Origin of the sequence: Mesorhizobium sp. M0040 (genome assembly GCF_040323505.1) — a bacterium.
Taxonomy (GTDB): Bacteria; Pseudomonadota; Alphaproteobacteria; order Rhizobiales; family Rhizobiaceae; genus Mesorhizobium.
The window spans coordinates 224,958-340,300 of record NZ_JAMYVA010000001.1; the positions used below are offsets into that span (position 1 = coordinate 224,958).

100 protein-coding genes and 3 pseudogenes (2 of these 103 cut by a window edge) are annotated in these 115,343 nt (G+C 62.7%); 52 read left to right on the forward strand and 51 right to left on the reverse strand.

Features of this window, described 5'->3' with window-relative positions:
- From NKJ91_RS01095 to amaB, 10 genes are all read left to right on the forward strand, one after another.
- On the forward strand, positions 1-19 hold the 3' portion of the coding sequence (locus NKJ91_RS01095) for a serine hydrolase domain-containing protein (RefSeq protein ID WP_352454104.1). It extends 1,163 nt beyond the left edge of the window; the window shows 19 of its 1,182 coding nt (coding positions 1,164-1,182); its start codon lies beyond the left edge, outside the window; the stop codon is at positions 17-19.
- 119 nt (positions 20-138) lie between these two features.
- On the forward strand, positions 139-2,451 hold the full coding sequence (locus tag NKJ91_RS01100) for a Tex family protein (protein WP_352454105.1): 2,313 nt from the start codon (positions 139-141) through the stop codon (positions 2,449-2,451).
- Positions 2,452-2,693: 242 nt separating this feature from the next.
- Positions 2,694-3,884, forward strand: coding sequence for an acyl-CoA dehydrogenase (locus NKJ91_RS01105; RefSeq protein WP_352454106.1), 1,191 nt, complete (start codon positions 2,694-2,696; stop codon positions 3,882-3,884).
- Between the two features lie 446 nt (positions 3,885-4,330).
- Positions 4,331-7,702, forward strand: coding sequence for a transglutaminase family protein (locus NKJ91_RS01110; RefSeq protein ID WP_352454107.1), 3,372 nt, complete (start codon positions 4,331-4,333; stop codon positions 7,700-7,702).
- Between the two features lie 6 nt (positions 7,703-7,708).
- A complete protein-coding gene (locus NKJ91_RS01115) occupies positions 7,709-10,120 on the forward strand; it encodes a circularly permuted type 2 ATP-grasp protein (RefSeq protein WP_352454108.1) in 2,412 nt (803 codons plus the stop codon).
- A gap of 7 nt (positions 10,121-10,127) precedes the next feature.
- Positions 10,128-11,012: a transglutaminase family protein gene (locus tag NKJ91_RS01120; RefSeq protein WP_352448166.1), complete on the forward strand. Its 885-nt coding sequence runs from the start codon at positions 10,128-10,130 to the stop codon at positions 11,010-11,012.
- A gap of 118 nt (positions 11,013-11,130) precedes the next feature.
- Complete coding sequence (locus NKJ91_RS01125; protein WP_352454109.1) at positions 11,131-12,249, forward strand: DNA topoisomerase IB; 1,119 nt, start codon at positions 11,131-11,133, stop codon at positions 12,247-12,249.
- 86 nt (positions 12,250-12,335) lie between these two features.
- On the forward strand, positions 12,336-12,710 hold the full coding sequence (locus NKJ91_RS01130) for a YciI family protein (protein ID WP_352454110.1): 375 nt from the start codon (positions 12,336-12,338) through the stop codon (positions 12,708-12,710).
- A complete protein-coding gene (locus NKJ91_RS01135) occupies positions 12,707-13,981 on the forward strand; it encodes an RNA polymerase sigma factor (protein WP_352454111.1) in 1,275 nt (424 codons plus the stop codon). The genes NKJ91_RS01130 and NKJ91_RS01135 overlap by 4 nt, the downstream gene beginning before the upstream one ends.
- A 183-nt stretch (positions 13,982-14,164) precedes the next feature.
- The gene (amaB, locus tag NKJ91_RS01140) at positions 14,165-15,679 is read left to right on the forward strand and encodes an L-piperidine-6-carboxylate dehydrogenase (RefSeq protein ID WP_352454112.1); all 1,515 of its coding nucleotides are present in this window, start codon (positions 14,165-14,167) and stop codon (positions 15,677-15,679) included.
- Between the two features lie 49 nt (positions 15,680-15,728).
- Here the strand turns inward: amaB and NKJ91_RS01145 are convergent, their stop codons facing one another.
- Entirely contained in the window at positions 15,729-16,598 is an 870-nt protein-coding gene (locus tag NKJ91_RS01145; RefSeq protein WP_352454183.1) for a hypothetical protein, read from the reverse strand.
- A 708-nt stretch (positions 16,599-17,306) separates the two neighbouring features.
- Between NKJ91_RS01145 and NKJ91_RS01150 the strand changes: the two genes are divergently transcribed.
- Together NKJ91_RS01150 and NKJ91_RS01155 are read left to right on the forward strand one after the other, a co-directional pair.
- On the forward strand, positions 17,307-18,119 hold the full coding sequence (locus NKJ91_RS01150; protein WP_352454113.1) for a nucleotidyltransferase family protein: 813 nt from the start codon (positions 17,307-17,309) through the stop codon (positions 18,117-18,119).
- Positions 18,112-18,864, forward strand: a complete 753-nt coding sequence (locus NKJ91_RS01155) for a metallophosphoesterase family protein (protein ID WP_023675466.1) — start codon at positions 18,112-18,114, stop codon at positions 18,862-18,864. The genes NKJ91_RS01150 and NKJ91_RS01155 overlap by 8 nt, the downstream gene beginning before the upstream one ends.
- A 4-nt stretch (positions 18,865-18,868) precedes the next feature.
- Here the strand turns inward: NKJ91_RS01155 and NKJ91_RS01160 are convergent, their stop codons facing one another.
- Genes NKJ91_RS01160 through NKJ91_RS01170 form a run of 3 tightly spaced genes read right to left on the reverse strand, consistent with a single transcriptional unit; the run spans position 18,869 to position 21,675 of the window.
- The gene (locus NKJ91_RS01160) at positions 18,869-19,036 is read right to left on the reverse strand and encodes a hypothetical protein (protein ID WP_084640998.1); all 168 of its coding nucleotides are present in this window, start codon (positions 19,034-19,036) and stop codon (positions 18,869-18,871) included.
- Positions 19,037-19,096: 60 nt separating this feature from the next.
- Positions 19,097-20,710 (reverse strand): DHA2 family efflux MFS transporter permease subunit, encoded by a 1,614-nt coding sequence (locus NKJ91_RS01165; RefSeq protein ID WP_352454114.1) that lies wholly within the window; start codon positions 20,708-20,710, stop codon positions 19,097-19,099.
- Positions 20,707-21,675, reverse strand: coding sequence for an HlyD family secretion protein (locus NKJ91_RS01170; RefSeq protein ID WP_352454115.1), 969 nt, complete (start codon positions 21,673-21,675; stop codon positions 20,707-20,709). The genes NKJ91_RS01165 and NKJ91_RS01170 overlap by 4 nt, the downstream gene beginning before the upstream one ends.
- Positions 21,676-22,150: 475 nt before the next feature.
- Here NKJ91_RS01170 and NKJ91_RS01175 point away from each other — a divergent pair, with 475 nt between their 5' ends.
- A complete protein-coding gene (locus tag NKJ91_RS01175) occupies positions 22,151-22,582 on the forward strand; it encodes a hypothetical protein (RefSeq protein ID WP_352454184.1) in 432 nt (143 codons plus the stop codon).
- A 286-nt stretch (positions 22,583-22,868) separates the two neighbouring features.
- On the opposite strand, the gene NKJ91_RS01180 is transcribed toward NKJ91_RS01175, so the two are convergent.
- From NKJ91_RS01180 to NKJ91_RS01190, 3 genes are all read right to left on the reverse strand, one after another.
- Entirely contained in the window at positions 22,869-24,059 is a 1,191-nt protein-coding gene (locus tag NKJ91_RS01180; RefSeq protein WP_352454116.1) for an NADH-quinone oxidoreductase subunit D, read from the reverse strand.
- Positions 24,060-24,125: 66 nt separating this feature from the next.
- Positions 24,126-24,551, reverse strand: coding sequence for a hypothetical protein (locus NKJ91_RS01185; protein ID WP_352454117.1), 426 nt, complete (start codon positions 24,549-24,551; stop codon positions 24,126-24,128).
- A gap of 147 nt (positions 24,552-24,698) precedes the next feature.
- Positions 24,699-25,373 carry a DUF2161 domain-containing phosphodiesterase gene (locus NKJ91_RS01190; RefSeq protein WP_352454118.1) on the reverse strand — a complete coding sequence of 225 codons (675 nt, stop codon included), beginning with the start codon at positions 25,371-25,373 and terminating at the stop codon, positions 24,699-24,701.
- A 336-nt stretch (positions 25,374-25,709) separates the two neighbouring features.
- On the opposite strand from NKJ91_RS01190, the gene NKJ91_RS01195 reads away from it, so the two are divergent.
- The 7 genes from NKJ91_RS01195 to apnL all read left to right on the forward strand — a co-directional run bounded on the left by NKJ91_RS01195 (position 25,710) and on the right by apnL (position 34,050).
- Positions 25,710-26,537: a phosphogluconate dehydrogenase C-terminal domain-containing protein gene (locus NKJ91_RS01195; RefSeq protein WP_352454119.1), complete on the forward strand. Its 828-nt coding sequence runs from the start codon at positions 25,710-25,712 to the stop codon at positions 26,535-26,537.
- 263 nt (positions 26,538-26,800) lie between these two features.
- Positions 26,801-27,742, forward strand: a complete 942-nt coding sequence (locus tag NKJ91_RS01200; RefSeq protein WP_352454120.1) for a D-ribose ABC transporter substrate-binding protein — start codon at positions 26,801-26,803, stop codon at positions 27,740-27,742.
- Positions 27,743-27,854: 112 nt separating this feature from the next.
- Positions 27,855-28,508, forward strand: coding sequence for a DUF2291 family protein (locus tag NKJ91_RS01205; RefSeq protein WP_352454121.1), 654 nt, complete (start codon positions 27,855-27,857; stop codon positions 28,506-28,508).
- Positions 28,505-30,049 (forward strand): sugar ABC transporter ATP-binding protein, encoded by a 1,545-nt coding sequence (locus tag NKJ91_RS01210; RefSeq protein WP_352454122.1) that lies wholly within the window; start codon positions 28,505-28,507, stop codon positions 30,047-30,049. Before NKJ91_RS01205 ends, NKJ91_RS01210 begins: the two co-directional genes overlap by 4 nt.
- Complete coding sequence (locus NKJ91_RS01215) at positions 30,046-31,110, forward strand: ABC transporter permease (protein WP_352454123.1); 1,065 nt, start codon at positions 30,046-30,048, stop codon at positions 31,108-31,110. Before NKJ91_RS01210 ends, NKJ91_RS01215 begins: the two co-directional genes overlap by 4 nt.
- A gap of 1 nt (position 31,111) precedes the next feature.
- Entirely contained in the window at positions 31,112-32,146 is a 1,035-nt protein-coding gene (locus NKJ91_RS01220) for a Gfo/Idh/MocA family protein (protein WP_352454124.1), read from the forward strand.
- A complete protein-coding gene (gene apnL, locus NKJ91_RS01225; RefSeq protein WP_352454125.1) occupies positions 32,143-34,050 on the forward strand; it encodes a D-apionate lactonase in 1,908 nt (635 codons plus the stop codon). Before NKJ91_RS01220 ends, apnL begins: the two co-directional genes overlap by 4 nt.
- A gap of 77 nt (positions 34,051-34,127) precedes the next feature.
- On the opposite strand, the gene NKJ91_RS01230 is transcribed toward apnL, so the two are convergent.
- Together NKJ91_RS01230 and NKJ91_RS01235 are read right to left on the reverse strand one after the other, a co-directional pair.
- Positions 34,128-35,096, reverse strand: coding sequence for a GlxA family transcriptional regulator (locus NKJ91_RS01230; RefSeq protein WP_352454126.1), 969 nt, complete (start codon positions 35,094-35,096; stop codon positions 34,128-34,130).
- 309 nt (positions 35,097-35,405) lie between these two features.
- On the reverse strand, positions 35,406-36,119 hold the full coding sequence (locus tag NKJ91_RS01235) for a transcriptional regulator NanR (protein WP_352454127.1): 714 nt from the start codon (positions 36,117-36,119) through the stop codon (positions 35,406-35,408).
- 183 nt (positions 36,120-36,302) lie between these two features.
- Between NKJ91_RS01235 and oiaX the strand changes: the two genes are divergently transcribed.
- A complete protein-coding gene (gene oiaX / locus NKJ91_RS01240) occupies positions 36,303-37,577 on the forward strand; it encodes a 3-oxo-isoapionate-4-phosphate decarboxylase OiaX (protein WP_352454128.1) in 1,275 nt (424 codons plus the stop codon).
- A 4-nt stretch (positions 37,578-37,581) separates the two neighbouring features.
- Positions 37,582-38,949 (forward strand): four-carbon acid sugar kinase family protein, encoded by a 1,368-nt coding sequence (locus NKJ91_RS01245; RefSeq protein ID WP_352454129.1) that lies wholly within the window; start codon positions 37,582-37,584, stop codon positions 38,947-38,949.
- 84 nt (positions 38,950-39,033) lie between these two features.
- On the opposite strand, the gene NKJ91_RS01250 is transcribed toward NKJ91_RS01245, so the two are convergent.
- Complete coding sequence (locus NKJ91_RS01250; RefSeq protein ID WP_023675485.1) at positions 39,034-39,531, reverse strand: hypothetical protein; 498 nt, start codon at positions 39,529-39,531, stop codon at positions 39,034-39,036.
- 280 nt (positions 39,532-39,811) lie between these two features.
- Between NKJ91_RS01250 and NKJ91_RS01255 the strand changes: the two genes are divergently transcribed.
- From NKJ91_RS01255 to NKJ91_RS01265, 3 genes are read left to right on the forward strand one after another with little or no spacing between them, the layout of a single operon-like run.
- Positions 39,812-41,329 (forward strand): S10 family peptidase, encoded by a 1,518-nt coding sequence (locus NKJ91_RS01255; protein ID WP_352454130.1) that lies wholly within the window; start codon positions 39,812-39,814, stop codon positions 41,327-41,329.
- Entirely contained in the window at positions 41,326-42,921 is a 1,596-nt protein-coding gene (locus NKJ91_RS01260) for a sensor histidine kinase (RefSeq protein ID WP_352454131.1), read from the forward strand. Before NKJ91_RS01255 ends, NKJ91_RS01260 begins: the two co-directional genes overlap by 4 nt.
- Positions 42,918-43,592: a LuxR C-terminal-related transcriptional regulator gene (locus tag NKJ91_RS01265; protein ID WP_352448141.1), complete on the forward strand. Its 675-nt coding sequence runs from the start codon at positions 42,918-42,920 to the stop codon at positions 43,590-43,592. The genes NKJ91_RS01260 and NKJ91_RS01265 overlap by 4 nt, the downstream gene beginning before the upstream one ends.
- 39 nt (positions 43,593-43,631) lie before the next feature.
- Here the strand turns inward: NKJ91_RS01265 and NKJ91_RS01270 are convergent, their stop codons facing one another.
- A complete protein-coding gene (locus NKJ91_RS01270; protein ID WP_352454132.1) occupies positions 43,632-44,156 on the reverse strand; it encodes a hypothetical protein in 525 nt (174 codons plus the stop codon).
- A gap of 807 nt (positions 44,157-44,963) precedes the next feature.
- Between NKJ91_RS01270 and NKJ91_RS01275 the strand changes: the two genes are divergently transcribed.
- The 5 genes from NKJ91_RS01275 (at position 44,964) to NKJ91_RS01295 (ending at position 50,401) form a co-directional block, all read left to right on the forward strand.
- Positions 44,964-45,968 (forward strand): LacI family DNA-binding transcriptional regulator, encoded by a 1,005-nt coding sequence (locus tag NKJ91_RS01275; protein ID WP_352454133.1) that lies wholly within the window; start codon positions 44,964-44,966, stop codon positions 45,966-45,968.
- A gap of 73 nt (positions 45,969-46,041) precedes the next feature.
- Positions 46,042-47,397, forward strand: coding sequence for an ABC transporter substrate-binding protein (locus NKJ91_RS01280; protein WP_352454134.1), 1,356 nt, complete (start codon positions 46,042-46,044; stop codon positions 47,395-47,397).
- A gap of 21 nt (positions 47,398-47,418) precedes the next feature.
- On the forward strand, positions 47,419-48,345 hold the full coding sequence (locus tag NKJ91_RS01285) for a carbohydrate ABC transporter permease (protein WP_031211400.1): 927 nt from the start codon (positions 47,419-47,421) through the stop codon (positions 48,343-48,345).
- Between the two features lie 52 nt (positions 48,346-48,397).
- A complete protein-coding gene (locus tag NKJ91_RS01290; protein WP_352454135.1) occupies positions 48,398-49,180 on the forward strand; it encodes a carbohydrate ABC transporter permease in 783 nt (260 codons plus the stop codon).
- A 24-nt stretch (positions 49,181-49,204) separates the two neighbouring features.
- Positions 49,205-50,401 carry a glycoside hydrolase family 172 protein gene (locus tag NKJ91_RS01295; protein ID WP_352454136.1) on the forward strand — a complete coding sequence of 399 codons (1,197 nt, stop codon included), beginning with the start codon at positions 49,205-49,207 and terminating at the stop codon, positions 50,399-50,401.
- Between the two features lie 76 nt (positions 50,402-50,477).
- Here NKJ91_RS01295 and NKJ91_RS01300 read toward each other — a convergent pair whose 3' ends face one another.
- On the reverse strand, positions 50,478-50,903 hold the full coding sequence (locus tag NKJ91_RS01300) for a VOC family protein (RefSeq protein ID WP_352454137.1): 426 nt from the start codon (positions 50,901-50,903) through the stop codon (positions 50,478-50,480).
- A gap of 288 nt (positions 50,904-51,191) precedes the next feature.
- On the opposite strand from NKJ91_RS01300, the gene NKJ91_RS01305 reads away from it, so the two are divergent.
- Together NKJ91_RS01305 and NKJ91_RS01310 are read left to right on the forward strand one after the other, a co-directional pair.
- Entirely contained in the window at positions 51,192-51,476 is a 285-nt protein-coding gene (locus NKJ91_RS01305) for a hypothetical protein (protein WP_352454138.1), read from the forward strand.
- Positions 51,477-51,596: 120 nt separating this feature from the next.
- The gene (locus NKJ91_RS01310; RefSeq protein ID WP_352454139.1) at positions 51,597-52,037 is read left to right on the forward strand and encodes a DUF2267 domain-containing protein; all 441 of its coding nucleotides are present in this window, start codon (positions 51,597-51,599) and stop codon (positions 52,035-52,037) included.
- A gap of 12 nt (positions 52,038-52,049) precedes the next feature.
- Here NKJ91_RS01310 and NKJ91_RS01315 read toward each other — a convergent pair whose 3' ends face one another.
- The 12 genes from NKJ91_RS01315 to NKJ91_RS01370 all read right to left on the reverse strand — a co-directional run bounded on the left by NKJ91_RS01315 (position 52,050) and on the right by NKJ91_RS01370 (position 64,620).
- The gene (locus tag NKJ91_RS01315) at positions 52,050-53,045 is read right to left on the reverse strand and encodes a LacI family DNA-binding transcriptional regulator (protein WP_352454140.1); all 996 of its coding nucleotides are present in this window, start codon (positions 53,043-53,045) and stop codon (positions 52,050-52,052) included.
- Positions 53,046-53,113: 68 nt separating this feature from the next.
- Complete coding sequence (locus tag NKJ91_RS01320; RefSeq protein WP_352454141.1) at positions 53,114-54,448, reverse strand: sulfatase family protein; 1,335 nt, start codon at positions 54,446-54,448, stop codon at positions 53,114-53,116.
- A gap of 22 nt (positions 54,449-54,470) precedes the next feature.
- Complete coding sequence (locus NKJ91_RS01325) at positions 54,471-55,286, reverse strand: carbohydrate ABC transporter permease (RefSeq protein ID WP_023675500.1); 816 nt, start codon at positions 55,284-55,286, stop codon at positions 54,471-54,473.
- 7 nt (positions 55,287-55,293) lie between these two features.
- Positions 55,294-56,247: a carbohydrate ABC transporter permease gene (locus NKJ91_RS01330; protein WP_352454142.1), complete on the reverse strand. Its 954-nt coding sequence runs from the start codon at positions 56,245-56,247 to the stop codon at positions 55,294-55,296.
- Between the two features lie 4 nt (positions 56,248-56,251).
- Positions 56,252-57,499 (reverse strand): ABC transporter substrate-binding protein, encoded by a 1,248-nt coding sequence (locus NKJ91_RS01335; protein WP_352454143.1) that lies wholly within the window; start codon positions 57,497-57,499, stop codon positions 56,252-56,254.
- Between the two features lie 200 nt (positions 57,500-57,699).
- Entirely contained in the window at positions 57,700-58,512 is an 813-nt protein-coding gene (locus NKJ91_RS01340) for an SDR family NAD(P)-dependent oxidoreductase (RefSeq protein ID WP_352448128.1), read from the reverse strand.
- On the reverse strand, positions 58,509-59,510 hold the full coding sequence (locus NKJ91_RS01345; RefSeq protein WP_352448127.1) for a sugar phosphate isomerase/epimerase family protein: 1,002 nt from the start codon (positions 59,508-59,510) through the stop codon (positions 58,509-58,511). Before NKJ91_RS01345 ends, NKJ91_RS01340 begins: the two co-directional genes overlap by 4 nt.
- A gap of 37 nt (positions 59,511-59,547) precedes the next feature.
- Positions 59,548-60,321, reverse strand: a complete 774-nt coding sequence (locus tag NKJ91_RS01350) for an SDR family NAD(P)-dependent oxidoreductase (protein WP_352454144.1) — start codon at positions 60,319-60,321, stop codon at positions 59,548-59,550.
- A gap of 4 nt (positions 60,322-60,325) precedes the next feature.
- Complete coding sequence (locus tag NKJ91_RS01355; protein WP_352454145.1) at positions 60,326-61,423, reverse strand: ABC transporter ATP-binding protein; 1,098 nt, start codon at positions 61,421-61,423, stop codon at positions 60,326-60,328.
- A 10-nt stretch (positions 61,424-61,433) separates the two neighbouring features.
- On the reverse strand, positions 61,434-62,366 hold the full coding sequence (locus tag NKJ91_RS01360; RefSeq protein WP_023675507.1) for a carbohydrate ABC transporter permease: 933 nt from the start codon (positions 62,364-62,366) through the stop codon (positions 61,434-61,436).
- Positions 62,359-63,297, reverse strand: coding sequence for a carbohydrate ABC transporter permease (locus tag NKJ91_RS01365; protein WP_352454146.1), 939 nt, complete (start codon positions 63,295-63,297; stop codon positions 62,359-62,361). The genes NKJ91_RS01360 and NKJ91_RS01365 overlap by 8 nt, the downstream gene beginning before the upstream one ends.
- 57 nt (positions 63,298-63,354) lie before the next feature.
- On the reverse strand, positions 63,355-64,620 hold the full coding sequence (locus NKJ91_RS01370; RefSeq protein ID WP_352454147.1) for an ABC transporter substrate-binding protein: 1,266 nt from the start codon (positions 64,618-64,620) through the stop codon (positions 63,355-63,357).
- 143 nt (positions 64,621-64,763) lie between these two features.
- Here NKJ91_RS01370 and NKJ91_RS01375 point away from each other — a divergent pair, with 143 nt between their 5' ends.
- Positions 64,764-65,960, forward strand: a complete 1,197-nt coding sequence (locus tag NKJ91_RS01375; protein ID WP_352454148.1) for an ROK family transcriptional regulator — start codon at positions 64,764-64,766, stop codon at positions 65,958-65,960.
- A 68-nt stretch (positions 65,961-66,028) separates the two neighbouring features.
- On the opposite strand, the gene NKJ91_RS01380 is transcribed toward NKJ91_RS01375, so the two are convergent.
- Entirely contained in the window at positions 66,029-66,982 is a 954-nt protein-coding gene (locus tag NKJ91_RS01380; protein WP_502903544.1) for a DMT family transporter, read from the reverse strand.
- A 346-nt stretch (positions 66,983-67,328) separates the two neighbouring features.
- Between NKJ91_RS01380 and NKJ91_RS01385 the strand changes: the two genes are divergently transcribed.
- Entirely contained in the window at positions 67,329-68,660 is a 1,332-nt protein-coding gene (locus NKJ91_RS01385) for a PQQ-dependent sugar dehydrogenase (RefSeq protein WP_352454149.1), read from the forward strand.
- Between the two features lie 127 nt (positions 68,661-68,787).
- On the opposite strand, the gene NKJ91_RS01390 is transcribed toward NKJ91_RS01385, so the two are convergent.
- The 8 genes from NKJ91_RS01390 to NKJ91_RS01425 all read right to left on the reverse strand — a co-directional run bounded on the left by NKJ91_RS01390 (position 68,788) and on the right by NKJ91_RS01425 (position 76,571).
- Positions 68,788-70,296, reverse strand: coding sequence for an aldehyde dehydrogenase family protein (locus tag NKJ91_RS01390; protein WP_352454150.1), 1,509 nt, complete (start codon positions 70,294-70,296; stop codon positions 68,788-68,790).
- Between the two features lie 161 nt (positions 70,297-70,457).
- Positions 70,458-70,802: a cupin domain-containing protein gene (locus tag NKJ91_RS01395; protein ID WP_352452935.1), complete on the reverse strand. Its 345-nt coding sequence runs from the start codon at positions 70,800-70,802 to the stop codon at positions 70,458-70,460.
- A gap of 23 nt (positions 70,803-70,825) precedes the next feature.
- Positions 70,826-71,170: a cupin domain-containing protein gene (locus NKJ91_RS01400; protein ID WP_352454151.1), complete on the reverse strand. Its 345-nt coding sequence runs from the start codon at positions 71,168-71,170 to the stop codon at positions 70,826-70,828.
- A 238-nt stretch (positions 71,171-71,408) separates the two neighbouring features.
- Positions 71,409-72,683: a glycosyltransferase gene (locus tag NKJ91_RS01405; protein ID WP_352454152.1), complete on the reverse strand. Its 1,275-nt coding sequence runs from the start codon at positions 72,681-72,683 to the stop codon at positions 71,409-71,411.
- 17 nt (positions 72,684-72,700) lie between these two features.
- Entirely contained in the window at positions 72,701-73,774 is a 1,074-nt protein-coding gene (locus NKJ91_RS01410) for an ABC transporter ATP-binding protein (protein ID WP_352454153.1), read from the reverse strand.
- Positions 73,771-74,565: an ABC transporter permease gene (locus NKJ91_RS01415; protein ID WP_352454154.1), complete on the reverse strand. Its 795-nt coding sequence runs from the start codon at positions 74,563-74,565 to the stop codon at positions 73,771-73,773. The genes NKJ91_RS01410 and NKJ91_RS01415 overlap by 4 nt, the downstream gene beginning before the upstream one ends.
- Positions 74,558-75,400 (reverse strand): ABC transporter permease, encoded by an 843-nt coding sequence (locus NKJ91_RS01420; RefSeq protein WP_352454186.1) that lies wholly within the window; start codon positions 75,398-75,400, stop codon positions 74,558-74,560. Before NKJ91_RS01420 ends, NKJ91_RS01415 begins: the two co-directional genes overlap by 8 nt.
- Before the next feature lie 106 nt (positions 75,401-75,506).
- Positions 75,507-76,571, reverse strand: a complete 1,065-nt coding sequence (locus tag NKJ91_RS01425) for a polyamine ABC transporter substrate-binding protein (protein ID WP_352454155.1) — start codon at positions 76,569-76,571, stop codon at positions 75,507-75,509.
- 230 nt (positions 76,572-76,801) lie between these two features.
- On the opposite strand from NKJ91_RS01425, the gene NKJ91_RS01430 reads away from it, so the two are divergent.
- The 5 genes from NKJ91_RS01430 (at position 76,802) to NKJ91_RS01450 (ending at position 82,470) form a co-directional block, all read left to right on the forward strand.
- A complete protein-coding gene (locus NKJ91_RS01430) occupies positions 76,802-77,740 on the forward strand; it encodes a GntR family transcriptional regulator (protein WP_352454156.1) in 939 nt (312 codons plus the stop codon).
- A 5-nt stretch (positions 77,741-77,745) separates the two neighbouring features.
- A complete protein-coding gene (locus NKJ91_RS01435) occupies positions 77,746-79,041 on the forward strand; it encodes a glycosyltransferase (protein ID WP_352452939.1) in 1,296 nt (431 codons plus the stop codon).
- Positions 79,034-80,419, forward strand: coding sequence for a glutamine synthetase family protein (locus tag NKJ91_RS01440; RefSeq protein WP_352454157.1), 1,386 nt, complete (start codon positions 79,034-79,036; stop codon positions 80,417-80,419). Before NKJ91_RS01435 ends, NKJ91_RS01440 begins: the two co-directional genes overlap by 8 nt.
- Entirely contained in the window at positions 80,419-81,723 is a 1,305-nt protein-coding gene (locus NKJ91_RS01445; protein ID WP_352454158.1) for an NAD(P)/FAD-dependent oxidoreductase, read from the forward strand. The genes NKJ91_RS01440 and NKJ91_RS01445 overlap by 1 nt, the downstream gene beginning before the upstream one ends.
- A 213-nt stretch (positions 81,724-81,936) precedes the next feature.
- Positions 81,937-82,470 carry a hypothetical protein gene (locus NKJ91_RS01450; protein ID WP_352454159.1) on the forward strand — a complete coding sequence of 178 codons (534 nt, stop codon included), beginning with the start codon at positions 81,937-81,939 and terminating at the stop codon, positions 82,468-82,470.
- Here the strand turns inward: NKJ91_RS01450 and NKJ91_RS01455 are convergent, their stop codons facing one another.
- From NKJ91_RS01455 to NKJ91_RS01495, 9 genes and pseudogenes are all read right to left on the reverse strand, one after another.
- Positions 82,471-83,010, reverse strand: a complete 540-nt coding sequence (locus tag NKJ91_RS01455; RefSeq protein ID WP_352452927.1) for an NADH-quinone oxidoreductase subunit B family protein — start codon at positions 83,008-83,010, stop codon at positions 82,471-82,473.
- A 12-nt stretch (positions 83,011-83,022) separates the two neighbouring features.
- On the reverse strand, positions 83,023-84,540 hold the full coding sequence (locus NKJ91_RS01460; RefSeq protein ID WP_352454160.1) for a hydrogenase large subunit: 1,518 nt from the start codon (positions 84,538-84,540) through the stop codon (positions 83,023-83,025).
- Between the two features lie 18 nt (positions 84,541-84,558).
- Complete coding sequence (locus NKJ91_RS01465; RefSeq protein WP_352454161.1) at positions 84,559-86,010, reverse strand: hydrogenase 4 subunit F; 1,452 nt, start codon at positions 86,008-86,010, stop codon at positions 84,559-84,561.
- On the reverse strand, positions 86,007-86,669 hold the full coding sequence (locus tag NKJ91_RS01470; RefSeq protein ID WP_023675519.1) for a hydrogenase-4 component E: 663 nt from the start codon (positions 86,667-86,669) through the stop codon (positions 86,007-86,009). The genes NKJ91_RS01465 and NKJ91_RS01470 overlap by 4 nt, the downstream gene beginning before the upstream one ends.
- Positions 86,669-87,625 carry a respiratory chain complex I subunit 1 family protein gene (locus tag NKJ91_RS01475; protein WP_023675520.1) on the reverse strand — a complete coding sequence of 319 codons (957 nt, stop codon included), beginning with the start codon at positions 87,623-87,625 and terminating at the stop codon, positions 86,669-86,671. The genes NKJ91_RS01470 and NKJ91_RS01475 overlap by 1 nt, the downstream gene beginning before the upstream one ends.
- Entirely contained in the window at positions 87,616-89,637 is a 2,022-nt protein-coding gene (hyfB, locus tag NKJ91_RS01480) for a hydrogenase 4 subunit B (protein ID WP_502903543.1), read from the reverse strand. Before hyfB ends, NKJ91_RS01475 begins: the two co-directional genes overlap by 10 nt.
- A complete protein-coding gene (locus NKJ91_RS01485; RefSeq protein WP_023675522.1) occupies positions 89,634-89,948 on the reverse strand; it encodes a helix-turn-helix domain-containing protein in 315 nt (104 codons plus the stop codon). The genes hyfB and NKJ91_RS01485 overlap by 4 nt, the downstream gene beginning before the upstream one ends.
- A 457-nt stretch (positions 89,949-90,405) precedes the next feature.
- A pseudogene (locus NKJ91_RS01490) lies at positions 90,406-91,173 on the reverse strand (YoaK family protein); the annotation flags it as partial.
- Positions 91,174-91,288: 115 nt separating this feature from the next.
- Positions 91,289-91,560, reverse strand: a pseudogene (locus tag NKJ91_RS01495) (helix-turn-helix domain-containing protein).
- 864 nt (positions 91,561-92,424) lie between these two features.
- Between NKJ91_RS01495 and NKJ91_RS01500 the strand changes: the two are divergent.
- Genes NKJ91_RS01500 through NKJ91_RS01510 form a run of 3 tightly spaced genes read left to right on the forward strand, consistent with a single transcriptional unit; the run spans position 92,425 to position 94,680 of the window.
- Positions 92,425-93,204 carry an SDR family NAD(P)-dependent oxidoreductase gene (locus NKJ91_RS01500; protein ID WP_023675524.1) on the forward strand — a complete coding sequence of 260 codons (780 nt, stop codon included), beginning with the start codon at positions 92,425-92,427 and terminating at the stop codon, positions 93,202-93,204.
- A gap of 8 nt (positions 93,205-93,212) precedes the next feature.
- The gene (locus NKJ91_RS01505; protein WP_023675525.1) at positions 93,213-93,797 is read left to right on the forward strand and encodes an SDR family oxidoreductase; all 585 of its coding nucleotides are present in this window, start codon (positions 93,213-93,215) and stop codon (positions 93,795-93,797) included.
- Complete coding sequence (locus NKJ91_RS01510) at positions 93,781-94,680, forward strand: aldose 1-epimerase (RefSeq protein ID WP_023675526.1); 900 nt, start codon at positions 93,781-93,783, stop codon at positions 94,678-94,680. Before NKJ91_RS01505 ends, NKJ91_RS01510 begins: the two co-directional genes overlap by 17 nt.
- Here the strand turns inward: NKJ91_RS01510 and NKJ91_RS01515 are convergent.
- From NKJ91_RS01515 to NKJ91_RS01530, 4 genes are all read right to left on the reverse strand, one after another.
- Positions 94,677-95,438, reverse strand: coding sequence for an SDR family NAD(P)-dependent oxidoreductase (locus tag NKJ91_RS01515; RefSeq protein ID WP_023675527.1), 762 nt, complete (start codon positions 95,436-95,438; stop codon positions 94,677-94,679). The two genes, NKJ91_RS01510 and NKJ91_RS01515, sit on opposite strands and share 4 nt — an antisense overlap.
- Positions 95,435-96,994 (reverse strand): sugar ABC transporter ATP-binding protein, encoded by a 1,560-nt coding sequence (locus NKJ91_RS01520; RefSeq protein WP_352454162.1) that lies wholly within the window; start codon positions 96,992-96,994, stop codon positions 95,435-95,437. Before NKJ91_RS01520 ends, NKJ91_RS01515 begins: the two co-directional genes overlap by 4 nt.
- 56 nt (positions 96,995-97,050) lie before the next feature.
- The gene (locus NKJ91_RS01525; RefSeq protein WP_023675529.1) at positions 97,051-98,025 is read right to left on the reverse strand and encodes a sugar ABC transporter substrate-binding protein; all 975 of its coding nucleotides are present in this window, start codon (positions 98,023-98,025) and stop codon (positions 97,051-97,053) included.
- 64 nt (positions 98,026-98,089) lie between these two features.
- Positions 98,090-99,100 (reverse strand): ABC transporter permease, encoded by a 1,011-nt coding sequence (locus NKJ91_RS01530; protein WP_352454163.1) that lies wholly within the window; start codon positions 99,098-99,100, stop codon positions 98,090-98,092.
- A 245-nt stretch (positions 99,101-99,345) separates the two neighbouring features.
- Between NKJ91_RS01530 and NKJ91_RS01535 the strand changes: the two genes are divergently transcribed.
- Positions 99,346-100,380 carry a LacI family DNA-binding transcriptional regulator gene (locus NKJ91_RS01535; protein ID WP_031211416.1) on the forward strand — a complete coding sequence of 345 codons (1,035 nt, stop codon included), beginning with the start codon at positions 99,346-99,348 and terminating at the stop codon, positions 100,378-100,380.
- Here the strand turns inward: NKJ91_RS01535 and NKJ91_RS01540 are convergent, their stop codons facing one another.
- From NKJ91_RS01540 to NKJ91_RS01560, 5 genes and pseudogenes are all read right to left on the reverse strand, one after another.
- Positions 100,381-101,229 carry a mandelate racemase/muconate lactonizing enzyme family protein gene (locus NKJ91_RS01540; RefSeq protein ID WP_352454164.1) on the reverse strand — a complete coding sequence of 283 codons (849 nt, stop codon included), beginning with the start codon at positions 101,227-101,229 and terminating at the stop codon, positions 100,381-100,383. It abuts the gene before it with no gap.
- Between the two features lie 65 nt (positions 101,230-101,294).
- Positions 101,295-101,654, reverse strand: a pseudogene (locus NKJ91_RS01545) (hypothetical protein); the annotation flags it as partial.
- A complete protein-coding gene (locus NKJ91_RS01550) occupies positions 101,573-102,547 on the reverse strand; it encodes a transketolase family protein (RefSeq protein ID WP_502903545.1) in 975 nt (324 codons plus the stop codon). The gene NKJ91_RS01550 and the pseudogene NKJ91_RS01545, both read right to left, overlap by 82 nt.
- A gap of 11 nt (positions 102,548-102,558) precedes the next feature.
- The gene (locus tag NKJ91_RS01555) at positions 102,559-103,407 is read right to left on the reverse strand and encodes a transketolase (protein WP_023675534.1); all 849 of its coding nucleotides are present in this window, start codon (positions 103,405-103,407) and stop codon (positions 102,559-102,561) included.
- A gap of 4 nt (positions 103,408-103,411) precedes the next feature.
- A complete protein-coding gene (locus NKJ91_RS01560) occupies positions 103,412-104,206 on the reverse strand; it encodes an SDR family NAD(P)-dependent oxidoreductase (protein ID WP_023675535.1) in 795 nt (264 codons plus the stop codon).
- Positions 104,207-104,324: 118 nt separating this feature from the next.
- Here NKJ91_RS01560 and NKJ91_RS01565 point away from each other — a divergent pair, with 118 nt between their 5' ends.
- The 9 genes from NKJ91_RS01565 to NKJ91_RS01605 all read left to right on the forward strand — a co-directional run.
- The gene (locus tag NKJ91_RS01565) at positions 104,325-105,545 is read left to right on the forward strand and encodes a mandelate racemase/muconate lactonizing enzyme family protein (RefSeq protein ID WP_352454166.1); all 1,221 of its coding nucleotides are present in this window, start codon (positions 104,325-104,327) and stop codon (positions 105,543-105,545) included.
- 131 nt (positions 105,546-105,676) lie between these two features.
- Positions 105,677-108,076 carry a thiamine pyrophosphate-dependent enzyme gene (locus tag NKJ91_RS01570; RefSeq protein ID WP_352454167.1) on the forward strand — a complete coding sequence of 800 codons (2,400 nt, stop codon included), beginning with the start codon at positions 105,677-105,679 and terminating at the stop codon, positions 108,074-108,076.
- Between the two features lie 33 nt (positions 108,077-108,109).
- Positions 108,110-109,120 carry a C-terminal binding protein gene (locus tag NKJ91_RS01575; protein ID WP_023675538.1) on the forward strand — a complete coding sequence of 337 codons (1,011 nt, stop codon included), beginning with the start codon at positions 108,110-108,112 and terminating at the stop codon, positions 109,118-109,120.
- Positions 109,117-109,833 (forward strand): E3 binding domain-containing protein, encoded by a 717-nt coding sequence (locus tag NKJ91_RS01580; protein WP_023675539.1) that lies wholly within the window; start codon positions 109,117-109,119, stop codon positions 109,831-109,833. Before NKJ91_RS01575 ends, NKJ91_RS01580 begins: the two co-directional genes overlap by 4 nt.
- 139 nt (positions 109,834-109,972) lie before the next feature.
- On the forward strand, positions 109,973-110,743 hold the full coding sequence (locus tag NKJ91_RS01585) for a GntR family transcriptional regulator (RefSeq protein ID WP_023675540.1): 771 nt from the start codon (positions 109,973-109,975) through the stop codon (positions 110,741-110,743).
- Between the two features lie 316 nt (positions 110,744-111,059).
- Positions 111,060-112,124, forward strand: coding sequence for a sugar ABC transporter substrate-binding protein (locus NKJ91_RS01590; protein WP_352454168.1), 1,065 nt, complete (start codon positions 111,060-111,062; stop codon positions 112,122-112,124).
- 166 nt (positions 112,125-112,290) lie between these two features.
- The gene (locus tag NKJ91_RS01595; protein WP_023675542.1) at positions 112,291-113,358 is read left to right on the forward strand and encodes a substrate-binding domain-containing protein; all 1,068 of its coding nucleotides are present in this window, start codon (positions 112,291-112,293) and stop codon (positions 113,356-113,358) included.
- Between the two features lie 67 nt (positions 113,359-113,425).
- Positions 113,426-114,928 (forward strand): sugar ABC transporter ATP-binding protein, encoded by a 1,503-nt coding sequence (locus NKJ91_RS01600; RefSeq protein WP_031211418.1) that lies wholly within the window; start codon positions 113,426-113,428, stop codon positions 114,926-114,928.
- A gap of 57 nt (positions 114,929-114,985) precedes the next feature.
- Positions 114,986-115,343, forward strand: the 5' portion of a protein-coding gene (locus NKJ91_RS01605) for an ABC transporter permease (RefSeq protein WP_245274641.1). 620 nt of this gene lie beyond the right edge of the window; only the first 358 of its 978 coding nucleotides appear in the window; it begins with the start codon at positions 114,986-114,988; its stop codon lies beyond the right edge, outside the window.

Sequence of the window (115,343 nt, forward strand, 5' to 3'; positions counted from 1 at the left end):
GCTGAGCCGGATGGTCTGATCCGATCCAGACAGCCGACCTTTCCTGTGGACCTCTCGCCGGGTTGAAAATGGCGCAGTTGGCGCAGCAGTGCTCCGCGCCTATGGTCGCGTCTCTTTTCGACGAATAGCAGGACCGACATGGCAGCCGACATCAAGCGCATCGCAACCATCATAGCCGCCGAGATCGCCGCGCGGCCCGAACAGGCTGCGGCGGCGATCGGCTTGCTCGACGACGGCGCGACCGTGCCGTTCGTGGCGCGCTACCGCAAGGAGGTCACCGGCGGCCTCGACGACACGCAGTTGCGCGACCTCGCCGAGCGGCTCGCCTATCTGCGCGAACTCGACGCGCGCCGCGACACCATCCTTGGTTCGATCCGCGAGCAGGGCAAGCTGACCGAGGAGCTCGAGGCAAAGATCGCTGCGGCCGGCACCAAGGCCGAACTCGAAGACATCTATCTGCCTTACAAGCCGAAGCGCCGCACCAAGGCCGAGATCGCACGCGAGCGCGGGCTCGGGCCTCTGGCGGAAGCTATTCTCGCCGACCGTACGGCTGTACCCGCCGAGCTGGCGCTCGCCTACATCAGCGAAGACGTCGTCGATACCAAGGCGGCGCTCGAGGGTGCGCGCGACATCCTGTCCGAACAGTTCGCCGAGAATGCCGATCTGGTCGGCAGATTGCGGACCTACATGAAGGAACGCGCCTTCCTGCGGTCGCGCGTCGTCGACGGCAAGCAGGAGGCGGGCGCGAAATTTTCCGACTATTTCGACCATGTCGAGCGCTGGGCCAACGTGCCGAGCCATCGCGCGCTGGCCATGTTGCGCGGCCGCAACGAGGAGTTTCTGTCGCTCGACATCGAGGTCGATGCCGATGATGCCTCGCCGGTGAAGCCGGTTGAGCGGATGATCGCCGATACCTACGCCATCGGCCGCCAGTTGCCGGGAGACCGCTGGCTGCTGGAGGTCGCCGGCTGGACCTGGCGCATAAAGCTGTCGCTGCACCTGACGCTCGATCTGATGCGCGATCTGCGCGAGCGGGCCGAAGAAGAAGCCATCCATGTCTTCGCCCGCAATCTCAAGGATTTGCTGCTTGCCGCGCCTGCCGGCTCGCGGCCGACGATGGGGCTCGATCCGGGCATTCGCACCGGCGTCAAGGTGGCGGTGGTGGACGGCACCGGCAAGCTGCTGGCGACGACGACGGTCTATCCATTCCCGCCGAAGAACGATGTCCGCGGCACGCAGGCCGAACTGGCCAAGCTCATCCGGCTGCACAAGGTCGAGCTGATCTCGATCGGCAACGGCACCGGCAGCCGCGAGACCGAAAGGCTGGTGGCCGACATGCTGGCTGATATGCCTGCCGGGTCCGGGCCGAAGCCGCTCAAGGTGATCGTCAGCGAAGCCGGCGCCTCGGTCTATTCCGCCTCGGCAACGGCGGCGGCGGAATTTCCCGGCCTCGACGTGTCGCTGCGCGGGGCAGTGTCCATCGCGCGGCGCCTGCAGGATCCGCTCGCCGAACTGGTCAAGATCGAGCCCAAGTCGATCGGCGTCGGCCAGTACCAGCACGACGTCGATCAGTACCGCCTCGGCCGCTCGCTGGAAGCGGTGGTCGAGGATGCGGTCAACGCCGTCGGCGTCGATCTCAACACGGCGTCAGCGCCGCTTCTGGCGCGGGTTTCGGGTCTCGGCGCATCGCTGGCCGAGGCGATCGTTGCGCATCGCGATGCCTCCGGCCCGTTCGCCAGCCGCCGCGAACTGTTGAAGGTCTCCCGCCTTGGACCCCGCGCGTTCGAGCAATGCGCCGGCTTCCTGCGCATTCCAAACGGCAGCGAACCGCTCGATGCCTCGGCCGTGCATCCGGAGGCCTATGGCGTGGCCAAGAAGATTGTTGCGGCCTGCGGGCGCGACGTCCGCTCGCTGATGGGCGACAGCGCCGCACTCAAGGCGCTCGATTCGCGCGTCTTCGTCGATGAGCGCTTCGGCCTGCCGACGGTGCGCGACATCCTGGCGGAGCTGGAAAAGCCCGGCCGCGATCCGCGCCCCGGCTTCAAGACCGCGACCTTCGCCGACGGCATCGACGACATCAAGGACCTGAAGCCCGGCATGCAGCTTGAAGGCACTGTCACCAATGTCGCCGCCTTCGGCGCCTTCGTCGATATCGGCGTGCACCAGGACGGACTGGTGCACGTCTCGCAACTGGCCGATCGGTTCATCAAGGACGCGCATGAGGTGGTCAAGGCCGGCGACGTGGTCAAGGTGCGTGTCGTCGACGTCGATATCAAGCGCAAGCGCATCGGTCTGTCGATGCGCAAGGATGGCGACGGTGGCGCACCGAAGCCGCGCGACAATGGCAGCAGGCCGGTGCCGCGCGCGCCCGCGCCCCAACGCCAGCCGGAGCGGCCGGTGCAGCAGGGCGCGTTCGGCGCCGCTTTGGCCGATGCGTTGAAGCGGAAGTAATTTCGCGAGCCGGGCTGCGTCGCCAGGTCAGACGGCGGCGCTCGACATTGATGATCCATCACCAATGCTCATGGATCGGCGAAGCTATTTCGTTTGATTTTTTCAGGACGGGAGCCGATAAGCCGCGCGTTTCAAGATTTCTGTTTCGATGCATGTCGTTATCTCCAAGCTGCCGAACACCCTCGGGTCAGGCCCGCGGGCAAGCTTTGGGCGACATGCATGAGTTTGGGAGACCGAGAGCCATGGCCGCCGACAAGAACGCATTCGTCTGGGATGATCCTTTCCTGATCGAGGACCAGCTTTCGGAGGACGAGCGCATGGTGCGCGATGGCGCCGCGGCGTTTGCCGCCGACAAGCTCGCTCCGAAGATCGAGGAAGCCTATCTCGAGGAGAAGACCGACGCCGGGATCTTTCGCGAAATGGGCGAGGCCGGTCTGCTCGGCATCACCATCCCGGAAGAATATGGCGGGCTCGGCGCCAACTACGTCACCTACGGGCTGGTCGCGCGGGAAGTGGAGCGGATCGACTCGGGCTATCGCTCGATGATGAGCGTGCAGTCGTCGCTGGTAATGTATCCGATCCACGCCTATGGCTCGGAAGAACAGCGCAAGAAATACCTGCCGAAGCTGGCGTCGGGCGAATGGATCGGCTGCTTTGGCCTGACCGAACCTGACGCCGGTTCCGACCCGGGCGGCATGAAGACGCGGGCCGAGAAGACCGCGAGCGGCTACAGGATCTCCGGCTCGAAGATGTGGATTTCCAACGCGCCGATCGCCGACGTGTTCGTCGTCTGGGCAAAATCGGCCGCGCATGACAACGAGATTCGCGGCTTTGTCCTGGAAAAGGGCATGAACGGGCTGTCGGCGCCGAAGATCGGCGGCAAGCTGTCGCTGCGAGCCTCGATCACCGGCGAAGTGGTGATGGAGGGCGTCGAGGTCGGCGAGGACGCGCTGCTGCCCAACGTCTCGGGTCTCAAGGGACCGTTCGGCTGCCTCAACCGGGCGCGCTACGGAATTTCCTGGGGCGCCATGGGCGCGGCTGAGGATTGCTGGCACCGCGCCCGCCAGTATGGCCTCGACCGTAAGCAGTTCGGCAAGCCGCTGGCCGGCACGCAGCTTTTCCAGAAGAAGCTCGCCGACATGCAGACCGAGATCGCGCTCGGCCTGCAGGGCAGCCTGCGCGTCGGGCGGCTGATGGATGAAGGCAAGATGGCGCCGGAGATGATCTCGCTCGTCAAGCGCAACAATTGCGGCAAGGCGCTCGACATCGCCCGCCAGGCCCGCGACATGCATGGCGGCAATGGCATCCAGATAGGCTACCACGTCATGCGCCACGCCCAGAACCTGGAAACCGTCAACACCTATGAGGGCACGCATGACGTGCATGCGCTGATCCTCGGGCGGGCGCAGACCGGGTTGCAGGCGTTCTTTTAGCATTGGCAGGTGTCCTCCGCTTCCAGCGCCACTGCTTGGCATCTCCCCTCGCAAGGCGGGAGATCGGCAATTTTCGCCAACGGCGCCACATTTTGTTCTTGCTTTGTGCCGGCAGCTATGCTATTAATTTCGCTATGGTGCTAATTCGCACCGACGACCCGCTCACCGAGGCGGGTTTTTCTTTTCAGCTCTTTTCGACCAAGCATCGCGCGTGCTGCTGACATCAATGTCGGCGGGAAGCGCCCGGTGCTGACCCGCCGGCCTTCGGCTCTGCACCGTTGCAACGTCTTGCCGCCACGCCACGGAATCCCAGGTCGGCGCTCCGTTTCGTGAAGCTGTGAAAGCTGCTTAATTTAGGTGCAGCGCAACATCTCTGCTTGGAGAATGGTCAGCATTCGTGTCAGGGTTCAGCGAACTCCTTTTGAAACGCCGACTTCAGGGGCACCATGGCAATTCTGGCAGCCGTCTATCACCTGACCCACTACAAATACGACCGGCCGGTCGTCTTGGGCCCGCAAGTCATAAGGTTGCAGCCTGCGCCGCATTCCCGCACCAAAGTGCTCAGCCATTCGCTGAAGGTCGGGCCGGCAAACCACTTCGTCAATTTGCAGCAGGACCCCTACGGCAATTTCCTTGCCCGTTTCGTCTTTCCCGAGCCGGTGACGGAGTTGAAGATCGAGGTCGATCTCGTTGCCGACATGACGGTCTACAATCCGTTCGATTTCTTCGTCGAACCGTCGGCCGAGACGTTTCCGTTCGAATACCCCGAAGAGATCCGGGACGATCTGACCATCTACCGAACGCCGGAACCGGCGGGGCCGCTGTTGGAGGCATTCCTGAAAACCCTCGCGCGCCACCCGACCAACACCGTCAATTTTGTCGTCGACCTCAATGCGCGGCTGCAGCGCGAGATCGCCTATATCGTGCGGTTGGAAACCGGCGTCTTCTCGCCCGAGGAAACGCTGGCCGCCGGCAAGGGGTCGTGCCGCGATTCCAGCTGGCTCCTGGTGCAGATACTGAGGAACCTCGGCATCGCCGCGCGTTTCGTCTCCGGCTACCTGATCCAGCTCAAACCCGACCTCGTTGCGCTCGACGGGCCGCCCGGCACGGCGACCGATTTCACCGACCTCCATGCCTGGTGCGAGGTGTATCTGCCGGGCGCCGGCTGGATCGGCTTCGACCCGACCTCCGGCCTGCTCACCGGCGAAAGCCATGTGCCGCTCGCGGCAACGCCGCATTTCCGCAATGCCGCGCCGATCTCCGGCATGGCGAGCTTCGCCAATGTCGAATTCGGCTTCGACATGCGGGTAGACCGCATCGCCGAGCATCCGCGCATCACCAAGCCGTTCTCCGACGAGAGCTGGCAGGCGCTGGACGCGCTGGGGGTCCAGGTCGATGCTGCGCTCCAGGCCGGCGACGTGCGGCTGACCATGGGCGGCGAGCCGACCTTCGTCTCGATCGACGATTTCGAGGCTGCAGAGTGGAACACCGCCGCCGTCGGGCCGACCAAACGCGAAAAGGCCGACGCGCTGATCCGCCGGCTGCGCGAACGCTTCGCGCCGGGCGGCTTCCTGCATTACGGGCAAGGCAAATGGTACCCCGGCGAAAGCCTGCCGCGCTGGACCTTCTCGCTCTACTGGCGCACCGACGGCGAGCCGGTGTGGAGCGACCCGTCGCTGATCGCGCATGAAAAGAGCGAGGCGGATGTCGGACCGAAGCAGGCCGAAGGCCTGCTGACGGCGATCGCCGACGAACTCGGCATCGACAAGACCATGGTCAGCGAAGCCTATGAGGATCCGGCCGAGTGGCTGCTCAAGGAAGGCAAGCTGCCTGACAACGTCGATCCTTCCAATTCGAAGCTGGAGGATCCGGAGGAGCGCAGCCGCATGGCGCGGGTGTTCGAACGCGGGCTGACCAAGCCGTCGGGCTATGTGCTGCCCGTCCAGCGCTGGAACAGCCAGGCTTCCGGACCGCGCTGGCGCTCGGAGAAATGGAAGACGCGGCGCGGCAGGCTGTTCCTGGTGCCCGGCGATTCGCCGGTCGGCTACCGCCTGCCGCTCGGCACGCTGCCCTATGTGCCGCCGGCGCAGTTCCCCTACATAGTCCCGGTCGATCCATCGCTGCCGCGCGGACCACTGCCGGCGCGTGAGGCGATCTTGCCCGGTTCTGCTTCGTCGCCCGCTGCGGCCGAACTGGAGGGCGCCGACGAGATGGCGCGACGCCAGCAGGCGGTCTCCTTTACGGCCGTTACTGGCCAGCAGGACCGCGTTGAACAGGAGATTACCGAGATCGGCGGCGCCGTGCGCACGGCCCTTTCGGTCGAGCCGCGCGACGGACGGCTTTGTGTGTTCATGCCGCCGGTCGAGGCGCTGGAGGACTATCTCGAACTGGTGGCGGCGGCGGAGAAGGCGGCAAGGGCGATCGGCCTGCCGGTGCACATCGAGGGCTACGGCCCGCCGCACGATCCGCGCCTCAATGTCATCCGTGTCGCACCCGATCCCGGCGTCATCGAGGTCAATATCCACCCCGCCGCGAATTGGCAGGATTGCGTGGCGACGACCACGGCGATCTACGAAGAGGCGCGGCAGACGCGGCTTGGCGCCGACAAGTTCATGATCGACGGCCGCCACACCGGCACCGGCGGCGGCAACCACGTCGTCGTCGGCGGCGCCACGCCCAATGACAGTCCGTTCCTGCGCCGCCCCGACCTGTTGAAGAGCCTGGTGCTGCAATGGCAGCGACATCCGTCGCTGTCCTACCTTTTCTCCGGCCTGTTCATCGGCCCGACCAGCCAGGCGCCGCGCTTCGACGAGGCACGCCACGATTCGCTCTACGAACTCGAAATCGCGATGGCGCAGGTGCCACATCCGGACAAGGGCGCGGCACCCCTGCCGTGGCTGGTCGACCGGCTGTTCCGCAACCTTCTGACCGACGTGACGGGCAATACGCATCGCTCGGAAATCTGCATCGACAAATTGTTTTCGCCGGACGGGCCGACCGGCCGGCTCGGGCTGGTCGAATTCCGCGGCTTCGAGATGCCGCCCAACGCGCGCATGAGCCTGGCGCAGCAATTGCTGGTGCGCGCCATCATCGCCCGGGCCTGGAAGAACCCGCTCGACGGCCGCTTCGTGCGCTGGGGCACCTCGCTGCACGACCGTTTCATGCTGCCGCATTATGTCTGGGGGGATTTTCTCGACGTGCTGGACGACCTCAAGCTGAACGGCTTTGCGTTCCGTCCGGAATGGTTCGACGCCCAGCTCGAATTCCGCTTCCCGTTCTGCGGCGAGGTCCAGCATGCCGGCGTCAAGCTGGAGCTCAGGCAGGCGCTCGAGCCGTGGCACGTGATGGGCGAGCAAGGCGCGATCGGCGGCACCGTACGCTTTGTCGATTCCTCCGTCGAAAGGCTGCAGGTGAAGACCGATGGGCTCAACCCGGAGCGTCACGCCGTCGTCTGCAACGGCCGCGTAGTGCCGATGAAGGTGACCGACAACCGCGAGATCGCAGTGGCCGGCGTGCGCTTCAAGGCCTGGCAGCCGGCGTCGGGCCTGCATCCGGCGCTACCGGTCAACACCCCGCTGGTCTTCGACATCTATGACCGCTGGTCGGGCCGCGCGGTCGGCGGCTGCGTCTACCATGTGGCACATCCCGGCGGGCGCAGCTACGACACCTTCCCGGTCAACGGCAACGAAGCGGAGGCGCGGCGGCTCGCCCGCTTCGAACCACGTGGCCATACGCCGTCCAGCTATGTGCTGCGCAACGAAGAAGCCTCTGAAGATTTCCCGATGACCCTTGACCTTCGGCGGCCGCAAAGACTCTGATCAGCCATGGCGAAGGGGAATCACAAAAGGCTGCGCAGCAAGCCGCAAACCCACAGTCTGCTGGAGCACTATCAGCCGATCGAAGGCGTCGTCGACGAGATGGTCGATGCGTCGGGCAATCCGCGGCCGGCGTGGCGGCACTTCATCGAGGCGCTGGAGGACCTGGGTCCGGAAAAGCTTGCCCAGCGCTTCGCCCGCGCCGACCAGTACCTGCGCGATGCCGGCGTCTATTACCGCGTCTACGACAAGGCCGGCGCCAACGAGCGGGAATGGCCGCTGGCGCATGTGCCGCTGCTGATCGAGGAGCAGGAATGGGCTGGTATCAGCGCCGGCCTGGTCCAGCGCGCCGATCTGTTCGAGGAGACCATCGCCGACATTTACGGTCCGAACCGGCTGGTCGAGAAAGGCATTCTACCGGCCGGATTGATCGCGGCCAGCCCCGAATATTTGCGGCCGGTCGTCGGCACCAGGCCGGCCAGCGGCCATTTCCTGCATTTCTGCGCCTTCGAGCTCGGTCGTGGCCCGGACGGCCGCTGGTGGGTGCTTGGCGACCGCACACAGGCGCCGTCGGGCGCCGGCTTCGCGCTGGAGAACCGCGTCGCCACTACGAGGGCGCTGTCCGACATCTACGGCGAGATGCATGTGCACCGCCTGGCCGGCTTCTTCCGTCGCTTCCGCGACGCGCTGATCGGCATGGCCAAGCAAGCCGGCGGCCGTGTCGCCATCCTGACGCCGGGACCGCTGAACGAAACCTATTACGAACATGCCTATATCGCCCGCTATCTCGGCATCATGCTGCTCGAGGGCGAGGACCTGACCGTCTCGGGCGGCAGGCTGATGGTGCGCACGGTTTCGGGGCTGATGCCGGTGAGCGTCTTGTGGCGGCGGCTCGACGCCGCCTTTGCCGATCCGCTTGAATTGCGGCCGGACTCGCAGATCGGCACGCCGGGGCTGGTCGAAGCGGTCCGGCAAGGGGCGGTTTCGGCCGTCAATGCACTGGGTTCCGGCCTGATGGAGACGCGCGCGCTGCTCGCCTTCCTGCCGAAGATTTCGCGCGCCCTGCGCAATGAGGAACTGCTGCTGCCGACGGTCGCGACATGGTGGTGCGGGCAGGAGACGGAGCGTGAGCATGTGCTCGCCAATATCGATAGCATGGTGATCGGCCCGGCGCTGTCGACGCGGCTTGCCTTCGAGGACGACGGCTCGACCAAGCTCGGGTCAGCGCTGTCGGTCGAGGAACGGGCCGAACTCGTCGCCAGGATCGAACGGGACGGCGGCGACTTCGTCGGCCAGGAAGCGGTGACGCTGTCGACCACGCCTGTCTATGTCGGCGGCTGGCTGGAGCCGCGGCCGGCAAGCCTGCGCGTCTATCTGGCGCGGACGCCGGAAGGCTGGACGGTGATGCCGGGCGGCTTTGCCCGTGTCGGCTTCTCGCTCGACCCGACCGCCATCGCCATGCAGCGCGGCGGCCAGGCGGCGGATGTCTGGGTGGTCAGCGACAGGCCGGTCGAGCGCGAGACGCTGCTGCCGCAGGAGCACGACAGCTTCACCCGAACCTTGCCCGGCAGCCTGCCCAGCCGCGCGGCTGAGAACCTGACATGGCTCGGCCGCTATATCGAGCGGTCGGAAGACACGGTGCGCATCCTGCGCGCCTACCATGTGCGGCTGGCCGAGACATCCGATCCCGAGATGCCGCTGCTCGCCGATATCAGCGACTATCTCGCGCCGTTCGGCATCGACGTCGAGACGGCAATCCCATTGGGGCTCATCGGCACGCTGGACAGCGCCGTTTACAGCGCCGGGCAGATCCGTGACCGCTTCTCGCCCGATGGCTGGCTGGCATTGAAGGATCTGTCGAAGACCATCCATCAATTTGCCGCGACAGTGGCGCCGGGCGACGACGCGACAAGGGCAATGACGGTCATCCTGCGCAAGCTGGCCGGGTTTTCCGGCCTGCTGCACGAGAACATGTACCGCTTTGCCGGCTGGCGTTTCCTGGAAATCGGCCGCAGGCTCGAACGCGGCATCCAGATCGCCCGCACGCTCGCCCGGCTGACCGGAGCCCAGGCGCCGGAAGGCGCGCTCGACATGATGCTGGAGATCGGCGACAGCGTCATGACGCACCGTCGGCAATATCCGGTGCAGGCGGGGCGGCGCACGGTGGTCGACCTTCTGGCGCTCGATCCGCTCAACCCGCGCTCAATCCTTTTCCAGCTCGAACGGCTGAAAGCCGAAATCGCGCTGCTGCCCGCTGTCGGCGCTGAAGGCCATATGTCGCCGGCGGCCAAGGAAATCCTGCAGCTCAACACGTCGATCGCCATCAAGGAGCCCTCGGACATGACGGCCAAGGCCCTCGGCGATCTCGCCAATGAAATCGGCGGGCTCTACAACAGCCTCGCCAAAGCCTATTTCGGGTAGAGACAGCATGCTCTACGACATCAGGCTCCACCTGCGTTACGACTATGATGCGGCGGCCGGCGGCGGCCGCCATCAAGTGCGCGTGCTGCCGCCGACCATCCCTGGCGTGCAGCGCGTCATCGCCGCTTCACTGTCTTTTGTGCCGGCGCCCAGCGAACGTTCCGACTTTTCCGACTTTTTCGGCAACAGTGTCACCTCGATCGCCTTTCGTGACGCGCATGATGCGCTCGACATCAGGATGAGCGCGCGTGTTTCAGTGTCGCGGCCCGAACCCGGGCTCGACGTATCGCCGGACATACGCCGGCTGAGGGAAGAACTCGGCGCAGTGCACTCGCTGGCGCCGGCTTCGCCGCATCACTTTCTGGCCGCCAGCGATCATGCCGGCATCGACGCGGCAATCACTGCCTATGCGAAAGGCAGTGCCGGCAGTTCGACAGTCGGCACGGCCATGGCTCTGTGCAACCGCATTCACCGCGATTTCACCTATGACGGCGAGGCGACCACCGTGCAGACGCGGGCCAGCGACGCCTTTGGCCTGAAGCGCGGCGTCTGCCAGGATTTTTCCCACATCATGATCGCCGGCCTGCGCGGCCTCGGTATTCCCGCGGGCTATGTCAGCGGGTTCCTGCGCACCATCCCGCCGCGCGGGAAGCCGCGGCTCGAAGGCGCCGACGCCATGCACGCCTGGGTCAAGGTGTGGTGCGGGCGCGATGCCGGCTGGCAGGAATTCGATCCGACCAATGGCATGCGGGCAAGCAACGACCATATCACGGTCGGCTACGGCCGCGATTACTCCGATGTGGCGCCGATCGTCGGCGTGCTGAAAACCACTGGTGGACAGGTCGGCGAGCAGGCGGTCGACGTCATTCCGGTCGTGCTCGAAAAGGCGTGACGACGCACGTCTTCGTTGCACGGCGACGTCGATAGGCTGTTCTGGAACCAAGAGATCAAGAGGCGTTGGAACCCGCAGCCGGCAAGCGGCTTATCTACGGAAATTCCGTGGAGAGGACATGCTGGACAAATCCGGGTCGTCGTCTGGCCAATCGGCTGTGAGGAAAGCTGCACCAAAAAACGGGGTGCCGCAGAACGGAGCGCTGGAGAACGGCGCGCAAGCCTCGGCCGTTCGGGCCTCGCTCAACTATGTCACCGACACTGAACCCGGTATTCGCCGGCTGCGTTCGGGCAAAGGGTTCTCGTACAAAGGACCCGACGGGCGGATTGTCGACGGGGAGGCGCTGGCACGCATCAAGGCGCTCGCCATTCCACCGGCCTGGACGGATGTGTGGATCTCGCCAGACCCCGATGGTCATATCCAGGCGACCGGTCGGGACCAGCGCGGACGCAAACAATACCGCTATCACCCGCACTGGGCGGAGGAGCGTGACGGCGTCAAATATTCGAGCCTGATCGCCTTCGCCGAAAGCCTGCCCGAACTGCGGCGGCAGATCGACGTCGATTTGCGCCGTCACGGCCTACCGCTGGAACGCGTCGTTGCGGCTATCGTCTGGCTGCTCGACAACACGATGATCCGTGTCGGCAATGCCGCCTATGCCCGCGACAACAAGAGTTTTGGGCTGACCACGCTGCGCGACCGCCATGTCGACATCAAGGGCTCGAGCCTGCGTTTTGCCTTCATCGGTAAATCCGGCAAGGAATGGAGATTGAAGCTTGTCGATCGCCGGATTGCCAAGGTCGTGCGTGGAGCGCAGGACCTGCCGGGCCAAAAACTGTTCCAGTATCTCGACGAGGACGGAAACAGGCATCCGGTGCGCTCAGACGACGTCAACCGCTATATCAGGGAGAACCCCGGAGCGGAGTTCAGCTCCAAGCACTTCAGAACCTGGGGTGGCACCATTCATGCGGCGTCGCTGTTTGCGCAAACCGAACGTCCCGAAAGCCAGGCGCAGCAAAAGCGGGTGATGAACAATGTCATCGACAAGGTTGCCGAGCGGCTCGGCAATACGCGCGCGGTTTGTCGCCAATGCTACATCCATCCGGAAGTGTTCCGCGCCTGGTCCGAAGGACGGCTGCTGGACGAAATGGCGGATGCCAACAAAGGCAAGCGCTCGATCGCCGGGCTCGACGACGAAGAGGCCTTGGTCTTGAGATGGCTGAAGGCGAGGGAATGACGCCAGACCGGGAGCGTATTTTTTTGTCGACGCCATGTCGGCATCGGTCCTAGTGTTTCGTCCTTTGACAGAGAAAAGGACGACCCATGCTCTACGCGATCCTCTGCTATGCCTCCGAAGACGTCGTCTGCTCCTGGAGCAAGGAGCAGGACGACGCAGTCATGGAAAAGCTTATCGGTGTCCAGGAAAAATATGCCCAGGCGGGCCGGCTTGGCCCGGTGGCGCGGCTCTTGCCGACGACCGCGGCGACGACGCTGAGGAAGGTCAAGGGCGAATCGATCGTCATCGACGGCCCGTTTGCCGAAACCAAGGAACAGTTCCTCGGCTTCTACACGCTCGAATGCGCCGACCTCGATGAGGCCGTCGACTTCGCGCGCGAGCTTTCCGAGGTCAACCCGAGCGGCGGCTCGTACGAAATCCGGCCGGTCTCGTTCTTCAATCCCGCCAAGGTTTCCGCATGACCGAACTCGCCTGGATCAGCACGGCAATCAGCACCGCTCGCCCGCAGGCGATGGGGGCATTGCTGCGCTACTTCCGCGACCTCGACGCGGCGGAGGAAGCATTCCAGGATGCCTGCCTGAGGGCACTGAACAACTGGCCGAAAAACGGTCCTCCGCGCGATCCGGCAGCCTGGCTGATCTTCGTCGGCCGCAACAGCGGCATCGATGCGGTGCGCAAGCGCGCCAAGCAGGCGCCGCTGCCGGAGGAGGACCAGATCTCCGATCTGGAGGATGCCGAGAGCGACGTCGCCGAGCGGCTGGACGGGGCGCATTACCGCGACGATATTTTGCGGCTGCTGTTTATCTGCTGCCATCCCGACCTGCCGGCCACACAGCAGATCGCGGTGGCGTTACGCATCGTCTCCGGCCTGACGGTCAAGCAGATCGCCCGCGCCTTCCTCGTCGGTGAAAGCGCAATGGAGCAGCGTATCACGCGCGCCAAGGCGCGTATCGCCGAGGCCGGGGTGCCGTTCGAGACGCCGGGAGCGGTCGAGCGCTCCGAACGGCTCGCCGCCGTCGCCGCCATGGTCTACTTGATCTTCAACGAAGGCTATTCCAGCAACAGCGGCGAGGCTTCGGCGCGTGCGCCGCTTTGCGAAGAGGCGATCCGGCTGGCCCGCCTGCTGCTCAGGCTGTTCCAGACCGAGCCGGAGATCATGGGGCTGACGGCGCTGGTGCTGCTGCAGCATGCACGCTCGCCTGCTCGCTTCGACGAGAACGGCGAGATCGTGCTGCTCGAAGACCAGGACCGCAGCCTGTGGAGCCGCAAGATGATCGATGAAGGCCTGGCGCTGGTCGATAAGGCGTTGCGCCATCGCAAGCCCGGTCCCTACCAGGTGCAAGCGGCGATCGCCGCACTGCATGCGCGGGCGGAAAAGCCCGAGGATACGGACTGGAACGAGATCGACCTGCTCTACGGCCTGCTCGAGCAGATGCAGCCGTCGCCGGTGGTGACGCTCAACCGCGCCGTCGCGGTCTCCAAGGTGCGTGGACCGGAAGCCGCACTCGCCATGATCGAGCCGCTGGAGGGAAGGCTTTCCGGCTATTTCCATTTCTTCGGCCTCAAGGGCGGACTGCTGATGCAGCTTGGCCGCGGCGAGGAGGCGCGCGTCGCTTTCGACCGCGCCATCGCGCTTGCCAATACGGCCGCCGAGGCAGCGCATATCCGCATGCATATCGACCGGCTGATGAAAGAAAGCGCCGTGCGGGAAACCGCCAAGACGGCACACTGATTCGCTCTATCTGGCTGGTTCAACAGTCGGACGCCGGCTTGGACCATGCCGGGGTGGCGATTTCTCCCTGAAACGCGTAATGCCACGCCATGACAGCGCCTGGTATGCCGACCGGCAGGGAACCGGTATGGCGAAAAGTTTGGGCCGACGCCATATAAGCGACGGCATCTGAAAGGGATAAAAATGACGATTGCGATGGAAACGGCCGGGCTTCTGGCGAAACTGGGCGTTGCCGAGCGCGCGCTTACGGGCGGCGATCTTATCGTGCGCAGCCCGGTGACCGGCGAGCAGATCGCCGCGCTGAACACCATCTCGCCGGCCGATGCGGCAACGACCATCGACAATGCCCACAAAGCTTTCCTGGCGTGGCGGCAGGTGCCAGCTCCCAAGCGTGGCGAGCTGGTGCGGCTGCTCGGCGAGGAATTGCGCACACACAAGGCCGAGCTTGGCCGGTTGGTATCGATCGAGGTCGGCAAGATCCCGTCCGAGGGTCTTGGCGAAGTGCAGGAGATGATCGACATCTGCGATTTCGCCGTCGGTCTTTCCCGGCAATTGTACGGCCTGACCATCGCCACCGAGCGTCCCGGCCATCGCATGATGGAGACCTGGCATCCGCTCGGCGTCGTCGGCGTCATCTCGGCCTTCAACTTTCCGGTCGCGGTGTGGTCGTGGAACGCAGCACTTGCGCTGGTCTGCGGCGACGCGGTGGTGTGGAAGCCGTCGGAGAAGACACCGCTGACGGCGCTCGCCTGCGAAGCGATTTTTGCACGCGCGGTAAAGCGTTTTGGCACGGACGCGCCGCAGGGGCTGGCGCCGGTGCTGATCGGTGATCGCGCCGTCGGTGAGATCCTGGTCGATCATCCCAGGGTGCCGCTGGTCTCGGCCACCGGCTCGACACGCATGGGCAGGGATGTCGGCCCACGGCTGGCGAAGCGCTTTGCCCGTGCGGTGCTGGAGCTCGGCGGCAACAATGCCGGCATCGTCTGCCCGACGGCCGATCTCGACATGGCGCTCCGCGCTATCGCCTTCGGCGCCATGGGCACGGCCGGCCAGCGCTGCACGACGCTCAGGCGCCTGTTCGTGCATGAGAGCGTCTATGACCAGCTCGTTCCGCGCCTGAAGAAGGCTTATGAGAGCGTCTCGGTCGGCAATCCGCTGGAGACAAGCGCTCTGGTTGGCCCGCTGATCGACAAGGCTGCCTACGAGAATATGCAGAAGGCGCTGGAGGAGGCGGCTTCGCATGGCGGTAAGATAACCGGCGGAATGCGGGTCGAGAACGGTCACCCCGAGGCCTACTATGTGCGTCCGGCGCTGGTCGAAATGCCGCGGCAGGTTTCGCCGGTGACGGAGGAGACCTTCGCGCCGATTCTCTATGTGTTGAAATATTCCGACTTCGATGCCGTGCTCGACGAGCACAATGCGGTGGGAGCGGGGCTGTCGTCGTCGATCTTCACCCGTGACCTGCAGGAATCCGAGCGCTTCCTTGGCGTCGACGGATCGGACTGCGGCATCGCCAACGTCAATATAGGCACGTCAGGGGCCGAGATCGGCGGTGCCTTCGGTGGCGAGAAGGAGACCGGCGGCGGCCGCGAGTCGGGGTCCGATGCCTGGAAGGCCTATATGCGGCGCGCCACCAATACGGTGAATTATTCCAAGGCGCTGCCGCTTGCGCAGGGCGTGTCGTTCGACATCGATTAAATTCCAAGGCTTGTCGTGGCGCGCCAAAGCCGCCACGACGACTTTCAAGTCAGCGTTCAGCCGTCCCGGAAGATACAAAACAGTTATCGAAGGCTGCATCGATGATGGCGAGCTTGACCGCCTGGGCGGTCATGTATTCCTGGTAGAACTCGCTCGACACCCACATGACCGAATGACCACGCTGGCCCAGCCAGCCGATGCTGCCGAGTTCCTCGGCATCGCGCAATTTGCGTGACAAATGGGTCCGGGAAAGCTTGAGCCAGTTCGCGAAATCCCCGATTGAGACGACACCGGTCGGGATTCGGTCCAGGTCGGCATGATCGGGGTCGACGCCGGACATCAGCCAATCCATGACGATGCCGCCATTGTCGAGCCAGGTGAACAAGGAAAAAGTCTGTCTTGGCTCGCGCACGGCATGCGACGAAAGCAGTCCGTCGGCCACCAGTGGCTGCAGTTTGGCGAGTACGTCCGGTTGTGCGACGAATGCAGCCAGTCGAGATCCACCATCCAGGCTGTCCAGTGTTTTCAGATGAGCCATGACCCAGCCGGCAACCGTCTCCAGAGTGCCCGCGGCCGGCTCAAAGGGGCGGATGCGCCCATATTTAATCGGCAGATGCCGGATGAAACCGTAATGCAGCATCTCCTTCAGGAAGGCATCGGCGGTGTTGCGGCTGGCCACCGAATGCCGGCAGATGTCGTCCATGAACCGTGCGGACGTAAGTCCCTTGCGATGATCGTCCGGCTCTCGATTGAAATACAAGCCAAGGCCGATATGGGCCATCAGCCAACGCTGTTGCGTGGCGAATACGGAAGCCAGCCGCGGGTTCGCTTCATAGGTCTGGAGAAGCGTCCGCGACTGAGCCTGGACATGACGACGCAGTGCCGGATGGCTGGCAATGTCTTCAGAAACCAGCGCCATCCCCGCCGAGCCCAACCAAATTTGCAACTGGAAAATGCCGATCACAATTTCAGCCTTCGCGGGTCGTGTCCAGAGCCGGCGCATTAGGATACGAGCTGAATCCCGCCGGCTAGTGGGCTGAATTCCGCGACTTGATCGCCGAGGCCACTGATTTCGCTGCAGAGGGCCAGCCCGCTCGAACCCACCAACGATGACTTCGCCTGTCCAGCCCGTGCTCCCGCCGATGGCGACGCGGAACCAACACAAGCTTTGCTCGTTGAAGAACGCTGATTGGACTGAGACAGTGAGGGACTACAAAATGGAGAATGGCCTTTTCGCCACGCCGCCTGCAGCTTTCCGGCAAACAGAGTCGGTCTGGCCACGGGCGCTCAAGTGGCTGTTGCGCCGAGTGCGCAGCGCCTCCGACAGCTCGGGAACCATGTTGAAGCCAATCCTTTCCGAACCCGAGGACGATAGCGGACCCCTCCGCCTCGACGTGCTTGAGGCTGACCGCGCTGCGATCTTGACGTCAAAAATGACCGCTCACATATCATTTTAGGGCCGCGCCGCAGCCGACAACCATGACCGCTTCGAAGGCCTGCCACGGCGGCGTGTCCGCCTGATGCAGCAGGCGAGAGCGGCAGTGCCGCGTAACGGCGGGAACCATCGGGCATGCTTGGCTATTAGATACAGGCGGCTGCTGGTCTGCCGGGCCAGGAGCCATTGCTTATGATCATCGATCCTCCACCGAAAAGTGCTATCCCGGCATCCGTTCCGTCGGTCGATCCAAAAGCCGCCCCGACGCTTCGCAATGCCGAAGCGGAGGTCTTTTATATCGAAGCGATCCGCGAACTTGTCGCGACCGGCATCCCCTTTCTCGTCGCCGGCACCTATGCCGTAAGCGCCTATACCGGGATCATCCGCCAGACCAAGGATCTCGACATTTTCTGCAAGGCCGGCGACTGCCCGCGCATCCTCGCCCATTTTAAGCAGATCGGCTACGCCGTCGTGGTCGAGGACGACCGGTGGCTCGGCAAAGTGTTCAAGGGCACCCATTTTTTCGACGTCATTTTCGCCTCGATGAACGGCACAATGCCTGTCGACGACCAGTGGCTGGAGCACGCCCGTCAGGGCGAATTGCTGGGCAGCCAGGTGCGGATCATCGGGCCCACCGAGCTTATCTGGTCCAAAAGTTTCATCCAGGACCGCGGTCGCCACGATGGTGCCGACATCGCGCACACCATCCTCAAGGCCCACGACCAGATCGACTGGCAAAGGCTGCTTTCCTACATGGAAGTTCATTGGGAAGTTCTGCTGATGCATCTCTTGAACTTCCGATGGATCTATCCGACGGAGCGGGGCCGCGTGCCCGCCTGGCTGCTCGACGAGCTGCTTGACCGGCTGGCCAAGCAGCGCGAATTGCCACCTTCCCGGATGAAAATCTGCCGTGGGCGCATGCTTTCACGAACTGACTATGAGATCGACGTCAACGACTGGGGTTTTGCCGACGTCGGCGGTGAAGGAGAACATAGCAATGGCTGACGAGCTCGAAACTGCTTCGCCGAAGGCGGAAAACGGCAGCGCACTCAAAGTCGCCGCCATTGGCGATCTGCATGTCGGCAAGGAGGACCAAGCCTCGTACCGCGATCTTTTCGGCGAGATGTCGCGTGCAGCCCAGGTTCTCGTGCTGACCGGCGACCTTACCAATCTCGGCAAGCCTCGGGAGGCCGAAATCCTTGCCGAGGAACTGCGTGCCTGCACGATCCCGGTCGTCGCCGTACTTGGCAACCACGACTATGAGTCAGGCGCCGTCGAGCAGGTCACCGACATTCTGCGCCAGGCGGGCGTTCACCTGCTCGACGGCGAGGCGACGGAGATTCACGAGGTCGGGTTCGTCGGGGTCAAGGGTTTCGTTGGCGGTTTTGGATCGCGCATGCTCGGCTCCTTCGGCGAACCGGCGATCAAGTCGATGGTGGCGGAAAGCGTGAACGAAGCGATGCGGCTTGAAAACGCGATGAGGCAGGTCCGCGCCAAACGCACGCTTGTCGTTCTGCACTACGCGCCTGTCGTCGAGACGGTCGAAGGCGAGCCGCTGGAGATCTTCCCGTTTCTTGGTTCGTCACGCCTGGCCGAGACAATAGACCGGTTCCAGGTCAGCGCGGTGGTGCATGGTCATGCGCATCGCGGCGCCTATGAGGGCCGCACGCCGGGCGGAGCGTCGGTCTATAACGTTGCCATGCATGTCGCCAAGCCGACCGGCCGCCCCTACGCTGTGCTCGAAATCTAATAGGCTAGATGTTGAACGCCCGCTTCGGCGGAATATCGTTTTCATCCGGATTGGGAATGGGGTCCTCGTCGGGGAGCCTGTCGGGGTCCGGCTCGCGCACGGGCTTGGGATCGGGGATGGGAGGCGGCGGCACCGGGGTCGGGGTTGGCTCGGGTGTGGGAATAGTGGCCATCGTGATCATCTCCTCTTGGCGCAGAACAACGCAATGGGTCAGCTGGTTCCCGCCTTCTGGTCAGCCCATCTCCGGATTCGCCTGTCTGCTGCCCGACTTGCTTGATCGCAGCAGCAGAGCAAGCGGAACGAGCAGGGCGGTTGCCACCGCGCAGTAGCGGAAGACATCGACATAGGCGAGCAGCGTGGCCTGGCGGGCGATCAACTGGCCAAGCCAGCCGATCGCCTGCTGCTTCGCCTCGACCATCGGCGAACCCTGGGCGACGAAATGCTCGGTCACCTGCCGAAGCGCCTGCTGATAGGCGGGCGACGACTGCACGGTGTGGCCGACCAGATTCGATTGATGGATCTGGGAGCTTTGCGCAATGACGGTGTTGGACAGCGAGACGCCGATGCTGCCGCCGATATTGCGCGCAACGTTGATCAGCGCCGATGCCTGGTTGGTCTTCTGCGGGGGCAGGCCGACATAGGCCGCGGTCGAGATGGGAATGAACAGGAACGGCAGTCCGACCATCAGGAAAACACGGGCAAAGGCAAAGAAGCGGAAGCTGGCGTCCGGAGTAAGCGAGGTCATATGCCAAAGGGCCACTGCGACCACCGACATGCCCATCATGATCAGGTATTTGGGCTGCACGATGGTGCCTACAAATCCGGATACCGGCATCAAGATCAGCATGGCGATGCCGCCCGGCATCATCGAAAGGCCCGAGAGCGTCGCGGTGTAGGCAAATGTCGTCTGCTGCAGCTGCGGCACGATCTGGGTGGTGCTGAACAGGATAGCACCGACCGCCATCATGACCAGGAAGGCCGTGCCGAATTGGCGCGTGAACAATAGACGCATGTCGACGACCGGATCGCTGCGACTGAGTTCCCATGGGATAAGCAGCAGGAACGCGATCGCGGAAATCACTGCGAAAGTGGTGATGAAATCCGAGGCGAACCAATCGTAGCGCTGGCCCCGGTCGAGAAAGATCTCCAGGCACCCCAAGGCAATCGCCACCAGGACGAACCCGACCCCGTCGATCTTCAGGCCGCCTTCCAGCCGTTCCTTGCGTTCGCGTTCGAGTACGTCCGGCTCGACCAACAGCCATTGCACCAGGGCCAGCGACAGGATGCCGAACGGCACGTTGATGAAAAAGATCCAGTGCCAGGAGAAATGGTCCGTCAGCCAGCCGCCGATCGTCGGCCCGACCGTCGGTGCGACGATGACGGCAATGCCGTAAAGCGCGAAGGCCTGCGAGCGCTTTTCAGGCGGAAAGGTGTCGGCAAGGATCGATTGCTCGCTTGGCGCCATGCCGCCGCCGCCGAGGCCCTGAAGGACCCTGAACAGGATGAGCAGTTCCAGGTTGGGCGCCAGTCCGCACAGCAGCGACGCGACGGTGAAGGTCGCAACGCAGAGCATGTAGTAGCGCTTTCGGCCGATGACGCTTGCCAGCCAGCCGCTGACCGGAATGATCACCGAGTTGGCAACGAGATAGGTGGTAATCACCCAGGTGCTTTCATCCATTCCGGCCGCCAGGCTGCCGGCGATGTTGCGCAGGGCGACATTGGCGATCGAGGTGTCCAGCACCAGCATGAAAGTGGCGATGGAGACGACGACGGCGATGAGCCACGGATTGTGTGTCCCGGCGGCGGATCGGCTTTCATCCTGATTTCTGGCGGTTTCGCCGCTCATCGCACCTTGACCGTCGGCACCACCGACAGGCCCGGGCCGAGAAGCACATCCGGCGGCTTGTCGAAGACGATCTTGACCGGCACGCGCTGCACCACCTTGACGTAATTGCCCGTGGCATTTTCGGCCGGCAGGAGGCTGAAGGCGGTGCCGCTGCCGGCCTGGATGCTGTCGACGCGGCCATGGAAGGACTTGTCCGGGTAGGCGTCGATGTCGATGTCGACCGGCTGTCCCTGCCGCATCAGATCGAGCTGCGTCTCCTTGAAATTGGCCTTCACCCAGACCTCGTCGGGAACGAACATCATCAATACCTGGCCGGGTTGGGCGTAGGTGCCCTTAGCGGCGGAAATGCTCGTTGCGCGCCCGGCTGCGGGTGCTGTGATAGTCGTGCGCGACAGCGTCGTGCGCGCTTGCTCCTGGCTGGCCTTTGCCTGCTCGAGCTGCGCCTCGGCGCTCCTGGCCTGTGCCTGCAAGACCGAAACCTGGCTTTTTGCGGAGGCGACATTGGCCTCGGCGCTGTCCAGCGCGGCCTGGTCCTGACGCAGCGTCGATGCCGCCTGCTGCGCCTGCTGCTGCGTTGCTGTGCCCCTGGCCAGGAGTTCGCGATTGCGTTGATCCTCGGCCTTGGCGAAATCCAGCGCTGCCTTGGCCTGTGCAACCTGCCTCTGGGCAGCGTTTACCTTTGCGTTTTGAGCCTCGATCTGGGCGGCGACATTGACGATTTCGGCCTCGGCCGCGGTGACGCCGGCGTCGGCCTGCTTCAGGTTTGCCTGATAGTCGCTGTCGTCGATACGCAGGAGGACATCGCCCGCCTGTACATGCTGATTGTCGGTAACCGCCAGCTCGGTAAGGCGGCCGGCTATTTGCGCACCGATCGTCACTGTGCGCGCATCTATGAAGGCGTCGTCGGTCGATTCGTACTGGCGAGCGTTCAGCCACCAGATCGCGATGCCTGCCGCGACGAGCAACAGCGCAAGTGCGATGGCTGCGGCCGCATAGGGATGGCGCCTGGGAAAGCCGAGCAGACCGGCCTTTCGTTGCGAGGCATTCCCGTCGGGTTTTTCCTGCCGGGGCTCTGCCGATCGCTCACGAGATTCTCGAACCGGGGCCGGTTGCTCCCGGGTTTCATTTACAGGCTCGACGTCTTGCTCGACGCGTTGAGGCTTCGTGTCCAACGGAATTGCTTTCAAGACTGATATTGCAGCCGCCGAAGCGGACGCAAAGCCAAACGGCAAGCTTCCGCAAAAGTTCCTGTCCGGAAACGGGTTCGGTTAACGGGTCGACATCGAACACAGGCGGGGGCGCGTCGGAATTCGAGCGCCGGTTCACCGGGCAGGTGATCCGTACGCCTCATGTTGCGGCGGTCCGGCCTTGTCAGCGCTCCATGGCGCGATAATTGCTCATGTAGGCGTGGGCGAATTCACCTGTCGACAGGAGCCGACCATGAAACATCAAACACTCGACCAACTGCAGGCCGTCGCGGAAATTGAGTCCTTCGCGGCGTATCCGGCGATGACTCGAACCCAGCGGATTGAACGTTGGGCGGAACTTCTCGAACAAAATCCGACGCGATGCCTTGGGGCGCTTCCAGGCACCGAATATATGAACAGGGAAGCGCGTGACAGATCGCGTGGCGCTGGGACGCCGCTCACTGTCGCCTTCGAGGATCCGGTTCTGCGTGCCATGGGCCTCAGCGATGATACCTATGGTGAGGCAAAGCGCTTCTTCGAACTGAGCGACCGGCAGTTGCACCAAATCGTCTGCCATTGCCATGTCGGCGCTACGATGCAAGCGAGATGGGCCGCTGCCAGGGTGCGCGGGATAGTTCGCGGCAACAGATTTGTTGCCTGGATGAAGGGCTTGATCGTGCATTGAGGCGGTACGAGGAACGGCGGAACACGCGTTCTTTCCGCGCCGTGGAGAGCGCTTCCGAACTTGGAAGGGCTCGTGCCCCGTCGGGCCGCGCAGATTGTGAAACTCCTCGACGCTTGGCTGCGCCTTGTCGCGGCCATGCGTCCGTCTTTGATGTGAGAATTTGAGCTGGCCCGCCGCAGGTGAGAGCCTTCGTCTGACCGGCGGTCGAGCGCCGTCTAGGCCTGCCTGCGCGGCTACTAACGACGAATGATCCTGCGATCGGGGAAGATCCTGCGACCTGGCTAAACTACCGATCGATTTCTCCGAACACGATGTCGAGCGAGCCGATGATCGCGGCAACATCGGCGATCATATGGCCTCGGGACAGGAAATCCATCGCTTGCAGGTGGGCGAAGGAAGGTGCGCGGATCTTGCATCGGTAGGGAACGTTGCCCCCGTCCGACACGAGGTAGACGCCGAATTCACCCTTCGGCGCCTCGACGGCGGCATAGACTTCACCGCTCGGCACGCGAATGCCTTCGGTATAAAGTTTGAAGTGGTGGATCGTCGCTTCCATCGAGCGCTTCATCGTGGCACGCGGCGGCGGCGTGATCTTGCGGTTCGGGATCGCGACCGGCCCCTGACCTTCTGGTGAGCGCAACTTTTCCAGACATTGCCGCATGATCCGGACCGACTGGCGCATTTCCTCCATGCGGACGAGATAGCGGTCGTAGCAGTCGCCATGCTTGCCGACTGGGATATCGAAATCCATCTCCGAATAGCATTCGTATGGCTGCGCCTTGCGCAGGTCCCAGGACGCGCCCGATCCGCGCACCATCACGCCGGAAAAGCCCCAGGCCCAGGCATCGTCGAGGCCGATCACGCCGACATCGACATTGCGCTGCTTGAAAATGCGGTTCTCGGTCAACAGCTCTTCGAGATTGTCGCAGACCTTGAGGAACGGATCGCAGAACTTCCAGATGTCGTCGAGGAGTTCCGGCGGCAGATCCTGATGCACGCCGCCGACCCTGAAATAATTCGCGTGCATGCGGGCGCCGGACGCGCGCTCATAAAAGACCATCAGCTTCTCGCGCTCGGCGAAACCCCAGAGCGGCGGCGTCAGCGCGCCGATGTCCATGGCTTGCGTGGTGATGTTGAGGAGGTGCGATAACAGCCGGCCTATTTCGCAGAAAAGCACGCGGATGAGCTGTCCGCGTTTCGGAACCGATATTTCGAGGAGCTTCTCGGCGGCGAGACAGAATGCATGCTCCTGGTTCATCGGCGCGACGTAGTCGAGCCGGTCGAAATAGGGCAAGGCCTGCAGGTAGTTCTTGTACTCGATGAGCTTTTCGGTGCCGCGATGCAGCAGGCCGATGTGGGGATCGGCGCGTTCCACGATCTCGCCGTCGAGTTCGAGCACCAGCCGCAGGACGCCGTGAGCGGAGGGATGTTGTGGCCCGAAATTGATGGTGAAGTTGCGAACTGCAGCCTCGGCCATGACAGTCCTCCGCGATCGGGCGGCCTTCGTTTCCGTGCCGGAGCCGGCTTGTCCGCTTTCAGCCGCTCACGTCGTCGTCTGGATGATCAGCGTCAGCGTGCCGTCGCCGTCGATATTGGCCGCCACGACCTGCGTGGAATTAAGCCCGTTCGCCGCCAGCGCCGATGCCGCCTGCGGCGATGCGTCGATCGAACTTTGCAGGATGCGCAAATCCTCGGCGCTGGTCTGGGTGACGACGGCCTCCGCCTGTGCCTTGATGTCAGGAGGCAGATCCTCCATCGCCACGATTGTCACTGCGGTGAAATTCTGGGCGGAGAAGGCTTGGTCAGGTGTAGTCTGGTCGGGAATGGTCCCTTCGGGGGTGGCTTGCTCCGGCAGGGTTTGCGGGGCCGTCGGCGGGACAGGGGCAAGCTCTGGTCCCACGGATTGCGCATAGACCGGCGAGGCAAGGGCCAGTGCCGAAAGTGTGGCAATTGTCGTCGATAGGCGCATGGCCGTTCCTTCCGTTTGCTCAGCGGACGATCAATTCGGTGACGACAAAACCATCGTGTCGAAATATGGTTCCGTGACCGAGGTGATGTCTTGCCGAAAGCCGTGATTGTCGCGGAAAGCAGGGCGCGAAATCCGGCGTTGCCTGTCTCAGGCAGCGGTGTGGCTGCGATCGGGCTGCGGCCAGCGCTGCAACGCCTCACGGCCCTGAGCGGTCAGTTCGTAGATCCCGCGATCGGTGCGCGCGAACCAGCGATACACATTGTGCAGCAGGATCTTAGGCGCGTTCGGCAGGTTGGGCTTCAAGTCACGCGGCCGCTTTGGGCCGTCGGCGAGGGCTGCGGCGCATGCCAGCGCCTGCTGGCGATAAGCGGTCATGATCGGCGCACGCGAGCCGCCGCCGGCGACAGGATCGCCCTGCCGACGCCGATGTTCGTCAATTAGCTTCGAGCGGCGCCGGGGATCGCGACGCGGAGCCAATGCCGTCGGGCTGAGCAGCACCTGAACCTCGCCGTTCGGTCGCACGCCAAGCAGGCCAAAGCCGAGCCGACGGCAGAGATTGCGGTATCTCACATCGCTCTCACGGCCCTTGCCACGGGCCGACATGCATGCCGCTAGCCAGACCTCGTCGCTCGCCGCCATACGGTCGACGCCCTGGAGGACCAGTTCGAGGTTGAACTTCAGCTTCAGCTCGCAGATGACGACGATCGGTGGAGAGTCGGCACTCAGCGCCAGCAGATCGCAGCCGCCGATCTCGCCCTTGACCATAAATCCCAGGCCTTCCAGGAAGGCCTTGACCGGGCTGTAGAGTGACGTTTCGAGCATGGGCCTTTGTCGGCTGCGAATCATCCCGCCGATCGGCGGTTCAGCGCGATGATCGCTCCTTGCCGTTGAACAGGAGGTAAACGACGGCCAAACAAGTGGTCCGTGCCATGGCCGCTTGCCAATTTGGTATGCTGGTATAATGTGTACCTAAGGTAGCATGCTCCGCGTAGCTGCGCTGTGCTGGACATCCGGGCGCCCGAGACATCGTCCATGGCATCGTCATTTGAGCGGCGGCTCCCCTGCGTTCTCTAATCCGCCAACCGGCGGCAATGTGCACACAAGTCAATGGGATGACGATCGGCAGGGCCGTCGTTGGAATTCAGGAGTAACGGACACATGACAACGATTGCGCTGTTTGGTGCGGGCGGCAAAATGGGTTACCGTCTGTCGACCAATTTTCGCGGATCTCCCTATACGATACGCCATGTCGAGGTCAGCGACGCCGGCCGCGAGCGGCTTAAGTCGGGCCTCGGCATCGATGCCGTCAGCGCCGATGAGGCGCTTGATGGCGCCGATGTGGTGATCCTGGCGGTGCCGGACACGCACATCGGCAAAGTCGCGGCGAGTATCGAGAGCAAGCTTGCGTCAGGCACGATGGTCGTCGTGCTTGACGCCGCGGCACCTTTCGCCGGGCATTTGCCGAAGCGGCCGGACCTGACCTATTTCGTCACCCACCCGTGCCATCCGCCGATCTTCAACGACGAGACCGACATGGCGGCCAAGAAGGATTATTTCGGCGGCGTCAAAGCCAAGCAGCACATGGTCAGCGCCTTGATGCAGGGACCGGAGGAAGATTTCGCCAAGGGTGAGGCGATCGCAAAGATCATCTGGGCGCCGGTCATGCGCTCGCATCGCGTCACCGTTGATCAGATGGCGCTGCTCGAGCCCGGCCTTTCGGAAACGGTATGCGCTTCGCTGCTCGTCGTCATGAAGGAGGCCGTTGACGAGGTGGTGGCGCGCGGGGTCGACAAGCAGGCGGCGCTCGACTTCCTGCTTGGCCATATGAACGTGCTTGGCGCCGTCATCTTCGGCGAGACCAGAGGCGTGTTCTCCGACGCCTGCAACAAGGCGATAGAGTTCGGCAAGCCGGTGCTGATGCGCGACGACTGGAAGCGGGTGTTCGAGCCGGAGGAGATTGCCGCGAGCATTCAGCGCATCACTTGAGGGCAGCGACGCGTTCTCCGGAACATGTCACCTGAAATTGTCATTGACTCATTATACCAGTTGGCTTAGCTGTTCGATGGATCGGACCGTCAAGCTTCGCAGCAGGATCAGGCGCTGGATGAGTGGAGGATAGGGGGAGCGATCCGTCGAGGTGAAGCCGGCAAGGCTTGTGAATCTGACGCGACCCGCCGCCTACGGCCGGCTAACGAAATCGAATGCATATAGCCTTGGGATAAGGCACGGATTTTCAACGGGAGGAATACATGAAACTGACACGCAGAATGACGCTTGCGGCTTTTGCCGGTATGCTGGCGCTTGGCACCGCCGCACCCGCCTATGCGGCGGATTTGATCGCCATCATCACGCCCTCGCATGACAATCCGTTCTTCAAGGCGGAAGCTGTCGGCGCGGAGGCCAAGGCCAAGGAACTCGGTTACGAGGCGTTGGTGCTCGTCCATGACGACGACGCCAACAAGCAGTCCGAATTGATCGACACGGCGATTGGCCGCGGCGCCAAGGCGATCATCCTCGATAATGCTGGCGCCGACGCCACCGTCGCCGCGGTGCAGAAGGCCAAGGACGCGGGCGTTCCTTCCTTCCTGATCGATCGCGAGATCAATGCCACCGGCGTTGCCGTCGCGCAGATCGTCTCCAACAATTATCAGGGCGCCCAGCTCGGCGCACAGGAATTCGTCAAGCTGATGGGCGAGAAGGGTAATTTCGTCGAGCTCGTCGGCAAGGAATCCGACACCAATGCCGGCATCCGCTCCAAGGGTTACCACGACGTCATCGACGACTATCCGGACCTGAAGATGGTGGCGCAGCAGTCGGCCAATTGGAGCCAGACCGAGGCCTATTCAAAGATGGAATCGATCCTCCAGGCCAATCCCGATATCAAGGGCGTGATCTCCGGCAACGACACGATGGCGATGGGCGCTTATGCGGCACTTGCCGCTGCCGGCCGCAAGGACGTCTTCGTCGTCGGCTTCGACGGGTCGAACGACGTGCGCGACTCGATCACCTCCGGCGGCATCAAGGCGACAGTCCTGCAGCCGGCCTTCGCGCAGGCGCAGATGGCGGTCGAGCAGGCCAACGACTTCATCAAAAACAAGAAGTCTCCCGCCGAAGAAAAGCAGCTGATGGACTGCGTCCTGGTCAATGGCGACAATGCCGCCAAGCTGGAGACGTTCGCGCTCACCAACTAAGCCGGTGTAACATCAGCAGCAAGGGACGAGCCTTCGGTTCGTCCCTTGCTTCCATTTCGCCCTTTCTTCCATTTCTTTGGGTGCTCCTGACTGCCATGCCGAACGAGCCGACATGTTCAACACGCTGACCCGGCCGATCTTTGTCGCGTTGTTCCTCGCAGCAATAGGCAGCCTGACCGCCTGCAAGATCCTGCCGACGCCGTCGGCGGAAAACGGCGGCACTGGCTCCGCGTTCAATCCCGACAAGATGGTCGAGGACATCTGGGCGGCGAAAGTGATACCCTATCTGCAGCAGAAGGCCGGGCCGTTTGCCGAGGTTCATGCCTTGGCAAAGACCGATCCCGCCGCTGCCGGCGCCAAATACGGCAATCCGAAAAAGCAGGCGAATTCGCCATGGACCTTCGCGGTTCGGCTCGAGGGCAAGGTCGTGGCAGCCAACACACAGTCACGCGCGGCGACGATGGACATCGATGCCGACGGCGACGGCAAGGCGGACGCGCGGGTGCAGATCGGATCCGCCATGCGCGGAACCGCGCTGCGCGACAGCCTCGACTTCATCCAGTTCAACGATTTCACCAACCAGATCGACTTCGCCCAGTTCGGCAAGGCCTTCAACGCCTACGCCGACAAGACCGTGCTTTCCAAGCTGCCGCGCGAGGCACTCGAGGGCCGCAGCGTCGAGGTACTTGGCGCCTACACGCCGGGCAGTGGCCAGGACCTGCCGCTGGTGACGCCGGCGGAGGCAAAGATCGGGCCGAAGCCATGACCGGCGATCAAGATGTCATCCTGAAGCTGGAGGACGTCTCGAAAGTCTATTCCGGCACCGTCGCGGTCAAGCGGGCGAATTTCGAGGTGCGCAAAGGCGCGGTCAACGTGCTGGTCGGCGAAAACGGAGCCGGCAAATCGACGCTGATGAAGATCATCGCCGGCGTCGAGCAACCGACGCTCGGGCGCATCTTGCTGGACGGCGAGGAGGTTTCATTCTCGTCTTCCGGTGATGCCGTGAGCCGCGGCATCGGCATGGTTTTCCAGGAGCTGAATCTGTTCGGCAATCTGACTGTCGCCGAAAATATTTTCGCCACCCGCGAGATCACCAACCGCTTCCACAAGATCGACCGCAAGGAGCAGGAGCGCCGCGCGGCGGAGTTCCTTGAACGCCTGGAAGCCGGCATCCGGCCCGACATGCTGGTCGAGGATCTGCGCATCGGCCAGCAGCAGCTTGTCGAGATCGCCAAGGCGGTTTCGCTCGATGCGCGCATCCTGATCATGGATGAACCGACCTCGGCGCTCAGCGCGGCGGAAGTCGAGATCCTGTTCAAGGTGATTGCCGACCTCAAGGTACGCGGCGTGGCAATCGTCTACATCTCGCACCGGCTCGAGGAGCTGATCCGCATCGGCGACACCATCACGGTGCTGCGCGACGGCCGCATCACCGGCCAGGCGGAGATGAAAGACGTCGACACCCAGTGGATCGTGCGGCAGATGATCGGCTCGGACGCCAAGGACTTCGCCAAGGCCGACGGCCATGTGCCGGGCGAGGAAATATTCCGCGCCGAGGATATCTGCCTGCCGCGCGTCACCGGCGGGCTTGCGGTCGACCACGTCTCGCTGTCGCTGCGCGCCGGCGAAATCCTCGGCATCTATGGCCTGATGGGCGCCGGACGCAGCGAGCTGTTCGATTGCATCATGGGCCGCCACGGCCATTCGACGGGCACGATATTCATTGCCGGCAAAAAAGTGCACGAGCGCGACACGACGCGGCGCATCCGGCGCGGCCTGGCGCTGATCCCAGAAGACCGCCAGCGCGAAGGGCTGGTGTCGATCCTCTCCGTCGCCAGCAATCTGACGCTGGCCAGCCTGTCGCGGTTCGTGCGCCTGTTCCACATTCGCGGTGCCGCCGAAAGACAGGCGGTGGTCCGGACGGTGCGCGAACTGGCGATCAAGGTCGCCGATCCGGCGCAGGAAGTCTCGTCGCTGTCAGGCGGCAACCAGCAGAAGGTGGTGATCGGCAAGGCGCTGCTCACCGGCCCGAAGGTGCTGTTGATGGACGAGCCCAGCCGCGGCATCGACGTCGGCGCCAAGGCCGACGTGTTCCGCACCATGCGCAAGCTGTCGCGCGACGGCCTGGGGATTCTGTTTGCCACCTCCGATCTCGACGAAGTGATGGCGTTGTCCGACCGCATCGCGGTGATGAGCAATGGAAAATTGACCGGCATGTTCGACCGCGCCGAGGCGACGGAGGCCGCACTCGTCGCTGCCTCGGCCTTCGGCCACGGACCGGTCCCGCACGGAGAGCAAGGCGCATGACTGACATCCCAGCCAAGGCGGCGGTCAACGCCATGTCGGGCGGCTCGGTCCTGCTGACGCTGATGAAGGCGAGGACGTTCATCGCGCTGATCGCCGTGCTGTTATTCTTCTCGATAGCCGCCCCCAATTTCCTATCGGCCGCCAATCTTATCCTGATGTCGAAGCACGTGGCGCTGAACGCATTCCTCGCAATGGGCATGACCTTCGTCATCATCACCGGCGGCATCGACCTGTCGGTCGGCTCGATCGTCGGCCTGTGCGGCATGGTGGCCGGCTACCTCGTGCTCAACGGCATCGACCTGCAGGTCGGCTACACCATCTATTTCAACGTCTTCGAGATCGCGCTGATCACGCTTGCCGTCGGCATATTGATCGGCGCCGTCAACGGCTTGCTGATCACCAGGCTTAACGTTGCGCCTTTCATTGCCACGCTCGGCGTGCTCTATGTCGCACGCGGCCTGGCACTGCTGTCGTCGGACGGCCGTACTTTCCCCAATCTCGTCGGCAAGCCCGAGCTCGGCACCACAGGGTTCGGCTACCTCGGCGCCGGCCGGCTGCTCGGCTTGCCGGTTTCCATATGGATCTTGGTCGTTGTTGCGGTAGGGGCGGCCTATCTCGCCAAATACACCCCGCTCGGCCGCCACATCTTCGCCGTCGGCGGCAATGAGCGGGCGGCGCGGATTTCAGGCGTCCGCGTCAACATGGTGAAGATGTTCGTCTACATGTTCTCCGGCTTCTGCGCGGCGATCGTCGGGCTGATCATCTCGTCCGAACTGATGGCCTCGCATCCGGCGACCGGAGAGAGCTTCGAGCTCAACGCCATTGCCGCGGCAGTGCTCGGCGGCACCTCGATGTCGGGCGGACGCGGTACCATCGGCGGTACCATTGTCGGCGCCTTCGTCATCGGCATCCTTTCGGACGGGCTGGTGATGATGGGGGTGAGCTCGTTCTGGCAGATGGTGATCAAGGGCCTCGTCATCATCGTCGCCGTCGTCGTCGACCAGGCACAGCGCCGGCTGCAGAGCCGTGTCACGCTGATGCAGATGGCAAAGGCCGGCTAACATGGCGGAACTGCGTGGAGCGCTGATCGGCTGCGGCTTCTTTGCCGTCAACCAGTTGCATGCCTGGCGCGACATAGAGGGCGCCTCGATCGCCGCCATCTGCGACCGTGATCCGGACCGGCTGCGGATCGTCGGCGACCAGTTCGGGGTCGCGCGGCGCTATACCGACGCGGCAGCGCTGTTTGCCGGCGAAAGGCTGGATTTCGTCGACATCGCCACCACCGCACCAAGCCACAGAATGCTCGTGGAGATGGCGGCGCAGCACGGCGTTCCGGCAATCTGCCAAAAACCGTTTGCGCCGACGCTTGCCGACGCCAAGGCGATGGTAAAGGCCTGTGCTGACGCCGGCGTGCCGCTGATGGTGCATGAGAATTTTCGCTGGCAGTCGCCGATCCAGGCGGTGCGTACCGTGCTCGACAGCGGCGAAATCGGCACCCCCTTTTTCGGACGGATCTCGTTCCGCTCTGCCTATGACGTGTTTTCCGGCCAGCCCTATCTGGCGACCGGAAAGCGCTTCATTATCGAGGATCTCGGCATCCATATCCTCGACATCGCCCGCTTTCTGCTGGGCGACGTCTCGACGGTCACTGCGCGAACGGCGCGCATCAATCCCGGCATTGCCGGCGAGGACGTTGCGACGATGCTGATGGACCACACGAGCGGCGCCACTTCCGTGGTCGACTGCAGCTACGCGAGCAAGCTCGCTACCGAGCCGTTTCCGGAGACGCTGATCGAGATCGACGGCAGCGACGGCACGATCCGGCTGGCGCAGGGCTACCGGCTCACCGTCACCGGCAGGAGCGGGACAGCCGTGAGCAACGTCTCGCCACCGCTGCTGGCCTGGGCATCACGGCCGTGGCACAACATCCAGGAAAGCGTCGTCGCCATTCAAAAGCACTGGGTCGATTGCCTGACCAACGGAGCCGAGCCCGCGACCTCGGGCGCGGACAACCTCAAGACATTAGCGCTGGTCGAGGCAGCCTATGCCGGCGCCGCAAGCCGGGAGCCGGTGCAACTCGACGCCTTGCTGAAATGACAGCCGACGCCTTCCTCCTCTACGGTACACGTGCAGTTGAAGCCGAACCGGTCAGGCTGCGCGCCGGCGCGCTGACGGCGGACTTCGTCAACGGCAATCTGCGCAGCATCCGCCACGGCGGCACCGAAGTTCTGCGTGCCATCGCCTACATCGTCAGGGATCGCGACTGGGGCACCTACGAGCCGACGCTCACCGATTTAATCATCGACCAGGGCGATGACGCTTTCTTCGTCAGCTATTCGGCAGGTTGTTTCGGACCAGAGGGAAGCCGGCTCGACTTCCGTGCGACCATCAAGGGCTCGGCTGATGGCCAGCTGATCTTCGACGTGAGCGCTCTTCCCGACAACGATTTCGAGACCAATCGCTGCGGCTTCTGCATCCTGCATCCGATTGCCGGCCTGGCCGGCAGCCCGGTCATGGTCGAGCATACCGATGGCAGCGTGGTCGCGACGCGGCTTCCAGAGCTGATCGATGCCTGGCAGCCTTTCAAGGATCTGCGGGCGATCACCCATGAGGTCCGGCCGGGCGTCACCGCCGAATGCCGTATGCAAGGCGACACTTTCGAGATGGAGGACCAGCGCAACTGGTCGGATGCCTCCTACAAGACCTATGTTCGGCCGCTGGCGCTGCCGTGGCCCTATGTGCTGCCCGCCGGCAAGACCTTCCGTCAGACCATCAGCTTGCGGATAGAGGGTCGCGGGAAAGTGCCGGCGGCTGCGGCAACCGTCGAACCAATTCGCGTCACGCTCGGCAAAGCCGGACCGGGGCTGCCGGATATCGGCGTGATCGTCTATCCGGATGAGGTCGAGGCGGCGCTGGGCAAGCTGCCGATGCTGTCCGAGCTTGGTCCGCAGCAATTGATGTTCCATTACGACCCGACGCGTGGCCATGGGCTCGACGCCTTGCGGGCTTACGCCCGGCTCGCCGCCGCCTATCCGGTCCGGACAACGCTCGAATGTGTCATTGCCGGCGACGGCGATCTCGACGTCGAGCTTTCAGGCGTCGCCGACATGGTGCGCCAGGCCGGGCTCAAGCTTTCGGCCATTGCCGTCTCGCCCTCGGTCGACCGGCAGTCGACGCCGCCGGGCAGCGCATGGCCGCAATGCCCACCGCTCGAAGACGTCTATGCCGCGGCGCGGCGCGCCTTTCCCGACACCCGCCTCGGCGGCGGCATGTTCAGTTATTTCACCGAACTCAATCGCAAGCGTGTGCCGGCTGACCCGCTCGATTTCGTCACGCATTGCACCTGCCCGATCGTGCACGCCGCCGACGATCTCAGCGTCATGCAATCGCTGGAGGCACTGCCTTTCATCACGGCGTCAGTACGAACGATCTTCGGAACAATACCTTATCGGATCGGGCCGTCGACCATTGCCATGCGCCAGAACCCTTATGGCGGCGCGACCAAGGCCAATCCCGACAATCAGCGCATTGCCATGGCCGACCGCGACCCTCGCCATGCCGGGCTGTTCGGGGCCGCATGGACGATCGGCTATGCCGCGCGCGTTGCGCCGGCCGGGCTCGAAATGCTGACGCTCTGCAGCTTCACCGGACCATTCGGCGTACTGGCCTCGTCGGGCGAACCTGTCGAAGAAGGTGCACCCCGGCCGATTTTCCACGCGGTGAAAGGACTTTGCGATCTGGCCGGCCATGCGCATGTGGCGGCGACAACGACCGATGAGACGCGGGTATTGGCACTGGCCGGCCGCTCCCAGACAGGCAAGATCATCGTCTGGCTGGCGAACCTTACCCCGGACGATTTTCCGGTCGATGTTTCCGGGCTCGGCTCCGATCGGGGTCCTCTGAAGATCTGGGATGGACGAATGTCGCGCAAGATTCCGCAAGACACGTCGGGCCGAGACCATCTTGTGATGACACCCTACGCAATCGTCCGGATCGGCTGAAGTCATTTGCCGAGGCTCTTGGATAGCCGCACTTCGGCAGCGGTTGCCCGTAGCGGCAGCACTTCCATGCCGACTTGTCACCGGATCTGCTTTCGAAACTCGCCTGGTGCCATTCCAGTTGTCCTGGAAAAAAGACGGCTGAACGTGGCGACGTCCTGATATCCCACCCGATAGCAAATTTCTGAAACGCTCAGTTTCGTTTCCTCAAGCATGGATTTTGCCAACTCCAGCCGCCGTTCCTGGATCCATTTTCCCGGCGTTGTCTGGAGTTCGTCGAAAAATCTGCGAGACAGGGTTCGCGAAGACATGCCCAATTCAGTTGCGAGAAATTTCAGATCGATTTCCGACATCTTGTCTTTCGAGAGCTCGCGCAGCTTGTTCTCGAATGGGCTGGCCTCGTTCGAAATTTCGTCGAGAGAAAATTCGTAGGGACTCTGGAATTTGCGCGGCGGAGGAAGAACCAGAAGTTTTCGAATGATCCGCTCCTCCTTCGAGAAGCCCAGATCGATCAGCAAAGCCCTGGCGAGTTCGAGTCCGGAAAACCCGCCTCCGCATGTGTAAAGGCGGTCCTGGCGAATGAGAAGGCGGGAAGCGTCCCATCGCACTTGCGGAAACCGGCGGCTTGCCTCGGCTTTCAGCCACCAGGATATCGTTGCGCGTTTGCCGTCCAATAATCCCGAATTGGCGAGCAGATAACACGCGCCGCAATGTGCTGCGATGATTGCGTCCTGCTGCTGCGCGAGCGCGATCAGCGGTTTTGAATGTTCACTCTCCTCGTCGAGCGAGCGCAGAAGCTCCGGAATCTCGACACCCGGCATCGCAATGAGAATCAGGACATCCATTTTCCGGGATGGTTGAGCCTTCGTCGGGAAGAAAATTCCTGTACTTGATGCCGACGGCGTGCTCCTTGAAACGAATTCACAGGAGAGAACCTGTGAACGGCAGACGTCATTCACAAGCTGAAACATTTCCACGAGCGTCGAGACGACGGCCGAATAGAAATTCGACGGCAGCCAGATCACGACGTGGAGGCTCCTGTCAGCCATTGCGGTTCTCCCGGTGTCGTTCTCGCCGATTGGCAAGTCTAGCATAGTCTTTGCAAGAATTGCCAATTCCAGAACAAGCGCGGCGCCTCCAGGAGGGCCTATGAGGGCTGCGGACGAAGCGGCCCGTGGAAGTCCATGGCTGGGAAGATGCAAATGCTGAAATCGCTGAATGAAAACAACGCGGCACATACACCGGATTCAGACGGCAACATAAAACTGCGTCGGTCCGGGCTCAGGCTGATCTGTGGTCAGCCAGTAGGCCGAGAACAAGGTCCGACCGCGACGCCGGTCGGGACCTGCACTTGATTTTCAGTTGCCGGAATTCATCACGTAGAGCGCGCGCGAGCGTTCGAGGTGCTTGATCATCGCCTTCTCGGCGCCATCCGCATCCTTGGCTTCGATGCGTCCGACGATCTCTTCGTGCTCGGTCAGCGTGAACTTTTCCTTGCCGGTCCAGATCAGCATTTCGGTGTGGTATTCCTTTAGCCAGCCAAGCATTGCCTCGCTGACGGCGACATAGATCGGGTTTCCGGAAATTGCCGCGATCTGAGTGTGGAACTTCATGTCGGCGGATATGAAGGCTTCCGAGTCGCCACGATGGCTGCGCTGCTCGGCAACCGTTGCCCGCAACCGCTGCACGTCCTCGGCGGTTGCCTTCTCCGCGGCTTCCCTCACCATGCCGCGCTCGAAAAAGATGCGCGCGTTCTTGAGGTGCTCGAGCGTGTCCTTCGATGACGACAGGATGATCTTGGCTGCGCCGTCGACCTGCTTGATGATCGACTTGGCGGTCAGCTGCAGCACCTTGGCACGCTCGCCATGCGAGATCGCGACCAGCCCCATATTGCTCAACGCCTGCATCGCCTCGCGGATCGCCGGCCTGCCGACCTCGAAGCGCTCCATCAATTCGCGCTCCGACGGCATGTCGTCACCCGGCAGCAATTCACCGCTGGTGATCAGGCGCTTCAGTCTCAAGAATACTTCGTCGGAAAGCTTGCGCCGGACGATCGGCTCCGAACGGTTCATCGTCGCGAATCACTCCTTTGACCGGCCTATACCTAGCATTTCCGCCGTGAATTCCGGAACGCCTGTTGCCGGCTCGCCCTTACCGCCAAGCCGGATAGGGCTTGCAATGCTTATGTACTCATTATACCAGATTTCGAGGGCCAAGGAACCTTTTTCGAAACCTCCCCGGCAGGCCGCACGAATATGATTGTTCTTACCTATCGCATCGAAACGCCCGGCAATATCGAGGCGCTGGCGGCCAAGATTGCAAGCGACCAGTCGACCGGAACCTTCGTCGCGCTGGCCGGCGAGACCGAAGAGCTCAAGGCCAGGGTCGCAGCGCGAGTCCTGGCGATACGGCATCTGCCGGACGCGGACCGGCCGTCCCTTCCCGAAACCGGTTCCGGAGCAAGCCCCGAAGCACGCAACGGCCCGGTCAAGCGCGCCGACATCGATATCGCCTTTCCGCTGGACGCCATCGGCACCGACCTGTCGGCGCTGATGACCATCGCCATCGGCGGCACCTTTTCGATCAAGGGCCTGTCCGGCATTCGTGTCGTCGACATGAAGCTACCCGAGGAGTACCGGGGCGCGCATCCGGGCCCGCAATTCGGCGTCACGGGCAGCCGCAGGCTGACCGGTGTCGCGGATCGTCCGATCATCGGGACCATCGTCAAGCCGGCGCTGGGACTCCGCCCGTACGAGGCGGCCGCAATGGTGCAAGAGCTGATTGCCGCCGGCGTCGACTTCATCAAGGACGACGAGAAGCTGATGAGCCCGGCCTATTCACCGCTGTCGGAGCGAGTGAGGGCAATCATGCCGCTGATCCTCGACCACGAGCAGAAGACCGGTAAGAAGGTCATGTATGCCTTCGGCATTTCACATGCCGATCCCGACGAGATGATGCGAAACCACGATCTGGTGGCAAAGGCCGGCGGCAATTGCGCGGTGGTCAACATCAATTCGATCGGCTTTGGTGGCATGGCTTACCTCCGAAAGCGCTCCAGCCTGGTGCTCCATGCCCATCGCAATGGCTGGGACATTCTCACCCGCCATCCCGGCCTCGGCATGGATTTCAAGGTCTGGCAGCAGTTCTGGCGGTTGCTCGGCGTCGACCAGTTCCAGATCAACGGCATCACCTCGAAATACTGGGAACCCGACTGGTCCTTCGTCGAATCCTTCAAGGCGGTGACCACGCCGATCTTTTCGCCGTCCGATTGCGCATTGCCGGTCGCCGGCTCCGGCCAGTGGGGCGGGCAGGCGCCTGAAACCTTCCAGCGAACCGGCCGGACGGTCGATCTTCTCTATCTCTGCGGCGGTGGCATCGTCAGCCACCCGGACGGGCCGGGCGCCGGCGTGCGCGCCGTGCAGCAGGCTTGGCAGGCGGCGGTCCAAGACATTCCGTTGGCGGATTATGCCTTGAGCCATGTCGAGCTGGCGCGGTCGATCGAGAAGTTCGGCGGCGGCGAGGCGGCCTGACGCCATGCAAAATCTGCTTCTGAGTTACTATGGCGACGACCTGACCGGCTCGACCGACGTCATGGAGGCGCTCGTGCTCGGCGGCGTGCCGACCGTCCTGTTCATGCGCCAGCCGGACGAGGCGCTGCTTTCGCAATTTGCGCATTGCCGCGCCCTCGGGCTGGCCGGCACCAGCCGCAGCGAGACGCCGCAGTGGATGGACACGCATCTGCGAGATGCCTTCGCCTGGCTGAAGACCGTCAACGCCGAGATCTGCCACTACAAGGTCTGCTCGACCTTCGATTCCAGCCCGGCAATCGGCAGCATCGGCCGGGCGATCGAAATCGGCCGCTCGGTTTTTCGGCAAGACGGCGTGCCGCTGGTGGTCGGCGCGCCGCAGCTGAAGCGCTACACCGCCTTCGGTCATCTGTTCGCGGCCTATCGCGAAAAATATTTCCGCATCGACCGCCATCCCGTGATGAGCCGCCATCCGACCACGCCGATGGACGAATCCGACCTGCTGATCCATCTGTCGCGCCAGACCAGCCTCGCCTCGGGTCTGGTCGACCTGGCGACGCTGCAGTCTGCGTCGCGGTCGAAAGCATTCGACCGGCTTGTGGAGAATGGCTCAGGTATCGTGCTTGTCGATGTCGATAGCCTGGAAACCCAGGCACTTGCCGGCAAGGAGATTTGGCGCGCTCGCAAGCCGGGCGGTTATTTCGTCGTCGGCTCTTCAGGCATCGAATATGCCTTGCTGGTCGAATGGGCATCGAACCGGATCGTGGATACCAAATCCGCCTTTTCGCCGCCGGGCGCTGTCGACAGGATCGCCGTGGTCTCGGGGAGCTGCTCGCCGACGACGGAACGACAGATCCGTCATGCTCTGGCCGACGGCTTCGACGGGATCGAGCTCGACCCGGTCAAACTGGTTTCTGAGGCTTCGAACGACGCGATTGCGCGCGCGGTGGCAACCGGCCGCTCCAGCCTACGGGCCGGGCGCAGCGTCATCCTCTACACCGCGCTCGGACCTGCGGCCGACCGCGGTGCAGAAATCGATCTCCGGGAAGGCGCCCGCCATAAGCTCGGCCGCGGCCTTGGCGAGGTTCTCCGCGAACTGACGCTTCAAGAGAAGCTACTGCGCGTGGTCATCGCCGGCGGCGACACGTCGAGCCATGCACTTGGCCAGATGGGCGTCGACGCGCTGACTGTGCGAATGCCGCTGCCGGCATCGCCGGGCTCGCCACTTTGTGTGGCGCATTCAAGCATTAAGGCGATCGATGGGCTGGAAATTGCCCTCAAGGGCGGGCAGGTCGGAACCGACCGCTATTTCTCCACTATTCGCGATGGGGTCGGGTCGGCGGTTGAGAGCGGGGATATCAGGTCAAATCGGTGATGCTCGATCGGGATCGAGGATAGTCACTAGCCGGCAAACCAGAAATCTCAGGCGTTCAGATCAGCGGCAATGCCACTCATCCCGCTATCTGCCCATTGCCCTGCCTGGATGATACTGACGGGCGTAGGCGACACAGGCGTCCACCGTGCTGACACAGAGCGCATCGCGGTTGTTCGGCAGGTTGTTGTCGCCGGCGTAGGCAACCTCGGCAACATGACCGTCAACCATTCGAATTTGTGTGTTGCAATAGCCGCCGGGGGCGACGTTGACGGAACCTCCGAGCGCAGGGACCGGGCCAATGGCCACCGTCGGAACGACAATGTTGAGATTGCCACGTTGAACGACGCGCTGATAGGTCCAGATCTGGCCGGATTTGCCGACATCGGCAGTGGCGGTCGGAAAGCCGGCGCACATTCGAACGTCCGCCTCGCTAAGGCCGACCATCTCCCTGCGGGCTGCCGCCGCCGTGGCGTCTTCCTTCGCAGTGCTCGACGTGTCGTCGGGCATGACGCAGGAAGACAGGATGGCGGCGCTTGCCGATAGAAGGAGAAGGGCAAGCTTTCGGGTGTGGAAAGATGTCATACCAACTTCGGATTGCACGGGAGCCCCGAATGCCAACCTAGGAAGTGGGCCAATCGAGTCAACCGGCAGAAAATTCACGAAGTCGTTTGGTACGTCATTCCGCCGCACGCATCTGCTGCAAGAGGTTGAGGCTGCCGCCGTGACCCTCGCGCCCTATCTTCCGCCTGGGCATCGGATTTCCAAATCCGACCCCTTCTTGTCAGATGTACTGGCGCACGGTGCTGTGACTTTGGTTCGGCCGACGGTGTGCTAGTTTCCAGCCAATTGCTCCGGAGACGTCATGCCTATCAAGCTGCAAGAAATCGCCCTCGCTCTTCTGCTGTTGGTTGCCGGAGTTGGGGTGGGTCACGCGGAGACGGCCCAGCGGCCGCCGCCCACAGGCGGGGTTCTCTCGCTCCTGCCACCGCCGCAGACTTCCGATCATTCGATCGTCATAGCCGGACGCACGCTCGATTACGAGGCCAAGGCCGGCACGCTGTCATTGCCGTCCGGCAAAGGCGATATCACCGCCGAGATTTTCTACGTCGCCTATGCACTGCATTCCGGGAAAGAAACGGGACCGGATCCGCGGCGCCCGATCACCTTCGTGTTCAATGGCGGTCCGGGAGCAGCTTCCGCTTATCTTCATCTCGGCGCGCTCGGTCCGCGGGTCCTGGCGACGGCGGCCGATGGAAGTTTCCTGCCGCCGCCGCAGAGGCTGTTCGACAACCCCGACACTTGGCTCGACATGACCGACTTGGTCTTTGTGGACCCTGTTGGAACCGGTTACAGCCGTGAAGCGCCCGGCACGGAAGCACACAGCTTCTGGGGCGTCAGCCAGGACGCCGCGTCGATAGGCGCGTTTATCCGGCTCTATCTGGCGCAGACGAACCGTACGGCATCGCCTGTCTTCCTGGCTGGCGAAAGCTATGGCGGCTTTCGAGCAGCATTGCTCGCCAGGAAGCTTCAGGAAGACATCGGCATCAGCCCGAGTGGCGTCGTGCTGATTTCGCCGGCGCTCGAATTCACGCTGGTGCGCCCGGACGAGTTCCAGCCGCTCCACTGGGCGCTGGAACTGCCGTCGCTGGCGGCAGTGCGCCTACACAGCGAAGGCGTTTCCGGCCCGGCCCTGCAGGAGCGGCTGGCGGAAGTCGAACGCTATGCGCTCGGCGATTATCTGGCCGCGCTGGCAGGTGGGCTGGAGCAGGGTGGACGCCTGGCGAGCCAGCGTGTCGCCGCAATCACCGGTCTGCCGCTCGATCTCGTCCAGCGGCACTTTGCACGCATTTCCATAGGGCTGTTCGCCAAGGAGTTTGCACGGGCAAAGGGCAATGTTCTCAGCGCCTATGACGGCAACATCGCGACAGCGGACGTGGCGCCAGAGAGCCTGGGAGTCGAGGGTCCCGATCCGGTGCTCGACCGAAGCGTGCCGGCGCTCACCTCCGCTTTCGTCGGCTATGTGCGTGATGAATTGAACTTCCGCACGGATATCAGCTATCGGCTTCTCAACCGTGAAGTCAGCGGCAATTGGGACTATGGGACGAGCGCGACGCGTCAGGGCTATGCGGGTGTCATGGACGACCTTCAACAGGCGCGCGTGCTAAACCCCAGCCTCGGCGTGCTGATCGTCAACGGCTACAGCGACCTGGTGACGCCGTACATGGGCTCGCGCTACCTGCTTGGTCAAATTCCTTCGCTTGCCGGCGCAAAGCCCATTCGCACCGAGGTGCTGGAGGGCGGGCACATGATGTATCTGAGGCCGGATGGACGGGCGGCACTGAAGCAGGCCGCGTCCGAGCTTTACCGAACGACGCAATGAGACGGTTTGCCCAAAAAAAGCGCCGGATACGCTGTTCGCCCTCTCATCAGGCCCTAGTTCCATCGCGATTGATCGGTTACACACCTAGGATGGCGTCTTTCAGCGACGTTCGACAACGAATTAGCCGGCTCTCCAGAATCGCGCCACTGGTGCGGCGTGCTGCCGAGCGGGCCATTCGGAACACCAAGCCACACAGGCTGACAAGCCTTGTTGACCGTTGGAATGCGCTATCGCTGGCAACGCAGTTCCTGCTCGCGGGCGGTCTATTTTCCCTGTCAGCCATGGTGGTGGTGGGGATTTCCGTCACGAACCATATAGAAACCGTGGTCACGCAGAATTCGGCTTCCGCGACGGCTCTTTACGTGGACAGCGTTATCGCGCCGCTGCTTCCGGATATGCGCAAGAGCGAAGTGCTCGACGAGAGCGTCGCCCATGCGCTCGATGAAACGCTGGGACAAGGGGCACTCGGCACAAGGCTCGAATCCTTCAAGCTCTGGCGTCGCGACGGAACCATCCTGTATTCGACCGACAAGAGATTGATCGGCAAGCGCTTCGAACCCAGCGACAATCTCCGGGCGGCATTCGCAGGCCAAATGGTCTCGGAGTTCGACAAGCTCGACGATCCGGACAGCGAGGCCGAAAGAGCCAGCGGCTTGCATCTCCTCGAGATCTACAATCCGGTGCTGCAGCCATGGTCGGGGGAAGTGGTGGCCGTTTCGGAATTCTACGAGGTCGCCACTGATTTTGAAAGAAACCTGCATCAGGCGCTCATTCGAACCTGGCTGGACGTTGCCGCCGTCACAGCGGCCTTCTTTCTGGGGCTGTCGGCAATCGTGTTCCGTGGCAGCCGCATGATCAGTTCGCAGAGCCGCTCGTTGAAGCAGCGCATTGCCGAGCTTTCCGATCTGCTTGCGCAAAACAGACTGTTGAGGCTGCGGGTGCAGCGTGCCTCGCAGCGTGCCACCGCACTTAACGAACGCTATCTCAGGCGCATCGGTGCGGACTTGCACGATGGCCCCGCGCAATTGGTTGCTCTCGCGGCGCTGGGGATCGACAGCCCCGTCATTGCCGATCCCGCTACGCCGCAATCGAAGCGTGCACAGGAATTGCTGGCCATCAAAGCACATCTGGACGATGCCATGCGCGAGATCAGGAGCATCAGCAAGGGCCTTGTCCTGCCGCATATCGAGCATGCCGAACTGGGTGAAATTCTCCAGCTAGCCGTACAGGCGCACGAAGAACGAACCGGCGTCAAAGTGAGATTATCGATGACCGGCGGCCATGCGCCGTTATCGCCGGCGGCCAAGATCTGCATCTTCCGCTTCGTCCAGGAGGCGCTGAACAATGGATTCCGTCATGCCGGAGGTGAAGGTCAGTCGGTCGAGAAACATTTCGACGGCGAGCGCGTTTGTATCGAAGTGGCCGACGCCGGCGCTGGCTTTGACCCGCAAATCGTGCGTCCCGAGAGGCTGGGACTCGTTGGGCTGCGCGAGCGGGTGGAAAGCCTCGGGGGCCAGTTTACCGTGACTTCCTCACAGAGTGGCACAGTCGTAAGAATGGCCCTCAACATCGTTGAAATGGGGCAGACATGACAGTAGCCATCAAGCTCGCCATCGTCGACGACCACCCGCTGTTCAGGGAAGGCGTTGTGCGCACGCTCGATCAGATCGGCGGGTTCGAGATCGTCGGTGAAGGAAGCAGCAGAGACGATGCCCTGCGGATAATCGAAGACCAGCGGCCCGACATTCTGCTGATGGACATCTCGGTTCCTGGAGGTGGCCTTGGCGTGATCGGACCGGCCCTTGAGCGGCATCCGGCACTGAAAATTGTGATGCTGACCGTTTCGGAAGAAAACCAGCACGTGATGACCGCGTTGCAGAGCGGGGCAAGGGGCTATGTTCTGAAGGGGGTCGGGTCGAGGACGTTGGCTGCGATCCTGCGCACGGTAGCGTCGGGCGAACGATATGTCTGTCCACAATTGTCGGCGCGCCTGTTGGCCGATCTCTCGGCTCAATCAAAAGAGCCGGCGAAAGCTGACGGACTTGCCGACCTCACCAGCCGCGAAAGGGAGATCCTGACGCTGGTTGCCGCGGGACTGAGCAACAAGCGGATCGGGCTTCGGCTGAACCTGCATGAAAAGACGATAAAGCACCACATGACGCGAATCCTGGCCAAGCTCAACGTCAGCAACAGGACCGAAGCCGCCATGACCTTGCGCGACGCGACTGAGCGCCGGCATCCGCCTGTTCGCGATCATGCTTGAGCCGAAATTGCCGCACGGCGCGGCCATGTGAACTGGCCCTCAGTTGATCATTCCAAGCAACCTGTCCCGATCGGAACGCGTCGCCAGGCGCCGAATGATGATGCGGCCCTCGGCATCCCGCATTTCATATTGGTCGCTGTCGATGCGCTCACTGAGTCCGTTCGAATGCACCACGCCAATGCTCGGGCCGCTCACCTCGACCCGGTCTCCTGTGGATGCGTTGACAAAGAGTTTTGGCTTGCTATCGGGGTTTACCGCAGGGGCGGGATCAGGGAGATTGTCGTCCTGCGACTTTGCTTTGCCCTTGCCGGCACCAGCGTTCGAGTTCGAATTGCCGGAGTTTCCACCCGAATTGCCCGAATTGCCGTTCCCATTCCCGTTCCCGCCATCTTTGGCCCAGGCAGCCTGCGGGCCGAGCGGCTGCGATGATCCATCGACCACGACGCGATAGGGGCTCACGACGAGAATGAAGGTCAAGACGACTACAGAAATGCCGACATGACGTCCTCGTGAAGATCCGGTCCTTCGTTTCCGGGTCGTCATCAATGAACTTGTCAGTCGCATGTCGGAACTCCCCTTAATCATATGGCTTTGTCGTACTGCCTCCTGTTCGAATTCGTGTGATGCTTAAAACAATGGTTTGCGTCCGGAACGTCAAGGCCCACCAGTCCCACGATGGTAACTGGTGGGTCTCGCTAGCGCAGGAAGGGACTATTTACTGCGCAAGTCTTTTGCCTTCCCGTGGTTGCGTCTCTCCGCGATAGCGCCGAGTTCCACCGTCAGCCAACAATAAATCCAATGGCCGCGATCCCGAAACACAGGCCAAATAACGGAAAAAGCAGCCAACGTGCCTGGTGAATGCTCGGGTCCATGGCGGCCTCCTGTAACAGTCGGCATCGCAACGGGGCTCCTCGGAACTCAGTTCCTGAAACTCTCGCATTTCGGGCTTTTGCGATAGCAGCCTCGGACCAAAGTTTGGCTGTGCGGGTCCTTGGTCGATAGGCCTACAGACTGAAGTCCCTATGCCAGGAGCCACCCTGCATTCGGCGACCTTTGTGTCGAACTGGCAGCTGCGATCCACCGCCCCTTCGAATGCTTTGCGTTTCTGGCTCTATGGCAGCAACGCCGTTGGTCTACTGCCGCATCGTTGAAACGCCACCAATACAGACCCATATGCGAATTGCGTCGGATGTCTCCTCCCATTGCGTCCGGCGCGTTCCCCTCTGGAGGTTATAGACCTTCACACTTGGCCGGGCTTAACAGTCCGGCCTTTTCTTTTGGCATTTTGCGCAATCCGCCTGATGGCCCTAATTTGCGAGACATCGGTAAAATCGATTTGCAAATGCATTCATGTGCTCGTAACCTGTCACCATGAGCACGATTTCCAAAGTTGCCACGCGAGCGGGCGTGTCGCGCACGACCGTGTCGCATGTCATCAACCATGCGGACCGGGTATCGAAATCGCTGCGTGAACGCGTACAAGCGGCGATCGACGAACTCGGCTACACGCCGAACCCGCAGGCGCAAAGTCTGCGCACCGGCCGCACCAACATCATCGCGATGCTGATCCCGGACATCCGCAACCCGTTCTATCCGGAGCTGGTGAAAACGGCGCAGTCGACGCTCGAAGTGGTCGGCCTCGACATGCTGATCTTCAACACCGACGTGCCGGGCGGACATTCACAGGATCACGGCCGCGAGTATTTGCGCCAGATAGGGCGCAAGCGGGTCGACGGCGTCATCGTTGCCGACTTCGCGCTGCACGGCATGCACAGCGAACTGCTCAGCCTCGATCTGCCCGCCGTCTTCATCGGCCATCTGCCGAACCATGCTGTCGACAGCGTCCAGCTGGACGATTTCGGCGGCGGCTATCTGATGGGCGAGTATCTGGCGAAGAGGGGCCATCGCCGCGTCGCCCATGTCACCGGGCCATCCTTTTTCAAGGAGGCGATGGCGCGTGCCGCCGGCTTCGAAAAAGGGCTCGCCGACAATGGCGTGCCAATCTCCGCCGATCTGCGGTTCGAGGGAAGCTATCTTGCCCCGTCAGGGCGGGAAGCGGTTACCTGGCTCAGGGAGAAGCACGGCGGAAACCTGCCGTCGGCGATGTTCTTCGCCAATTATCTGATGGCCTCCGGTGCGCTGACCGAATTCTACGACCATGGGATCAATATCCCTCAGGATATCGCCATCGCAGTCTTCGATGACCTGCCTCAACTGGAATATGTCAGGCCGAAGCTGACCCGTGTCGGCAACAGTCCGACAATGCTTGCCAAGCGCGCCACGGAAATGCTGCTCGAACGGCTGGGTGGCAAAGTCGAGGGCGCGCCGCGCACCGAAGTGATCCCATGCGCGTTGAGCCCATTCGACAGCGCGTGACGCCAGATGCCGGCAAAGGGAACGGAGGTCCCTTCGCCAACGTTCGACCGAACAACATCCAAGGGAGGAATTGATGACTGACGAAACGACCCGCGACCGGCCATTGGCCAGCCTGAACCGCCGTCGGCTGATCCAGGGCGGCGCCACTTTCGCTGCCGCCGGCCTCACAGGCTTCCCGTTCATCAACAGGATGGCCGTGCGCGCTCAGGAAGCGCCGCTGAAATTCTGGCAGTTCTATGCGCCTGGCGGAGACGTGAAGCCGCAGGTCCAGTGGTTCGAGAAGCTGGTGGCCGACTGGAACGACGGCCACGACCAGAAGGTCGAGCTCGAATATGTCGTCAACAGCGAATACATCTCCGGTTCCAAGCTGGCAACGGCCTTCGCGTCGGGCGAGGGCCCTGACATCTTCCTCATCAGCCCCGGCGATTTCCTGCGTTATTACAATGGCGGCGTGCTTGCCGACCTGACGCCGCATATCGAGGATGCCGCCAAAGCCGATTTCCCGGAAAGCGTCATCGCCAACCGCATGGTGGACGGCAAGATCTACGGTGTGCCGATGGAAGTCGAGCCGATGGCCTTCTACTATTCGGTCAAAGCGTTCGAGGATGCAAAGCTCAACGAGAACGACGTGCCGAAGACCTGGGACGAGCTGTTGGCGGTCGCCAAAAAGCTGACGACGCCCAGTCGCTACGGCGTGCTGTTCGAAACGACTCCCGGCTATTACCAGAACTTCACCTGGTATCCGTTCCTGTGGCAGGGCGGCGGCGAATTCCAGGGCAAGGACGGCAAGAGCGCCTTCGATTCGCCGGCCACCGTCCAGGCGCTGAAACTCTGGCAGGATGCCATCAATACCGGCGTGGCGCCGCGTCAGGTGGTCGGCGGCGGCTTCGACATAGTCGCCAATCTCGGGGCAGGGCTGTGCGCCATGCAGAACTGCGGCATCTGGGGTATTTCGGCGATGGACAACAACGCCAAGGATGTGCCCTACGGCATCTTCAAATTGCCGACGCCGGCCAATGGCAAATACGTCACTGTCGGCGGCGGCTGGGCCTTCGTCGCCAATGCCGGAGGCAAGAACCCGGATGCTTCCGCCCAGTTCTGCGCCTGGGCGCTGGCCTCAATGGATCCGGCATCGATCGACCGGGTCGTCAACTGGTGCACTGTCGCCAAGAGCGACATGCCGCCGCGCAACAGCGCTCTGAAGGCCGGCGCCGATGTCTTCAGCACGGGCAAGTTCGGCACCTTCGCCAAGGAGATCCACCCGGGAACGCGTGCCGAGCCGCGGGTTCCGCCGGAGGCCTACAAGATCATCTCCGACGCCATCCAGTCGGCACAGCTTGGCGGGGTTGATGCCCAGCAGGCGGCGACGACGGCCAGTCAGCAACTCGATGCGTTCCTCGCTTCCTATTCCGGCGCGCCGATCCTTTAGGCCCTTTCCAGCATGGATCAGATGAAACCGCCAGCCGCGGGCGCGAATTCCGCCCGCGGTCTCACCGCCAAGCAAAGGGAGCGCTGCGCCGCATGGCTGTTCGTCCTGCCCGATGCGCTTGGCCTGCTGGTGTTCGTCGGCGTGCCGATGCTGCTGTCGCTCGTAGTCGGGTTCTTCGAGGTCAACGGCTTCGGCGGCTACAGGTTCGTCGGGTTCGGCAATTACAGGCGCATGTGGGGCGACCCGCTGTTCTGGTCGTCGGTGAAGGTGACGGTAGCCTATGCCGTCATGCTGGTGCCGGCGCTCTACGTCGCCGGACTGGGACTGGCGCTTCTGGTGCAGAAGACCAACCGCTTCAACGCGGTCATGCGCTCGATGTTCTTTGCGCCGCAGATGGTCAGCCTGGTCGTGGTGGCGCTCGTGTGGCAGCTCATGCTGGTCGAAAAGGTCGGCATCGTCAGCCGGCTGGCGCCGCTCGTCGGCCTCGGCGGAATTTCGCTGCTCGGCGATCCAAATCTGGCGCTGTTCACGCTGGTGCTGGTCAGCGTCTGGTTCCTGATGGGTTTCTACATGCTGATCTTCCTCGGCGGGCTCCAGGACATCCCGGCAGAGTACTACGAAGCTGCAAAGATCGACGGTGCCGGGCCGGTGACAAGCTTCTGGTACATTACTTTGCCCTTGCTCAAGCCGACCAGCTTCTTCGTCCTCCTGGTCTCGCTCGTCGCGGCTGTCGCCGGCGGCCAGGTCTTCGACCTGATCTATGTGATGACCAAAGGCGGTCCGGTCAATTCGACCTCGGTGCTGATCATCTACATCTACAAGCAGGCATTCCAGTTCGGCGCGTTCGGCTATGCATCGGCAATGGCATCGCTGCTGGTGCTGGCGCTGATGCTGGTCACGGTCTTCTTCTTCGTGCTGACCCGCGGCGGACGCTTCGAGCATGACTGACGGCCGAACTCCTTCCCGCCGTTCGCAGATACGAGCGGCGAGACTTGCCTGGATGCTGGCAACCGCCGCACTTGGCCTGATGACGGTATTCCCGCTTGTCTGGATGCTGGTCATCTCGCTCAAGCCGGCGAGCGACGTCTTCACGCCGAGCCTCATTCCGGAACGGCCGACGCTCGGCAATTTCCTCTATGTGCTGACCGAGGTGCCGTTCCTGCGCTATCTCTTCAATTCGTTCTTCGTGTCGGCGACGGTGACGGTCGCTGCGCTGTTCTTCCATTCGATGGCGGGCTATTCGCTCGCACGGCTGCGTTTTCCGGGCCGCGACACCCTGTTCCTCGCCATGTTCTCGACCTTCCTGGTGTCGCTTCCGGTCATCATCGTGCCGCTGTTCATCCTGACGCGGATGCTGCACATGCTGGACAGCTATGCCGGGCTGATCATTCCGGCGATCTTCAACGCGTTCGGCATCTTTCTGCTCAGGCAATATTACCTGTCGCTGCCCAGGGAACTGGAAGAAGCCGCGATCATGGACGGCGCCGGCTACTGGCGCATCTATTGGAGCATCATCCTGCCGCTCAGCCGGCCGATCCTGTCGGCGCTGGCGATCCTGTTCTTCCTCGCCAACTGGAACGCTTTCCTGTGGCCGTTGACGATCACATCGGACCTCAACCTCTGGGTGGTGCAGGTAGCCATTGCGAACTTCAAGAGCCAGTACGCCGCCGCCTGGAATTACGTCATGGCCGCCTCGACCATCGTCGCCGTGCCGATGCTGGTTCTTTTCGTGATCTTCCAACGCCAGATCATGGAATCGATCAAGACAAGCGGCCTGAAATAACCGCTGAAGCAAGAGGAGAAACACATGGATAATGCCGGCTTGTCGCCGCTTCGCGGGCTCGCCAAATTGCGCGACGCCAAAACCCGCCGGTTCTCAAGCTACGACCGCACCGGCGGCAATGACGACCGGCTGCACATTGAACCTGGCCAGACGGTGGTGATTGCCGAACATGACGGTGCCGGCATCGTCACGCATATCTGGGCGACGCTCGCCTGCAAGAGCGAGGACTTCCTGCGCAAGATCGTGCTGCGCGCGTACTGGGATGGCGAGGAACATCCGAGCATCGAAACGCCGATCGGCGATTTCTTCGGCATGGGCCACGCCCGCACGCGCAATTTTGCCAGCCTGCCGGTGCAGGCAAGTCCCGAGGATGGCAAGGCCTTCAACTGCTACTTTCCGATGCCGTTTGCCAGCCACATGCGCTTCACCGTCACCAATGAGGCTGAGGACGACCTGCTTTTCTATTACTATGTCGATCTCGAACTGCATGAGGAACTCGAGGAAGGCCTGGGCCGCTTCCACGCCCAATACAGGCAGCAGCGACCTGATGGCATAGACGAGACGGGGCTGGCCAACGAGCAGGTCCTGTTTGGCGGGGAAAACACCGACGGGAACGGCAACTACACCATCCTGGAGGCGGAAGGTCATGGCCACTATGTCGGCGTGCTCTATTCCGTCTATTCGCGGCGGCGTTCCGCACTATGGGACTGGTATGGCGAGGGCGACGACATGATCTTCGTCGATGGCGAGCCGGGCATTTCCGTGCCGGATACGGTGCGCAAGCCCGATCCGCGCATCGGACCGAAGGCCGAACTGATCGACGATCGCGGCGAGACCGGCCCCGGCGCCAACGATGCCTGGCCGCCGACGCTGCACGGCACCGGCACGGAAGATTATTTCAATACGGCATGGTGCCCGACACAGGACTACAGCGCGCCCTATCACGGCATCATCGCCGCCGGCGGGCCGAACTGGACCGAGCCGGTTACGCTCTATCGCTGGCACATAGAGGACCCGGTCATCTTCCACAAACGCATTCGGGTGACCATCGAGCACGGTCACGCCAATCGCCGCTCGGACGACATTTCGTCGGTCGCCTTCTGGTATCAGGCCGAACCGCACAAACCGTTCGAAGCGCTTGTCGATGTCGAGGACCGCATCCCCACCTATCGCGCGCCTTATCACAATTGGAATGCCGCCTTGGACGAGAAGAGGCGTTAGGCCGGGATGCGTTCGAATTGAACCGTGCATCCCGCGCTATCTGTGTCGGGGCACGACCGTGCCGCAGCGCGCCACCTCAGCTGCGAGGTGGAAGTTGCTGGACAGACCAGGTGTTGCCGTCGGGATCCTCAAAGAAGACAAATCTGCCCCAGGGAAAATCCTTGATATCGCTGACCTCGATACCTTGAGCGGCCAGGTACCGGTGTGCCTCATCGACATCGGGCACGACCAGTTGCAGGCCCCTTATGGATCCCGGGGGGCTGTCGACGAGGCCCTTGCCCATGGCAATCGAACAGGCCGATCCGGGTGGCGTCAATTGCACGAAACGTATCTCGTCGCTTACGGTGTGGTCGTGATCGAGATGAAAGCCGACCTTCTCAACATAAAAGGCAATTGCTCTATCGACGTCCGATACGGGGACCGGGACTAGTTCCAGCTTCCAATCCATGACAGCCCTTTCGCAGCTTGATCGCCAAGTGGTGCCGAACACCGTGGGCGCCATCCCGCCATCTTCCCAATGCCATTGTCGGCGCGGGCCGCTCAGTCAGTCAAGAGATACCCGGGCTCAGGCAACGTGAGGACTGGTCTCATTGCTGAGACGGCGTTCGGAACCGATGAGCACAAGCTCAGTTAGGCGGAGGACAACCACCTTTCGGATCAGCAAGGACGACTTTAATGATCGGAACGCAGGGCGCCGAATACAACTGTGGAAAGGTTGAACGGGCGTCGTTGACGCGCGAAGGGATTGCTTGGAAGCGACGCTCGCCGAAGCCGGCGAGATCCTCGGGCGGTGAAGCCGAAGCGCAATTATGCCGTGAATGCCTACGATTCGGCCTGCCTTCTCCTTGCCGCGATCAAAGACGCCAGCACTGTATCCAAGGGATATCCGAGCCGGCGCGACGTTCTGGCGGCGGTGCGCGATATCCGTTTCAGGGGAATCGCCTATCGCGAGCCGGTGCGGTGGGATGAAAAGGGCGACAATCTGGCCGCTGTGACTGCACTCAACGTGGTGGAAAACGGCCGCTTCCGGCAGATCGCCGAAATCCGGCAGATGCAGAGTGTCGAGCAGACCTGACGCCGACAGGCTCTCCGACCGAACCGGTTTCCGCCGCTTTGCCAGGGCGATTTTCACAGGACCACGAAACAATAATCTCCGGTCGCCGTTTCGCCCCTAGAACCTTTCGAGGAGGCGACGATGAGCGCAACCGGCTTGGACGTTTTTGACAAAACGCTGCAAATAACAAACATCTGGCTAGACGAGATCATGGCGGATCTTGGTCCGGATCGACACGTCGCCTGGCATACGTTGGGCGCCGTTCTGCGAACCCTTCGGGACGGGCTGCAGATCGGACTGGCGGCCAAATTGGGAGCGGAACTGCCGCTGCTCGTGCGGGGCGCCTACTATGATCGCTATCGGCCCGCCGACATGCCCGACAAGACACGCTCGCTCGAGACGTTCCTGCAACACATCGCCGATGAATTGAAATCGACCCGTTCTGTCGATCCCGAGGATGCGGCACGCTCGGTGCTGCGTGTGCTTGCACGGCATATCGACCTTGGCCAGTCGGCAAAGGTGCGGGATGCGCTGCCAAAGGAAATCCAGGTCCTCTGGCCTGAAAGCGTGGGCGTCAAATAGCGGCGATCCTGCTCATGCGGACGCGCGACGGACCAACTGCCACGAAACGCTGAAAAGGGTAGGTATTGCGCCCGGTGTTGCCGAGATCAATGAGATCAGATGATCGGCAAGATGGTCGTAGTGGGCAGTTTCGGGGCCGATTGTCGTCAATGCCGGATGACTGAATTCGCCCTCGTCGATATTGCCGCAACCGATGACTGCAATGTCGCCGGGCACGGAGAGGCCGGCCTCCTCGAATGCGTGCAGGGCGGTCACGGCGGCAAGATCGGATTCGACGAAAAGCGCGGTCGGCCGATCCTTGCGGGCGGCCAGCGCCGTAGCATTGGCAAACGCAGCCTTGCGCGCCTCTGCACCGCCGATCACCAGGTCGTCTCGCAGCGGAAGGCCGCGTGCTTGCAGGAAGCTGCGATAGGCGGCGAGACGGCTCCCGTCCACCGCTTGCTCATGCATCATATAGGCGATGCAGCGATGGCCGGCTCGGTAGAGGTAGTCGAGTGCCTCGAAGACGGCCCTGCCGGTATGCTGGCGCACAACCGAGAAGCCTGCCGGCTCGATGGTCGGATGGAAGATCACCGCTGGCCGGCCCGCGGCCGCCAGGCGCGCGGCCAAGAGCATCACCTCGGGCTCGGAGAGATGCTGCCAGTCGGCGATAATGCCGTCTGCCAGCCCGCTCTCGATTTCCCTCACGATCCGGTCGGTTCGCTCGAAGGTGTCTCCCGCGGTGATAATTGTCGAAAATCCCCTCAGCGCCGCTCCAGATTGGATATCCTGCGCGATCCGGTCGCTGAACGGCACGCCGAGACGAGGCAGTACAAGGCAGATTCGCTCGGCCTGCTGGCGGCGCAGCTGCCGCGCGGTGCGGTTTTGCACGTAGTTGAGCTCAGCGACGGCCTCGAGGATGCGCTGCCGCGCCTCCTTGCCGACGAACTTCAGGCGCGTGCTGTCGCCGCTGAGCAGGTACGACACGGCAGCGGTCGATACATTGGCGCGCCGGGCGACATCGGCCATGGTCGGCGCCTTTCTGCGATCGGAATTTCTCTCGTGCATTGTTGGATCCGCTGCGCGACGTGACATGATCAGCTGTCGCTCAGCCGGATTTCATTCCAGCTTCCATGCCCGGCGGCAAGGATCTCGGGCCTTGCCTCGCCGGCCTCCACCATCAGGGCAACGATGCGGCCTCGCAGCCATGCACGCGTCTCTGCGTGATCGGGCGAAGCTATGAGATTGGTTAGTTCGTTTGGATCGGCATCGAGGTCGTAGAGCCTCGCCTCGACATAGAAATCGCTGCCGGAATCCCGCCAGCCGTCTTTTCCCGGTGCCTCGACCTCATATTTCCACCGTCTGGTGCGCAAGGCGCGGCCGACATGGTGCTCGCTGATTTGAATGAATATCTCGTCGCGCGGCGGCCGTTCGCCCTGCAGTGCGTCGAGCAGCGAGACGCCCTGCATCGAATTGGGCACTTTCAGGCCGGCCGCGGCGAGCAGGGTCGGCGCGAGATCGACGAGGCTGACCAGGCCTTCATATGTGCCGATGCGCTGGAAGCCGGGGCCGTGGAATAGCGTCGGCACGCGGATCGACGCCTCATGACAGGAACGCTTGTATTCGTTGTTGCGGGTCTTGAAGTGACATCCGTGGTCGGAGGTGAAGAGGATGATCGTGTCGTCAAGCCGGCCAAGGCTGTAGAGCGCCTCGATCAGCCGTCCAAACGCCTCGTCGAGGCGTGCGACCATGCCCAGATAGCCGGGGAAATGTTCGGCTGTCGTGCCGCCAAGTGCGGCGAGATCGCCGGGAATGGCGAGCTTCTTGCGGATCCTGTCCTCGTATCCGAGCGGGGCAGGGTAGTTGTCCGTCTGGTTCTGGTGATGCGGCTCGAGGAAGGACAGGAATAGAAAGAACGGCTCGTCTTCCCTCGATGCGACATAGCGGATTGCAGCGTCAGTTAGGGCATCGACGCGGTATCCCGGCAGCTTCACCGCCTTGCCCTCATTGTCGTGGACGACGGTGTCGAAGGGGCCGGAAGTGAACTCCAGGATGTTGGAGGCCAGCCAGTAGCGATAGCCGCCGCGTTGTTCCTGGGTGACCGGCTCGGCGGACCCCAGGTGCCACTTGCCGATGTAGGCGGTGTCATAACCTGCCGCGGTGAAATGATGCGCGAGCGTACGCTCGCTCTTCGGCAGTGGGATGTCGTTGCGGTAGCAGCCGGTGATGGTCGGGTACCGCCCCGTCTGGAACACGGAGCGGGCGGGTCCGCAAACGGGCTGGCAGGTAAACGAATTCGCCACGAACGTGCCGGTCCCGGCGAGGCCGTCGAAATTTGGCGTAAGCTCGAGCGGATTGCCATGGACACCAACGGTGTCCCAACGCTGCTGGTCGGTGAAGAAGACGATCACGTTCGGTCGGCGGGACGTCATAGGGTGCAATGCCTCCGAATGGTCATTTCATGCCTGCCAGCATCACGCTGCGGACGAAGTAGCGCTGCGTGAAGAGGAACAGCAGCAGGCTCGGGATGAAGAGAATGATCCCGCCCGTCGCCGTCAGGTTCCACTGGGTGAAGAATTCCTGGTTGAAAAGCGTCAGTCCCGTCGTGATCGGTCGCATTTCGGTGGTGTTGACGGCGACCAGCGGCCAGAGGAATTCGTTCCACTGGAACACGAAGGTGAGGAGGGCCAGCGTCGCCAGTGCCGGACGGACCTGCGGCAGCACGATGCGCCAGTAAAGGCCGAGTTCCGAGCAGCCGTCCATCCGTGCAGCGTCAAGCAACTCGTCGGGAATCGGACGGATGAACTGCCGCATCAGGAAGATTCCGTAGGCGCTCATGGCGAATGGAAGGATAAGGCCCTGATAGGTGTTGAGCCATCCCATCCGTGCGGTGAGCACATAGAGCGGGATCATGCGGATGAAGAATGGGATCATCAGCGTCGACAGCACCGCGACAAACATGACGCGCTTACCGGCGAATTCCATCTTCGCGAAGACGTAGCCGATCAACGGATCGAAGATCAGATGGAGGAAGGTAATCCCGCCGGCGATGATGAAGCTGTTGAGCGTGAAACGCGCGAACGGCGCCTTCTGCCAGATGTCGATGTAATTCGTGAATTGCCACGTCTCGGGGATCAGAATCGGAATGCCGCTGAAGACGTCGGCATCGCTCTGCAGCGACAGCGAAAGCATGTAGAGGAACGGAAAGATCGACAGCGCCACGCAGAAGAGCAGCAGTAGGTAGGACGGGAGCGTTTTTGCGAATGTCATGCCAACCTCAATAGGTGGTTTCGCGGTTGAGCAGGCGGAACTGAACGAAGGTGATGGCCAGGATCAGCAGGAACATCAGGAAAGACAGCGCCGAGGCGTAGCCGATGTTGAGCTCGAAGAAGGCTGCCTCGAACACGTGCAGGCTGAAGAACCGCGTCGCGTCGGCCGGTCCGCCCTTGGTTATCAGGTAGGCCGGCGCCAGCTCCTGCAGCTGGCTGATCGTGCTGACGACCGCGATGAACAGCGTGGTCGGCGTCAACAACGGCCAGGTCAGATAGCGGAATTGCTGCGTCGGTGTGGCGCCGTCGATGGATGCGGCATCATAGAAGTCGGACGGGATCGACTGCAACGCGGAGAGGTAGATCAGCATGGCATAGCCGACATCCTTCCAGACCGTGATGGCGATGAGGGTCGGCAGCGCGGTCGAGGTGTCGCCGAGCCAATTCTGGGTCGGCAGCCCAAGCTCGGCAAGGAAGCTGTTCAAGATGCCAGTGTAGGGATCGAGAATTGCCTGCCACATCAACGCGACGATCACGAAGGAGGTGATGTAGGGAAAGAAGATGATTGCGCGGATCAGAGTGCGCCCCGGGATCGGCCGGTTGAGCACGACCGCCAGTCCGAGGCCAATGGCGATGCTGGCCGCGGTGACGCCTATCGCGAAGGCCAGCGTCACGAAGAGCGACCGCCGAACGCGCGCGTCGCCGAGGGCAGCAACGTAGTTGTCCAGTCCGGCGAATCGGCTCTCGCCGATCAGCGGCTGGCCGCTGTACAGGCTCGCCCAAAACTCCAGTCCTATCGGATAGAAGAAATAGACCGAGAAATAGAGGATTGCTGGCGACAGCAGCAGGTAAGCGAGAAGCGTTTGTCTGGTGCGCCGGCTGAAGCGGGCAGCTCGCCGGGTCTGCATCGCGCCGACGCGAATGTCCGTATCGGCCGTATCGGTGCTGCCGCTGATAAACATCGGCCTAGTTGTTGGCCAGGATGACGTTGGCCTCGGCCGCGAATTTCGGCATAATCTCGGCTGCTGGCTTCTGATTGTAGATGATATCCTCGAGCGCACTTTGCAGAAGCTTCTCGATTCGCGCGTGCTTGCCGGTGAGGCGCAGCTCGGCGGTGACGTCTTGCGCGTAAGGCAGGCATTTGCTGAAGCTGCCGATGACCGGATCGGCCTGAACCTCGGCGTTTTCGGCCCAGGATTTGCGCGGCATCGTCATGCCCGCTTCCTTGGTAGCCGCCAGTTCCGTGTCGAGCGCGACGAGCCGCTTCAACAACTCCCAGGCCTCCTTCGGGTGCTTGGCGTCCTTAGGGATCATAACGCTGACGCCGCCCGCAAACGTCGCCTGCACCTTGTGCTTGAGTGATGGCGCAACCGCCCAGTTGAGCTTCGGGTTGCCCGAGCGGATCGGCTTCACGTCCCACGGACCGGTTATGATCATTGCGACCCGGTTGGCCGTGAACAGCTTTTGCGGACCCTCATAGTCAGCACCCGCCGCCGGCTTGGTCGCTGCTTTTTCCTTGTGGATCAGGTCGGCGAGGAACTGGATCGCTTCGATCGCCTCAGGACTGTCGAGATTGACCTTGTTTGTCTTGGGATCGTAATAGCTTACGCCGTTCTGCAGCAGCCACGACGAATAATATCCGATGCTCGGGTTGGGAGCGAAGCCGAAGCGGGCGCCGGTCGTCGTCGCCTTGGCAACCTTCAGGAACTCCTCCCAGGTCGCAGGCGGCGCGTCGAAGCCCGCCTGCTTAAGCATATCGACGTTGTACACGAGGGTGGCGCAGGTGAGGTGGATCTGGACGCCATAGTACTGGTCGCCGAGTTTGTTGCGCTCGACGGAATAGGCTTGCCAGTCGTCGGGATAGCCGATCGCCTTGCCGTCTTGTTCGATGAAGTCGTTCAGCGGCCGCAGCAGATTCCGCTGGCCGAATTCCTGCACCCAGCCGCCGGGTTCGGCGACGAGATCGGGCGGGCTCTTCGCAGCAAAATCCGCCACCAGCTTGGTGCGCATATCCGGCCACTGGAATTTCTCCCACTGCACCGACCATCCGGGATGATCGGCCTCGAACTTTGCTATTGCATCGGCATAAGCTTGATAGGCGTGGCCGGCGTTCCAATAGAGCGTCAACGTCTCGGCATGGGCCGCAGTCGCGGTCGTCAGGGCCACGCCCAAAACCATGCCGTGCAGGAATCCGACTGACTTGTAGCGGCTCATCTTGGTCTCCTCCCTGGTTTGCCACCCGCCTTCCTCACAATGGATGGCGTCATATTATTCGATTAATATACCCGCTATACCGCAGTTTTTGTCAAGCTCCGACTGTAATGCAGTGCATAGTTCTGGCCGAACTCGGGCGGAGCTATCTACAGCGCGCGATGGCGAAGTTGCTTCCGGTACCCGGTATGGACGATCGCGGCCTAACCTGGAAAGATCGTGAAACCGCCATCGACGCGGATTACCTGCCCGTTGATGAAGCGCGCGCGCGGACCGGCGAGGAAGGCCACCGCTTCGGCGATCTCTTCAGGCTCCGCATACCGGTTCAGCGATTTCTTGCTCGAATCCATGCGCTGCGGATCGACCACACGGCTCGCCTGGAACCGTGCCGTCTTGGTGGCGCCGGGGCTCACCGCATTGACGCGTACGCCATCGTCGATCAGTTCCTTGGCGAGGCAGCGCGTATAATGGACGACAGCCGCCTTGAGCGTCGAGTAGACCACCTCGGGCGAGCATCCGATATGCGCTGCCGCCGAGGCGATGTTGATCACCGAGCCTGAGCCACGCTTGACCATCGGCGGAACGAACGCCTGGCAGACCAGCATCGTGCCGATGAGGTTGTTCTCGGTTAGAACCTTGATGTCTTCGTAGTCGATGTCCAGTGCGTTGTTGGGATTGGGCTTGACGCCCTTGGCGCCGATGTCGCCGCCGGCGCAGTTTACCAAGACGTGCACGTCGCCGAGCTCCGCCTCGATCTTCCTCTTCATTTCCGCGACAGCTTGCTTGTCGCCGATGTTGCCGGTGACCGCGGTGATGCGCGTCCCATGCTTCTCCAAGCCCCTGGCAGAGTCGCCGAGGTCCGCGAATTCGCCATATTGAGATGGCCGGGCCCAATCGAGGTCGTGGACCGCGACGTTTGCGCCAAGTTCGGCCAAGCGGTCGGCCATCACGCGGCCGAGGCCGCGTCCCGAGCCGGTGACGAAGGCGGTCAGGCCGCTGAGTTCTCGGGCAGTCATGCTGATTTCTCCATTGCAATGAAATCGAATTTCATCATGTTGGCGGCGCTGCGCCGGATCATGTCGAGCTCGTACGAAACGAGCGCACCGTCATCATCGCGCTCCCATGGCGTGCGGTAGTCGGCGTCGTCCGCAAGGCGGTTCAGGCGCGCAGCACTCAGGCAGGCCGCGAATTCGCGGGCGGTCTTCGGCGCATATCCGTTCCACCAGTCGTCGGTGAGACAGCGAACGTGACGGGCCTCCAGCGCGCCGGGCTCAAGCACCGCCGTCAGCGTGTCGTGGTGCTCGCCAAGGATGGCTGCCAGTTCGGCGAAAGGCACGGCGCCGTCGCCGATCGCGCAGCGGACCAGGCGGTAGCCCTCATCCGTGAACTGGACGCGATAGTCCTTGAGGTGAACGTGGCGGACATGGGGCGCGATCCGGCGCGTGAAGGCAAGCGGCGCCTCGCCGACAGGAAAGGTGTTGCCGGTGTCGTAGGTGATGCCGACACCCGGCCCGCCGAGTTCGCAGAACGCAACCAGTTCGTCGCTGCCGAAGTCCTGATGGTTCTCGATGCCGAGCACGCGTCCCTCGGCCGCCGCACGCGGCCCCCATTCCGTCAAGGCAGCGCGAATCGTTGCGTTGAACTCGCTCCATTTCGGACCCCACGCATTGCGGTCGCCGCACAGGACAGGCGTCAGTGCGATACGGATCGTCGTCGCCTCGAGCAGGCGCGCAGCCCGAAAGGCGTTGTCCAGCGGACCTGCCACTAGAAGTCCGCCGCTCACCACCGGGACGATGTCCAGCGCGGCAAGACGCCTGCGCAGGGCGACGATTTCGGCGTCAGTCAAGTCGGTCAACCAGGGTTCGTAGATCTCGAGCGTGCGTGCGCCCAGTTCCTGCGCCAGCGTGATGAAGCCTTCCAGCCCCACGCCGTCCGGATTGTGCCGCGGCGTGCCGCGGCCCTGCAGGCCGAGATAGTAGGTCAGTCCGTAAGGGTTGAGGCCGAGACGAAACATCAGCTTGGCGGTTCCAATGGAGAGCGGAGAGGCGTCACTAGCGCAGACCGGCATCGACGGTTATGGACTGTTTGGTGATCATGCGGCTGTCGTCGGCCGCCAGGAAGAGCACGGTGCGTGCAATCTCCTCGCCCAGCAGGACGCGGCGAATCAATTGCCGCTGCACCGTCTGGTCGACTGCCTCCTGCGTCTTGAACCACAGCTCGCGCTGCCGCTCGGTCATGACGGCGCCGGGTTCGATCGCATTGACGCGGATGTTATCCGGTCCGAACGACCGCGCCAACGCACGCGTCAGCGCCACCACGGCCCCCTTGGCGGTGGCATAGGCCACCATCTGGTCCGCTCCGAACCGCCAGGCAATGGAGGAGAAGTTTATGATCGAGCCGAAGCCGAGTTCCTTCATATGCGGATGCACTGCCTGCGCGGCGAAGAAGTGATGCCTCAGATTGACGTCGAAGCTGCGGTCCCAATAGTCGGCCGTTACCGCGTCGATGGGATGGCGCTGATCATTGGCTGCGTTATTCACCAGGACGGCGACCGGACCAAGCCGCGCGCGCACGCCTGCTACCGACGCCTTTAGCGCATCGACGTCGGTCACATCGCAATGGAGATATAACGGAGCCTGCCCGGCGGCACCAGCGAGCTCGCGCACCAACGCCTCCGCTGGTTCGTCCTGCACATCGAGAAAGGCTATCCGGGCGCCGTTCGCCACGAAGGCGCGGACCATATCGGCGCCAATGCCGGAGGCGCCGCCGGAGATCAGCACGACCCGATCGGTCAAGCTCGGATAAGTCGCGAATTGTACGGACATCAAACTACAGAAGCGCCTTGGTTGTTGGATCGAACAGACAGGCACGCGACATGTCGATGCCGAGCGTTATCGTCTCGCCCATGACGGGAGCGTCATCCGGCTCGAAACGGCCGGTGATCTCCAGGTCACCCAGCCTGAGCACGGCAAGCGTCTCGGCCCCGGTAGGCTCGACCAATTCGACCGGCGCCTGCATGGACGCCACAGCAGGTTTGCGCGACTTCAGATCGGTCGTGAAACGGTAGATGTGTTCCGGCCGGATACCGAGCACGACGTCCTGTGGCGCACCGGCGGGCATCGGCGCGGCAAGGGCGAGGCTGGCGTCGCTGCCGTCAGCGGCGCGTACCGAGATGCTGGTCGAGCCCGTAAGCCGGGCGGGAATGAAATTCATCGCCGGCGATCCCATGAAACCGGCAACGAACATGTTGGTCGGCCGGTCGTAGATCCGCTTCGGCGTGTCGAACTGCTGTACCGAGCCCTGGTTCATCACCGCAATGCGGGATGCAAGCGTCATCGCCTCGACCTGATCGTGGGTGACATACACCGTGGTCTTGCCGACGCGATGGTGAAGCTTCTTGATTTCGGTACGCATGTCGACGCGCAGCTTGGCGTCGAGGTTGGACAAGGGCTCGTCGAACAAAAACAGCTTCGGGTCGCGCACGAGGGCACGTCCCATCGCAACGCGCTGCCGCTGGCCCCCCGAGAGCTGGCCGGGCTTGCGTTTAAGCAGCTGTTCGATCTGCAGGAGTGCGGCAACGCGCTGGACAGCTTCCGCCTGCGCCGCTTTTGGCACGCCGCGGCTCTCCATGCCGAAGGTGATGTTTTGGCGCACCGTCATGGTGGGATAGAGGGCGTATGACTGGAACACCATCGCAATATCGCGGTCCTTGGGTTGCACCGAGTTCACCAGCCGGTCGCCGATCCATATCTCGCCCGACGTGACGGTTTCCAGTCCGGCGATCATGGCGAGCAAGGTTGACTTGCCGCAACCCGACGGGCCGACAAGGGCGACGAATTCTCCGGTCTTAGCCTCGAGATCGATGCCGGCAAGAATCTCGAGCGAGCCGTAGCTCTTGTGAAGGTTGCGGATCATCAACGCGGACATGGGCGACGCCTCATTTTATGGCGCCCTGGGTGAGGCCGCGCACGAAGTATTTTCCACCAAACAGGTAGATCAGCAGCGGAGGCAACGCGCCGATCAGCACGGCTGCGCTCATCACATCGTAAGCACGTGCGGTCGTGCCGCCGGCCGTGAGCGCGACCAGTGCCGCTGTGATCGGCTGCTGCTGGCCCGATGTGAAGACGACGCCGAACAGATACTCGTTCCAGATGCCGGTGAACTGCCAGATGACGGTGACGATCAGGATGGGCGGCGACAGGGGCAGGATGATCTTGCGGAAGATCCGCCAGAAGCCGGCGCCGTCGATGCGTGCCGCCTTGATCAGGTCGTCCGGTATGCTGACGTAGAAATTGCGGCAGAACAGGGTGGTGAACGAGATGCCCTGGACGACGTGGATCAGCACCAGCCCATATGTGGAATTGGTCAGGCCGAGCTTGCCGAGCAGGAACGCCCACGGCATCAGGGAAATCTGGCCGGGCATGAATACGCCGAGCAGCATCAGATTGAAGATCAGTTCGGAGCCCCTGAAGCGCCATTTGGAGAGGATGTAGCCGTTCATGGCGCCGAGAATGGTCGAGATGATGGTGGCGGGGATCGTCATCGCCAGGGAGTTGAAGAAATTGCGCTTCATGCCCTCGCAGGTACCGCTGACGCAGTAGGATCCCCAGGCCTGCGCCCACGCATCGAACCGGAAGCTGCGCGGTACGGAGATGAGGCCGTTGCGGGCAATCTCCGACTGCTCGCGCAATGAGTTGAAGATCACCACCAGTAGCGGCACGAGATAGACGATCGCGAAAAGCGTCAGCACGGCATAGACAAGGAAGCGGCTCCAGAAATGCCGGCGCGTGGCCGCGGCAGCTTCCGGATCAAAGCCGGTCGGATTGGGGCGGGCCGGATCAAAGCTGGCATCGGGAGCAATTTCAGCCATTGCGGCCCTCCGCCCGCCGGCGCCAGACGATCCACAACGAGTAAGGCACCAGCACCACCGCGACCGCCGCGAGCATCATCATCGCCGCGGCGGCACCCTCGCCGATTTGGCCGCGCTGGAACATCAGGTCGTAGACATAGATGGCGGGGAAGGTGGTGGACACACCTGGGCCGCCTCGCGTCAACGCCGCCACCAGGTCGAAGGTCTTGATGGCGAATTGTATCTGAATGACCGCCACCGCCAGGAATATCGGAGCGATGGTTGGCAGGATGACCCTCCGATAGGTCCGGAAAACCGACGCGCCGTCGATTTGCGCGGCTTTGACGAGATCCGGATCGACCGACCGCAGACCGGCCAGGAAAAGTGCCATTGCGAAGCCGGACGACTGCCAGATACCGGTTATGATCACCGCATAGATCGCAGTGTTGCGGTTGGCCGTCAGGGCGAAGCTGAAGTCGGTCCAGCCAAGCCCGCGAACGAAGGCCTGGATACCGTCGACAGGATTATAGAGCCAGCTCCACACCGTACCGGTGACGATGAAGGACACCGCCAACGGGTAGAGAAAGATGGTGCGCCAAGCCGCCTCGCCGCGGACGCGCTGGTCGATCGCGATCGCGAGCAGCAGGCCAACGGCCATCGAGCCAACGATATAGAAGCCGCTGAACAGGAAGAGATTGGTATAGGCGATGTTCCAGCGCCGGTTTGCCCAGAGCGAAGCGTAATTGTCCAGGCCGACGAACCCATAGGTCGGCAACAGCGACGAATTGGACAGCGAGATGTAGAGTGTCCAGAGCGTGAAGAGGAAAACATAGATGAAACTCGCCGCTATCGACGGCGCCAGCACCAGAATGGGCACCATCGTGCCCAGGCGCTCGCGCCACGGACGGGCCGCGGCAGCTGCGGCTGGTACAATCAGATCATGGGTGGACATCGGGCTGCTCCGGCGAGGTCTGGCCGGGAGCTTCGCCCCCGGCCATCATCGGCAGCGTCACTTCTGCGCTTCGGCCGCATCCGCCATCGCATTGGCCGCGTCCTGCGCACTCATATCCGGCGTTGCTACAAACTCCGTGATGCTATCCATTATTGCGCCGCGGACCTTTTGCGGAACCGTCATGTTGTGCGCCATCGAACGCACGAGCGTGCCGGCGGCGATCGAGGCTTGCAGATCCTTTTGCGAGAGTTGCTGGCAGGGATTGAAGCCGTTCGAAAGATCGACGTCGAGGCGGGCCGGAATGGACCCTTTGGTCTGATTGAAAATGGTCTGGAATTCGGGCGACAGGATGATGCTGGCAAGCAGCTTCTGTCCCTCGATATAGTCCGGGTCCTTCTGCTTGAAAAACACGACGGAGTCTGAATTCAAGATGAAACCGGGCTTGCCCCAATCGGTCGGCGCCTGAGCGCAGACATAGTCGGTGCCCTCCTTGAAGCCGCCGGCCGTCAGCAGGCCGATCGTCCAGTCGCCCATGATGTGGAAGGCGGCCTCGCCGCGGCCGACGAGATGCGACATGGTATCCCAGTCACGCCCGTTCATGCCGGGGTCCATGTACTTCGAGGTCATGGTGCGAAACTGCTCGAAGGCCTTGACCATGCCGTCGCTGCGCATGGCATCGACGTCGCCCTCGACGAAAGCTTTCTTGTAGAGATCGAGGTCCTGACCGTACACGACCACTTCGAAGACGGTCGAGTCGGTCCAGTCGGCGGTCGAGTGCGAAATGCAGATCTTGCCGCTGGCCACGATCTTGTCGCAGGCGGCGTTGAATTCCGCCCATGTCTTCGGCATCTCGGTGACGCCCGCGTCCTTCATGACCTTCGGCGATGCCCACAGCCAGTTGATGCGGTGGATGTTCATCGGCGCGGCCACCCAATTCCCGGTCGGCTTCATCACCGGCAGCAATTCGGGAGCGACGACCTTCTCCCAATTTTCCGCCTTCGCCAGGTCGTCGAGATTGGCTGTCATGCCCGTCTCGTTCCATTCGGCGATCTCGGGGCCTTTGAGCTGCACAGCGGGAGGTGCGTTGCCGGCGATCACATCAGCACGCAGTTTGGCCAGGGTATTGGCCGTATGGCCTGCGATGGAGGTCTGCTGCCAGGTGCCACCCTTGGCGGTAAACATCTCGCCGAGCTTGGCGATAGCCTGGGCGTCCGATCCGGTGGCCCATTGATGCAAGAGGTTGGTCTTCGGCTCCGCGAGGGCTGTTCCGGCAATCAAGGTGAAGGCGGTAGCGGCCGCAAAGGCCGTCCTCAGGTATTTCATCGTTTCACTCCCATATGTGATGCACGGTTCGTATCGACCGCTTGTGGCCCGCGATTTGAGGTCGTGGCCGGCGAGATTCAGTAATCTCCGTTCTTTCCAAGATGACATATTTGGGCTATCAGTCAACGTGCTTTGTGCCCATCATGAACAAACCTTCGCTTAGAAATTGGCTGATCGACAGGCCGTCCGCGTCGCCGGAGAGCCTGATCGTCCGATGCCTGCGCGAGCGCGGCGTGCTTTCTGCGTCGCAAATTACCCGCATTACCGGTTTGGCGCGGTCGACGGTTTCAACCGCGCTCAACGGCTTGAGAAAGTCTGGGATGGTGATCGAATCCTCGGCCCATCATGACTCGGCCAGGGGTATCGGCAGGCCTGCCATGACATTGACGCTCAATCCCGCCGCAGGCACTTGCGTCGGCATCCATCTGGCCCTCGACGAGATGCGGTGCGTCGTCGCTGACGTTTCGCATTCTTTCATTGCCGAACAAACTATCCCCATGGGTCTGGACTACCAGCCGCAACAGGCGGCCCAGCTCGCCAAGTCAGTGATTGCCCGATGCTACGAAGAGAACGGTCTGCCGATGGCGGGGCTCCTGGGGGTTGGGGTCTCCGTCTCGGGCCCAGTCAGCCGCGAAGGAGTGGTGCTGCGCGCGAGTATCGTTCCGACCTGGGCCGGGGTCAACATCCGCGATGTGTTCGGGCCGGTTCTCGAACAGCCGATCTTCGCCGACAATGAAAGCAACTGCTCGGCCATTGCGGAGCTGATGTGGGGCGCGGCCGTCGGCCAGGACGATTTCGTGCTGTTCAAGATCGATCTGGGCGTCGGCGGGGCCATTGTCCAGCATGGCCGGCTGGTGAGCGGCATCGCCGGCGGCGCCGGCGAATTCGGGCACATTAGCATCGATCCCGGCGGCGAGCTTTGCCGGTGCGGCAATCGAGGATGCCTGGAGCTCTATGGCAGCTTTGCCGGACCGCTCGAGCAGATTTCGCGCATCGTGCGGCGGTCGGTCACGATGGACGACGTGATCATGATGGCCGAGCAGGGCGACGTGAGGGCGCTGCGGATGATCGAGGACACCGCCGAGTTCGCCGGCCGTGGCCTTGGCCTGATCGGTTCGGTTCTCAATCCGCCGCTCATCATCATCGGCGGCCGCATGGCCTTGGCGGGCGACATTCTCCTGGCGCCACTGATCGCATCATATGAACGCCACACGCTCATCAAGTCCCGCGATGTGGCGCCTGCGCTGCGCACGCGGATAATCGTTGGCAAGCACACGGAGAACGATGCATTGCTCGGCGCGGTCGGCCTCGTGCTGCGCCACAACAGCCGGCTTCAGTGACCCGGCTTGCTTCGGGTGGCGCTCTGATTTTGCGAGCTGCTCGCCGAAGCAGCGGAACTGATGTTTGCCTACGCGACACGCACCGTGCGCTGCCTCGGCTTGATCGCGGTGGCGAGCAGCAGGCCGGCGATGATGAAGGCGGCGCCGGCGAGATCGTAGTCGTGCAAGCTTTCGCCAAGGACCAGATAAGCGAGAACGGCGACGAAGGCGGTCTGGAGATAGAGCAGCATGCTGGCGCGCCCCGCACCAAGCGTCTCGACGCTACGGTTGTAGAGATAGTACATCAGAGCGCCGCCGGGGCCGGCAACATAGGCGAGAGCCAGAAGGCCGTTCGCATGCAGTGCCGAACGATCCCCGGAAAACAGTTCCCAGAGATAGAAGGGCAGTGCCGCCAGCGCGCCGGCTCCCAGCAGCAGGACCACCATCGGCAGAAGCTCGATAGCGAATTTGGCGCGACGCAGCAGCACGGTATAGAGGCCCCAACAAAACGCGCTGCCGACGATCCACAACTCGCCGGGATTGAACTGCAGCTGCATCAGCGCGGCAAGGTCGCCGCGCGCCACGATCACCACCATCCCGGCCAGAGCGACCAGCGCTCCAAGCGCTTTCCAGACACCGAGGGGCTCGCCGAGCACGAAGCGGGCAAGCACCATGGTCATGATCGGCGACAGCGCCATGATGATGCCGGCGGTTGTCGCGTTGGTGTAGTTGAGGCCCGTGTAGATCATGCCCTGACACAAGGTTAGCCCGATAGTGCCGATGACCAGCACCTCGATCACCCGGGATTGGATCAGCACGAGCATCGCCCCGTGATGACGATGGACGATAGGCAGCAGGATCGCGCACGCGAGCGTCAGCCGCCAGAAGCAGAGCGCCCAAGGCGGCATCTCGGGGGCAACCCACTTGGCGGCGATATAGACGCCGGCCGACAGGAGCCAGCAGAGCGTCGCGAGGGAATAGGCGAGCGGAAGTGATGCGCCGGGTGTCGCTTCGCTACACTTGGATGTGCTATCGGCAGCGATTGGATATCCGTCTCCTCCCACCGCAGACTTTAGCAGATTTGCAGCGTCTTGCTAAGCAGCAACAACAGCTGTTTCACCAGCTGGTGCAATCGGTGGGTCATTGTGGGTCCCGCCGTTCACGGTCTCCTTCCATTCGAACGCATGTTGGCCCATGATTCATATTGCGCGACAGATATTCGCGCGGTTGCCACAATCTTCTCGCGCCATATTTCTACCGAGCGCAGATCTGTCGCGAATTCCTGGCCCTGGGATCACGAGCGCCGCTGTTTCGAGGCAATTGGAAGAATAAGCCACTGACTTCCGTTTGCACAAAGAGCGCGACACAAATCCATGCGGAGGACGTCCGATGCATGCCGGCTTCCCAGGAAGCGTACTCGTAGCGGTGTTGGGCACCGTCATGGCGAGCTGCGCTGGCATTCCGGCGCAAAAAACTGGTGCAATAACCGGCTATGGCCCCAACCCCACTTTACCGAAACCAAGACCGACGCTGATCCCGACTGTTAACATCGCCGAGGCGAAAGGCTGGCAGAAAGAAGGTATGCCGACCCCGGCGAAGGGGCTGACAGTGAACGCCTTCGCCACCGGCCTCGACCATCCGCGCTGGCTACATGTGCTTCCGAACGGCGACGTGCTGGTTGCTGAAACCAATGCCCCTGCCAAGCATGACGAAGGCTTCAGTCTTAGAAAGGTCTTCATGGACCTGGCTATGAAGCGGGCTGGCGCCGCGACCAAAAGCGCCAACCGCATCACGCTCCTGCGCGACACCGATGGCGACGGCATTGCGGATGTGCGCACGACGTTCGCGGAAGGCCTCAATTCGCCCTTCGGCATGACGCTGTCCAAAGGCAAACTCTTTGTCGCGAATACCGACGCGCTCGTCGCTTTCCCCTACTCCAATGGCCAGACCCGAGTCAGCACGTCGCCGGAAAAGATCATCGACTTGCCGGCCGGGGACCTCAACCATCATTGGACCAAGGACGTGATCGCAACTCCGGATGGACGCAAGCTCTATGTCACCGTTGGTTCCAACAGCAACGTTGGAGAAAACGGCATAGCCGCGGAGAAGAACCGCGCCGCTGTCCTTGAAGTGGATCGGTCTACCCGCCGCACTCGGGTCTTCGCCTCGGGCCTGCGCAACCCGAACGGGCTCTCCTGGAATCCTGAGACTGGCCAGCTTTGGGTCGCCGTGAACGAGCGTGACGAGATCGGCGACGACCTTGTGCCGGATTACATGACCTCGGTTCGTGACGGCGCTTTCTACGGCTGGCCCTACAGCTACTACGGACAGAACGTCGACGAACGTGCCAAGCCGCAGCGCCCCGATCTCGTGGCGGCAGCGATCAAGCCCGATTACGCCCTGGGCTCTCATACCGCCTCGCTGGGACTGACCTTCTCCAAAGGCGCGCGGCTCGGTTCGGCCTACGGCAACGGCGCCTTCGTCGGCCAGCACGGCTCGTGGAATAGAAGCGTGCACAGCGGCTACAAGGTCATCTTCGTGCCGTTCCATGGTGGCAAACCGAGCGGTCCTCCGGAAGATGTGCTCACTGGCTTCATCGGGCGTAATGGCGAGGCGATGGGCCGGCCGGTCGGCGTCGCTATCGATCAGACTGGCGCACTGCTCGTCGCCGACGACGTCGGTAATGTCATCTGGCGGGTCCGCCGAGCGAATGGCCGTTGAGCGCAGGTGGCCTTTCTGATTCCGACCTCACCAGCCTTCGGCTACAGCGCCACGCCCGATATGGCTGCATTCGGCGGAGACGGATATCCTAAACAATTAGCTAGCAGCACGCCCGAAGATAGTCGTGTCAAGCATGCTTGCGCCCGCCTGCCTCGCGGAACCAGCTGTCAGGATAGGGATACCACCAGCCCTGAATCTCCGGTCTGTGGTCGATGATGACCATCTTCGAGCGGCGGAATGCATCCAGACCCTGGCGGCCGAGCTCGCGGCCGAGGCCCGAAGCCTTCCAGCCCCCGAACGGCAACGCGTCATTGTCTATCAGCGGATTGTTGACCCAGACCATGCCGGCCTCGAGCCGCTCCGCGGCCTCATGCGCTTCGGCAAGATCGGTGGTGAAGACCGAGGCGCCGAGACCGAAGGGGCTGTCGTTGGCAAGCTCTATCGCCTCGTTGAAATCCTTGACCCGGCAGATTGCGGCGACCGGCCCGAAACACTCTTCGCGCACGATTGCCATATCGGCGGTGATGCCGGTCAGGATGGTCGGCTCGTAGAACCAGCCTACATTATGTGCCGGCGGAATGCGTCCGCCGGTGATCGCTTTGGCACCGCTGCGGATCGCATCGTCGACCAGCCGGATGACCTTCGCACGCGCGGCCTCGCTGACCAGCGGTCCGATTTCGGTTTTGTCGAGGCCGTTGCCGATACGCAGCGCGCGCGTTTTCTCGGCAAACAGATCGACGAAGCGGTCGTGAACGGCATCAACCACGAAGAACCGTTCGGCCGAAGTGCAGACCTGGCCAGTGAGATGGAAGGCAGCCGTGACGCTGCCGGCAGCCGCCACGTCCAGTGGGGCGTGTTGGCTGATGATCAGGGGATCGCTGCCGCCGGCCTCGATGACGCAAGGCTTCATGCGCTCTGCACATGCGACGGCGACAGCCTTGCCGGCGGCGACCGAACCGGTGAAAGCAACCGCATGCGTGCGGTCCGAGGCGATCAGCGCCTGCGCCGTTGCTGCTCCGCCTGGCATGCAGGAAACCAGGCCCTCCGGCAGGGAGCGGAACACGGTCATATAATCCAGCGTCGACAATGTTGTCGCTTCGGCGGGCTTGATCACGCAGGCATTGCCGGCGGCAAGCGAGGCGGCGACGGTCCAGCACATCAACAGGATCGGAAAATTGTAAGGCATGATGTGCACCGACGTGCCGTAGGGCTCGTAGCGGGCATACTGGAACGAACCGGCCTGCGTCGTGCCGGCGATCTTGCCGGCGTCGTCACGCGCCATTTCGGCGTAATAGCGGAAGATCGGCGCGCAATTGGCGATCTCGCCGATCGCCTCCGGATAGGGTTTGCCCATCTCGTGCACCATCAGCTCGGCGCAGCGCGTGAAGTCGGCCGCTTCGATGGCGTTCGCGACGGCGTGCAGATGCCGGGCACGGCTCTTGGCGTCGAGCTTTTTCCAGGCCGTTTGCGCCTTGGTCGCTGCGGTGAGCACGGCGTCGATCTCGCCGTCGCTGGCTGCGGTGATCGCGCCGACGGTTTCGAGCGTCGCCGGATCGATCACCGGTTTTGCCGCACCGGTCATTGGCCGATAATCCGGATTGACGAAGAAGGTCGGCCGGTCAGGTGAAAAGTCCATTCTGTCCTCCCGTGTGCACGGAGCCTTTTTGAGAATTCACCCTGCCGAGACAGGCGGCGTGGTTTTCGAGAACCGAAGCGGAGCGGACATTAAAGTCCGTGAGCATCGGAAGCGGAGAAAACGGCGTCAGGTGTCCGGTAGGGTAGAATTATCGAGAAGGTTCAGCGGATCATGTAAACTTTCTTGATGGTCTCGTGGACGGTGCAGACGCCCTTCCAGTCCTGCGGAAAGAACGCTGCGGTGTCCGGTTCGATCTCGATCACCTCGCCGGATTCGTGGACATAGGTGCAGCGTCCCTCGAGGAAATGGCAGAACTCGTCGCGGGTGACGTGGCAGCGCCATTTGCCCGGCGTGCAGACCCACAGTCCGCATTCGGAGCGGCCCTCCGGCCCCTTGTGCAGCAGCTTGCCGGAAGTGCGGGATTCGCCCTCGATCAGGGTGGGGATGACGCCCCAGTCGACCAGGTCGGTGAGGGCGAGCGGCGATTTCATGATCGGTGTCGGCATGTCGGGAGCTCCAGTGGCCGGCTTTAGGCCAGCATGTAAACGTTGCGGATGGTCTCGTGGACGGTGCATTCGCCGGTCCAACCGGCCGGGAACATGACAACCGTGGCGGCGGATACCTCGATCACCTCGCCGTCGTCCGATCTGTAGGTCGCGCGGCCGGCAACGAAATGGCACAATTCGTCGCGCGGAATCGCCAGCCGCCAGCGACCGGGTGTGCAGACCCAGATGCCGGATTCCGGCTGGTTGTTCGGCCCCTTGTGCACCAGCCTGCCGGTGGAGTGCGAAGCGCCTTCCAGCGCGTCGGGCTGGGTGCCCCAGTCGACGAGGTCGGTGCGGGTCGAGGCTTGGTGGAGGTGCGGCGCGGTCATGCGGGTGCTCCGCTGGTGCGACGCGCATTTTCGAGATGGCTTCGCTCTACGGCGCCCCTCTCTGTCCTGCCGGACATCTCCCCCTCAAGGGGGGAGATTAGCAGCTCCGGCGCCCTGCTCACTCCTTCGACGTTGGTGATTGGCGAAAGCCGGGGTGACATCCAATCTCGCCCCTTGAGGGGGAGATGGCCGGCAGGCCAGAGGGGGGTGCCTTGGCTCAGCATCTCAAACATCGCGCTCATAGAAGTTGTGCCAACAGCCCAGCCGCCTTCTCCGGGCCGTTTTGCGACTGCATCTGGGCCGACGTCTTGGCCAGCTTGGCCTTGATTGCCACGTCGGTCAGGCAGGTTTCGATCCTGGCGATGAGCTCGGCGTCGCTCCAGTCGTAGCGCGGCATGCCGAAGCCGTGGCCGGTCTCCTCGACCCGCGTCGCATTGTCGTGGCCGTCCCAGACGTAGGGCATGATGATGGCCGGCTTGCCGAAATACAGGCACTCGGTGAACGAGTTGTTGCCGCCATGATGGATCACCGCATCGACCTGCGGGATGACCGAGGGTTGCGGGAACCAGCTCTCGATGATGACGTTTTCGGGCACTTGCGCGTACTGCTCCTTGTAGCCGCCGACATTGACCAGGGCCCGGTAGCGCGTCTTGCCCAACGTTGCGACGATGCGCTTCAGCAGATCGACATCGCCGGCGCCAAGGCTGCCGAAGGAAACATAGAGCAGCGGCCCGTCATTATTCTTCGCAAAAACCGGCACGGTGTAGGGCTTCTCCTGCCGCACGCAGCCTTCCAGATATTGGAATTTTGCCGGGTCGAGCGGATAGCGGCGCTTGAACTTCGCCGCCTCGGGATAGAGCAGCAGATTGAGGTACGGCGAGGCCTCGAAGAACTGGCCGATCGGATACGGCGCTTCGTTGTTCGCTTTCAAAAACGCATTGAAGTCGTCATGGATCGGCTTGATGACGGCGTTGAAATGGTCGCGGTAACGCCGATGGCAGGCGTGGTCGTTCTCGCCGCAGCCGGACAGATGTGGCGGGATGTCCTCGTCCTCGATCTCGTTTTCCGAGCAGGAGATGACGCGCACCCAGGGCTTGCCATACTGCTTGATTGCCGGGAACAGGATGACGTTGTCGACACAGATGACATCAGGTTTGATCGTCGCAAGCACGCCAGGCAGATCCTTCTCAGCCCATTTGGCGCTGTCGACAATCGCCGTCCAGCAATCCTTCACGTAATTGTCGACCTGGTCGTAGGGCGATTTGCGGAAGTTCGGGATGTGGCCGTTGATGAAGTCTTCCCAGAACTTGGCCATCTGTTCCGGCGGCATCGGCTCGGACAGGTTCACCGGATGAGCCTCGAAGCCGTAGCCCTTGTAGACGTCGACGAAGCCGGGGTCCGACAGGAACACCGCTCTGTGGCCGCGCGCCTCGATCGCCTGGGCTATGCCGACGGAATTGAGCGCGGGGCCATAGGCGGCCTCCGGAAAGAACGCGATCGTCTTCTGCGCCATGAGAGGTTCTCCTTCGATCAATCTGCGAAAATTCTGACGTCAGCCGCATCCCAGCCGAGCTCGACTGTATCGCCCGACGAGACCGGGCGGCGGTCGGCGGCGTCGGCGGTGACGCGCACCAGGAACGGCTTTGGCGACAGGGCGGTGCGGACGTGCAGCTGCAGATCGAGTCCCTGATAGGCCAGCGCCTCGACCGCGCCGAAGATACGGTTGGCCGTTTCTGCCGACGGGAACAGTCGGATGCGTTCGGGCCGCACTGAAGCTACCGCCGCAGCGCCGGGCGAAATTGTTGCGGGAACATCGCCGGCGATCCGCACGCCGTCGCTTGCCAGCACGCCGTCGCCGGCGGCTTTGCCCTGTACGAAATTCATGACGCCGATGAAGTCCGCGACGAAACGGTCCCCCGGATGCTCGTAGACCGCATGGGGTGTATCGCATTGCAGCAGCTTGCCGTCCCTGAGCACTGCCATACGGTCGGCCATGACGAGCGATTCCTCCTGATCATGGGTGACGATGACGAAGGTGATGCCGACCTCGTGCTGCAGCCGCTTCAGCTCCAGTTGCATGGCCCGGCGCAATTTCTTGTCGAGTGCACCAAGAGGTTCGTCGAGCAGAAGCAGCCGTGGTCGCTTGACCAGCGCTCGGGCAAGCGCGACGCGCTGCTTCTGCCCGCCGGACAATTGCTCCGGCTTGCGGTCGGCGAAGGCAACGAGTTCGGTCGTCGCCAAAATGGCGTCGACACGGGAGCGGATTTCCTTTGCAGGCAAGCGTTCCATTTCGAGGCCGTAGGAAACATTCGCCCTGACGCTCATATGCGGAAACAGCGCATAGGACTGGAACATCAGATTGACCGGCCGCTTATTGGGCGGGGTCCTGGCGATGTCACGGCCGTCGAGCAGGATGCGCCCGTCATTGGGCGTCTCAAAGCCGGCCAACATGCGCAGCAGCGTTGTCTTGCCGCAGCCCGAAGGTCCAAGCAAGGCGAAGAACTCGTTCTCGCGGATATCCAGCGAAATGCCGTCGACCGCCGTCACCCGGCCGAACTTCTTCGACACGTTGTCGATCGCCAGCAGCGTGCGGGGCTCGTTCATTGGCCGATCACTCCACGGTTGAGCCGCTGCGACAGGGTCAGCGCGGTGATTGAGACCGCCATGACGATAGTCGCCAATGCATTGATCTCCGGCGTGATGCCGAAGCGAATCATCGAATAGATCTGCATCGGCAGCGTGGTCGAGGCGCGGCCGGCGCCGGCGGTGAAGAAGGCGATGATGAATTCGTCGACCGAAAGGGTGAAGGCGAGCAGCGCGCCGGCGACGACGGCAGGCAGGATCACCGGCAACGTCACCCGCCGAAATGTCGTGAGCGCGGAAGCACCGAGATCGGCAGAGGCCTCGACGATCGACCAGTCGAAGCTTTTCAGCCGCGCGCGCACCACGGAGCAGACGAAGGCGAGATTGAAGACGACATGGGCGAGGATGATGGTGTGCAGGCCCAAGGTGAGATCAAGCATCGAGAAGAAGCTGAGCAGCGCGATCGCCAGCACGATGTCGGGAATGATCATCGGCGCAAAGATCAGCGCCTCGAGACCTTTGCCGTATTGCCGGCGTATTTCGACGCCGATCGCCAGCAGCGTGCCGAGCAGCGTGGCGATGGCGGTCGAGACAAGCGCCACGATCAGTGTGTTGAGCGCGGCAGAAAGGATTGCGGCGTTTCCGATTAGCGAGACATACCATTTCAGCGAGAAGCCCGACCAGACGGTCGGCAGCCCACCTTGGTTGAACGACAGCGCCACCAGCACGGCGATCGGGATGTAGAGGAAGGCCAGGACCAGTGAAAGCACGAGCCAGAGCGCGCGCCTCGTGGCGAGGGAGCGCTCAGCCATCGGTGCCTCCTCTCGCTTCGGCGGTACGGCCCGAGGCGCGATCAGCAGCCAGGGCCTGCGCCGTCAGCACCAGCAGCATGATGGCGATCAGCACCATTGCCAGTGCCGCACCGAAGGGCCAGTCATTGGCGGTCAGGAACTGCTCGTAGACGACATTGCCGGTCATCTGGAAGCGCCCGCCGCCGAGCAGAGCAGGGGTCACGAAATTGCCGATCGACAGCACGAAGACGAAAACAGCACCGGCGGCGATACCCGGCACGGTCAGTGGCAGGATGACCCGGCGAAATGTGGTCACGGCCGACGCGCCGAGATCGCGCGAGGCCTCTGCGAGCTCCGGATTGAGCCGCGACAGCGGCGCGTAGCAGGCCAGGATGACGAAGGGCAGATAGTTGTAGACCAGACCGGCGATGACGGCGCCTTCGGTATAAAGCATCGACGGCGGCTCGCCGGTGTAGCCGAACCAGCGCAGCAGTTGTGTGATCAGCCCTTCGCGGTTGAGCAGCACGATCCAGGCATAGGTACGGATCAGGTAGTTGGACCAGAAGGGCAAGACGGCAAAGAACAGAAACACCGGCTGCAGTTGCCGGGGTGCTGCCGCGATCGCATAGGCGGCGGCATAACCGATCACCACCGCGACCAGGGTTGCCGTGCCGGCAATGCGCGCCGAATTGAGGAAGATGCCGGCATAGAGCGGGTCGAACACCAGCCCGAAATTCTCCAGCGTGAAAGTGTAATCGATGCCACCATAGATGCCGCGCCGGAAGAAGGCGAGCGCCAGCACCAGCGCGCATGGCACGACCATCAAGGCGGTGAGCCAGGCCAGCGCCGGCGTCATCAGCAAGGATGAGCGAAGTCTTGTTTGGGACAAGATTGCGGTACCGCATTCAACGGTCGGTGGCGAAAACTCCGCCGTCGACCGGGATCTCTGATTTTGATGTCGCTTATTGCGCGGCCTTGATTTCGCTGACGATCTTCGAGTAGTCGCGTTGGGCATCGCCGACATCGCGCAACTGCTCGAACTTGACCAACTCTGCCACCGGCATGCTCATATTGGGAAATTTGGCGAGAAAATCCGCCGGCAGGCTTTCCATAGCCGGCTTGTTCGGTACCTTGTAGTCGATGTTCTGGGCCGCCCAGGCGTGGTTCTTGGCGTCCAGCATGAAGTTGATGAACTGGAAGGCGGCGTCCTTGTTGGCCGATGCCTTCATCACGACCATCGTATCGACCCAGAGATCCGAGCCTTCTTTCGGTATGGTGTATTTAATTTGTGGATTCTCGGCGATCCCGTAATTGCACCAGCCATCCCAGGCCTGAACCATCAGCGCCTCGCCCGAGACCAGCTTTGAATAAAAGGTCGTGTCGTCATAGGCCAGCAAGGTCTTCTTGGCCGAGATCAGCAGGTCCTTGACTTCGCCGAGCTTTGCCGGATCGGTCTCGTTCACCGAATAGCCCTTGGCGAGTTGGCCGGCGGCAAGCAGCCAGCGGTCGGTCGCCAGCATCGTCGTCTTGCCCTTGAGCGCATCGGACGGGGCGAGAAGGTCGTTCCAGCTCACCGGCTCCGCCTTCACCAGATCCGAACGGTAGCAAAGGCCGGTGGTGCCCCAAGTGTAGGGCACGGAAAAATTGTTGCCGGCGTCGTGCGGCAGCTTCGCCGCCTCGGGATAGAGATTGGCGAGGTTAGGGATCTTGGCATGGTCGATCGCCTCGATCAGGCCGAGCTTGTTCAGCACTTCGGCGAAGGGCGAGGAGACGAAGACCACGTCATAGCCCTTGCCGCCGGACGCGACGAGCTTGCCCATGATCTCCTCGTTAGTGGCGTGAACCACGACTTCACCGGAGACACCGGTCGCCGCCTTGAAAGCTTTCATGGCATCCGGCGCCATGTAGCCGTCCCAGTTGGAGATAACGAGGTCGGAGGCAGCCGCCGGCGCTGACAGCGCCAGGCCAAGGCCAAGTGCGATCAAGGATTTCCTTAACGGACGGTGCCGCAGGGTGGTGGTGGTCATGACAGACTCCCATTCTGGTTGATCATCGAACTTAGTCGTCGGACCAGCGCTTGCAGCCGTAGCCGCTTTGATCCTGTTCCCCGGTCTTTTATTGCCGATTGATCTCACAGTACTATTGCAGAAAAAAGTACGTCAATCCATAATTTGTCAACTACGGTGAATCCCGGCCGATCGCATCCGCAAGGGCAATCGGCCAAACCTCAGCCGCCAAGTCCTTCATGAGAATTGCCATGCAAGTTGCAGCTCGACGTCCCCGCACCAACCATCTCGACCTTGCACAGCGCATTCTCGATGTGGCCCGGAAACGCGGCTTTGAACCCGGCGCTCATCTCCCGGAGCAGCAGATCGCTTCGCTCTGCAATGTATCCCGAACTCCGGTGCGGGCCGCGCTGCGTCTGCTCACTGAAAAAGGCGTAGTTCAATGGGAGGCTGAGTCCGGCTATCGCTTGGCCGTAGACCTCACGAGCCAGGCGACCGTCGCCGCCGACCTGCCGAGCGCCGAGGAGGATGAACTTGCCGACATGATCCTGCGAGACCGCTCGGCGCGCCGGCTGGACCAGACGGTCACCGTCGGCGCGCTGATGCGACGGTATAATGCCGAGCGCAGGACGGTACTAAAATCGCTGAAGAAACTGGCCGAGGAAAATCTTCTGGACCGCGCGCCGGGGCAGTCCTGGCTTTTCAGGAGAGTGCCGGACGATCCTGGCGCACAAGGGGAGAGCTATGAATTCCGGCTGTTGCTGGAACCCGCCGCCCTTCTGGCGCTTGGGTTCCGGCTGGATGGGACGCGCGCGGCAGCCTTGCGACAGGGCATGGAAATGCTGCTGGCTCTGCCCGACGCGGCATTCGATTCCAGAGAGTTCCAACGGCTGGACATCGATTTTCACGGGATGATCGCCGGTGGCTCCGCCAACCGCTTCGTCGCCGAGGCGTTGGCCGATCATCTCAGGCTGCGCCGGCTGCCGGGAACGTATGCCGGCGTCAATGTCTTCCGGCTGAAGCAATCATTGCGCGAGCATCTGACCATACTCGACCATCTGGAGAGCCAGCAGTACGAGGTTGCAGCCGATCTGCTTCGGGTCCATCTGCGGCTTTCCCGCAGCCAGCGACCGCAGGCGGCCAGTCGCGGGGCGCCCGCGCTGTTCGGCATGATCAGCCGGCCGGAATAACGAGGATCATGCGCAAAGGCAGCCCGACCATCGCACTGTTTCCGGAAGCGAGCTTCGGCGCTGCGCTGAATTGCGTTGGCATAGCGCAGGCCCTGCGCGCTCGTGGCGCCCGTCCGGTGTTCATCTGCCATGCCGGCTTTTCTGGCGTGTTCGCCGACTATGGGTTTCAGGAATACCAGTTGCCGACTGACGATCCGTTGACCGACAGCGAACGCCAGAGCTACTGGCAGGCCTTCGTGCGCCGTCATCTGCCGCATTTCAGGCTGAGCCCCATCGATCAGCTCGAAACCTACGTTGCCCCGACCTGGCAAGCAATCGTAGACACTGCGGTCAACGCCGAGGCGCCGCTGCGCCAATTGCTGGCGCGGCTGAAGCCGGACGCCGTGGTGCTCGACAACGTCGTCATGTTCCCGGCATTGGCGACAGCCGGCTGCCCGTGGGTGCGCGTCGTCTCCTGCGCCGAAACCGAGCTTCCCGATGCCAATGTGCCACCCTATCTGTCCGGTCTCGCCGCCGACGACCCGAGCCGCGCGGTGTTCGAGGCGCGCTACCTGGCAGCGGTCGCTCCGGCCCATGACCGCTTCAATCGGCTTCGGACCGACGCCGGTCTTGCGCCCTTGCCAACAGGTCTTTTTCTGGAACCTTCGCCCGCCCTCAATCTGCTGCTGACCCCAACGATTGTGCGAAGGCAGCGCGCCGAGCCGCTCGACCCTGCCAGCTTCGTCTATCTCGAAGGCTGCGTCCGCTCGGAAGGGCCGTTCGACGTACCGGTCTTTCCGCGCAATGGCGGACCGCTGGTTTATGTCAGTTTCGGTAGTCTTGGCGCCATGGATGTAGGCCTGATCCAGCGCATGCTCGCCGTTTTCGACAGGCTGCCGGCCCGCTTCATTGTCAATGCCGGAGGTCTGCGCGACAGCTATCGCGCCGTTCCGGACAATGTCTATCTCGACGCCTGGTTTCCACAGCCTTCCGTCGTGGCGAAATGCGACCTCTTCATTCATCATGGCGGCAACAACAGCTTTTGCGAAGCACTGCGTTTCGGCGTGCCGTCGCTGGTCATGCCCTATTGCTGGGACGGGCATGACAATGCGCAACGTGCCGAGGAAACCGGCGTCGGGCGCCACATCAGCCGCGATGGCTGGACGGAAGACGAATTGGAGCGAAGCATTCTTGGCCTGATGGCCGATGCTGCAATGCGCGCACGCCTCCGGGAGAATGCAGTGCATATGGCGCTGACACCCGGAACGGACGTGGCTGCCGAAGCCATTCTCGCTCTCGCAAGGACCCGACCTGATGCTTGACACCACAACAACTGATGCCTCGACCATGAACGGCACCAACGACCCGAAAGACTGGTTGGCCGCTCACGCTGTCAGCGAGGTCGAGTGCCTGGTGCCCGACGTGAACGGCGTGCTGCGCGGCAAGGCCCTGCCAGCGGCCAAGTTCCTCAAGGCGATCGAGGACCGAGCACTCTATCTGCCGAGCAGCGCGTTCCTGGTCAGCATCGACGGCCGCTATTCCGGTTCCGTCGACGAGGGGTTCGCCTACCAGGACCCCGACATGCGGATGGTGCCGGATGTCGCAACACTCTGTCTGGCGCCCGGTGGCGGGCCAGGCAAGGCCTATGTCTTCGCCGATGCGTTCCACATGGACGACCGGCCGTGGATGGCTTCGCCGCGGCACGTGTTGCGGGCCGTGCTCGATCTATATCGCCAGCGCGGCTGGCGGGCGGTGGTGGCGCCGGAGCTTGAATTTTATCTCACCGCGCCCAATCCCGATCCCGACAGGCCGGTGACGGCGCCGGTCGGGCGCAATGGCCGCTCCGAAAGCGTGCAGCATCCCTATGACATGGCGGCACTGGAGCAATTCGAGCCGGTGATCCGGCGCCTCTATGACTATGCTGCGGCAGCCGGACTGCCGCTCGACACGCTCATCCATGAATCGGGCACGGCCCAACTGGAGATCAATTTCCTGCATGGCGACGCGCTGCCGCTGGCAGACAAGGTATTGCTGTTCAAGCGAATGACGCGCCAGACCGCGCAGGAAGGTGGCATGCAGGCGACCTTCATGGCCAAACCGATAGCCGCACAAGCCGGCAGCTCAATGCATCTCCACATGTCTGTCGTCGACGAGGCCGGCAACACGCTGTTTGCCGGGCATGACGGCGCCGACACCGAGATGTTCGGGCATTTCATCGGCGGCCTGCAGAAATACATTCCCGAGGTGATGCCGCTGTTTGCGCCGAACGTGAATTCGTTCCGCCGCATCCGGCCGAACCACAGTGCACCCGCCAACATCGAGTGGTCGCACGACAACCGCTCCTGCGGCCTGCGTGTGCCGGCCGGCGGGCGCACCGCGCGGCGCGTGGAAAATCGGCTGCCCGGTGCCGATGCCAATCCCTATCTGGCGATAGCCGGCTCGCTGCTTTGCGGTTATCTCGGCGTCGAGGAGAAGATCGCTCGTTCGACGGAAGCGTCGGGCAATGCCTATCGCAGCAGGAGCACGCTGCCCAAAACCATGGAAGAGGCGCTCGACCGCTTCGCTGCGTGCGATCCGGTTCGGGCGGTGCTCGGCGAGGATTTCTTCCAGACCTATTTGCGCGTCAAGAGCGTTGAGCTCGACCTGTTCCAGAGCGTCGTCACCTCTTGGGAACGCGACCATCTGCTGCTCAAGGTGTGATGATGGGCTTCAATTCTGGGGGCTTCAACTCCGGCCTGGATATCGGCAAATCCTACTATGTCGCGACGGCCAATCCGGCTCCGGACCATCCGGCGCTGCAGGGCGACGTCGACGCCGATCTGGTGGTGGTCGGCGGCGGTTGTACCGGCCTCTCCGCAGCCTTTCATGCAGCCGAACGCGGCCTGAAGGTGGTGCTGCTCGAAGGCGGCAAGATCGGCTGGGGGGCGTCGGGGCGCAATGGCGGCCAGATGATCCCCGGCCTGCGCAAGGGCGCCAAGGGGCTGGTCAAGCTATCTGGGCCGGAACGGGGGAGGGCGCTGTTCGATCTCGCCTTCGAGGCGCGGGCCCTCGTGCTCGGTCTGATCGAGCGCCATGCCATCGATTGCGACCTCAGCCTCACCGGCCATCTGGCCGGTGCGGTCAACGGTTCCGACCTGCGCGACCTCGAAGAAGAGGCCGAGTGCCTTTCTACGGTGATGAACTTTCATGATGTCGAGATGCTGTCGGCAGCGCAGGCGCGCGGAATGGTGAACACACCTTATCACGGCGCGATGTACGAGAAGCTCGGTGGACATATGCATCCGCTGAACTACACGCTCGGTCTTGCTCGCGCCGCGGCTGCGGCGGGCGTCACCATCCACGAGAATTCGGTGGCGCTGCGGCTGGAGCGGGAACCTTCCCCCCGGGTTTCGACGGCCAAAGGCTCGGTCCGGGCCAGGCATGTCGTACTGGCCGGCGATGCGCTGCTCCACGGGCTTGAGCCGCGCGTCAACAGCCGCATCATGCCGGTCGGCAACTACATCATCGCCACCGAGCCGCTGGGCGACACGAGCGACGTCATCCCAAGCAATGTGGCCGTCTCCGACACGCGCTTCGTCGTCAATTACTACCGGCTGTCGGCGGATGGACGCCTGCTGTTCGGCGGCGGCGAGCGCTATACGCCGTCGCCGCCCGCCGACATTGCCGGCTTCGTGCGGCCGCACATGGAAAACACCTTTCCGCAATTGCGCGGCCGCCGCATCGATCACGCCTGGGGCGGGCTGGTCTCGGTGACGACATCGCGCCTGCCGCATGTCGGTCGCTATGGCGACGTCTATTTTGCGCATGGCTATTCGGGCAAGGGGGTGATCCTGTCGACGCTGTCGGGCAAGCTGCTCGCTGAGGCGATCACCGGTGATGCTTCGCGGCTCGATCTGTTTTCGACCCTAAGCCCGCTGCCGTTCCCCGGCGGCACGGCGCTGCGCGGCCCGCTCTATGTGCTCGGAATGCTTTGGTACGCAATGCGTGACCGCATCAAATATTGAGCGCAGGCATGCGCAATGAGGCCGAGCGCCGCCACCAAGCGATTAACGGCTGATTTCGCGGTGCTTGAATATGGTCCGCAGGCAATGGCCGCGAGTCGGTCCATGCCCTGCTCCCGAAGCCTGAGCGCCGATAGACCTGCCTGCTATTTCCTCAGCTAATAGATCGATATGATTGCAGGATTGACCGTTTCATAGCCCAGGCGCGGCTCCGATTTGTCTTTCGAAATCGCGCTGGAGACAGTTCCGGTTGAACTGCTATCCAATTTTGTTTCCCCGTTTTTCTTGATCGTGCTGCCCGACAGGTCGGCGCAGGCCGACGTTACTGCTGTACTGACCACCCTCTTTTTCTCGTGCGCAACGGCGGCGGTGGATACGGCCATCACAATTGCCGCACAAACAATCGTCAATCTCATTGATTCCCCCTTAGAGCACCGCAAACGTGTGGTCGGCTGCTTTGAGACGCCGGCGAAGGCGGTATTCGCGCCTGGCCGGCCCATGCAGCTTCCGACTGCACAAGATTGTAACTACATTAGCTGCAGCGCAAGTAACCATTTCGGACTAGGGAACGGGTTCCCCTTCGATCGAAAGCGCTGGGCTGCCGGCGAAAAAGCAGGCGTTTTAGCCGTTCTCGCCGCCGAGCGCCTTCCAATTTTGGGACAGAGGTTGGCTGATGCCCCTAAACTCACGGCTACGCATTGGTTGGATCTATGCAGCGACAAGGCCAACCTTGGCAAAGCCTCTACATAGTCATCTTCGGGCAGCACCAGTCTTGGAATTCACGCCCTCAAGCAAGGCGAGCAGGCCTTTCAGAATTTCGATTGGCGGTGGCGGACAACCTGGAATGTGCAGATCGACAGGCAAGGCCTCGGACACTCCGCGCACCACCGCATAGCTGCCGGCGAAACAGCCGCCATTGCCTGCGCAATCTCCCAGTGCGACCACCCATTTTGGGTTGGGTGTTGCGTCGTAGGTCCGCTTCAATGCCTCGCGCATGTTTTTTGTGACCGGCCCGGTTACGAGCAGTACATCGGCATGGCGCGGTGATGCGACGAACCGGATCCCAAAACGCTCGATGTCATAGAAGGCGTTGTTCAGCGCGTGCATCTCAAGTTCGCAGCCGTTGCAGGAACCAGCATCGACCGCCCGGATCGACAGGCTTCGCCCCAATCGTTTGTGAGCAGCCCCATCGAGCGCGCGTGCGAGTTCGTCGACTGCCGTGCTGCTTGCCAACGGCGGACGCTCGGTGAGAGGGGGGCGTATCAGGCTTTCAAAAAGAAGCTTGCGCATGATAGCGTGCCTTCAGAGATCATGGCCCGAATAAGAGCAGTTGAACGATTTGTTGCACAGCGGAAAGTCGGCAACGATGTTTCCTTCGATCGCCGCTTCAAGGAGCGGCCATTGAAACCATGACGGATCACGGAGGTGACAGCGCTCGACCAAGCCGCCCTTGCCAATGCGCAGCCAGGCCAGAATGTCGCCGCGGAAACCTTCGACGAGCGCCATGCCTTCATGCGATCGGTTTGTCTGCGCGAAATCGACGCGGATCGGCCCGTCTGGCAGTTGTCGCAGGACTTGTTCGATCAGGGACAGGCTCTGTTCGACCTCGTGGATACGAATCCATACACGGGCGTTCACATCGCCTTCCTGGAGGAGAGGTACATCGAATGCGAGTTCGCCATAGGGTGGATAAGCGAGATTGCGTCGGGCATCGAAGTCCCGACCGGAGGCCCGGCCAACGTAGCCTCCGGCGCGATATTGACGAGCGAGTTCCACTTTCAGCCGGCCAGTTGCGACAGTCCGATCCTGCAGCGACGCCGTGTTGTCGTAGAGCTCGACCAGCGCGGGAAACCGCTGCCTGATCTCTGCGATCAGGGACCTGAGCGCTGTCGTGCCCTCATCGCTCAGGAAGCTTGCCACGCCTCCGGGCACGATGCAGTCGCGCATCAAACGATGACCGAAGGCAGCATCGCTTGCCCGCAATACGCGCTCACGCAGCACCCCACAGTGGGCATGCATGAGCGCGAAGGCGGCATCATTGCAGATAGCGCCGATGTCGCCCAGATGATTGGCCAGGCGCTCCAACTCGGCCATGAGCGCTCGCAGCCAGACCGCGCGTGGGGGAACCTGGACACCCAGCGCCGCCTCGACCGCGCGGGCAAAAGCGAGGGAGTATGCCACGGTACTGTCGCCAGAGGTTCTGCCCGCCAATTTGGCTGCACGGTCGATGTCGGCCCCCGCCATCAGGCCTTCTATACCTTTGTGCGCGTATCCGAGGCGCTGCTCCAGCCGGACGACCGTTTCACCGCTCGCCGTGAACCGGAAATGGCCCGGCTCGATGATGCCGGCATGCACGGGCCCGACCGGGATCTGATGCAGGCTCTCCCCCTCGGCAGGCAGGAAACTGTACGGGAAGGCTGTCGCAGCAGACGTCCGGACGCGGGTACTCAACGGATAGCTGACACCCCAATGGCCATGATCAAGCCACCGTCTCGTATCAGGCGCGCCTTGTGGCAGGAGCCCGAACAGGTCAGCAGCCGCACGTTCGAGCCGCAATGCGGGCGGATGCAGCCGGCCGACCGATGGGTAGCGGCCACTGGGGCATTCCAGGCTGACAACGCCGATGTCCCCGGCGCTTTCATCGAGAAGTGCCATGTGGACGGCGCCTGGCTCACCCCATAGGCCGAGCAAGCTCCAGTGGCCCTCGGCCAGTTGCTCGACGGCAAAGCCCCATTTTTTCGGAGTCACCACGGCGCGCGACCACGGGAAATGATTTTCGACACGTTGGCCAGCAAGGATGAGGTCGATCAGCGCGGGCATGCTCTTTCTCTCCTCTGCTCACCCCAGGATACTTGCGACGTGCTGGAACCATGTGACCAGCGGTGGCGGCAGATAGATGCCGGCGGCAAACACCAACGCCAAGTGGGAATACATCGGAATGTAGGACGCCTCGGCGGGTGCAGTGCTGCCGCGCGGTTCGCCGAAAGCGACGCCGGTCAGTCGAAGCAGCAGGGCGCCGAGAGCGAGCAGAATCCCGAAAACCAACGGCATCGCCAAAAGAGGGTGTCTTGCAAATGTCGAACTCACGACCAGGAATTCGCTCATGAAGATACCGAGCGGAGGGAGGCCGGCAATGGCAACGACGCCGATGACGAGCGCCCAGCCAAGGGCAGGATGTGTTTCCGTCAGTCCCCGGATTTCGGCGATGTTCTGTGTCCCCTTGACCTGGGCAATGTGGCCGACCGTGAAAAAGATCGCCGACTTGGTCAGGCTGTGCATGACCATGTGCAGCAGCCCGGCAAAATTGGCGAGCGGGCCTCCTATGCCGAAGGCGAACACGATGATGCCCATGTGCTCGATCGAGGAGTACGCGAACAGGCGTTTGATGTCGCGGCGGCGGTAGAGCATGAAGGCCGCGAAGACAAGCGACGTCAGTCCCATCGTGATCATCAATGGCCCAGGTGCGATCGCTTCCGGGCTTGCCGCGAGCAATAGCTTGAAGCGCAGCACGGCATAGAGTGCGACGTTTAACAGCAAGCCCGACAGCACTGCGGAAATCGGCGTTGGACCCTCAGCATGCGCGTCTGGCAGCCAGGCATGTAAGGGCGCAAGGCCGACCTTCGTCCCGTAGCCGAGCAGCAGAAAGATGAAGGCGACATTGAGCAGAGCCGGATCGAAGCGCGCGGCGTTAGCGATGAGCACCGTCCAGACCATCGCATTCGTCCCCTCGCCAACAACCGGCTGTGCAGCCATGTAGACGAGGATGGTGCCGAACAGTGCGAGCGCGATGCCGACGCTGCCCAGAATGAAATATTTCCAGGCGGCCTCCAGCGCCTCGTGCGTGCGGTAGATGCCGACCATGAGCACGGTGGTCAGCGTGGCAAGTTCCACCGCCACCCACATCAAGCCAATATTGTTCGACACGAACGCCAGGTTCATGCCGAACATCATGACCTGGTACATTGCGTGATAAAACCGCAAGTTCGGGACTGTCAGCCGCCCGCTCTCCAGTTCGTGGGCAATGTAGGAAGCGCTGAAGACGCTGGTGGTGAAGCCGACGAATGTGTTGAGCACGATGAAGACGATGTTGAGATCGTCGACGAGCAGATACTGCCCAGGCTGCGGGCGGTCGGTGACAAGAAGCGACAGTGCGGCGAGGAAGGTCAGCAAGCTCGCCGCGACATTGACGCCCGCCGATATCCGGTATTTCGGCAGCGCCGCCAGAAGTGCGGCCGCGAAGACCGGTATCAGCAAAATGGCGGCCACCGCATCGAGGGAAAACGCGGTCAACGGTGTTCTCCCCTGTAGTCGTCCAGCGCGCCGACATCCACCGAGTCGAACCTCTCGCGGATGCGGAACAGGAAGACCCCGATGACGATGAAGGCGATAAGGATCGAGAAGGCGACACTGATCTCGACGACCAGAGGCATGCCCTTGGCCCCCGTGGCGGCGAGGACCAGACCGTTCTCGAGCGACATGAATCCGACAACTTGGCTGACGGCGTTGCGGCGGGTGACCATCACCAGCAGCCCCAGCAAAATGATGGACAGCGCGAAAGCCAGGTCCTCGCGGGCGAGGGGATCAGCCTCGGGAGTGACGCGCAGCATCAGGACCATGGACAGGGTCACCAGGCCTATCCCCGCAAGCATCGTCGTACCGATGCCGACGGCGGTCTCGACGTCACGATGGATGCCGAGCCGCTGAATGATGCGATGAAGCCCGACAGGAATGACGATCGCCTTGAAGACGAGGGCGATCGCCGCCGTAACGTAGAGATGATGCGCGTCCTGAATGTATGCCTGCCAAGCTACGGACAGGGCCAGCACGATTGCATGAAGCGCAAAAACGTTGATCAGAGCAAAGAGGCGATCCTGATACAGCATCATGAAACTGACCAGCACCAGGCCGCCGGCGAGCAGGTGAGCGATGTCGAAGGTGAGGCCGTTCATCAGAGGCTCCGTGAGACGAACAGCAGGAGCGTGCCGAGCAGGGCCAGCATCAGCGCCGCCCCGAGGAAATCCGGGACGCGGAAGACGCGCATCTTGGCGATGGCAGTCTCAAACACGGCGAGGAGAACGCCACAGACGGCAAGCTTGCCGACATAGGCGACGACACCCGGAGCAAGGGATTCCAGCCCTGCCCCGGCGCTCGCCAGTCCCCAAGGTAGGAAGACGCAGGAAATCAGCGACACATAGAGCAGAAGCTTGAGGAAGGCGGCAAACTCGATCATCGCCAGATGGCGACCGGAATATTCCAGCACCATCGCCTCATGAACCATGGTGAGTTCCAGATGGGTCGATGGGTTGTCCACGGGTATGCGGGCATTTTCGGCGATCGCCACCATCACGAGGGCGATGAGCGACATCCCGAGCGACACCCGCAAGCCAACCTCCGGTGACCCCATGAAGGCGGCGACCGTTGAGAGTTGCGTAGCACCCGCGACGAGCGCCAGGCTGAACACGATGAGCAGCATGGCGGGTTCGGCCAGCGAAGCGATCATCACCTCGCGGCTCGAGCCGATGCCGCCGAAGCTCGTGCCGACGTCCATGCCTGCCAGCGCCAGGAAGAACCGGGCGCTTCCCAGCAGTGCGACAATGGCTATGAGATCGGCGGTCCAACTGAATGTGAGGCCGGCGGCGAATGTCGGGATGAGCGCCGCGCCGACCCAGGTGGTGGCAAAGATCAGATAGGGCGTCACGCGAAACAGCCAGGATGCGTTGTCCGCCAGAACGACTTCCTTGCGCATCAGCCGCAAGAGATCGCGGTAAGGTTGGATCAGGGAAGGACCCTGGCGGCGCAAGAGCCGTGCCTTCACCTTGCGCACGAATCCGGTCAGGAGCGGCGCCAGCAAAAGCACCAGCGCCATCTGCGCGCCTTGAACGGCCAACTCGAGAATCACGGCCATAGTGCGAGCACCAGGAGCAGGACAATGAGAAAGAGAAAGACGAGGGTCAGGTAGCGCCTGATCGTCAGAAACTGCAGATGGTTGAGGTGGTCGGTCGCAAAGTCGAGGGCCCGGCCGATAGGCAGGTACAGCGTCTCCCAGATCACATCATGCATTTCGACATTCAGACGAGCCGGACCGGTCTCGCCAGGTGCCGGCATTTCGACGGTTTCCCTTGCACGGAATACGAACGTGCCGAAGACGCGGCGGATAGGCTGCGCGAAGCTGACGGCCGTGTACTGCGAGCTCGGGACCACATCCGGGAAGCCACAAGCCCAGGCCGGACCCCGACGGAGTGCATGTGATGCAAAGCGATGGATCACATATGCCGCAGCGGATGCGGAAAAGGCGATGAACAGGAACACCAACAGGCCGTTGTAGGAACTGCGGCTCGCTGCAATCGGCACGATAGACAGCCAGGGCTGGGCCATCTGCACAGGCATCCGACTGCCGATCAGTGGCAGTGTCACCGATGAGAGGCCGTCTATCACAAGACCGGGCAGAATGCCGGCCAGGAGACAAAGGGCAGCGAGAATGAACATTGCCGCCAGCGAGTAGCGGTCGACCTCATGCGCCAGTTCCACCGCGGCCGAGCGTGGCCGGCCGAGGAATGTAATCCCGAACGCCTTTACAAAGCAGGCCGCGGCCAGTGCCGCTGACAGCGCCAGTAGACCGCCAACGGCGGGCACCATGACCTTCAGTCCCCATTGTGGCAGATCGGGGCTCTGCAATATGGCCTGAAAGGCCAGCCATTCGGAGACGAAGCCGTTGAAGGGTGGAAGTGCCGAGATCGCGACGCAACCGACGAGAAAGGCAAAACTTGTAAAGGGCATGCGGTGGATGAGACCGCCCAGCTTCTCCATATCCCGCTCTCCGGTTGCCGTCAGCACGGCGCCCGCGCCGAAAAACAGCAGGCTCTTGAAAAAAGAATGGTTGAGGACGTGGAACAGCGCGGCGGTGAGCGCCAGCGCTGCAGCCGATGGCATGGCGTTCGCCTTGAAAGCGAGCGCGAGACCAAGGCTTACGAAGATGACGCCGATGTTTTCAATGGTGCTATAGGCAAGCAGTCGCTTCAGGTCCTTTTCCATCAGCGCGTAGAGGATGCCGAGAACCGCCGTCAGGCCGCCAAGGAAAAGCACGGCAACGCCCGACCACCATGCCGGCTCACCGAGCAGATCGAAAATAACGCGTATGAAGCCATAGACTGCGACCTTGGTCATCACGCCGCTCATGAGAGCCGAGACGTGGCTTGGCGCGGCCGGATGAGCGAGTGGCAGCCAAACCTGCAGCGGGACGAGTCCAGCCTTGGAGCCGGCGCCCAGCAGCATGAGAACCAGGACGAAAGCAGCGGCGAACGGGGTGGGGTCGGCGGCTCGCATCGCGTCGAATGTGTAGGTTCCATCGGATCCGGCGAGCAGGCCGAACGCAAGCAGCAGCGCGAGTGTGCCGAAGCTTGCCATCACGAGATAGATGTAGCCCGCCCGCGCATTGTCCTGCTCGCGATGGTGCGCCATGACGAGCGCCCAGGAGGCGAGCGACATGAATTCCCAAGAAAGCAGGAAAGTGAAGGCGTCGTCGGCCACCACGACAAGGTTCATTCCGGCTAGGAAAGCCGGGAAGAACGGCAGCACCCGATGCGGCGCAGACTCATGCCTGCCGTAGCCGAGGCCATAAAGGCTGGCCATGGAGCCGCCGAAGTTGACGACGATGAGGAAGAAAGTCGAGAGCGCATCCAAACGGAAATGAGCGCCAATCCATGGCAATCCAAGAGGCAACACCACAGTCGACGGGGTGACGGGATTGTCGGCGATGCGGCTCGCGAGAACCATGAGCACGGCCGCCGATATACCTAGCGTCAAGCCGTAGATCAGGCGTGTTCCCGAGTCGGATCTGCGGCTTTCCGCAATCGCAAGCACCGCAGTCCCCAGGAGCGCAGCGACGCCCCACAGGAGGACCGCGGCCCCCGAAATCACGCCACGCTCCTCACGGGGAGTTTGGCATCCGTATCGACCCCGCCAAGGATTTTGGCGGGGTCAAAATCCGCTTTCAGTCGCACGCCGCGCCCGCCGATTTGGCTGGAGGCGCCTTCAGCGATCAATTCCACGCCGGCGAGGTCAAGTGCCCCGATCAGCTTCATGAGAGAATCGACGTTACCCCGAATAATCGACTCGCTGGCTTCCATGCGTTGAATTGTCGGCACGGAAAGACCGGACAATTCGGCAAGCCTGCGCTGGTCGATGCCAAGGAGCGCCCTCGCGGCACGCAACTGTGGAGCAGTTATCACGGTCGCATCCCCCTTTTTGATCAGCTTTGAGATATTATCTCTACGTCTTGCAGCATATATTAAAATGCGGCGCATTCAATTAGTGATGCGTGGCGCATCTGTCTTGAGGCTGTAGAAAACCGGGCGATACCCCCCCCGCCTCGAACCAAAGCCATGCGGCCGTTCCCGTCACGGCCAGTCTTGTCGCCAGCCGTCTCGGATTGCGCGTGATGGGCAATGGGCCTTATCTCGGCCGGCCATTCGATTGGAGCCGCCGCGGGCGCGTCGGCTACCTCTTCGACCTCACGTTATGAGTGGGTATGGCTGAGTTCGCTTGCTCTTGCCGTTGGGCCGGTTCATCGTGTTCGTGCTTCAGGATCGGCCAAAACAGATAGCTGCCGAAATCCAGGAACAGCGCCTTCGCGAATGTGCTGCCAAATCTGGCATTCAGCAAAGCTCTGCAGCGCTACTGCCAAAGCCGCCTCATGCGAACGGAGACGTCCTCCAGGACTGGCATGGAGGCCAGCACAAGGAGAATGGCCGCGAGAAACAACGTCGCCGCGAAGCCGACATGCCTGAAACCCACAGCGCCGATGACGCCGCCGAGAAAGAACAATGCCACAAGCGACGCAAGCAGCCTCAGCTTTCTTCGATCTGCCTTCACGAACAGTTCGTCCGAGTCACTCCCCGAGATGTTCCAATAAAGCAGCTTGCCGAGTTCGATGCCCATGTCAGTCACCAGGCCAGTGACATGCGTTGTCCGGATTCTGGCTTCCGACAGCTTGGTGATGATGGCGTTCTGCAGGCCCATGATGAAGCAAAGCAGCATCACCGTCATCGGCACAAACAGGGCTTCATGACGCGCAAGATGGCTGCCGAGCAGACCGAAGCAGATCAGCAGAAGCGCTTCCAGGACAAGCGGGAACGCGTACTCGCCCTGCAGACTCTGCCGCCTTCCCCAGTTGACCAGCACCGCTGAGCAGGCGGCGCCTGCGACAAACGACAACAAGGCCCCCAATCCGGAAAGCGCCAGTTCGACATTGCCGAGTGCCAGGTGATCAGCCATCGACGAAACGATGCCTGACATGTGGGATGTGTACTGTTGGACCGCCAGAAAGCCGCCAGCATTGGCGGCTCCTGCGATGAACGTCAGAAAGCGAGCGAGGTGCCGGTCGGCTCTGTCGCTACGCTCTTTTCCGGTCAGCCGGCGCAGATACAGGATCATGAGCGAACCTTGCCTTTCCATGCGGAAAAGCGGGACCGCAAGCTGACATGCCGGGAGAGGCTCATTGGGTGTTTCGGGAAGAAAAGGAAGACGAAGGACGGTGAATGCGTGGCGCCGAGGGCGCGCTTTGTATGATCTAGTTTGGCATGCCCAACAGCGTATCTGGATGCCGGAACCTGACACCACGGCCGCTATCGTCGCTACGCATATGTTCGCTGAGAAGGTCGACACCGGCGCGGTTCAGCGCGTTGATCCCTTTCACCAAACTATCGACAACGCCTCGCACATTGCCTTGGCTGGCCTCCATTCGTTGGATCGTCGGCAGCGAGAGGCCTGCCATTTCCGCCGGGGTTTCTGGTCGATGTTGAGTAGGGCGCGGGCGGTACGAAGCTGGGAAGCAGTGATCATCGAGGTGTCAGTGTCTGAATATGAGAAATGATACTCGCGATAGTATCATTGACGTATCAGACATCAATACAAAGCGAAAAATAATGATCTGCCCTTCGCAGAGAGAACCTTATCGTGTCCGCATGCCTCAACGCTACAGACCTTTTCGGGATCCGACCGGCACCTGGACCGTCAATGATGCTCGTACCGGGCGGCCCGCCGAGATGGGCAGCCGAACCATCGTTGGAATGAACCAGCACGATCCCGAGGAACTCGCCGATCTCCTCAACGGGCTGAATGCACAAAGGCAATCTGGTTCTGCGGACGGAATTTCTGAAGAAAGCGTAGGAGAGCCACCGCTTCGATGGGATGTTGTCTCGAGGCTTGTACGGGAGTGCAATCTAGAGCACCGAAACGTCATGGCCCTCGCAGCTATCGGATCGCCCTGTCTTGAGAGAAGCGCCCTGCTGCAAAACCGGGTGTCAAAATTGCGAAATCGCGCGACCCGCTACATGAGACGACTGGCACCGTACATCTCTATGTATTCGATTTTTCTTGGAATTTGGTAGCGGGAGAGCGCTACCGCCTTTCCCCCCACTCATCGAGCTGCCAGTTCCGACTTCGCTGCAGCGGCTGACGAGGCCGTCCTGCCTACAAATCTGGCGCAAGGAGTGCCTTGCCTCCGAAGGCTCGTGTCAAGCGGCTGTCTATTCCTGCGGGGGTCGGACCGGCGCCCGCTACTGGCGAAGCCGACTCAGCCTGCCTCCTGCACCTCCGGCAATGTTATGCGATGCGTTTGTGACGTTCCTTCCGGTTCGAATCTGCTCTGTTGTGAAGCCTGTAGCATTATAATAGCATAATCTGGTCGAAGGTGGGGAATGACGCATGCGATGCGATTTGAGAGGTAAGACGGCGCTGGTCACTGGTGCAGCGGGAGCGATCGGCAGCGCTATCGCCAAACGGCTGTCCGACAATGATGCTGCAATCGTTGTCGCCGATATCGACATGGAAGGCGCCGAGCGCGTAGCGGCAACCCTGAGCAGCGCGATGGCCTGTGCCGTCGACATCCGCGATGCCGCCTCGGTGGACGACGCGATCGCCGCCACCATGGCGCGCTACGGCCGCCTCGACATTCTCGTCAACAATGCCGGCGTCAACACACTGGCGCACCGCGTCACCATCGATGAATTCCCAGTCGAGGAATGGGATCGCATCACCGGCATCGATCTCGACGGCCTCTACATCATGAGCCGCGCGGCGCTTGTGCCGATGCTTGCCGCCGGCAGAGGCGGCCGCATCGTCAACATCGCCTCGGTGGTCGGCTTGGCGGCGATGCGCCTGCAGAGCCCGTTCGTCGCCGCCAAGGCCGGCATCATCCACCTGACGCGCTCGATGGCGATTGAACTGGGCGAAAAGGGCATCCTGACCAATGCGATCGCGCCGGGTTCAGTGATGACAGCGCTGACCGCCAAACTGTTCTATGGCGAGGACGGCAAGTTCGCCGGACGCACCGAGGAGTTCCTCGCCCATGTGCCGCTTGGCCGGCCGGCCCGGCCGGAGGAGATCGCCGAGGCGGTGCTGTTCCTCGCTTCCCCCACCGCCAGTTATATCAACGGCCAGGTGCTGGCCGTCGATGGCGGCTGGACAGCAGGATACATGATGTGAGTGCGGGCATGGAAATCGATCTCGAGGGCACTGCTTACGCACTCGATGGCGACACAAATCCGGTGGCCGAGGCCGCACTTGCCGCGTTGCAGGCCAATGGCGGCCATCTGGTCGAGGGTTCCCATGCACGGGCCGCCGATATCCTGCTGATCTCCTGCGCGTTGTGGCCAGGAACGGCGACGCGCGATCCGCGGTCTCACTACGCCGATGCGCGCAAGGCTGCCGTGACCATGACCGAGCACGGCAGCGGACGCATTGTCTTCCTGCTCTCGGCGACCGCCGGCATGCCGATGCGCCGCCATCCGCGCTTTTCCATGGAGAACGCCTCGATCCTCGCAGGCATGCGCACGCTGGCCATGGAGTTCGGCCCGAAGGTGCTGGTCAATGCCGTCGGCGTCGGCGCGGTCGAAGATGAAACCATGGTTTCCGGCGACAAAGCGATGCTCAGCCACACACCGGCCGGCCGCTCAGGCAGCATCGAGGAAGCGGTTGCGGCCGTGCTGTTCTTCTGCGATCCGCTCAACACCTACACGACGGGCCAGATGCTGAGCGTAGACGGTGGATGGACGGCAGGCTATGGGCGCAATTTCTGAATGGGTGAACATCGGATCGGGAGCGCTCGAAGTCGCCCTGGTGCCGCAGATCGGTGGCTCCGTGAGTTCGCTACGCTGGCGCGGCATCGACCTCATGCGCCGGCTCTCGGACGAGGAACGCGAGGCCGGCAATGTGCTTGGCATCGCCATGTTCCCGATGACGCCCTATGCCAACCGCATCGCCGGAAATGCCTTTGAGTTCGGGGGAAAAAGCTGGCTGGTGCAGCCCAACAATCCGCCCGAAAAATTCAACGTCCATGGCAGTGGCTGGCAACACGCCTGGACCGTCACCGAGGCCGGAACCGCCGACGCAAGGCTCTCGCTGGACATCAATGCCGGAGCCGACCTTCATTCCTACCGCGCGACGCAGACTTTCGGGGTCTCCGATGAGGGCCTGCGCGTGACCATGACACTGACCAACACCGGGGCGATCTCCCTGCCGTTCGGTTTTGGCCTGCATCCCTGGTTCGATCGCGACCCAGACGTGACATTGCAGTTCAGGGCCAGGCGCTTCTACCTTGAAGAGCCCGATGGTATTTCGGGCGATCCGATCACGCTGCCACCCGAACTCGATTTTACCGCCGCGCGGCCCTTGCCGGATGGCTGGCGCAACAATGACTATGGCGGCTGGGGCGGTGAAGCGACAATCCACTTTCCGACGCGCGGCGCGGGACTGCGCATCAAGGGTGATGCGGTTTTCAAGCACCTGATGCTCTATGCCGATCCCACCAAACCATATTTCTGCGTCGAGCCGCAGACCAACGCCTCGGGCGCCTTCAACCGGGGCCGATGGGATGATCCGGAAGAAGGCGTGATTGTGCTCGCCACAGGTGAAAGTGCTGTCGGCACGGTTACGTTCACGCCCTTCGCGCTCAAGACCTAGAGCAGCCGCGCCAGCAGGCCGCCATCCACTTGCATGGCGCTGCCGGTGACGAAGGACGAGGCATCCGAAACCAGGAAGCCGATTGCGGTGGCAATCTCGGAGGGATTGGCGATGCGCGCGATCCTGTTGGGCTCGAACGACAGCCCCAGTGCTTCGGCACCGCCGGCCGCTTCCAACCCGTCCAGCGTCATCCGGGTGGCGACCGAGCCGACCAGGACGGCGTTGACGCGGATACGGTCGACGGCATAGTCGAGCGCCATCTGGCGCGACAGGCCGACAACCGCCGCCTTCGTCGCGGCATAGGCGGGCACGCCGGGAACCGTGGCATCGGCATGAACGGAGGCGATGTTGACGACCGAGCCGCCGCCGGCCGCGCGCAGCAGCGGCAAGGTGGCGCGGCAGACGCGGAAAATGGCCGTCAGATTGACGGCTATGGTTTTCTCCCAATCCTCGTCGGAAACCTCTTCCAGCCGCTTGCCGGTGGGATAGATGCCGGCGCAGTTGACGACCGCGTCGAGCCCGCCGAACCGTGCATTGACTGCCGACACGGCAGCCTGGACGTCGGCCTCACGGGTGAGATCGCTCTCGCGGAAGATCAATTGGCTTTCGGCGTAGCGGCTGGCGAGCACTTTTCCTTCCTCGCCATCCAGCCCGGCGCCAAAGACCTTGGCGCCCTCGGCGGCGAGGTACTCGGCCGTCGCGCGACCGATGCCGGTCGCAGCGCCGGTGACGAAAACGCGTTTGCCGGCGAACATCATGACGAAACCTGTGCAGCCAGGGCATGGCGCTCGGCTTGCGCCGCCGTTACCGACCACAAGACACGATCCTCGCCACCCTCGCCTCGGCCGAATTCGTCGACGATGCGGCCGTCGGCAACGACGAGACAGCGGTCGCAAAGGCCGATCAGTTCCTCGATCTCGGAAGCCACGATGAGCAAGCCCACGCCTTTCTCGGCAAGTTCGACGACAAGCCGGTAGATTTCGTGCCGGGTTGCCGCATCGACGCCCTTGGTCGGCTCATCGAGCAGCAGCACTTTCGGCGCCCGCATCAGCACGCGGGCAAACAGCAGCTTCTGCTGGTTGCCGCCCGACAGATGGGTGACCGAAGCCTGCGGCGATGACGCCTTGACGTTGAGCGCGCTCATGGCGGCGAGGATGGAACTGCGCTCCAGCCGGCCACGCACCATGCCGTGCCGCGACAAGGGCGCGAGATTGCCGATGGTGATGTTCGCGCCGACCGGCAGGTTGAACAGCAGGCCATCACGCTTGCGGTCTTCGGTCAGCAGTGCAATGCCAGCCGCGCGAGCATCCCTGGGCGATCTGATCGATACGGTCCGGCCAGTGACTCGGATTTCGCCATCGGCGGGAACGCGGCCATAGATGCCGTGCAGGATCTCGCTGCGGCCGGAGCCCAGTAGCCCAGCCAGCCCAACGATCTCGCCCGCCGCCACGGAGAGGTTGATATCCCTGGCGCCATGCACCGCGCCGCTGTGGCCGGCGACCGTGAGATGACGAACGTCCAGCGCTGTCGGCGCGCCGACGGGTGCTGAATGTTCGGGAAACAGCCGCTGCAGCCTTTGCCCCGACATCGAGAAGATGAAGGTCTCGGCGTCAAAGTCCTCGCGCGCGATCCGCACCGCCACCTGCCCGTCGCGCAAGACAGTGGCGCGGTCGCAGATGGCCAGCACCTCGGGCAGGCGATGGGTGATGTAGATCATAGCCACGCCTTGCGCCTTCAGGCGGCGCAGCACGCTGAACAGCGCGTCGACCTCGGTGCCGGAGAGCGAGGCTGTCGGCTCGTCCAGCATCAGCACGCGCGGCTTCTGTACGATGGCACGGGCAATTATCACCAGATGGCGCTGCGCCGAGGTCAGCGACGCGACATAGGCCCTGGGATTGATGTCGATGCCGAGGTCGGCAAAGATTTCCCCGGCACGCTGCTCGAGCTGGCGCTGGTGAACCAGCATGCCGTCGCCCAGACCGGTGCGGCCGGCAAAGACGTTCTCGGCGACCGAAAGCTGTTCGAGCACCTCGATTTCCTGCGGCACGTAGCCGACACCGTTCGATCGCGCATCGGCCGGCGAGGCAAAACTGACGGGCCGGCCGTCGAGCTGGATCGTGCCGGTGTAGGAACCGGCCGGATGCACGCCGTTGAGGATCTTGACCAGCGTCGACTTGCCGGCGCCGTTCTGACCGAGCAGGGCGTGAATCTCGCCGGTAACGACATCGAAATCGACGCCGCGCAGTGCCTGCACGCCGCCAAAATTCTTGGCGATGGCGGTGGCCGAAAACAGCGGCTCTTGGGTGGTCGACACGGCGATCCTCTCTGGATGTTGCCGGGCCCGCCAGATGCAGACCCGGCAGCAGGGTGTTACTGGCCGGCGCTGTCCAGCATTTTGTAATAGGGATCGAGGTCGGCAGCGGTGATCACCTTGGCCGGCAACGGATTGCTGTAGGGCACGGTCTTGCCCTGGGCGAGATCACCCAGCAGTTCGGCAACCTTGGCGCTCTCTTCATAGAGCGGCTGCGCGACGATGCCGTAGGCGGCACCCGACTTCACCAGATCGAGATTCTGCCTGATATAGTCCATGCCGATGATGACGACATCGCGTCCGGCCTTGCGGGCAGCGCCCGACCAGGTCTGGATGCTGTTGCCGGTGGTGCCGAAGGCGGCGGTCACATCAGGATTGCCCTGCAGGATGGCTACCGCTTTTGCCTCGGCCGCCGACGGCTCAAAGCCCTCCATCTGCGTGTCGAGCACCTTGATGCTGGGGTATTTCGCCGCGATGGTCTTGCGGAAGGCGTCCGACATGGCGTTCTCGGTATCGTTGGAGGCGCCTTGCGTCAGCGCAACCGTGCCCCTGCCGCCGAGCTTGTCGCCAATCGCGATCGCGGCATTGGCGCCGACCTCGGCGATGTCTTCGCCGGTCGCCGCCTTGAGGCCATTGACGGTGCCTTCCGGCGGCAGGACATGCCAGGTGACGATCGGGAAACCCTCCTTGGCAAGCTTGGTGATGTAGGAATAGATCGCCGGATCCACGCCATAGACGCCGATGGCATCGTATTTGGTGCGGGCAAGGGCGGCCTCGGCGAGCGGCAGCGTTGCGGGGATGTCCCAGTTGGTGGCGCTCGGGTCGCCGACGACCTCGCAGGTGTAGCCGAGCTCCTTGCACTTGTTGAGGAAACCGGCCTGCATCAGCCGGTGCACGGGATGATCCTTCATCGCCTGCACCCAGAGCAGGTGGATGTCCGCCGCCTGGGCAATGCTCGCTAAACCGAGCGAAGTGGCTACTGCCGCCGCGCCAAGCGCGCTGCGGATCAGTCCGTTCTTCAGATTTATTCTCATGTCGTACCTCCCTTGGTTCTCCGGCATTTTTTGCCGGCTCAATGTCCACTTCCCCGCGGTTTGCTCAGGCTCCGGCGATGAAGTAGCGGCGGCGCACGATGTCGAGGCCGACGGCCATGACCATGATCACGCCGACCGCGATCTGCTGCCAGTTGGAGTTGACGCCGATGACGACGAGGCCGCTCTGCACAATTTTCAGCAAAAGAATGCCGACAACGCCGCCGGCCACTGTGCCGGCGCCGCCGAAGAGGCTGACGCCGCCGACCACGACACCGGCGATGACCGTCAGTTCCCAGCCGCTGCCGATCGAGGTGCCGCCGCTGCCGAGATCGGCCATGACGAACATGCCGGCGATCGCCGACAGCGCGCCGACGACAATGAAGGCGCCGATCTTGTAGGCATTGGTGTTGATGCCGACGAGGTGCGCCACTTCCTGGTTGCCGCCGGTGGCATACATGTTGCGCCCGAGCACGGTGCGCCGCAGGACGAAGTCGGCGACGACGGCCGCAATGACGAAGAAGGCAAAGCTCCAGCCGAGACCGAAGGCGAGGTCGGTGCCGCCGATCGTGTTGATCGCCTCCGGTAGCGGGTAGACCGGATAGCCGCCGGTCACCACCTGGATCAGGCCCTGGCCGATGAACAGCATGCCGAGCGTCTGGATGAAGGCGGGAATGCCGAGCCTGACGACAATCAGGCCGTTCAGCAGCCCGATCAGAGCTCCGACGCCGATGCCGCCGAGAATGCCGACCGTCACCGGCAGGGCGGCCGCGGTCATCAGCTTGGCAGCGACCACGGCGGAGAGACCAGCCACCGAGCCGACCGACAGGTCGAACTCGCCGGTAACCAGCAGGATGGTCTGGCCGATGGCAATGATGCCGACAAAGGAGACGACGTTGAGAATGGCGCGGATATTGCGCTCCGACAGGAACGCTGGTTCGAGCAGCCAGAAGAACGCGATCAGCAGGGCCATCGCTGCCAGCACGCCGACTTCGCCGACGGCAATGAAGCCGATCAGTCGCCGCCGAAACAATTGCGCGTTCCGCGGCGGCGAGCTCACCTCAGCCACGCTGTTCATCCTGACCTCCCTTGCGGCGCCTGTTGCCGGCTCTTGCGACCGGCGCCACGCGCCCACGCCGATCTTGCCGCGCTCCTCTCGCCCATTAAGATTATAATATTATAACTTGTCAATGATGAAATTCCCTGATGGTGCATAGCTGGGTCCATCGCTGGAAAGCGTCCGCCGCAACCGCTATGAATGGCGTTTGTGGCGTGACCCGGAGAACATTGCTTTGGCGGGTCGCGCTCTCTTGGAGCATGCTGATGACCGACAGGCCGGACGGCCCGGGCGAGAAAAAGTCGCGGCGCCTTGGCGTCCGCGAGATCGCCAAGCGCGTCGGCGTCGCGCCGATGACCGTGTCGCGGGCGCTGTCCAATCCCGATATGGTCTCGCCGGAGACGCGCGCCAAGGTGCTGCAGGCCATCGAGCAGGCCGGCTTCGTACCCAACCGGCTGGCGTCCAGCATGCGCGGCAACGGCCGCATGATCGGCACGGTGGTGCCGCCGCTGATCAATTCGGGCATCGCCGAGCAAGTGCAGGGCATGTCCGACGAATGCCACGAGAGCGGCTATTCGATGCTCCTGGTGCAGGGCGAGTTCACGCAGGAGGCAGAGGAGAAATCGATCCGCACCCTGCTTGGCTGGCGCCCGGTCGGCATGATCCTGCAAAGCTTCGTGCAAAGCGACACGGCCCGTGCGCTTCTCAAGAGCAGCGGCGCACCAGTGGTCGAAATCTCGGAGATCAAGGGCCGCAAGCCGATCGACATGGTGGTCGGCGTGTCCAACTTCGAGACCGCCTACGCCATGACCATGCATCTGGCGGCCAAGGGCTACAAGCGCATCGGCTTCGTCTCGACGCCGATCCATGGCAATGATCGCCTGCAGCAGCGCCGCACCGGCTATCATGCCGCGCTCACCGAACTCGGCATCAAGAACCATGCCGACATGGAGGTCGAGGTGCCGATCACCCCGCAAGGCGGCGCCGAGGCGCTGGTGACGTTGACGTCGAGGCACAAGGACATCGACGCCATCTTCTTCTCCAGCGACACGCTGGCCGTCGGCGCCGTGCAGGAATGCCACCGCCGCCACTGGGCGGTGCCGGGCAGGATCGCCATCGCCGGCTATGGCGACATGGATCTCGCGGCCCAACTCTATCCGCCGCTGACCACCGTGAAGGTTAATCGCTACGAGATGGGCCGGCGCGCCGTGCGGCAATTGCTGGCAAGGCTCGGCGGCGACACCAAGGTGCCGACCATCACCAGCCTCGGCTTCGAGATCGTCGACCGCGAGAGCGCTTGATCAGGACGGCTGTTTCTTTGCCGTGTCGTCTCGCCGCCCGAGGCGCTTTTCCCAGCCCTCGGCATGGACATTGATATAGGCGTCGGGATCGTAGGGGTGATGCTTGATCACATCGATGTTGAGATCGATGCCGAGCCCCGGCGCGTGCGGCAGCGACAGGTGGCCGTTGTCCGGATTGATGGTCGGATGCCAGGTCGCGAGGTCGCGCGTCCACGGGTCGTTGAAGGCGTCGAAATGCTCCTGAATGAGGAAATTCGGCACCGCGGCGGCCAGTTGCAGGCACACCGCCGTCGCCACCGGTCCGCCGCTCTGATGCGGCGCGATATGGCTGCCATGGGCAAGCGCTAGGTTGGCCACCTGCATCGACGCCGCAATGCCGCCCAGCGACATCGGCTCGGGCTGGAAGATGTTGACGCCGCCGCCCGCCGCCAGCGTGTAGAACTGGCCGACCGTGTCGTACATCTCGCCGGTCGCCACCGGAATCGGCGAGCGATGCGCCACTTCGTGCACGGTTTCCTGCCGGTCGCGCGAGGTCGGCTCCTCCCACCAGTAGATATCGAGGTCGGCGAACTTTTGCGCCGCCTGCAGGGCGGCGATCTCGGTGAAGCGGGCATGGACGTCGATCAGGATCAGCGTGTCCTTGGGCAGTTCGTCACGCAATTTTCGGCAGATCGCGTAGGACAGGTCCAGCTCCTCGCGCGAAATGAAACCTTGCGCGGTGCCGAACGGGTCGAGCTTGAACGCCTTGAAGCCCTTGGCCAGCACCGCCGTGGCGGCCTCGAGGAAAGCCTCTGGCGTACGCTCGGTGCGATACCAGCCATTGGCGTAGCCGAGCACGCTGTCGCGCACTTGCCGCCGAGCAACTGATGGATCGGCACGCCGAGGGTCTTGCCCAGTATGTCCCAGCAGGCGACCTCGATCGCGGCGATCACCGTGCGGTGGATGTGGCCGCCGTCGAGCGAAACGCTGTCCAGCAGGCGCTTGGCCAACGCGTTGATGCGGCGCGGATCCTGGCCGATGGCGAGATGCTTGAGTTCATGCACGCCGGCTTCGGTTGTCTTGATGAAGCCGTTCAGCGTGCCTTCGCCGACGCCATGGATGCCCTTGTCGGTATGCACTTTGACGAACAGCCAGTTCTTCCAGCCGGCGCCAACAGCGAAGGTCTCGATCTCGGTGATCTTCATGCGAAACTCTAGCTCAAACCAGTGATTGTCGCGATGACGGCCTCGGTCGTCAGGCCGTATTTCGCTTGCAGGGTCGGCACCGCGCCGCATTCGATGTAGCGGTCGGGAAGGCCGATGCGTGTCACTTTCTTCGCAATGCCGGCATCGAACAAGGTCTCGACGACCAGGCTGGCCAGACCACCGACGACAACATGATTTTCCGCCGTGACGATATGGCCGGCATTAGCCGCGAATTTGATCACCGCTTCGGCGTCGAACGGTTTGATGGTCGGCACATGCAACACGCCGGCGGCGATGCCCTGTCTGCGCAAAGCGTCCGCCGCGTCCAGTGCCCGCTCGGTCATGAAGCCGGTCGAAATGAAGCCGACATCCGAACCGTCGCGAAGCCGCCGCGCCTTGCCGATCTCGAAGCGGTAACCCGGCTCGAACACGACAGGCACGCTGCCGCGCAGCAGCCGCATGTAGACCGGGCCCTGATGCTTGGCGATCGCCTCGGTCGCCGCCTCGATCTCGGTCGCGTCGCAGGGATCGATGATGGTGAGGCTGGGGATCATGCGCATCAGCGCCAGGTCCTCGATCGCCTGATGCGTGCCGCCATAGCCTGTCGTCAGACCCGGCAGGCCGGCGACGATCTTGACGTTGAGGTTGGAGTGGGCAAGCGCGATGGCGACGAAATCATAGGCGCGCCGCGTCGCGAACACGCCATAGGTGGTGGCGAACGGCACCTTGCCGGTGCGCGCCAGTCCGGCGGCGACGGCGACCAGATTCTGCTCGGCCATGCCGACATTGAAGAAGCGGTCTGGAAAGGCATCGCGGAACGGCAATATGTCGGTGTATTTGCCGAGATCGGCGGTCAGCCCGACAATGTCTGGATGGCTCTGGCCAAGACGGGCCAGCGCGCGGCCGAACGGTGCCTCAACGCTCTGCCGGCCGTCGCCAACGTCTTCGTCCTGGCCCATGGCCGGCGTGCGGCCAGCCTCCATCGCCGTGCCGCTCACTGGCCCGCTCCCACGCTGTTCTCGAACTCGGCGATGATGCCGTCCCATTGCCCCACGTCGATGCGGAAGAAGTGCGATTTCTCGCTGCTCTCGATGCGCGGCACGCCCTTGCCGGGCAGTGTGCGCAGCACGATCGCCTTCGGCTTGCCGTTGCGCTGACGTGCACCGGTCAGCGCGCCGACTATCGCCGTCATGTCGTTGCCGTCGATCTCTGATGTTTCCCAGCCGAAGGCGCGCCATTTGTCGGCGACAGGTTCCATGTCGAGCACGACAGGCCCGTCGGCCTGGATCCCGTTGCAGTCGATCAGCGCCACCAGCCCGTCGAGCTTGAAATGGCTGGCCGACATTGCCGCTTCCCAGGTTGAGCCTTCCTGCATCTCGCCGTCGGACAGCTCGACGAAGACGCGCGCGTCGGAGCGGTCGACGCGCAGTCCGAGCGCCTGGCCGACACCTTGTCCCAGCCCATGGCCAAGCGAGCCGCCGATCATTTCGACCCCGGGCGTGGTGTCGAGCGTCGACATCACCAGCCGGCTTTTGTCGGCGCCATAGGTGACCAGCTCCTCGATCGGAATGATGCCGGCCTCGGCCAGCGCCGCCCACAGCGCGATGGAATAGTGACCGGTCGACAACAGGAAACGGTCGCGCTCGGGCCACGCCAGATTGTGCGGGTCGTAGCGCAACTCATGGAAATACAGCGCTGCGAGCGCATCGGCGATGCCGAGGCCCTGGCCGATATAGCCTTGGCCCTGGCCGTGCGCCATGGTCAGCATGTGGCGGCGCAGCCGCGTTGCCTTGCGTTCGAGCGCGCCGACATCGGCGGTACCGGGAGGGGAGTTGCGCAGCATCTGGTCAGTCCTTGTCGAGCCCGCCCGACATGTTGAGCCGCTCGGCGGTCATGTACTTGGGCGAATCGAGGCAGAGCCAGACGACAGCCTCCGCGACCTCGGAAATCTCGGCGCGGCGGCCGAGCGGGATGCGGCGCGTGCGCTCGTCGAGAAAGGCCTGCAGGTCGTCGCGGCCGTTGGCGCGGGCAAGATCGGTCTCCGTCGAGCGCTGCATCTCGGTGTCCATCATGCCCGGCGCCAGGCTGTTGACAAGCACGCCATAGGGCGCCAGCGCCACCGCAGCGGCGCGGGTGATAGAATCGACGCCGGCCTTGCTGGCGGTGTAGGCGGTGTAGTCCGGCAGCGCCATGCGCGAGCCCGGCGAGGTGATGTTGACGATGCGCCCCGAACGCTGCTCGCGCATCACCCGGCCCGCCGCCTTGCAGGCCATGGCAAGTGCGGTGACATTGAGCGCCAGCGTGCGGTTCCAGGCCTTGAAGGTGGCATCGAGGAACGGCTCGATGACGCCATAGCCGGCATTGTTGACGAGGATGTCGATGCCGCCCCAGCGTGCGACCACTTTTTCCACCGCCGCTTCCGGCGCACCTTCCCTGGTGAAATCGCCTGTTATGGCCTCGGTTTCCGCACCGATATCCCTGATTTGTCGGGCGGTTTCGGCCAATCCTTCGCCATTGATGTCGGCAATTGCGACAGCACAGCCGCGCCGGGCCAACTGGATCGCCACTTCGCGGCCGAGGCCGCCGGCGGCCCCGGTGACCAGCGCCCTCGGTCGCGTGGTATCGTGAATTTCGGCAGGCAAGCGAGCACCCTCCCGGTGGCCATCTTGACGGGATTGATACCGGTACCATAAATGGCTGTCAACGGGGATGTGCTATTGTCCGCCGGCCGTGCGGTTGGTCGGCAATGGGGAGGAAAAGATGAAAGTCGTTGCGCTCGAAACGCTGCAGCTGGCGGAGTTCCCGTTCCTGTTCTGGCTGCGCGTCCACACCGATGCCGGCCTCATCGGCACCGGCGAGACTTTCTGGGCGCCGGGTCCGGTCGCCTCCTATATCCACGACAATGTCGCCGCCTATCTCCTCGGCAAGGATCCGCGCGACATCGAGCTGCATGACCGCACGCTGGGCAGCGTCTATGTCGGCGCGCGCGATTCCGGCGCCGAAGTGCGCGGCAATTCCGCCGTCAACATCGCGCTGTGGGATATCTATGGCCAGGCGCTCGGCGAGCCGGTCTGGCGGCTGCTTGGCGGCCGTACCCACAAGACCGTGCCGATCTACAACACCTGCGCCGGCTACAAGCATGTCCGCGCCACAAGGAAGAACGCGCTGTTCGAACGTGGCGAAGACTGGTCGCTTAAGGCTGGCGACTCGAACGAAGGCCCATATGAGGATTTGCTCGCCTGGCGCTACAATGCCGGTGACCTCGCCAAGAGCCTGAAATCGGAAGGCATCGGCGCGATGAAGATATGGCCGTTCGACATCGCCGCCGAGGCCTCGAACGGCACCCGCATTTCGCTTGCCGACCTCGACAAGGCGCTGGAGCCCTTCCAGAAAATCCGCGACGCCGTCGGCCGCGACATGGAGATCATGGTCGAGCTGCACGGGTTGTGGACCTTGCCGCCAGTGCTGCGCATCGCCGAGGCGTTGAAGCCCTATGACGTCGCCTGGCTGGAGGAGCCCATCCGTTACAACGAGCTTGACGCCATGGCCGAGCTTGTCCGCCACACCTCCATTCCGATCGCCGCCAGCGAGCGGCTGGCCTCGCGGCAGATGTTCAAGCAATTGATCGACAAGCGCGCCGCTTCGGTCATCATGATCGATCTTGCCTGGTGCGGCGGGCTCTCGGAAGCGCGCAAGATCGCCAACTTGGCCGAGGCCAGCGAACTGCCGGTGACACTGCACGACTGCACCGGGCCGATCGTCTATGCCGCCAGTTGCGCGCTCTCGGCGACTTTGCCGAACGTCAACTACCAGGAAGCGGTGCGCGCCTATTTCACCGGCTGGTACACCGAGATTGTCGCCGACATTCCGCAGGTCAGCAATGGCCATGTCGCGCCGCTCGAAGGGCCGGGGCTTGGCCCCAGCCTGCGGCCGGAGCTGTTCCAGCGGCCTGACGCGACGGTGCGCGTCACCAAAAGCTAGCCGTCATCAGGCTCTTTTCGGAGCCAGTAGACATTATGCTATTATAATCTATGATGGACCGAAGCGAGTGACCGACAAGCTCGCCGCCGGCGCTTTGCCGCCCGGCACCGGACGGATTCAGGGAGGCTTTGGTGGCAATTTCTGCGGCGCGCGCACGCGAGGATTCCAGGGGTGCGCCAAACCTCCCCGACCGGAAAATCCTGCTCGACCTGTTCGAACGCATGGTGCTGTTGCGCCGCTTCGAAAGCATTGCCCAGATCGCTTGCCGCAAGGGCGAGACCCCTGGCTTCCTGCATCTCTATATCGGCGAGGAGGCGACCGGTGTCGGCGTCTGCGCGCATCTGCGCCCGACCGACTGGGTCACCTCAACCCATCGTGGCCACGGCCATGCGCTGGCCAAGGGCGCCAACCCCGGCCGGGTGATGGCCGAGCTGTTCGGCAAGGCCGATGGCATTTGCGGCGGCCGCGGCGGCACCATGCATCTCTACGACCGCTCTGTAGGCCTGTTCGGCACCAATGGCATCGTCGCCGCCGGCATCGGTCATGCCGTCGGCATCGGCATGAGCGCGCGCCAGCAAGGGCGCGACGACATTGGCGTCGCCTTCTTCGGTGACGGCGCCGCCAATCATGGCGGCTTCCACGAGGCACTCAACTTCGCCGCCGTGCAGCGGGCGCCCGCGGTCTTCGTCTGCGAGAACAACCTCTACGCCACGGCGACGCCGCTCAACTCCGTCACCCTCAATCCCGAAATCGCCACCAAGGCCGCCTCCTACGGCATGCCCGGCGTCGCGGTGGACGGCAACGACGTCTTCGCCGTCTGGCTGGCGATGAAGGAAGCCACCGAGCGCGCCCGCGCCGGCAAGGGTCCGACGCTGATCGAGGCCAAGACCTATCGCACCGTCGGTCATCATGAGGGTGATCCGGTTATCGGCACCTACCGGACGCAGGAAGAACTCGACGCCTGGATCAAGCGCGATCCGATCGACATGTTTCGCAAGCGGCTGATCGAGGACTATGGCATCGCCGATGCTGAGGCATTGGCGACGATCGAAAGCCGGATCGAGAAGGTGGTCGAGGAGGCGCTGGCCTTCGCCCGCAACTCGCCCGAGCCCGATCCGGCGACCGTGCGCCTGCATGTCTTTGCCGACCCAATCAACCCGCCGGCCGCCTTGCAGCCGCGCGCCGTCGGCGAGACGCGCACGCAAGGCTGGCTCGAGGCGGTGCGCGACGGCATTGCCGAGGAAATGCGTGCCAATCCGGCGATCCTCTATTTCGGCGAAGGCACCGGCGAACGCGGCGGCAGCTTCGCGCACACCAGGAACCTCTGGCAGGAGTTCGGCGCCGAGCGGATGGTCGACACGCCGATTTCCGAACAGGGCTTTACCGCCGCCGCCGTCGGCGCCTCGGCCACCGGTGCGCGAACCGTCTCGGACCTGATGTTTGCCGACTTCGCCTTCGAGACCGCCGGGCAGATTTTCCTGCAGGCAGCGAAGCTGCGCTACATGACGAGCGGCCTGATGAGCGCGCCGATGGTGGTGCGCGTCGGCGCCGGCGCTTTGCGCAGTTCCGGTCCGCATCACAGCGGCATCTATCACCCCATCTTCGCCCACATGCCGGGCCTCATCGTTTGCGTGCCCTCGACCCCGGCCGATGCCAAGGGGCTGATGAAGACCGCGCTGCGGGCCGGCGATCCGGTCATCATGCTCGAGCCCAAGGCGCTGTTCGCCTCCAAGGGCGAGGTGCCGGTCGGCGAGCATTATGTGCCCTTCGGCGTCGCGCGCATCGCGCGGGCCGGCACCGACATCACCATTGTAGCCGCCGGCCAGATGGTGCAACGCGCGCTGGAGGCGGCGCAGGCGCTGGCCACTGAGGGCATCGAAGCCGAAGTGATCGATCCGCGCACCATCATGCCGCTCGACATCGAGACAATCGTCGCCAGCGTGCGTAAGACTCATCGGCTGCTCATCGTCGATGAAGCCTGGGCGATGTGCGGCCTTGGCGGCGAGATCGCGCAAGCGATCAACGAACTCGCCTTCGACGAACTCGACGCCCCGCCCGGGAGGTTGCACACCGCGCCGACCTCGCATCCCTTCGCACCCGTGCTGGAGCGCGCCATGTTGGTCGACACGGCGCGCATCGTCCAGGGCGTGCGCGACGTCATCGCGGGCAAGCCGCCGGTACCGGATCACTGGTACACGGTCGGCCTGAAAAGTGCTGCGTCGGCTAATCCCGTGCCTGTTCCGGCCAAGCCGCAACCCGCCACGCCGGCGCCAACGACTGCACCTGCCGTCAGCGACGACGAGCCGATAACCATGCCGTTCGGCGATCTCACCGTCAGCGAAGGCACGGTCGTCAAATGGCTGAAGGCGGTCGGCGATGCGATCAAGGAGGGCGAACTGATCGCCGAGATCGAGACCGACAAGGCGGTGGTCGAGATCGAGGCGCCGATCAGCGGCACGCTTGCCGCGATCGACCAGCCGGTCGGCGCGGTCGTGCCGATGGGCGGCCGCATCGGTGGCATCAAGAAATAATCATTTGTTCCCAATGAAATCCGAAGGGCAAGCATGAAGATCCTGTGCGCCAACTGGCAAGCCGCCGACGAAGCCGAACTCGAGCGTGAGCACTATCCTGACATCGAGCACATCCTCGCCAGATCGACCAACGACAAGGCCGCCAGTCTCGATCCGGCTGTCTGCGAGACGGTCGATGCCGTCATCAACTATTCGCCGACCCACAATGTCGCCGCCGCCCCGTCAGCGTTTCCCAAAGCACGAATCGCCGTGCGCTCCGGCGTCGGCTTCGACAACATCGATACGTCAGGCTGGGGCGCACGCAGGATTCCGGCCTGCAATGTGCCGGACTACGGAACCACCGAAGTCGCCGACCACGCCATCGGCCTGATGCTGGCGCTGACGCGCGGTACATCAGCCTATGGCGCAGAGCTTTCCGGCAATGGCGCCGAGGGCTGGCATTTCTCCAAGGCGCCGCTTGTGCGTCGGCACAAGGGCGCCACCTTCGGCGTTGTCGGTCTTGGTCGCATTGGGCTGGCCACCGCCCGCCGCGCCGCAGCCTTCGACATGAAGGTGGTGTTCTACGATCCGCATCTTCTGTCCGGCGTCGATCTGTCGACCGGTTACGAGCGGGTTCATTCGCCGGCCGAACTGATGGGGCGAGCGGATGTGGTCAGCGTCCACACCCCGTTGAGCGAGGAAACCCGCAAGCTGCTTGGCGCGGCCGCCTTCGCCGCCGCCAAGCCTGGGCTTGTCCTCATCAACACGGCGCGCGGCCCGATCGTCGATCTCGACGCGCTGGAAGCGGCAATGCGCGAGGGCACCGTCGCCGGCGCCGGACTGGACGTGCTGCCGAACGAGCCCGGTGACCTCGACCATCCGCTGCTGGCGGCGTGGCGCCGCCGCGAGCCGTGGATCGCCAACCGGCTGGCCGTCACCCCGCACGCGGCCTTCTACAGCCCGGCGTCGATGCGCGACCTCAGGCTGAAATCGATCGAGGTCGTGCACGCCTATATCGCCGAGGGCCGGCTCACCAACTGCGTCAATGCGGAGTATCTCAAATGAACATGGCGGTGGCGCAGTCCCCGCGGCTGGCTGTTTCACCCTATGCACGCCGCCTGGCGCGCGAGCGCGCTCTTCCGCTCGAAGCCCTTCGCGGCAGCGGTCCCGGCGGGCGCATCCTGGCAGCCGACGTGCTGGGCTTCGTTCCGGTCGCCGCGCCCGTAAATCTGCCTGACATCGTCGCCCCTTCTGTTGCCGTTCCCCGCATTGCCGCTTTTGCGGCGTCGGTCGCGCTGACCGCGCTCCGAGACCTGCTGGCCGCGCTGGAGAGCACGGGGAGAGCGTTCGACCTCGACGACGTGCTGTTGCGCGCGGCGGGTCGTGTATGCGGTGAGGTCCCGGATGTCGCCAAGGCCGCCGACGCGCCGGTGGCGCTTGAACTGGCAGACCGTCAGGCGGTGTTTGCAACCGTCCCTGAGATGCCCCTGACGTCGCTGTATGCAACGCGGCTTGCAGCCCTGGCCGACAACCGCGACGACGCGGAAATGCCGGCGCTGCTTTCGATCCGCCTGCTGCTCGCGAGCGACATCCGGCCGCTGATGCTGCCGCTGTTGCCGGGCCGCGCCATGCGTCTGGCTGTCTCGGTCAGCGCCGCAGGTGACCATGCCGAATGCCTGCTTGTCACAGACGCGGCAAGCGTTGACGAGATCACCGCCGCCGCGTGGCTCGCCGCCTTCAAATCGGCGATCGAACACCCGCTCAGGCTCTTCGTCTGAGGCGGTTGATGGTCATCGGCGTTGGTGTTTGGCTTTATGTATATCGTTATCCCAAAACCGGAGCCACTTTTGGGCGACATGCATAGCCTCGGGCGAAAGAAGCTATTATAAAAGCTTCGGCACAGGCGCGACGAGGCTCATGGACAACTCCGTTCCCACCATCGACAGTCTTCCCCGGCGCACGCTCGGCCGCTCGAACGGGCCGCTCTATCGCCAGCTAGCCGACATATTGCGCGAGCCGATCGGCAACGGCACCTTCCCCGTCGGCGGCGAACTGCCGAAGGAGGCGACCATTGCCGAGCATTTCGGCGTCAGCCTGATCACCGTGCGTCAAGCCTTGCGCGATCTCGAGGCCGACGGGCTGATCCGGAAGCGGTCGGCGAAACCGGCGGTGGTCATGGCGCGCAACCCGTCCGTCAATCTGAGCTGGAAATTCAAAAATTTTGCCGACATGGCGGCCTTCACCAAGGACGCGCAGTTGACGGTGAAATCCTATCGCAAGGAGGTTTCGCCCGTGCTCCAGCGCCATTTCGGCATGGGCAAGGACGAGGCGGGCTACTGCCTGCGCGGCATCCTGTCGGTGGGTGAGCAGAAGAAGGCTCAGATCACCAGCTATTTCCCGCCAACTGTCGGAGCGAAGCTGAAGCGGGACGATTTTTCCGACGTGCTGATCTTTCGTTCGGTGCAACGGCATCTCGGCCTTCGGCTGGACGTCGCGCATGTCACGGTCCGCGCCGAGATCGCCGATGAGGTCATCGCGGACGACCTCGGCATCGCGCTGGGCAGTGCGGTGCTGAGTGTGGAGATGCTCTACCAGTCGGCTGACCAGCAGAGCATCGAGTTCACCATCGCGCGGCATCCGGCCGATCTCTTCAGCATCAGCTACGACGCGCCGAACGATCTGGCCTGAACCCCGAACGATCTGGCCTGAACCCCGATCGGCGCCACCGTCGTGCGGATTTCCCTATCGCGCCCATGGACAGTTTTATAAAATTATAATAGCATCATAGCTAGGATGAAGGCCGCGCCGAAAACCACGATCGAACGTGGGTGCGCGACCCCGTCCGATGTCGAGCACTCGCCTGGTGCATGTCCGAACGTGCGCAGCGGTTCCGGGATAACGGCATGCACAAAACAAAGTCTGTCCATAAGGGGGTGTGCCTGGAAGGCACATGAAAGGCGGCGGCGTTCGCGCGGCTGACACCAAACACGGGAGGAGGAAAATCATGAAAGCAGGCGCATTCTTCGCCGGCCTTGCGGTGATCGCGACGACTTTGCTGTCGATCGATACCGTGCCGGCCAACGCACAGGACAAGAAGCCCTACACCATATATCTGTCCAACAATTTCGTCGGCAACGACTGGCGCCAGCAGATGCTGCGCAGCGCCGAGATCGCGGTCAAGAAGCCGCCGCTCGCCGGTCGCGTCGACCTCAAGGTCGAGGTGGTCGAGACCACGGTCCAGGCGCAGATCAATTCCCTCAACAACATCATTCGCAACAAGCCCGACGCCATCGTGATCGACGCGGGCTCCGGCGAAGCGCTCAACCCGACGATCGAGAAGGCCTGCAAGGCCGGCATCGTGGTCATCGCCTTCGACCAGATCGTCAGCGCGCCCTGCGCTTACACGATGGAGTCCGACTGGGGCCGCGCACCGCGCGTGGAGGCCGAATGGCTGGTCAAGAAACTCGGCGGCAAGGGCAAGATCCTCGTTGATCGCGGGCTTGCCAGTGCTCCGATCTCGGCCCAGCTGCAGGGTGGTTTCGAGGAAGTCATCAAGAAATATCCCGGCATTGAAGTGGTCGGCTATTTCAACGGCGACTATGCACTGGGACCGGAGCAGGCCGGCGTCGCCAGCCTGCTGGCGGCGCACCCGCAAGTCGACGCCATCTTCGTCCAGGGCTACGGCGCCGGAGCGATCAAGGCGCTACAGGATGCCGGTCGTCCGATCGTTCCCATCACCGGCAGTCCGTTCAACCTGACGACGACGACCTGTGCGCAGACCCAGGGCGCCCAGTGCATCCTTGCACCCAACCCTGCCTATCTGTCGGCCGAGGCCTTGAAGCTCGCGGTGGAGATACTGGACGGCAATAAGCCGGCGGAGAAAAAGATCCTGCTGCGCAACGCCTTCCTCACCACCGATCCGGTCCCGTCGGGATTGTATACCGCCGCGACCATGCAGAAGATAGAGGTCGGCAAGAATGCCTTTCCGGACATGGCGCCGGGCCTGTTTCTTCCCGTCAGCCCGGACTGGGTTGAAATCACCCCGGCCGAGGCCGCCGGCTCGAAATGACGATGCCTGCCGATCGGTGACGAAATGGTCGCCTCCAGGCCTCTCCAATGCGCCTTCGCTTAAATTGACAAGGCGCATTGGTACCGGTATCAATTTACACGCAGCACCCACCAAGATGGCGAAGTCCGTCACCGGCTGATGCAGGAAACACGAAGGAGGAGAGATCATGAAACTGAAGACATTTTGCGGGGGATTGGCAGCTCTTGCCATGGCCGCAATCTCGGTGAACACAGCGCCGAGCCACGCCGAGAACAAGAAGCCCTACACCATCTATCTCTCGAATAATTTCGTCGGCAATGACTGGCGCCAGCAGATGGAGCGTGTCGCCACCGTTTCGGTGAACAAGGGGCCGCTGAAGGGCCGCGTCGACCTCAAGATCGAGAATGTCGAGAACACCGTCCAGGCGCAGATCAATTCGCTGAACAACATCATCCGCCAGAAGCCGGACGCCATCCTTGTCGATGCCGGTTCGGACTCGGCCTTGAATCCGACCATCAAGAAGGCCTGCGACGCCGGTATCGTCGTCATCAGCTTCGACCAGGTGGTGACCGAACCGTGCGCATTTGCCGTCGCGTCCGACTGGGATCGCATTCCCTCGGTGATGGCCGAGTGGATGGCTACGCAGCTTGGCGGCAAGGGCAACATCATCCTCGACCGTGGCCTCGCCGGCGCGCCGATCTCGGCACAGTTGCAGCAAGGCTATGAGAAGGTGTTGGCCAAATATCCCGACATCAAGGTCGTCGGTTACTACAACGGCAACTATGCACTCGGTCCGGAACAGTCGGGTGTCGCGGCCCTGCTTGCCGCCAATCCGAAGATCGACGGCATCATGACGCAAGGCTATGGCTCCGGCGCTATCCAGGCGCTGAAGGATGCCGGCCGCCCGATCGTCCCGGTCGTCGGCTTCTCCTACAATGTCGCGGCCGTCACTTGCGCGCAGACGCAAGGCGCCAAGTGCATCCTTGGTTCCAACCCGGCCTATCTTTCCTCGGAAGCGATCAAGCTCGCGGTCGACATTCTCGACACCGGCAAGAAGCCGGCCGAGCGCTCGGTTTCGGTCAAGGGTGATTTCGTCACCACCGATCCCTTCGAGTCCAAGCTGTATCCTGGCACCAAGATGATCAAGATCGCGATTGGCGAAAATGCCTTCCCGGACCAGGCGCCCGGCCTGACGCTGCCGATCACGCCGGACTGGGTCGAGATCACCGCTGCGGAAGCGGCCGGTACCAAGTAACATCTTCTGACCACGACCCGTCTCCCGGCATCGCAAGATGTCGGGAGAGCTTCTCGAAGGCGCAAGCATGGACCTTGTCACCGTCAACGGCCTGTCCAAACGCTATGGCGGCATCGTCGCGCTGAGTGAGGCGACATTCAGCGCCCGTGCCGGCGAAGTGCACGCGCTGCTCGGTGAGAACGGCGCGGGCAAAAGCACCTTCATTCAGATCCTGTCGGGCGCCGTGCAGCACGACGGCGGCTCGATCCTGGTCGATGGCCAGGACTATCGCCCGGCCAATCCGGATGCCGCGCAGGTGCGCGGCATTGCCGCTGTGTTCCAGGAACTGTCGCTGATCCCCGATCTCAGCGTCGAGCAGAACATCTGGTTCCGCCACGAACCGCGTACGCTGCTGCGCACCGTCAATCGCGCAGAGATGCGCCGCAAGACGCTGGCGCTGCTCGAAAAATACAATTTTCCAGTATTGCGCCCGGACCAGGAATTGCGGCGGCTGACACTGGCCGAACGGCAGATCGTCGAGATCGCCAAGGGACTGGCCAAGGACCCGCGCATCCTGATCCTCGACGAGGCGACCTCGGCGCTGCCCGCGCGGGAGGCGGAGTGGTTGCTCAAGCTTACTCGGCAGCTCGCCGCCGAGGGCAGGCTGGTCATCTTCATCTCGCACCGCATGGCCGAGGTGCGCGCCATCGCCGACCGGCTGACCATCTTCCGCAATGGCAGCACCATTGCCGTGCATGAAGCCAACGCCGTCTCCGACAACGAGATCGTCACCCAGATGATCGGCCGGCACCTCGACCGGCTCTACCCCGAGCGTATTGCCACCGCGACCGATCGCATCGCGCTGAGCGTCAAGAATTTTTCGAGCGGCAGCCGGCTCTCCGGCGTCGACTTTGCGCTGCGCGAGGGCGAGGTGCTCGGCGTCGGCGGCCTGCAGGGCCATGGCCAGCGCGAGCTGTTCCAGGCGCTGTTCGGCGCCAGCAAGGCGAGCGGTACCATCGAGCTCTGGGGCAAGCCGGTTTCGATCGCCAATCCGCGCCAGGCCCTGATCGGCAAGGATGGTATCGCATTGGTGCCGGAGGATCGGCGCGGGCAGGGGCTGCTTCTGACCAAGAGTGTGCGCGAGAACCTGACCCTGTCCGTTATCAGGCGTTTCACCGAAAATGGCTTGCTCAGCCGGCAAAAGGAAGCGGCTCTGGTCAAGGAAATGGTCGACTTCCTGCGCATCAAGGCCGGCACGCCGGAACAGCTTGCCGGCACTTTGTCCGGCGGCAACCAGCAGAAGGTGATCTTCGGCAAGATGCTGCTCACGCAAGCGCGCGTGCTGCTGCTCTACGATCCGACGCGCGGCGTCGATGTCGGCACCAAGGGCGAGATCTTCCAGCTGATGCGCGACCTCGCGGCCAAGGGCTATGCAATCCTGTTCCATTCGAGCGACATGCCGGAGCTCGTTCATGTCGCCGACCGCGTGCTGGTGATGCGCAACGGCGGTGTTGCCGCGACGTTGGAGGGCGACCGCATTTCGGAGGCGGGCATTTTGCGCGCCGCGATGCTTGAAAGCGAGGCGGCCTGAGGCATGGTGATGGCGATCGCGGAGCAACCTGTGGAAATGGCGCAAAGGCCCGCAGAAATGAAATCCGCCAAGCCGGGTATCGACTGGCGCGGCCGCCTGCTCGATCGCGCGCCGTTCCTCGTCGCATGCCTGATGCTGGCCTTGATCGTCGCCATCTATGGCAGCCTGCAATCCGGCGTCTTTTCGCTGGATGAGCTGAACCTGGACACGGCGGCGGCATTGACGCTGATGCTGGCGGCGACCGGCCAGACCATCGTGCTGGTGCGCGGCGGCATTGATCTGTCGATCGGCGGCATGATCAGCCTCGGTACGGTGATCGCGGCAACGCGCTTCACCGACGACCCCTCGACCACCGCCCTTTGGGCGTTGGCCATCCTCGCGCTCGGCTTCCTGATCGGCGCGCTCAATGGTTTGC

Bases quoted from the DNA above. Each gene is read 5' to 3' on its own strand.
- NKJ91_RS01100 (WP_352454105.1), top strand. From the start codon at position 139: ATGGCAGCCGACATCAAGCGCATCGCAACCATCATAGCCGCCGAGATC.
- NKJ91_RS01105 (WP_352454106.1), top strand. From the start codon at position 2,694: ATGGCCGCCGACAAGAACGCATTCGTCTGGGATGATCCTTTCCTGATC.
- NKJ91_RS01110 (WP_352454107.1), top strand. From the start codon at position 4,331: ATGGCAATTCTGGCAGCCGTCTATCACCTGACCCACTACAAATACGAC.
- NKJ91_RS01115 (WP_352454108.1), top strand. From the start codon at position 7,709: ATGGCGAAGGGGAATCACAAAAGGCTGCGCAGCAAGCCGCAAACCCAC.
- NKJ91_RS01120 (WP_352448166.1), top strand. From the start codon at position 10,128: ATGCTCTACGACATCAGGCTCCACCTGCGTTACGACTATGATGCGGCG.
- NKJ91_RS01125 (WP_352454109.1), top strand. From the start codon at position 11,131: ATGCTGGACAAATCCGGGTCGTCGTCTGGCCAATCGGCTGTGAGGAAA.
- NKJ91_RS01130 (WP_352454110.1), top strand. From the start codon at position 12,336: ATGCTCTACGCGATCCTCTGCTATGCCTCCGAAGACGTCGTCTGCTCC.
- NKJ91_RS01135 (WP_352454111.1), top strand. From the start codon at position 12,707: ATGACCGAACTCGCCTGGATCAGCACGGCAATCAGCACCGCTCGCCCG.
- amaB (WP_352454112.1), top strand. From the start codon at position 14,165: ATGACGATTGCGATGGAAACGGCCGGGCTTCTGGCGAAACTGGGCGTT.
- NKJ91_RS01145 (WP_352454183.1), bottom strand. From the start codon at position 16,598: ATGGCGCTGGTTTCTGAAGACATTGCCAGCCATCCGGCACTGCGTCGT.
- NKJ91_RS01150 (WP_352454113.1), top strand. From the start codon at position 17,307: ATGATCATCGATCCTCCACCGAAAAGTGCTATCCCGGCATCCGTTCCG.
- NKJ91_RS01155 (WP_023675466.1), top strand. From the start codon at position 18,112: ATGGCTGACGAGCTCGAAACTGCTTCGCCGAAGGCGGAAAACGGCAGC.
- NKJ91_RS01160 (WP_084640998.1), bottom strand. From the start codon at position 19,036: ATGGCCACTATTCCCACACCCGAGCCAACCCCGACCCCGGTGCCGCCG.
- NKJ91_RS01165 (WP_352454114.1), bottom strand. From the start codon at position 20,710: ATGAGCGGCGAAACCGCCAGAAATCAGGATGAAAGCCGATCCGCCGCC.
- NKJ91_RS01175 (WP_352454184.1), top strand. From the start codon at position 22,151: ATGAAACATCAAACACTCGACCAACTGCAGGCCGTCGCGGAAATTGAG.
- NKJ91_RS01180 (WP_352454116.1), bottom strand. From the start codon at position 24,059: ATGGCCGAGGCTGCAGTTCGCAACTTCACCATCAATTTCGGGCCACAA.
- NKJ91_RS01185 (WP_352454117.1), bottom strand. From the start codon at position 24,551: ATGCGCCTATCGACGACAATTGCCACACTTTCGGCACTGGCCCTTGCC.
- NKJ91_RS01190 (WP_352454118.1), bottom strand. From the start codon at position 25,373: ATGCTCGAAACGTCACTCTACAGCCCGGTCAAGGCCTTCCTGGAAGGC.
- NKJ91_RS01195 (WP_352454119.1), top strand. From the start codon at position 25,710: ATGACAACGATTGCGCTGTTTGGTGCGGGCGGCAAAATGGGTTACCGT.
- NKJ91_RS01200 (WP_352454120.1), top strand. From the start codon at position 26,801: ATGAAACTGACACGCAGAATGACGCTTGCGGCTTTTGCCGGTATGCTG.
- NKJ91_RS01205 (WP_352454121.1), top strand. From the start codon at position 27,855: ATGTTCAACACGCTGACCCGGCCGATCTTTGTCGCGTTGTTCCTCGCA.
- NKJ91_RS01210 (WP_352454122.1), top strand. From the start codon at position 28,505: ATGACCGGCGATCAAGATGTCATCCTGAAGCTGGAGGACGTCTCGAAA.
- NKJ91_RS01215 (WP_352454123.1), top strand. From the start codon at position 30,046: ATGACTGACATCCCAGCCAAGGCGGCGGTCAACGCCATGTCGGGCGGC.
- NKJ91_RS01220 (WP_352454124.1), top strand. From the start codon at position 31,112: ATGGCGGAACTGCGTGGAGCGCTGATCGGCTGCGGCTTCTTTGCCGTC.
- apnL (WP_352454125.1), top strand. From the start codon at position 32,143: ATGACAGCCGACGCCTTCCTCCTCTACGGTACACGTGCAGTTGAAGCC.
- NKJ91_RS01230 (WP_352454126.1), bottom strand. From the start codon at position 35,096: ATGGCTGACAGGAGCCTCCACGTCGTGATCTGGCTGCCGTCGAATTTC.
- NKJ91_RS01235 (WP_352454127.1), bottom strand. From the start codon at position 36,119: ATGAACCGTTCGGAGCCGATCGTCCGGCGCAAGCTTTCCGACGAAGTA.
- oiaX (WP_352454128.1), top strand. From the start codon at position 36,303: ATGATTGTTCTTACCTATCGCATCGAAACGCCCGGCAATATCGAGGCG.
- NKJ91_RS01245 (WP_352454129.1), top strand. From the start codon at position 37,582: ATGCAAAATCTGCTTCTGAGTTACTATGGCGACGACCTGACCGGCTCG.
- NKJ91_RS01250 (WP_023675485.1), bottom strand. From the start codon at position 39,531: ATGACATCTTTCCACACCCGAAAGCTTGCCCTTCTCCTTCTATCGGCA.
- NKJ91_RS01255 (WP_352454130.1), top strand. From the start codon at position 39,812: ATGCCTATCAAGCTGCAAGAAATCGCCCTCGCTCTTCTGCTGTTGGTT.
- NKJ91_RS01260 (WP_352454131.1), top strand. From the start codon at position 41,326: ATGAGACGGTTTGCCCAAAAAAAGCGCCGGATACGCTGTTCGCCCTCT.
- NKJ91_RS01265 (WP_352448141.1), top strand. From the start codon at position 42,918: ATGACAGTAGCCATCAAGCTCGCCATCGTCGACGACCACCCGCTGTTC.
- NKJ91_RS01270 (WP_352454132.1), bottom strand. From the start codon at position 44,156: ATGCGACTGACAAGTTCATTGATGACGACCCGGAAACGAAGGACCGGA.
- NKJ91_RS01275 (WP_352454133.1), top strand. From the start codon at position 44,964: ATGAGCACGATTTCCAAAGTTGCCACGCGAGCGGGCGTGTCGCGCACG.
- NKJ91_RS01280 (WP_352454134.1), top strand. From the start codon at position 46,042: ATGACTGACGAAACGACCCGCGACCGGCCATTGGCCAGCCTGAACCGC.
- NKJ91_RS01285 (WP_031211400.1), top strand. From the start codon at position 47,419: ATGAAACCGCCAGCCGCGGGCGCGAATTCCGCCCGCGGTCTCACCGCC.
- NKJ91_RS01290 (WP_352454135.1), top strand. From the start codon at position 48,398: ATGCTGGCAACCGCCGCACTTGGCCTGATGACGGTATTCCCGCTTGTC.
- NKJ91_RS01295 (WP_352454136.1), top strand. From the start codon at position 49,205: ATGGATAATGCCGGCTTGTCGCCGCTTCGCGGGCTCGCCAAATTGCGC.
- NKJ91_RS01300 (WP_352454137.1), bottom strand. From the start codon at position 50,903: ATGGCGCCCACGGTGTTCGGCACCACTTGGCGATCAAGCTGCGAAAGG.
- NKJ91_RS01310 (WP_352454139.1), top strand. From the start codon at position 51,597: ATGAGCGCAACCGGCTTGGACGTTTTTGACAAAACGCTGCAAATAACA.
- NKJ91_RS01315 (WP_352454140.1), bottom strand. From the start codon at position 53,045: ATGGCCGATGTCGCCCGGCGCGCCAATGTATCGACCGCTGCCGTGTCG.
- NKJ91_RS01320 (WP_352454141.1), bottom strand. From the start codon at position 54,448: ATGACGTCCCGCCGACCGAACGTGATCGTCTTCTTCACCGACCAGCAG.
- NKJ91_RS01325 (WP_023675500.1), bottom strand. From the start codon at position 55,286: ATGACATTCGCAAAAACGCTCCCGTCCTACCTACTGCTGCTCTTCTGC.
- NKJ91_RS01330 (WP_352454142.1), bottom strand. From the start codon at position 56,247: ATGTTTATCAGCGGCAGCACCGATACGGCCGATACGGACATTCGCGTC.
- NKJ91_RS01335 (WP_352454143.1), bottom strand. From the start codon at position 57,499: ATGAGCCGCTACAAGTCAGTCGGATTCCTGCACGGCATGGTTTTGGGC.
- NKJ91_RS01340 (WP_352448128.1), bottom strand. From the start codon at position 58,512: ATGACTGCCCGAGAACTCAGCGGCCTGACCGCCTTCGTCACCGGCTCG.
- NKJ91_RS01345 (WP_352448127.1), bottom strand. From the start codon at position 59,510: ATGTTTCGTCTCGGCCTCAACCCTTACGGACTGACCTACTATCTCGGC.
- NKJ91_RS01350 (WP_352454144.1), bottom strand. From the start codon at position 60,321: ATGTCCGTACAATTCGCGACTTATCCGAGCTTGACCGATCGGGTCGTG.
- NKJ91_RS01355 (WP_352454145.1), bottom strand. From the start codon at position 61,423: ATGTCCGCGTTGATGATCCGCAACCTTCACAAGAGCTACGGCTCGCTC.
- NKJ91_RS01360 (WP_023675507.1), bottom strand. From the start codon at position 62,366: ATGGCTGAAATTGCTCCCGATGCCAGCTTTGATCCGGCCCGCCCCAAT.
- NKJ91_RS01365 (WP_352454146.1), bottom strand. From the start codon at position 63,297: ATGTCCACCCATGATCTGATTGTACCAGCCGCAGCTGCCGCGGCCCGT.
- NKJ91_RS01370 (WP_352454147.1), bottom strand. From the start codon at position 64,620: ATGAAATACCTGAGGACGGCCTTTGCGGCCGCTACCGCCTTCACCTTG.
- NKJ91_RS01375 (WP_352454148.1), top strand. From the start codon at position 64,764: ATGAACAAACCTTCGCTTAGAAATTGGCTGATCGACAGGCCGTCCGCG.
- NKJ91_RS01385 (WP_352454149.1), top strand. From the start codon at position 67,329: ATGCATGCCGGCTTCCCAGGAAGCGTACTCGTAGCGGTGTTGGGCACC.
- NKJ91_RS01390 (WP_352454150.1), bottom strand. From the start codon at position 70,296: ATGGACTTTTCACCTGACCGGCCGACCTTCTTCGTCAATCCGGATTAT.
- NKJ91_RS01395 (WP_352452935.1), bottom strand. From the start codon at position 70,802: ATGCCGACACCGATCATGAAATCGCCGCTCGCCCTCACCGACCTGGTC.
- NKJ91_RS01400 (WP_352454151.1), bottom strand. From the start codon at position 71,170: ATGACCGCGCCGCACCTCCACCAAGCCTCGACCCGCACCGACCTCGTC.
- NKJ91_RS01405 (WP_352454152.1), bottom strand. From the start codon at position 72,683: ATGGCGCAGAAGACGATCGCGTTCTTTCCGGAGGCCGCCTATGGCCCC.
- NKJ91_RS01410 (WP_352454153.1), bottom strand. From the start codon at position 73,774: ATGAACGAGCCCCGCACGCTGCTGGCGATCGACAACGTGTCGAAGAAG.
- NKJ91_RS01415 (WP_352454154.1), bottom strand. From the start codon at position 74,565: ATGGCTGAGCGCTCCCTCGCCACGAGGCGCGCGCTCTGGCTCGTGCTT.
- NKJ91_RS01420 (WP_352454186.1), bottom strand. From the start codon at position 75,400: ATGACGCCGGCGCTGGCCTGGCTCACCGCCTTGATGGTCGTGCCATGC.
- NKJ91_RS01425 (WP_352454155.1), bottom strand. From the start codon at position 76,571: ATGACCACCACCACCCTGCGGCACCGTCCGTTAAGGAAATCCTTGATC.
- NKJ91_RS01430 (WP_352454156.1), top strand. From the start codon at position 76,802: ATGCAAGTTGCAGCTCGACGTCCCCGCACCAACCATCTCGACCTTGCA.
- NKJ91_RS01440 (WP_352454157.1), top strand. From the start codon at position 79,034: ATGCTTGACACCACAACAACTGATGCCTCGACCATGAACGGCACCAAC.
- NKJ91_RS01445 (WP_352454158.1), top strand. From the start codon at position 80,419: ATGATGGGCTTCAATTCTGGGGGCTTCAACTCCGGCCTGGATATCGGC.
- NKJ91_RS01455 (WP_352452927.1), bottom strand. From the start codon at position 83,010: ATGCGCAAGCTTCTTTTTGAAAGCCTGATACGCCCCCCTCTCACCGAG.
- NKJ91_RS01460 (WP_352454160.1), bottom strand. From the start codon at position 84,540: ATGCCCGCGCTGATCGACCTCATCCTTGCTGGCCAACGTGTCGAAAAT.
- NKJ91_RS01470 (WP_023675519.1), bottom strand. From the start codon at position 86,669: ATGAACGGCCTCACCTTCGACATCGCTCACCTGCTCGCCGGCGGCCTG.
- NKJ91_RS01475 (WP_023675520.1), bottom strand. From the start codon at position 87,625: ATGGCCGTGATTCTCGAGTTGGCCGTTCAAGGCGCGCAGATGGCGCTG.
- NKJ91_RS01500 (WP_023675524.1), top strand. From the start codon at position 92,425: ATGCGATGCGATTTGAGAGGTAAGACGGCGCTGGTCACTGGTGCAGCG.
- NKJ91_RS01505 (WP_023675525.1), top strand. From the start codon at position 93,213: ATGGAAATCGATCTCGAGGGCACTGCTTACGCACTCGATGGCGACACA.
- NKJ91_RS01510 (WP_023675526.1), top strand. From the start codon at position 93,781: ATGGGCGCAATTTCTGAATGGGTGAACATCGGATCGGGAGCGCTCGAA.
- NKJ91_RS01515 (WP_023675527.1), bottom strand. From the start codon at position 95,438: ATGATGTTCGCCGGCAAACGCGTTTTCGTCACCGGCGCTGCGACCGGC.
- NKJ91_RS01525 (WP_023675529.1), bottom strand. From the start codon at position 98,025: ATGAGAATAAATCTGAAGAACGGACTGATCCGCAGCGCGCTTGGCGCG.
- NKJ91_RS01530 (WP_352454163.1), bottom strand. From the start codon at position 99,100: ATGAACAGCGTGGCTGAGGTGAGCTCGCCGCCGCGGAACGCGCAATTG.
- NKJ91_RS01535 (WP_031211416.1), top strand. From the start codon at position 99,346: ATGACCGACAGGCCGGACGGCCCGGGCGAGAAAAAGTCGCGGCGCCTT.
- NKJ91_RS01550 (WP_502903545.1), bottom strand. From the start codon at position 102,547: ATGGAGGCTGGCCGCACGCCGGCCATGGGCCAGGACGAAGACGTTGGC.
- NKJ91_RS01555 (WP_023675534.1), bottom strand. From the start codon at position 103,407: ATGCTGCGCAACTCCCCTCCCGGTACCGCCGATGTCGGCGCGCTCGAA.
- NKJ91_RS01565 (WP_352454166.1), top strand. From the start codon at position 104,325: ATGAAAGTCGTTGCGCTCGAAACGCTGCAGCTGGCGGAGTTCCCGTTC.
- NKJ91_RS01575 (WP_023675538.1), top strand. From the start codon at position 108,110: ATGAAGATCCTGTGCGCCAACTGGCAAGCCGCCGACGAAGCCGAACTC.
- NKJ91_RS01580 (WP_023675539.1), top strand. From the start codon at position 109,117: ATGAACATGGCGGTGGCGCAGTCCCCGCGGCTGGCTGTTTCACCCTAT.
- NKJ91_RS01585 (WP_023675540.1), top strand. From the start codon at position 109,973: ATGGACAACTCCGTTCCCACCATCGACAGTCTTCCCCGGCGCACGCTC.
- NKJ91_RS01590 (WP_352454168.1), top strand. From the start codon at position 111,060: ATGAAAGCAGGCGCATTCTTCGCCGGCCTTGCGGTGATCGCGACGACT.
- NKJ91_RS01595 (WP_023675542.1), top strand. From the start codon at position 112,291: ATGAAACTGAAGACATTTTGCGGGGGATTGGCAGCTCTTGCCATGGCC.
- NKJ91_RS01600 (WP_031211418.1), top strand. From the start codon at position 113,426: ATGGACCTTGTCACCGTCAACGGCCTGTCCAAACGCTATGGCGGCATC.